The organism is Pseudomonas mosselii (genome assembly GCF_005796105.1).
GTDB classification, from domain to species: Bacteria; Pseudomonadota; Gammaproteobacteria; order Pseudomonadales; family Pseudomonadaceae; genus Aquipseudomonas; species Aquipseudomonas mosselii_C.
In genome coordinates this window covers 683793-799135 of the sequence record NZ_VAUO01000002.1, presented here as the reverse complement: position 1 = coordinate 799135, position 115343 = coordinate 683793, and the positions used below count along the sequence as shown (strand labels likewise).

The 115343-nt window shown below is 63.2% G+C and carries 94 protein-coding genes, 1 tRNA gene, 2 pseudogenes and 1 riboswitch (2 of these 98 cut by a window edge); of the genes and pseudogenes, 61 read left to right on the top strand and 36 right to left on the bottom strand.

Annotated elements, in window-relative coordinates:
* The 4 genes from phrB to FEM01_RS08570 form a co-directional block, all read right to left on the bottom strand.
* Nucleotides 1–1209: the 5' portion of a deoxyribodipyrimidine photo-lyase gene (phrB, locus tag FEM01_RS08585; RefSeq protein ID WP_138219001.1), read on the bottom strand. It extends 204 nt beyond the left edge of the window; only the first 1209 of its 1413 coding nucleotides appear in the window; it begins with the start codon at nt 1207–1209; the stop codon falls past the left edge of the window.
* 25 nt (nt 1210–1234) lie between these two features.
* Nucleotides 1235–2104: a MerR family transcriptional regulator gene (locus FEM01_RS08580; RefSeq protein WP_138219000.1), complete on the bottom strand. Its 870-nt coding sequence runs from the start codon at nt 2102–2104 to the stop codon at nt 1235–1237.
* Nucleotides 2094–3062: a DUF523 and DUF1722 domain-containing protein gene (locus FEM01_RS08575; protein WP_138218999.1), complete on the bottom strand. Its 969-nt coding sequence runs from the start codon at nt 3060–3062 to the stop codon at nt 2094–2096. The genes FEM01_RS08580 and FEM01_RS08575 overlap by 11 nt, the downstream gene beginning before the upstream one ends.
* A gap of 106 nt (nt 3063–3168) precedes the next feature.
* Nucleotides 3169–4155, bottom strand: a complete 987-nt coding sequence (locus FEM01_RS08570) for an NAD(P)/FAD-dependent oxidoreductase (protein WP_138218998.1) — start codon at nt 4153–4155, stop codon at nt 3169–3171.
* Between the two features lie 188 nt (nt 4156–4343).
* Here FEM01_RS08570 and FEM01_RS08565 point away from each other — a divergent pair, with 188 nt between their 5' ends.
* Both FEM01_RS08565 and hemH read left to right on the top strand, forming a co-directional pair.
* The gene (locus FEM01_RS08565) at nt 4344–5249 is read left to right on the top strand and encodes a TIGR01777 family oxidoreductase (RefSeq protein ID WP_138218997.1); all 906 of its coding nucleotides are present in this window, start codon (nt 4344–4346) and stop codon (nt 5247–5249) included.
* A 14-nt stretch (nt 5250–5263) separates the two neighbouring features.
* Complete coding sequence (gene hemH / locus FEM01_RS08560) at nt 5264–6277, top strand: ferrochelatase (protein ID WP_138218996.1); 1014 nt, start codon at nt 5264–5266, stop codon at nt 6275–6277.
* 115 nt (nt 6278–6392) lie between these two features.
* Here hemH and FEM01_RS08555 read toward each other — a convergent pair whose 3' ends face one another.
* Together FEM01_RS08555 and upp are read right to left on the bottom strand one after the other, a co-directional pair.
* A complete protein-coding gene (locus FEM01_RS08555) occupies nt 6393–7667 on the bottom strand; it encodes a uracil-xanthine permease family protein (RefSeq protein ID WP_138218995.1) in 1275 nt (424 codons plus the stop codon).
* Nucleotides 7668–7669: 2 nt separating this feature from the next.
* Nucleotides 7670–8308, bottom strand: coding sequence for a uracil phosphoribosyltransferase (upp, locus tag FEM01_RS08550; protein ID WP_110638424.1), 639 nt, complete (start codon nt 8306–8308; stop codon nt 7670–7672).
* A 162-nt stretch (nt 8309–8470) separates the two neighbouring features.
* Here upp and FEM01_RS08545 point away from each other — a divergent pair, with 162 nt between their 5' ends.
* The 4 genes from FEM01_RS08545 (at nt 8471) to FEM01_RS08530 (ending at nt 10399) form a co-directional block, all read left to right on the top strand.
* A complete protein-coding gene (locus FEM01_RS08545; RefSeq protein ID WP_138218994.1) occupies nt 8471–9028 on the top strand; it encodes a hypoxanthine-guanine phosphoribosyltransferase in 558 nt (185 codons plus the stop codon).
* Between the two features lie 2 nt (nt 9029–9030).
* Nucleotides 9031–9504 (top strand): WbuC family cupin fold metalloprotein, encoded by a 474-nt coding sequence (locus FEM01_RS08540; protein ID WP_138218993.1) that lies wholly within the window; start codon nt 9031–9033, stop codon nt 9502–9504.
* A gap of 66 nt (nt 9505–9570) precedes the next feature.
* A complete protein-coding gene (locus tag FEM01_RS08535; RefSeq protein WP_138218992.1) occupies nt 9571–10041 on the top strand; it encodes a hypothetical protein in 471 nt (156 codons plus the stop codon).
* A 67-nt stretch (nt 10042–10108) separates the two neighbouring features.
* Complete coding sequence (locus tag FEM01_RS08530; protein ID WP_138218991.1) at nt 10109–10399, top strand: PA4642 family protein; 291 nt, start codon at nt 10109–10111, stop codon at nt 10397–10399.
* A 284-nt stretch (nt 10400–10683) separates the two neighbouring features.
* Here the strand turns inward: FEM01_RS08530 and mqo are convergent, their stop codons facing one another.
* Both mqo and FEM01_RS08520 read right to left on the bottom strand, forming a co-directional pair.
* Nucleotides 10684–12189 (bottom strand): malate dehydrogenase (quinone), encoded by a 1506-nt coding sequence (gene mqo / locus FEM01_RS08525; protein WP_138218990.1) that lies wholly within the window; start codon nt 12187–12189, stop codon nt 10684–10686.
* Nucleotides 12190–12794: 605 nt separating this feature from the next.
* On the bottom strand, nt 12795–13028 hold the full coding sequence (locus tag FEM01_RS08520; protein WP_138218989.1) for a hypothetical protein: 234 nt from the start codon (nt 13026–13028) through the stop codon (nt 12795–12797).
* 207 nt (nt 13029–13235) lie between these two features.
* Here FEM01_RS08520 and FEM01_RS08515 point away from each other — a divergent pair, with 207 nt between their 5' ends.
* Entirely contained in the window at nt 13236–13820 is a 585-nt protein-coding gene (locus FEM01_RS08515; RefSeq protein WP_138218988.1) for a YajG family lipoprotein, read from the top strand.
* Between the two features lie 91 nt (nt 13821–13911).
* On the opposite strand, the gene FEM01_RS08510 is transcribed toward FEM01_RS08515, so the two are convergent.
* Nucleotides 13912–14118: a hypothetical protein gene (locus FEM01_RS08510; RefSeq protein ID WP_138218987.1), complete on the bottom strand. Its 207-nt coding sequence runs from the start codon at nt 14116–14118 to the stop codon at nt 13912–13914.
* A gap of 160 nt (nt 14119–14278) precedes the next feature.
* Between FEM01_RS08510 and FEM01_RS08505 the strand changes: the two genes are divergently transcribed.
* Entirely contained in the window at nt 14279–14539 is a 261-nt protein-coding gene (locus FEM01_RS08505) for a hypothetical protein (protein WP_138218986.1), read from the top strand.
* 32 nt (nt 14540–14571) lie between these two features.
* Here FEM01_RS08505 and FEM01_RS08500 read toward each other — a convergent pair whose 3' ends face one another.
* Complete coding sequence (locus FEM01_RS08500; protein WP_138218985.1) at nt 14572–15741, bottom strand: 1-acyl-sn-glycerol-3-phosphate acyltransferase; 1170 nt, start codon at nt 15739–15741, stop codon at nt 14572–14574.
* 121 nt (nt 15742–15862) lie between these two features.
* On the opposite strand from FEM01_RS08500, the gene FEM01_RS08495 reads away from it, so the two are divergent.
* The 4 genes from FEM01_RS08495 (at nt 15863) to FEM01_RS08480 (ending at nt 17872) form a co-directional block, all read left to right on the top strand.
* Entirely contained in the window at nt 15863–16048 is a 186-nt protein-coding gene (locus tag FEM01_RS08495) for a CPXCG motif-containing cysteine-rich protein (protein ID WP_138218984.1), read from the top strand.
* On the top strand, nt 16048–16308 hold the full coding sequence (locus tag FEM01_RS08490; protein ID WP_138218983.1) for a putative signal transducing protein: 261 nt from the start codon (nt 16048–16050) through the stop codon (nt 16306–16308). Before FEM01_RS08495 ends, FEM01_RS08490 begins: the two co-directional genes overlap by 1 nt.
* Nucleotides 16309–16323: 15 nt before the next feature.
* The gene (locus FEM01_RS08485; RefSeq protein WP_138218982.1) at nt 16324–16944 is read left to right on the top strand and encodes an SOS response-associated peptidase; all 621 of its coding nucleotides are present in this window, start codon (nt 16324–16326) and stop codon (nt 16942–16944) included.
* 112 nt (nt 16945–17056) lie between these two features.
* Nucleotides 17057–17872, top strand: coding sequence for a M48 family metallopeptidase (locus tag FEM01_RS08480; protein ID WP_138218981.1), 816 nt, complete (start codon nt 17057–17059; stop codon nt 17870–17872).
* Between the two features lie 80 nt (nt 17873–17952).
* Here the strand turns inward: FEM01_RS08480 and FEM01_RS08475 are convergent, their stop codons facing one another.
* The 3 genes from FEM01_RS08475 to FEM01_RS08465 form a co-directional block, all read right to left on the bottom strand.
* Complete coding sequence (locus FEM01_RS08475) at nt 17953–18540, bottom strand: TMEM165/GDT1 family protein (protein WP_138218980.1); 588 nt, start codon at nt 18538–18540, stop codon at nt 17953–17955.
* An 87-nt stretch (nt 18541–18627) separates the two neighbouring features.
* A riboswitch (yybP-ykoY riboswitch) is annotated at nt 18628–18749 on the bottom strand.
* 39 nt (nt 18750–18788) lie between these two features.
* Nucleotides 18789–19787 (bottom strand): class I SAM-dependent methyltransferase, encoded by a 999-nt coding sequence (locus tag FEM01_RS08470; RefSeq protein WP_138218979.1) that lies wholly within the window; start codon nt 19785–19787, stop codon nt 18789–18791.
* 50 nt (nt 19788–19837) lie between these two features.
* Nucleotides 19838–20803, bottom strand: a complete 966-nt coding sequence (locus FEM01_RS08465) for a 2-hydroxyacid dehydrogenase (RefSeq protein WP_138218978.1) — start codon at nt 20801–20803, stop codon at nt 19838–19840.
* Nucleotides 20804–21018: 215 nt separating this feature from the next.
* On the opposite strand from FEM01_RS08465, the gene FEM01_RS08460 reads away from it, so the two are divergent.
* The 8 genes from FEM01_RS08460 to FEM01_RS08420 all read left to right on the top strand — a co-directional run bounded on the left by FEM01_RS08460 (nt 21019) and on the right by FEM01_RS08420 (nt 33294).
* Nucleotides 21019–22701 (top strand): fatty acid--CoA ligase, encoded by a 1683-nt coding sequence (locus FEM01_RS08460; RefSeq protein ID WP_138218977.1) that lies wholly within the window; start codon nt 21019–21021, stop codon nt 22699–22701.
* 320 nt (nt 22702–23021) lie between these two features.
* Complete coding sequence (locus FEM01_RS08450; RefSeq protein WP_138218976.1) at nt 23022–24902, top strand: DUF1302 domain-containing protein; 1881 nt, start codon at nt 23022–23024, stop codon at nt 24900–24902.
* Between the two features lie 16 nt (nt 24903–24918).
* Nucleotides 24919–26283 carry a DUF1329 domain-containing protein gene (locus FEM01_RS08445; RefSeq protein WP_138218975.1) on the top strand — a complete coding sequence of 455 codons (1365 nt, stop codon included), beginning with the start codon at nt 24919–24921 and terminating at the stop codon, nt 26281–26283.
* Nucleotides 26284–26536: 253 nt separating this feature from the next.
* Nucleotides 26537–29254 (top strand): LuxR C-terminal-related transcriptional regulator, encoded by a 2718-nt coding sequence (locus FEM01_RS08440; RefSeq protein WP_138218974.1) that lies wholly within the window; start codon nt 26537–26539, stop codon nt 29252–29254.
* A 157-nt stretch (nt 29255–29411) separates the two neighbouring features.
* On the top strand, nt 29412–31019 hold the full coding sequence (locus FEM01_RS08435; protein ID WP_138218973.1) for a tetratricopeptide repeat-containing response regulator: 1608 nt from the start codon (nt 29412–29414) through the stop codon (nt 31017–31019).
* Entirely contained in the window at nt 31016–31708 is a 693-nt protein-coding gene (locus FEM01_RS08430) for a sensor histidine kinase (RefSeq protein WP_138218972.1), read from the top strand. Before FEM01_RS08435 ends, FEM01_RS08430 begins: the two co-directional genes overlap by 4 nt.
* 127 nt (nt 31709–31835) lie before the next feature.
* Entirely contained in the window at nt 31836–32480 is a 645-nt protein-coding gene (locus tag FEM01_RS08425) for an MBL fold metallo-hydrolase (RefSeq protein WP_138218971.1), read from the top strand.
* A gap of 94 nt (nt 32481–32574) precedes the next feature.
* Nucleotides 32575–33294: an OmpA family protein gene (locus FEM01_RS08420; protein WP_171030920.1), complete on the top strand. Its 720-nt coding sequence runs from the start codon at nt 32575–32577 to the stop codon at nt 33292–33294.
* 85 nt (nt 33295–33379) lie between these two features.
* Here FEM01_RS08420 and pta read toward each other — a convergent pair whose 3' ends face one another.
* Both pta and FEM01_RS08410 read right to left on the bottom strand, forming a co-directional pair.
* A complete protein-coding gene (gene pta, locus FEM01_RS08415) occupies nt 33380–35470 on the bottom strand; it encodes a phosphate acetyltransferase (protein WP_138218969.1) in 2091 nt (696 codons plus the stop codon).
* Nucleotides 35471–35502: 32 nt separating this feature from the next.
* Nucleotides 35503–35790, bottom strand: coding sequence for a DUF3565 domain-containing protein (locus FEM01_RS08410; protein ID WP_346763672.1), 288 nt, complete (start codon nt 35788–35790; stop codon nt 35503–35505).
* Nucleotides 35791–35804: 14 nt separating this feature from the next.
* On the opposite strand from FEM01_RS08410, the gene FEM01_RS08405 reads away from it, so the two are divergent.
* From FEM01_RS08405 to FEM01_RS08395, 3 genes are all read left to right on the top strand, one after another.
* Nucleotides 35805–36290 carry an FKBP-type peptidyl-prolyl cis-trans isomerase gene (locus FEM01_RS08405; RefSeq protein ID WP_138218967.1) on the top strand — a complete coding sequence of 162 codons (486 nt, stop codon included), beginning with the start codon at nt 35805–35807 and terminating at the stop codon, nt 36288–36290.
* 145 nt (nt 36291–36435) lie between these two features.
* Nucleotides 36436–36918, top strand: a complete 483-nt coding sequence (locus FEM01_RS08400; protein WP_138218966.1) for a glutathione peroxidase — start codon at nt 36436–36438, stop codon at nt 36916–36918.
* Between the two features lie 137 nt (nt 36919–37055).
* A complete protein-coding gene (locus FEM01_RS08395; RefSeq protein ID WP_138218965.1) occupies nt 37056–38159 on the top strand; it encodes an NADH:flavin oxidoreductase in 1104 nt (367 codons plus the stop codon).
* Here FEM01_RS08395 and FEM01_RS08390 read toward each other — a convergent pair.
* Nucleotides 38128–39345 carry a glycosyltransferase family 4 protein gene (locus FEM01_RS08390; RefSeq protein ID WP_138218964.1) on the bottom strand — a complete coding sequence of 406 codons (1218 nt, stop codon included), beginning with the start codon at nt 39343–39345 and terminating at the stop codon, nt 38128–38130. The genes FEM01_RS08395 and FEM01_RS08390 overlap by 32 nt on opposite strands.
* A 177-nt stretch (nt 39346–39522) precedes the next feature.
* On the opposite strand from FEM01_RS08390, the pseudogene FEM01_RS24710 reads away from it, so the two are divergent.
* A pseudogene (locus tag FEM01_RS24710) lies at nt 39523–40299 on the top strand (PAS domain-containing protein); the annotation flags it as partial.
* A gap of 108 nt (nt 40300–40407) precedes the next feature.
* On the top strand, nt 40408–40839 hold the full coding sequence (locus tag FEM01_RS24705) for a methyl-accepting chemotaxis protein (RefSeq protein ID WP_431188573.1): 432 nt from the start codon (nt 40408–40410) through the stop codon (nt 40837–40839).
* Nucleotides 40840–40905: 66 nt separating this feature from the next.
* Here the strand turns inward: FEM01_RS24705 and cysZ are convergent, their stop codons facing one another.
* Nucleotides 40906–41634 (bottom strand): sulfate transporter CysZ, encoded by a 729-nt coding sequence (gene cysZ, locus FEM01_RS08380; protein ID WP_138218962.1) that lies wholly within the window; start codon nt 41632–41634, stop codon nt 40906–40908.
* Between the two features lie 318 nt (nt 41635–41952).
* Between cysZ and trxB the strand changes: the two genes are divergently transcribed.
* Entirely contained in the window at nt 41953–42915 is a 963-nt protein-coding gene (trxB, locus tag FEM01_RS08375; protein WP_138218961.1) for a thioredoxin-disulfide reductase, read from the top strand.
* Nucleotides 42916–43004: 89 nt separating this feature from the next.
* Here trxB and nadC read toward each other — a convergent pair whose 3' ends face one another.
* Nucleotides 43005–43853 carry a carboxylating nicotinate-nucleotide diphosphorylase gene (nadC, locus tag FEM01_RS08370; protein WP_138218960.1) on the bottom strand — a complete coding sequence of 283 codons (849 nt, stop codon included), beginning with the start codon at nt 43851–43853 and terminating at the stop codon, nt 43005–43007.
* 245 nt (nt 43854–44098) lie between these two features.
* Here nadC and FEM01_RS08365 point away from each other — a divergent pair, with 245 nt between their 5' ends.
* The 5 genes and pseudogenes from FEM01_RS08365 to FEM01_RS24695 all read left to right on the top strand — a co-directional run bounded on the left by FEM01_RS08365 (nt 44099) and on the right by FEM01_RS24695 (nt 49865).
* The gene (locus tag FEM01_RS08365) at nt 44099–46249 is read left to right on the top strand and encodes a DUF1631 domain-containing protein (protein ID WP_138218959.1); all 2151 of its coding nucleotides are present in this window, start codon (nt 44099–44101) and stop codon (nt 46247–46249) included.
* 73 nt (nt 46250–46322) lie between these two features.
* On the top strand, nt 46323–46889 hold the full coding sequence (gene ampD, locus FEM01_RS08360) for a 1,6-anhydro-N-acetylmuramyl-L-alanine amidase AmpD (protein WP_138218958.1): 567 nt from the start codon (nt 46323–46325) through the stop codon (nt 46887–46889).
* Entirely contained in the window at nt 46886–47716 is an 831-nt protein-coding gene (gene ampE / locus FEM01_RS08355) for a regulatory signaling modulator protein AmpE (RefSeq protein WP_138218957.1), read from the top strand. The genes ampD and ampE overlap by 4 nt, the downstream gene beginning before the upstream one ends.
* 169 nt (nt 47717–47885) lie before the next feature.
* Nucleotides 47886–49007, top strand: a pseudogene (locus tag FEM01_RS24700) (HAMP domain-containing protein); the annotation flags it as partial.
* A 144-nt stretch (nt 49008–49151) separates the two neighbouring features.
* On the top strand, nt 49152–49865 hold the full coding sequence (locus FEM01_RS24695) for a methyl-accepting chemotaxis protein (protein ID WP_431188572.1): 714 nt from the start codon (nt 49152–49154) through the stop codon (nt 49863–49865).
* Nucleotides 49866–49995: 130 nt separating this feature from the next.
* Here FEM01_RS24695 and FEM01_RS08345 read toward each other — a convergent pair whose 3' ends face one another.
* Both FEM01_RS08345 and cra read right to left on the bottom strand, forming a co-directional pair.
* On the bottom strand, nt 49996–50772 hold the full coding sequence (locus FEM01_RS08345; RefSeq protein ID WP_138218955.1) for a TatD family hydrolase: 777 nt from the start codon (nt 50770–50772) through the stop codon (nt 49996–49998).
* A gap of 2 nt (nt 50773–50774) precedes the next feature.
* The gene (gene cra, locus FEM01_RS08340) at nt 50775–51770 is read right to left on the bottom strand and encodes a catabolite repressor/activator (RefSeq protein WP_138218954.1); all 996 of its coding nucleotides are present in this window, start codon (nt 51768–51770) and stop codon (nt 50775–50777) included.
* Between the two features lie 291 nt (nt 51771–52061).
* On the opposite strand from cra, the gene ptsP reads away from it, so the two are divergent.
* Genes ptsP through FEM01_RS08325 form a run of 3 tightly spaced genes read left to right on the top strand, consistent with a single transcriptional unit; the run spans nt 52062 to nt 57590 of the window.
* Complete coding sequence (ptsP, locus tag FEM01_RS08335; protein ID WP_138218953.1) at nt 52062–54914, top strand: phosphoenolpyruvate--protein phosphotransferase; 2853 nt, start codon at nt 52062–52064, stop codon at nt 54912–54914.
* A 1-nt stretch (nt 54915) separates the two neighbouring features.
* Entirely contained in the window at nt 54916–55863 is a 948-nt protein-coding gene (gene pfkB / locus FEM01_RS08330) for a 1-phosphofructokinase (RefSeq protein WP_138218952.1), read from the top strand.
* Nucleotides 55863–57590 (top strand): PTS fructose-like transporter subunit IIB, encoded by a 1728-nt coding sequence (locus FEM01_RS08325; RefSeq protein ID WP_138218951.1) that lies wholly within the window; start codon nt 55863–55865, stop codon nt 57588–57590. The genes pfkB and FEM01_RS08325 overlap by 1 nt, the downstream gene beginning before the upstream one ends.
* A 547-nt stretch (nt 57591–58137) precedes the next feature.
* Here FEM01_RS08325 and FEM01_RS08315 read toward each other — a convergent pair.
* Entirely contained in the window at nt 58138–58359 is a 222-nt protein-coding gene (locus FEM01_RS08315; RefSeq protein ID WP_138218950.1) for a DUF3820 family protein, read from the bottom strand.
* 204 nt (nt 58360–58563) lie between these two features.
* Here FEM01_RS08315 and FEM01_RS08310 point away from each other — a divergent pair, with 204 nt between their 5' ends.
* Nucleotides 58564–59040, top strand: coding sequence for a ferritin-like domain-containing protein (locus FEM01_RS08310; RefSeq protein WP_138218949.1), 477 nt, complete (start codon nt 58564–58566; stop codon nt 59038–59040).
* Here the strand turns inward: FEM01_RS08310 and FEM01_RS08305 are convergent.
* From FEM01_RS08305 to FEM01_RS08275, 7 genes are all read right to left on the bottom strand, one after another.
* A complete protein-coding gene (locus FEM01_RS08305) occupies nt 59037–60539 on the bottom strand; it encodes a sensor domain-containing diguanylate cyclase (protein ID WP_138218948.1) in 1503 nt (500 codons plus the stop codon). The two genes, FEM01_RS08310 and FEM01_RS08305, sit on opposite strands and share 4 nt — an antisense overlap.
* A 204-nt stretch (nt 60540–60743) precedes the next feature.
* Entirely contained in the window at nt 60744–62051 is a 1308-nt protein-coding gene (locus FEM01_RS08300; RefSeq protein ID WP_138218947.1) for an OprD family porin, read from the bottom strand.
* Between the two features lie 204 nt (nt 62052–62255).
* Entirely contained in the window at nt 62256–62480 is a 225-nt protein-coding gene (locus FEM01_RS08295) for a hypothetical protein (RefSeq protein ID WP_138218946.1), read from the bottom strand.
* Between the two features lie 138 nt (nt 62481–62618).
* Nucleotides 62619–64034, bottom strand: coding sequence for a heavy metal sensor histidine kinase (locus FEM01_RS08290; protein ID WP_138218945.1), 1416 nt, complete (start codon nt 64032–64034; stop codon nt 62619–62621).
* Nucleotides 64035–64085: 51 nt separating this feature from the next.
* Complete coding sequence (locus FEM01_RS08285; protein WP_138218944.1) at nt 64086–64757, bottom strand: heavy metal response regulator transcription factor; 672 nt, start codon at nt 64755–64757, stop codon at nt 64086–64088.
* 9 nt (nt 64758–64766) lie between these two features.
* The gene (locus FEM01_RS08280) at nt 64767–67859 is read right to left on the bottom strand and encodes a multidrug efflux RND transporter permease subunit (protein WP_138218943.1); all 3093 of its coding nucleotides are present in this window, start codon (nt 67857–67859) and stop codon (nt 64767–64769) included.
* On the bottom strand, nt 67856–69043 hold the full coding sequence (locus FEM01_RS08275; protein WP_138218942.1) for an efflux RND transporter periplasmic adaptor subunit: 1188 nt from the start codon (nt 69041–69043) through the stop codon (nt 67856–67858). The genes FEM01_RS08280 and FEM01_RS08275 overlap by 4 nt, the downstream gene beginning before the upstream one ends.
* A gap of 217 nt (nt 69044–69260) precedes the next feature.
* On the opposite strand from FEM01_RS08275, the gene FEM01_RS08270 reads away from it, so the two are divergent.
* The gene (locus FEM01_RS08270) at nt 69261–69599 is read left to right on the top strand and encodes a type 1 fimbrial protein (protein WP_138218941.1); all 339 of its coding nucleotides are present in this window, start codon (nt 69261–69263) and stop codon (nt 69597–69599) included.
* Between the two features lie 12 nt (nt 69600–69611).
* On the opposite strand, the gene FEM01_RS08265 is transcribed toward FEM01_RS08270, so the two are convergent.
* The 4 genes from FEM01_RS08265 to norR all read right to left on the bottom strand — a co-directional run bounded on the left by FEM01_RS08265 (nt 69612) and on the right by norR (nt 73361).
* A complete protein-coding gene (locus FEM01_RS08265) occupies nt 69612–70358 on the bottom strand; it encodes a YkgJ family cysteine cluster protein (protein ID WP_138218940.1) in 747 nt (248 codons plus the stop codon).
* Complete coding sequence (locus tag FEM01_RS08260; RefSeq protein WP_138218939.1) at nt 70355–70666, bottom strand: hypothetical protein; 312 nt, start codon at nt 70664–70666, stop codon at nt 70355–70357. Before FEM01_RS08260 ends, FEM01_RS08265 begins: the two co-directional genes overlap by 4 nt.
* Nucleotides 70667–70754: 88 nt before the next feature.
* Nucleotides 70755–71654 (bottom strand): chemotaxis protein, encoded by a 900-nt coding sequence (locus FEM01_RS08255; RefSeq protein ID WP_138218938.1) that lies wholly within the window; start codon nt 71652–71654, stop codon nt 70755–70757.
* A gap of 156 nt (nt 71655–71810) precedes the next feature.
* Nucleotides 71811–73361, bottom strand: a complete 1551-nt coding sequence (gene norR, locus FEM01_RS08250; protein WP_138218937.1) for a nitric oxide reductase transcriptional regulator NorR — start codon at nt 73359–73361, stop codon at nt 71811–71813.
* Between the two features lie 154 nt (nt 73362–73515).
* Here norR and hmpA point away from each other — a divergent pair, with 154 nt between their 5' ends.
* The 14 genes from hmpA (at nt 73516) to FEM01_RS08175 (ending at nt 100716) form a co-directional block, all read left to right on the top strand.
* Entirely contained in the window at nt 73516–74694 is a 1179-nt protein-coding gene (hmpA, locus tag FEM01_RS08245) for an NO-inducible flavohemoprotein (protein WP_138218936.1), read from the top strand.
* Nucleotides 74695–75038: 344 nt separating this feature from the next.
* Nucleotides 75039–75545 (top strand): disulfide bond formation protein B, encoded by a 507-nt coding sequence (locus tag FEM01_RS08240; RefSeq protein ID WP_138218935.1) that lies wholly within the window; start codon nt 75039–75041, stop codon nt 75543–75545.
* A gap of 560 nt (nt 75546–76105) precedes the next feature.
* Nucleotides 76106–77050 (top strand): ubiquinol oxidase subunit II, encoded by a 945-nt coding sequence (cyoA, locus tag FEM01_RS08230; protein WP_138218934.1) that lies wholly within the window; start codon nt 76106–76108, stop codon nt 77048–77050.
* A gap of 3 nt (nt 77051–77053) precedes the next feature.
* Nucleotides 77054–79072, top strand: a complete 2019-nt coding sequence (cyoB, locus tag FEM01_RS08225) for a cytochrome o ubiquinol oxidase subunit I (protein WP_138218933.1) — start codon at nt 77054–77056, stop codon at nt 79070–79072.
* A gap of 3 nt (nt 79073–79075) precedes the next feature.
* The gene (cyoC, locus tag FEM01_RS08220; RefSeq protein ID WP_138218932.1) at nt 79076–79699 is read left to right on the top strand and encodes a cytochrome o ubiquinol oxidase subunit III; all 624 of its coding nucleotides are present in this window, start codon (nt 79076–79078) and stop codon (nt 79697–79699) included.
* Nucleotides 79699–80031, top strand: coding sequence for a cytochrome o ubiquinol oxidase subunit IV (gene cyoD, locus FEM01_RS08215; protein ID WP_138218931.1), 333 nt, complete (start codon nt 79699–79701; stop codon nt 80029–80031). The genes cyoC and cyoD overlap by 1 nt, the downstream gene beginning before the upstream one ends.
* Before the next feature lie 11 nt (nt 80032–80042).
* The gene (gene cyoE / locus FEM01_RS08210; RefSeq protein ID WP_138218930.1) at nt 80043–80930 is read left to right on the top strand and encodes a heme o synthase; all 888 of its coding nucleotides are present in this window, start codon (nt 80043–80045) and stop codon (nt 80928–80930) included.
* Between the two features lie 134 nt (nt 80931–81064).
* Nucleotides 81065–82192, top strand: coding sequence for a hypothetical protein (locus FEM01_RS08205; protein WP_138218929.1), 1128 nt, complete (start codon nt 81065–81067; stop codon nt 82190–82192).
* Nucleotides 82193–82446: 254 nt separating this feature from the next.
* Nucleotides 82447–83655, top strand: coding sequence for an alanine transaminase (gene alaC / locus FEM01_RS08200; RefSeq protein ID WP_138218928.1), 1209 nt, complete (start codon nt 82447–82449; stop codon nt 83653–83655).
* A 228-nt stretch (nt 83656–83883) separates the two neighbouring features.
* Nucleotides 83884–84267, top strand: coding sequence for a YkgJ family cysteine cluster protein (locus FEM01_RS08195; protein WP_138218927.1), 384 nt, complete (start codon nt 83884–83886; stop codon nt 84265–84267).
* 313 nt (nt 84268–84580) lie between these two features.
* On the top strand, nt 84581–98815 hold the full coding sequence (locus FEM01_RS08190) for an autotransporter-associated beta strand repeat-containing protein (RefSeq protein ID WP_240791737.1): 14235 nt from the start codon (nt 84581–84583) through the stop codon (nt 98813–98815).
* 186 nt (nt 98816–99001) lie between these two features.
* On the top strand, nt 99002–99565 hold the full coding sequence (locus FEM01_RS08185; protein WP_138218926.1) for a GNAT family N-acetyltransferase: 564 nt from the start codon (nt 99002–99004) through the stop codon (nt 99563–99565).
* A 93-nt stretch (nt 99566–99658) separates the two neighbouring features.
* Nucleotides 99659–100195: a hypothetical protein gene (locus FEM01_RS08180; RefSeq protein WP_138218925.1), complete on the top strand. Its 537-nt coding sequence runs from the start codon at nt 99659–99661 to the stop codon at nt 100193–100195.
* 134 nt (nt 100196–100329) lie between these two features.
* Nucleotides 100330–100716 (top strand): lysozyme inhibitor LprI family protein, encoded by a 387-nt coding sequence (locus FEM01_RS08175; RefSeq protein ID WP_138218924.1) that lies wholly within the window; start codon nt 100330–100332, stop codon nt 100714–100716.
* Between the two features lie 62 nt (nt 100717–100778).
* Here the strand turns inward: FEM01_RS08175 and FEM01_RS08170 are convergent, their stop codons facing one another.
* Nucleotides 100779–101675 carry a bestrophin family protein gene (locus FEM01_RS08170; protein ID WP_138218923.1) on the bottom strand — a complete coding sequence of 299 codons (897 nt, stop codon included), beginning with the start codon at nt 101673–101675 and terminating at the stop codon, nt 100779–100781.
* A 150-nt stretch (nt 101676–101825) separates the two neighbouring features.
* Nucleotides 101826–102305: a GNAT family N-acetyltransferase gene (locus FEM01_RS08165; RefSeq protein WP_138218922.1), complete on the bottom strand. Its 480-nt coding sequence runs from the start codon at nt 102303–102305 to the stop codon at nt 101826–101828.
* 225 nt (nt 102306–102530) lie between these two features.
* Here FEM01_RS08165 and FEM01_RS08160 point away from each other — a divergent pair, with 225 nt between their 5' ends.
* Nucleotides 102531–103586: a diguanylate cyclase gene (locus tag FEM01_RS08160; RefSeq protein WP_138218921.1), complete on the top strand. Its 1056-nt coding sequence runs from the start codon at nt 102531–102533 to the stop codon at nt 103584–103586.
* Between the two features lie 12 nt (nt 103587–103598).
* On the opposite strand, the gene FEM01_RS08155 is transcribed toward FEM01_RS08160, so the two are convergent.
* Nucleotides 103599–104459 carry an AraC family transcriptional regulator gene (locus FEM01_RS08155; RefSeq protein WP_138218920.1) on the bottom strand — a complete coding sequence of 287 codons (861 nt, stop codon included), beginning with the start codon at nt 104457–104459 and terminating at the stop codon, nt 103599–103601.
* Nucleotides 104460–104542: 83 nt separating this feature from the next.
* On the opposite strand from FEM01_RS08155, the gene FEM01_RS08150 reads away from it, so the two are divergent.
* The 4 genes from FEM01_RS08150 (at nt 104543) to FEM01_RS08135 (ending at nt 108900) form a co-directional block, all read left to right on the top strand.
* On the top strand, nt 104543–105166 hold the full coding sequence (locus FEM01_RS08150) for a glutathione S-transferase family protein (RefSeq protein WP_138218919.1): 624 nt from the start codon (nt 104543–104545) through the stop codon (nt 105164–105166).
* A 120-nt stretch (nt 105167–105286) separates the two neighbouring features.
* The gene (locus FEM01_RS08145; RefSeq protein ID WP_138218918.1) at nt 105287–106618 is read left to right on the top strand and encodes a lysine N(6)-hydroxylase/L-ornithine N(5)-oxygenase family protein; all 1332 of its coding nucleotides are present in this window, start codon (nt 105287–105289) and stop codon (nt 106616–106618) included.
* A 64-nt stretch (nt 106619–106682) separates the two neighbouring features.
* Nucleotides 106683–108008, top strand: a complete 1326-nt coding sequence (gene ectB, locus FEM01_RS08140; RefSeq protein ID WP_138218917.1) for a diaminobutyrate--2-oxoglutarate transaminase — start codon at nt 106683–106685, stop codon at nt 108006–108008.
* Entirely contained in the window at nt 107995–108900 is a 906-nt protein-coding gene (locus tag FEM01_RS08135) for a DMT family transporter (RefSeq protein ID WP_138218916.1), read from the top strand. Before ectB ends, FEM01_RS08135 begins: the two co-directional genes overlap by 14 nt.
* 368 nt (nt 108901–109268) lie before the next feature.
* On the opposite strand, the gene FEM01_RS08130 is transcribed toward FEM01_RS08135, so the two are convergent.
* A tRNA-Leu gene (locus tag FEM01_RS08130) sits at nt 109269–109353 on the bottom strand.
* 107 nt (nt 109354–109460) lie between these two features.
* On the opposite strand from FEM01_RS08130, the gene queA reads away from it, so the two are divergent.
* From queA to FEM01_RS08100, 6 genes are all read left to right on the top strand, one after another.
* Nucleotides 109461–110510 carry a tRNA preQ1(34) S-adenosylmethionine ribosyltransferase-isomerase QueA gene (gene queA, locus FEM01_RS08125; RefSeq protein ID WP_138219114.1) on the top strand — a complete coding sequence of 350 codons (1050 nt, stop codon included), beginning with the start codon at nt 109461–109463 and terminating at the stop codon, nt 110508–110510.
* Nucleotides 110511–110524: 14 nt separating this feature from the next.
* On the top strand, nt 110525–111640 hold the full coding sequence (tgt, locus tag FEM01_RS08120) for a tRNA guanosine(34) transglycosylase Tgt (protein ID WP_171030928.1): 1116 nt from the start codon (nt 110525–110527) through the stop codon (nt 111638–111640).
* Between the two features lie 44 nt (nt 111641–111684).
* Entirely contained in the window at nt 111685–112020 is a 336-nt protein-coding gene (gene yajC / locus FEM01_RS08115; protein WP_138218914.1) for a preprotein translocase subunit YajC, read from the top strand.
* 64 nt (nt 112021–112084) lie between these two features.
* Nucleotides 112085–113947 carry a protein translocase subunit SecD gene (gene secD / locus FEM01_RS08110; protein WP_138218913.1) on the top strand — a complete coding sequence of 621 codons (1863 nt, stop codon included), beginning with the start codon at nt 112085–112087 and terminating at the stop codon, nt 113945–113947.
* A 10-nt stretch (nt 113948–113957) separates the two neighbouring features.
* Nucleotides 113958–114866: a protein translocase subunit SecF gene (gene secF, locus FEM01_RS08105; RefSeq protein ID WP_138218912.1), complete on the top strand. Its 909-nt coding sequence runs from the start codon at nt 113958–113960 to the stop codon at nt 114864–114866.
* Nucleotides 114867–114986: 120 nt separating this feature from the next.
* Nucleotides 114987–115343 carry the 5' portion of a glycine zipper 2TM domain-containing protein gene (locus tag FEM01_RS08100; protein ID WP_138218911.1) on the top strand. The gene runs 192 nt beyond the window's last position, so 357 of the gene's 549 nt are visible here — the first part of the coding sequence; it begins with the start codon at nt 114987–114989; the stop codon falls past the right edge of the window.

The following is a 115343-nucleotide window of genomic DNA, read 5'->3' as shown; positions in this document are numbered from 1 at the left end:
GAAGATCCTGAAGTACGGCACCGAGTCGGTCCCTGTGGAGGCGCTCCACTGCCAGCCACCGTTGTTGGCGGCCAGGTCCCCATCGATCAGATGGCGCATGAAGTGCCGCTCACCCTCGCGCCAGTCGATCAGCAGGTTCTTGCTCAGAAACATTGCGACGATCATGCGCAGGCGGTTGTGCATCCAGCCAGTGTGCAGCAGTTGGCGCATCGCGGCATCGATGATCGGAAAGCCCGTGCGCCCGTCTTTCCAGGCTTGCAGCTCGTCGGGGGCCTGGCGCCAAGGCAGCGCTTCGGTGTGCGCGCGGAAGGCGCGGTGGCGCGACACCTGTGGATAACCCACCAGGATATGTTTGTAGAACTCGCGCCACAGCAACTCGTTGATCCAGGTTTGTACGCCGGCATTGCCACTGTCGAATTCGCCGTGATTGCGCGCCAATGCTGCGTGCAGGCACTGGCGTGGCGAGATCACGCCGGTCGCCAGGTATGCCGAGAGCTGGCTGGTGCCATCGCGGCCAGGTAGATCGCGCTGTTGCTGGTAGTCTTCGATGCTCGCATCGACGAAATGGGTCAGACGGCGATGCGCTTCGTCTTCGCCGGCTAGCCAATACTCGCGCAGGGCCTGGGGCGGAGCGTCGAAGCCGTCGATGTGTGTGGGAATCGGGTCGCTGGCGATAGCCAGCGGCGCTTGAAGCTGGGCGCGCGGTACCCGCGCCGGTAGGCCCAGGTGCAACTGCTCCAGGCACACCCGCTTGAATTGGCTGAAGACCTGGAAATATTGGCCGCTGCGGGTAAGGATGCTGCCGGGCTTGAACAGTAACTGGTCAAGATAGCCACAGGCGTCGATCCCGTGTTGTTGCAGCAAGCCGGCGGTCGCTTGGTCGCGCTGGGTCTCGTTGACACCGTACTCGTCGTTCCAGTGCACGGCTTCGACGCCATGCTGACGGCACAGTGCGAGTACCGTCTCGGGCACCTGTTGCCAGGTTTCAGTGTGGCGGATCAGCAGCGGGATGTTCAGCTCTCGCAGCGACTGACTCAATTGATGCAGGTTGCGCAGCCAGAAATCTACCTTGCAAGGTGCGTCGTCGTGGGCCTGCCATTGACCGGGGCTGGCGATCCACAGGGCGAGGGTCGGGCCGCGCTGGCAGGCAGCGGCCAAGGCGGTATTGTCATCGATGCGCAGGTCGCTGCGCAGCCAGATCAGTTGCATGGGGCATCCCGCGAGTGGTTGGCTGTCAGGGGTGTAGCAGGCAGCGCAGGGCTGCCGGGGGGGTATCGAAGAATTGCGTCTGGGGTAGCGCCAATTGCTCCAACTCGTTCGCGTGCAGGCTCAGCGAGGCCCCGCCGAGCACCTTGGGTACGGTGAGTTCGCGCAGGCTACGCGCCCAGGCGGCGAGGTCCGGGCGGCGCCCCAAATGCAGCAGCACAGCCCGCGGTTGCAGCAGCTCGACCGCTTGGCGCAGTTGGCGCGGTTCTACCGGCGATTCGAGGATCTCCAAAGGCTGGCCGTTACTGCTGAGTAACCACGCGCAGAGCCAGAACTCGGCATCGAACGGAGCCTCGTCGGTGCGCGCAAGTAACACGCAGGGCCCGGCAGAGGAGTGCGTGTCGTGGTACACCCGTGCGCCCAGCTTGCTGCGCAGCCACGTGTTGAAGAACGCTTGCTCCAGCCGCGCATCGAAGTGCGACTGCCAGCGCTGGGACAATGTGTCGAGCAGCGGCAGCATCAGGTACTCGCACACGGTCACTGCCGGGTAAAGCGCCATGGCTTGGTTCAGCAAGTGGTCGAGTGGGCGCTGGGCTAGACGGCTGACTGCATCGATCATGTGGGCGATGCGCTCGGCCCATTCGCCTTCCACCGGGGTACTGGCATGCGCAGCATTGTCCAGCAGCTCGCGCACCTGGCTCACCGCCGCACCGCGTTCGAGCCAACGCAGTACATCATGTACGCGCTGTACCTGGTCGTGGGGGTAGAGCCGATGGCCCTTGGCCGTGCGCTCAGGTTTGATCAGGCCATAGCGGCGTTCCCAGGCGCGCAGGGTGACCGGGTTGACACCGGTCAGCCGGGCCACCTCGCCGATGGGTAGAAGATCGTCAGATGGCATTGCGAAGTCCAAGGTTCTCTGGGTGGGGCTGCAGGTAGGCCTGCTGCATCAGGTAAGGGGTGGGGTGGTTGCGCAGGTGATGCTTGAGCAGGGTCAAGGGCACCACCAGCGGCACCACGCCGCTCTGGTACTGGTCAATGACCTGGCGCAGCTCGGCCTTGTCGCCCTCGTCCAGTGCGTTGCGCAGGTAGCCGCTCAGGTGCTGCAGCACGTTGCCGTGGGTGCCGCGGCTGGCACAGCGGCGCAATGCCTGCATCAGCTGACTGAAGTACTGCGGGCCGAACTGCTGTGGGTCGTCGTCGCGGGTCATGTTGCCCAGCAGCTTGCCCAAGGCGCGGTAGGCCTGGGGGTTATGCGCCATCAGCAGGTACTTGTAGCGTGAGTGGAAACGGATCAGAGCGCCGCGACTCAGTCCCTGGCGCAGTAGTTGTTGCCAGTCGGCATAGGCGTACACGCGGTTGATGAAGTTCTCCCGCAGCACCGGATCGTGCAGGCGGCCTTCTTCTTCGACCGGCAGGTCCGGGCGGGCCCGGCAAAATGCCTCGGCATACACGCCGCGTGCGCCTTGACGCGCTGGGTAGCCATTTTCCTGGTACACCTTGACCCGCTCGAGGCCGCAGGAGGGCGATTTCTGCATGAAGACATACCCACAGATGTCGCCGAGCTCGCCGGCCATCTGTTCGCCGTAAGCGCGTAGCGGGCCCGAAAAGTCGGTGCTGCCGTTATGCGTGCCGGTCACCGCAGGACGTTCAGGATCGCCCACCAGGCGAATCGGTTCACGCGGTATGCCGAGGCCTATGGCGACTTCGGGGCACACCGGCACCCAGTCGAAGTGCTCGCTTAGCAGCTCATGGCACAGGTCGGAGTGCTTGTGCCCGGCGTTGTATCGCACGTCCATGCCTGTGAGGCAGGCGCTGATGGCTAGGCGTGGCTTGTGGCCGGCAGTGGAAGCGTTCATCACGATCTCCGAAATTGACTTGTACAGCTAGCAACCAATGTACAAGTCAATTTCAGCACAAAAATAAACTTATACAAATAGTGATTTGTGTATAAGTTCTCTGCCACTACTCCAAGTGTTCCAGCAGACGCCTTGCTGCTTCCTGGCCGCTGAGCCAGGCACCCTCCACTCGGCCCGACAGGCACCAGTCACCACAGGCGTAAAGGCCCAGGTCGGCATCGGCCAGTGCACCCCACTCGTGATTGCCTGCGGGGCGCGCGTACAGCCAGCGATGGGCGAGTGCGAAAGCCGGCGGTGGAACGACGCAGCCGACCAGTTCGGCGAACTCGCCGCGCAATAGCTCGATTACCTCTTCCTTGGGCAGGTCCAGGTGCTGCTTGCTCCAGTTGGAAGTGGCGTGCAGCACCCAGGTGTCGAGCTGTTCATCGCGGCCTGGCTTGCTGCGGTTGCGGGCCAGCCAGTCGAGCGGGTTGTCCTGCACGAAACAGCCCTGCATTGGGGTTTCCAAAGGCGGCTCGAAGCCCAGGGCAATCGCCCAGGTAGGTTCCATCTGCACGCCCGCGGCTACAGCGGCTAGCTTGGGCGCGGCCGCCAGCAGCGGTGTGGCCTGAGGGGCTGGCACGGCGATCACCACCCGGCTGAACGGTCCATGGCTGCAACCTTCGGTGTCTTGCAAGTGCCAATACTGCTTGCCACGGAACACTTCGGCGATGCGGCAGCCGAAATTCACCGTGACGTCCTTGAGCAGACCACGGGTGATGGCGCTCATGCGGGGTACGCCCACCCAGCGGATTTGTTCATCAGGGGAGGGGCTCAGGGCACCGTCGCGGTAGTTGTACAGCTGCGGCTTCCATTGCGCCGTCCAGCCGGCGGCCACCCACTGCTGCACCTGCTCGACGAAGCGTCGATCACGCGCGGTGAAGTACTGAGCCCCAAGATCAAGGGCGCCGGCGTCGCTGCGCTTGCTGGCCATGCGTCCGCCACTGCCGTGGCCTTTGTCGAACAGGTGGACGGAGTGCCCGGCCTTTTGCAAGGCCTGGGCGGCTGACAGGCCGGCGATTCCGGCCCCGATGATGGCAATAGGTACTGTCATGATGGCCTCTTCGAACCTTGCTGTGTGCAGCTTACGCTGCCAGGCAAACCTATACAATGCAGAAAAACTGTATAAGTATATGCTGCTCTGTGGTGCAGGGTCGCCTATGGTTTATCCGAGAGCGTTCGGTCAAAAAAGTGCCTTGATCTTAAAAATAGACCACGGCCGCCAACTGTGAGGACACAGCCATGCATATCTTGCTGACCGGCGGTACGGGACTGATCGGCCGCCACCTGTGCCAGTTGTGGCGCGGACAGGGCCATCGCCTGACTGTCTGGAGCCGTACCCCTGAGGCCGTGCCGGCGGTGTGTGGCACGGGTGTGCGCGGCATCGCGCGCTTGAATGAAATTGACCCGGACGATCCGGTGGATGCCGTAGTCAATCTGGCCGGTGCACCGATCGCTGATCGTCATTGGACCGCCGCGCGCCGGTCCCTCTTGTGGACCAGCCGAATCACCCTCACTGAGCAGTTGCTGGCCTGGATCGGGCACCGTGAACAGCGTCCTGAGGTGCTGATTTCGGGCTCGGCCGTGGGCTGGTACGGTGATGGTGGCGAGCGCGAGTTGACCGAGGCCTCGCCGCCGGTGAAAGAGGATTTTGCCAGCCAGCTGTGCATCGCCTGGGAAGAAACCGCCAGTCGTGGCCAGACATTGGGTATACGCGTGGCGCTGGTGCGCACCGGCTTGGTGTTGGCGCATGACGGCGGCTTTTTGTCGCGCCTGCGCGTGCCCTTCAAGCTCGGGCTGGGCGGGCCGTTGGGCGATGGTCGGCAATGGATGCCGTGGGTGCATATCGACGATCAGATCGCCCTGATTGATTTTCTCTTGCAGCACAAGGATGCCAGCGGTCCCTATAATGCGTGCGCACCGGAGCCGGTACGCAACCGCAACTTCGCCAAGGCCTTGGGGCGTGCGCTGCATCGCCCGGCTGTGCTGCCAGTGCCGGCGCTTTTGCTCAAGGCCGGGCTGGGTGAGCTTTCGACGCTGCTGCTCGGTGGGCAGCGTGCCCGCCCTGTCCGTTTGCTGGCGGCGGGTTTCACATTCCGCTACAACGATCTGCAATCGGCGCTGGACGAGCTGTCTGGTCGCCTCTGAACATAGGACGCTGCATGACCGATCACGCTTTGCTGCTGGTCAACCTGGGCTCGCCGGCCTCCACGAAGGTGGCCGACGTGCGCCGCTACCTCAACCAGTTCCTCATGGACCCTTACGTGATCGACCTGCCTTGGCCGGTGCGGCGCTTGCTGGTGTCGCTGATCCTGATCAAGCGCCCTGAGCAGTCGGCGCATGCGTATGCCTCGATCTGGTGGGATGAGGGGTCGCCCCTGGTCGTGCTGACCCGTCGCTTGCAAGAGGCTATCAAGGCCCATTGGCCCCACGGCCCGGTTGAGATCGCCATGCGCTATGGCCAGCCGGCGTTGCCCGAGGTACTGGAGCGTCTGGCCGCCCAAGGGGTGCGCCAGGTGACCCTCGCGCCCCTGTATCCGCAATTCGCCGACAGCACCGTGACCACTGTTGTGGAGCTGGCCCGGCAGACCATCGCGGCACGCAACCTGCCTCTGCAAACCCGCGTGTTGCAGCCGTTCTATGACCAGCCTGCGTACATCGATGCCTTGGTCGCCAGTGCGCGGCCGTACCTGGATCAAGGCTACGATCATGTGTTGCTGAGTTTCCACGGTTTGCCGGAGCGGCATCTCACCAAGCTCGACCCGACCGGATCGCATTGCTTTAAGAGCGCGAACTGCTGCGAAACCGCGTGCAGCCAAGTACGCAAGGTGTGCTATCGCGCGCAGTGCCTGGCCAGCGCCGAGGCCTTTGCCAAGGCCGCGGGCATTGCGCCTGGCAACTGGTCAGCCGCATTCCAGTCGCGTTTGGGCCGGGCGAAGTGGATCGAGCCTTACACCGAGACGCGCCTGGATGAATTGGCTGCAGCCGGTGTGAAGAAATTGCTCGTGCTGTGCCCGGCATTCGTCGCCGACTGTATCGAGACGCTAGAGGAGATCGGCATGCGTGGTCGCGAGCAGTTCGTCGAGGCTGGTGGCCAGGAACTGGTGCTGGTGCCGTGCTTGAATGATCACCCTGAGTGGGTGAGGGTGTTGGCGGGGATGTGCGAGCAGGCTTGATCGTTGGCTGGCCTGGCGCGGGCCTGCCCGCTGGCACCGGTATCACCCAGGCCGTGAGGGCGGTGAGTACCGGTGCTGGCGGGCGGACCCGCGAAGCGCTCAGGCTAGGGGCGAATCAAGGCAACTGATCGTCCAGCTTCTTGTTCTTCCAGCCATCGTTGCCTGGTAGCAGCAGGTTCAAGGCGATGGCCACCACCGCACACAGCGCGATGCCCTTCAGGCCCCAGTCGTCCGGGCCGTCGCCGCTGCCGATCAGTACGCCGCCGATGCCGAACACCAGGGTCACCGAGACGATTACCAGGTTGCGCGCTTCAGACAGGTCGATCTTGTGACGGATCATGGTGTTCATGCCCACTGCGGCGATGGAGCCGAACAGCAGGCACAGAATGCCACCCATCACCGGGACCGGGATGCTCTGCAGCAGCGCGCCGAACTTGCCAATGAACGCCAGGGTGATGGCGAACACCGCTGCCCAGGTCATGATCTTCGGGTTGTAGTTTTTGGTCAGCATCACCGCACCGGTCACTTCGGCGTAGGTGGTGTTGGGCGGGCCGCCGAACAGGCCGGCGGCAGTGGTGGCCAGGCCGTCGCCGAACAGCGTGCGGTGCAGACCGGGCTTTTTCAGGTAGTCGCGGCCGGTCACGCTACCCACGGCGATCACGCCGCCAATGTGCTCGATCGCCGGGGCCAAGGCCACCGGAACGATGAACAGGATGGCCTGCCAGTTGAACTCAGGCGCGGTGAACTTCGGCAGTTCGAGCCATGGCGCGGCGGCGATCTTGGCGGTGTCGACCACACCAAAGGCGAACGATAGGGCAAAGCCCACCAGTACGCCGGCGATGATTGGCACCAGGCGGAAAATACCCTTGCCGAACACCGCGACCACCAGCGTGGTCAGCAAGGCCGGCATCGAAATCAGCATGGCGGTCTTGTAAGGCAGCAGCACGCTGCCATCGCCAGCCTTGCCCATGGCCATGTTGGCGGCGATCGGTGCCATGGCCAGGCCGATTGAGATGATCACCGGGCCGATCACGACCGGCGGCAGCATACGGTCGATGAACCCTGTGCCCTTGATTTTCACCATCAGGCCCATGAAGGTATACACGAACCCGGCGGCCATCACCCCACCCATGGTCGCTGCCAGGCCGAACTGGCCCTTGGCGAGGATGATCGGGGTGATGAAGGCAAAGCTCGAGGCGAGGAACACCGGCACCTGACGCCCGGTGACCAGCTGGAACAGCAGGGTGCCGAGGCCGGCGGTGAACAACGCCACGTTTGGGTCGAGGCCGGTGATCAGTGGCATCAGCACCAGCGCGCCGAATGCCACGAAAAGCATCTGTGCGCCCGAGACGACCTGGCGCCAAAGCGGGTCGTTGAAGCCGTCCTGCATGATCAGGCGTCCTTCTGCTTGGTGCCGAAGATCTTGTCGCCCGCATCGCCCAGGCCTGGGACGATGTAGCCGTGCTCGTTCAGGCGTTGGTCGATCGATGCGGTGTAGATCTGCACGTCGGGGTGGGCTTTTTCCACCACGGCGATACCCTCGGGTGCGGCGACCAGCACCATGGCGCGGATTTCCTTGCAGCCGGCTTTTTTCAGCAGGTCGATGGTGGCGACCATCGAGCCACCGGTGGCCAGCATCGGGTCGATGATCAGGGCCAGGCGCTGGTTGATGTCGGGGGCGAGCTTTTCAAGGTAGGTGTGCGCTTCGAGGGTTTCCTCGTTGCGGGCAACGCCCACAGCGCTGACCTTGGCGCCCGGAATCAGGCTGAGCACGCCATCGAGCATGCCGATACCGGCGCGTAGGATCGGCACCACGGTGATCTTCTTGCCGGCGATTTTCTCGACTTGAACCTTGCCGCACCAACCATCGATCTCGTAGGTTTCCAGGGGCAGGTCCTGGGTAGCTTCATAGGTCAGCAGCGCGCCGACTTCCTGGGCGAGTTCGCGAAAATTCTTGGTGCTGATGTCGGCGCGGCGCATCAGGCCGAGCTTGTGGCGGATCAGCGGATGGCGGATCTCACGAGTGGGCATAGGGGGGCTCCGGAAGGCGGGCAAAAAAACCGCGCTAGATTAATCTATTCAGTCCAGCCTGTCGTGCAGTCATTGTGCACGTTAGTCCATAAAGGCTTGATCTGGGGCGAGCGGATGCGTACCTTTGCCCGCTTTTCCAAATTGCCCCCCCTGGAGAGCGCCATGTCCGCCGATCTTGAGCACATCCGTCAAGTGATGCACGAGGCTGATTGCCTGTACAACGAAGCCCAGGTCGAGGCGGCCATCGCCGAGGTCGGCAAGCAGATCAGCAAGGATCTGCACGACAAGAACCCGGTGGTCTTCTGCGTGATGAACGGCGGCCTTATCTTCGCCGGCAAGTTGCTGACCCACTTGCAGTTCCCGCTGGAGGCCTCGTACCTGCACGCAACGCGCTACCGCAATCAGACCAGCGGCGGTGAGTTGTTCTGGAAAGCCAAGCCGGAAGTCTCGTTCATCGACCGTGATGTCCTGATCGTCGACGACATCCTCGACGAAGGCCATACCCTCAGCGCCATCATCGAGTTCTGCAAGCACGCTGGTGCGCGCTCGGTGCACACTGCCGTGCTGATCGACAAGCAACACGACCGCAAGGCCAGCCCTGACCTGAAAGCCAACTACGCGGGCCTGCCTTGCGTGGACCGCTACATCTTCGGCTACGGCATGGACTACAAAGGCTACTGGCGCAACGCCAACGGCATCTTTGCTGTCAAAGGCCTGTGAGCATGCGCCAGCCCGCGTTTCTCGACCAGTCGTTGTTCGCCGGGCTGGCCGCTCAAGCGGCGGCCAATCCCCGAGGCCGACAGCACCATAACTTCCATACGATGGACGAGCCCTGCCATCGCATGGCCGTCGGATTGCAGCCGGATACCTACATCCCGCCTCATCGCCACTTGAGCGAAGACAAGGCCGAGGTGTTGATCGTGCTCAAGGGCCGGCTGGGCCTGCTGATCTTCGATGCACAGGGCCGTGTGCTGGATACGCGGGTGCTGCAAGCCGGTGGCGATTGCCTGGGCGTCGATCTGGCGCCAGGTACTTACCATGGCCTGGTGGTGCTGGAGCCCGACAGCATTTTGTTCGAGTGCAAGGCCGGCCCCTATCGGCCGATTGGCGAGGGCGAGCTTGCCCCTTGGGCGCCCCGCGAGGGCGAGCCGGGTGCTGCCCAGTACCAGGCCTGGATGCGCGCGCAGTTCGACTGACCGCGATCAGGTCGGTGCCGGCAAATCGGGCGTGCTAGAGTGCCTGCTCTTGCCAAGGAGCCTCACATGCGCGCACTCATTCCCCTGCTGCTGGCCGTGAGCCTGCCGCTGTCTGCTGCACCGCTGCACAGCCAGTTCCTGCCGCCCGATGACCTTTCCCTGCGTCAGCAAGCGCCAAGCGCGCAGCAGTTGTTGCAGGTCACCGACTATTCGGTGGTGGTCGGCACCCAGCGTCAGTCAGACCAACAACCGATCCCGATTACCTCGTCGTTGCAGATGCGCTTGAAAGGCAAGCCCATGAACAAGGGCGCGAGCATCGCCCAGGTGCTGCTGACGTTCGATGGCGAGGGCGGCAAGAGCCTGAAGAAGCCGGTGTACGACGACAAGACCCGCACCCTTACGCTCAATTACCCGATGGCCGACTACCGGGTGATCATGGACCTGCTGCGCAACGAGACGCTCTACGTGCAGTTCCTCAGCTACCCCAACGGGCATGTCTGGGCCGACCTGCACACCGGCACCGTACGTACGCGTTGAGGCGCGAGGGGCCGGGGGTTACACTGCCGGCCTTCGAAATTCCGTGATGGCTTAGTTGGAGTCGGCGATGCGTAAAGACAAGAAACAGGTTATTGGTGACGAAATCAGCGATGACTACATCAAGACCTTCCTGCAGTTCGAGCCGGCCGATGGCCTGACCTCGCCCGCGCACCACAAGTTGATCAAGGCTTATCGTGGCCTGCGCGTCGATGATTTCGCGCGTTTCGTGGGTTTCTTCGTCGAGGCGGGCCTGGACCTGGACGGCAAGGACGAACACGGCAAGACCTTCGTCGAAGTGATCGCCGACCAGCGCAACGCGCCGGAGTACATCGAGATCATCGATAACGCCCGCGGCTGATCCGCTTCGCCTGATTTGCTCCCTGTAGGAGCGGCCTTGCGCCGCGAAAGGGGCGCGCAGCGGCCCCCGGAAATCGGCATGCTGCACAATCGCCGGGGCTGCTCGCAGTGCTTTCCTGCCCGTCCTACAGTGGTGGGCCTTGCTCAGCTACAGGCACAAAAAAACGCCCCGAGGGGTAATGCCCGTCAGTTAAGCCAATGGGGCCGCTTTGCGGCCCCAACTACTGCAACACAGGCTTAGCTGACTGGCATTACCCCAAGGGGCGTTTTTTCGTTGCTGCCGGGTCAGGCGTAGTGCTTGGCCGGGCTGCTTTCCACTAGCTCCAGTGCCACGTCGTTGTCGGCGCTGATCTTGTGGTACAGCGCAGCGTCCGTCGCCAGGACCTTCTCACGCGCAGGGAAGATCTCCTTGAGCTTGGCGGCCCAGGCGCCTTTGGCTTGCTCCGGGAAGCAGCGTTCGATCAGCTCGAGCATGATCGACACGGTCACCGAAGCGCCAGGCGATGCGCCCAGCAGTGCAGCCAGGCTACCGTCCTGGGCCGAAACCAGCTCGGTGCCGAACTGCAGGATGCCGCCTTTCTTCGGATCTTTCTTGATGATCTGCACGCGCTGGCCGGCCACTTCCAGGCGCCAGTCTTCGGCCTTGGCTTCAGGGTAGAAGCGACGCAGCGATTCCAGGCGTTGCTCCATCGACTGCATCACTTCGCTGACCAGGTACTTGGTCAGGTCCATGTTGTCGCGTGCGACCGCCAGCATCGGGCCGATGTTGCCCATGCGCACCGACAGTGGCAGGTCGAGGAACGAGCCGTGTTTGAGGAACTTGGTGGTAAAGCCTGCGTAGGGTCCGAACAGCAGCGATTTCTTGCCATCGACCACGCGGGTGTCAAGGTGCGGCACCGACATGGGCGGTGCACCGACGGCCGCCTGGCTGTAGACCTTGGCCTGGTGCTGCTTGACGATTTCCGGGTTGTCGCAGCGCAGCCACTGGCCACTGACCGGGAAGCCGCCAAAGCCTTTGCTTTCTGGAATGCCAGAGGCTTGCAGTAGCGGCAGTGCCGCGCCGCCGGCACCGAGGAAGACGAAGCGGGCGTCCACTTCGCGGCTGCTGCCGCTGTTGACGTCCTTGATGCTCACGGTCCAGCCGCTGCCGTTACGGCGCAGGCCGACGACCTTCTTGCTGTACTTGACCTGGGCGTCCGGGCTGCTGCCCAGTTGCTTGAGCAGCTTGTTGGTCAGCGCGCCGAAGTTGACGTCGGTCCCCTTGAGCACGCGGGTGGCGGCGATGCGCTGGTCGGCCGGGCGGCCTGGCATCATCAGCGGCATCCACTCGTTCATCAGTGCCTTGTCTTCGGTGTACTCCATCTGCGCGAAGGCATGGTGCTGCTTGAGCAGCTCGAAGCGCTTCTTGAGGAAGTCGATACCTTTATCACCTTCGACGTAGCTCAGGTGCGGGACTGGGTTGATAAACGCACGTGGCGAGCCGAAGCTGCCTTTCTTGCTCAGGTAGGCCCAGAACTGGCGCGAAACCTCGAACTGGGTGTTGATGTGCACGGCCTTCTTGATGTCGATGCTGCCATCGGCGGCCTGCGGGGTGTAATTCAGCTCGCACAGGCCGGCATGGCCGGTACCGGCGTTGTTCCAAGGGTTGGAACTCTCCGCGGCCCCGGAGTCCATGGCCTCGATGACCTCAAGCTTCAAGGTCGGGTCGAGCTCCTTGAGCAGTACGGCCAGGGTGGCACTCATGATGCCCGCGCCTACCAGTACTACATCAACCGATTCGTTCTGCGCCATTTAACGCGTCTCCACAATCTACAGCACCTAATTGACAGCATAGGATCTCCGGGGTTGCCAGGATCGCCATGTCCGACTCTTCGCAGTTCTTTCAACTTCCGCGGATACCGCCAATCAGTCTCGGGTGTTCAGCTATTGAACGCCGTTTGCCGCCGGTGCGGCAATTCGACTTATGGTCAAGTGATCCGTCGTGCGTCATGGACCGGCCTCAGGCTCCTATCCAGCTGGAGCGCTTTTGCCGTCTGTTCAGGGCTGTTAGGGACACATCTGCCGCTTTTGCACATGCCAGACTGTTCATTTGCTCGCCACACTCTTGTGAAGTAGTGAAAAACCGTTTTTTCACGCTCTTTTGGAGACGTGAACCTCAAAAGTGGACTGCGCGATGGCAACCCGCAGGTTCATGCGAGGTGAAGGCCGGGAACAGCAGGCACGACAGCCAATGCAAGACCTGAGTGGAAGGCTCTCTGTGGGCGAAGCGTCGAGGGTGCCGGGGGTCAATCGGCGAATGCGGGGCCCGATCAGGAGACGTCCTTATAATCGGGGGAAGATTATAACGAGGTCGCGGGCAGAAATGTCGTTCTTCTTGGTTTTTATTGCAGCGTTTGTCAGGCCGGCAGGATGCGTTGCTGCCAACGGCGCCTTGCGCGAGGGCAAACCCGAGCGTTGGCCGGCAGAGGTTGACCGAGCCAGCCCAGGTAGGCTTCGCTGACCTGGACCCAGCCAGCCCCGGCCGGTGGCTGGTTGCATTGCTTGAAGCCCAGGCAGATACCGTTGCTGTCGAGGCGGGCGTAGGTGGCGGGGCGAGGGCGTTGCAGCAGCAGGTTCCAGAGCGAGGTCATGGCGGGGTGTCCTGTTCGGATCGGGCTGAGGCAAGAGTAAGCGCCAGGCCATGAAACCATTGTGACAACGGGCGCCGGCAAGCTTTGAGCGGCAAGCGGCAATTGATAGCAGAGCGCAGGTTGGGCGGCTTTTTCTTGTAGCTTGCCGCTTACAGCTTACCGCTGGGTATACTGTGGACCTTTGCCGCTTTTTCTGGAGAAACGCGCATGTTGCAACGTCTGTTGTTCGGTTTGTTCGCGGTGGCCAGCCTGAGCCTGGCCGGTTGTGCTCACAGCCCGCAACAACTCAGCCCGCAGCCCAAGCTCACCCAGCAACTGGCGCCGGTCGGCCATGGCCAGCCGGTGGTGGTCAAGGTGGTCGATGGCCGGGCTTCGCAGTCGCTGGGCACCCGCGGTGGCATGTACCCTGAAACCAGCACCATCACGGTCAATGGCAACGATGTCGTGCCCAAGCTGCAGGCCCAGGCCGAGGCGGCGGTGCGCTTGCTTGGCTTCACCCCGACGCCGAGCGCCTACAACGCTCCGCAACTGACCGTGACCCTGGCAGAACTCAAGTACCAGTCGCCCAAGGACAAGATGTACGTGACCGAGGCCACGATTGGCGCCACCTTCCGGGCCGATGTGTCCAACGCCAACCGCCGCTATAGCGGTCGCTACGGCGCGTCCCTGGACCAGCGCTTCGGCATGGCGCCTAATCAGGAAACCAACACCAAGCTGGTCAGCGACGTGCTGAGCGACGCCCTGACTCGCCTGTTCAAGGACCCGACCATCGGTCAGGTACTGGGCGAGTAAGCACTCAGCTGCAATGCAAGAGCCCGCTGCCTGGGTACCAGGCAGCGGGCTTTTTTGTGAACGTCTCGCAGGGCTGGCGCACGTCTTGGGTTCACGCGGCCTGGACGTGGAAATCCAGCAGGCTGATACCGGTCTGCGTGTCGACTTCGGGCAGGTCGTCGTGGCTGTGCCCGCCAAGGGCGCAGTACACCAGCCACTGGCGGTCCTGGACATTGATGGCGAAACCGTCGATCAGCGCCTGCTGTTCGTCGCTCTGGGCCACGAGGTAGAGGCGGTCCTGGTTTTCGGCGTGCAGCATGACAAGCTCCGGTTCGGTTGAAGGCCGACAGGGTGGCCTGTCTTGATGACGGGCGTGTGACAGATGAAATCGAGTGACACTTGGTCGGCAAAGCGCGGGGCTGAGCGCTTGGCTTAGGTAGAATGCCAAGCTTTGCTGAAGCGTAACCGAGGTCGTGTCGATGTCGTTGCAAGTGCTCATGGGCTTTTTGATCGCCCATCCCGCCAAGCTGATCAACCTGCTGGCCCTGCTGATCACCTGCCCGGGCGGGCTCTTGCTGCAAAGCGCCCGGCGCAGAGCTGCCATGGCTCGCGAGCGCCTGGCAGCGGATGAGGGCATGCTCGAGGCCTTCGACCTGCGGGTGCCTCGCTACTATTACATCCTCGGTTTTTCGTGCCTGGCGATGGCGCTGCTGCTGTCCTGGTTCAGTACCTGGATCTGAACGAACAGGGGCCGCTTTGCGGCCCCGACTGATCAGGCGACTGTCGCCTGCTGCTTGACCTGGTACTGGTTGCGTACCGGCGTCGCATACTGCTGCACCAGATACGGTCGATACTCCGCCGGGCAGGCGTCCAGGCGGCGCTGCCATTCTTCCCGGGCTTTTTGCAGCTCTTCGGACGGGAACACTTTCTCGGCGCTCGGCACCGCCAGTGCTTCGTCCTGCTCGGCCCACATCGCGTAAGCCAGATAGTGCACCGGGAACAGCCGGTAGCCGCCGAGAATCTGCCGGTCTATCGCCTGCGCCAGTTGCTTGGTGTCCTCGTGGTACTCGGTCACCGCTGGGGCGAAGTTGATGTGCACCCGGCCTTTGTAACCGGTGATGCCCTGGGCGATGCTGTTGTCGTCCTCGCCAGGTACCTTGGTGTAGCTGCCGGTGGTGGCGCGTATATAAAGCTCGCGGGCCTTGGCTTGGTCGCACGGGTCGTATTCGTAGCTGATCGACACCGGAATCAGGTTCAAACCTTGGATCACCGCACCGAACGGCTCGTCCTTGCGGCTCATGTGGAACATCTTGAGGATCGCCGAATCGGTACGATCGTCTCCGTCCTTCGCGCGGCCCTCGGCCTGGGCGATCCAGATCGAGGCGCCGTCGTTGCGGATCGAATGATTGATGTAGGCCGACAGCAATTGGTAAGCGGCCAGTTTCTCGCGTCGGCCACTGATCGAGCGGTGCACGATGAAGCTCTTGTTCAGGCGCATCATGTCGCTGACGAACGGCTTTTGCAGCAGGTTGTCGCCAATGGCGATGCGCGGGGTGGGCAGGCCTGCGTGGTACACCGCATAGTTGACGAAGGCCGGGTCCATCACGATGTCGCGGTGGTTGGCCAGGAACAGGTAGGCAGTGCCCGCCTTGAGCTGCTCGACGCCGGTATAGGTGACGCCGTCGGTGGCGCGGTCGATGGTGCGATCGACGTAGTACTCGACCTTGTCCTGCAGGGTGGAGACGCAGGTGACGCCGGCGAACTCCTGGCGCAGGCGCCGGGCGATCAGCGGCTTGAGTAGCCAGCCGAACGCACCTGCCGCACGCGGGAAGCGGAAGTGGGTGAGGATATCGAGGAATGCCGGGTCGCTGAGCAGGCGTGCCAGAACGGCAGGCACTTCAGCGTCGTCGTACGGTCGGATGGCATCGAATTCGCCCATCATGCTCTCTTGTTGGAAACGGCTAGGGTAATAGGTAGGGACGGGGTCCGAAAAATGGCTCGGACACACTCGGGCCCTGTAATCAGACCGGCAATTATACGCACAAGTCACTGCGGAGGCCGCGATGCTGGAAACTGACTTCTACGACTGCCCGTATTGCGGTGAGCCTGTGGAGACTACCGTCGACATCTCCGGCGGGGACCAGGACTATATCGAAGACTGCCAGGTCTGTTGCCGGCCTGTCGTGATCAGGCTGCAGGTGCATGATGACGAATGGATGATTGAAGTGCGCCGCGAGGATGACGCCTGATGCAGCGAATCTACGAGCCGGAAAGCCTGCTGGAGGCACAAATGCTGGTAGGCATGCTGGTCAGCGAGGGGATCGAAGTGCATCTGGTGGGCCGCGACCTGATGGGCGGCGTCGGGGAACTGCCGATGCAGGGACTGTTGGGGCTGGCGGTGCCTGACGAGCAAGCCGGTTACGCACGGCAGCTGATCGATGCGTACAATGCTGCCCAGCCCCTTGTCGGCGACGAACCGGACAGTTATCCGGGAACCCTGATCTGCTAGGTTTTGATTTCGCCCATGTGTGGACGCTACGCCCTTTTCCGCTGGTCCCAGGCCTTTGCTAGCTTGCCCGGCTTTCCCGCTGGCCAGCCAGCGCAATGGAACATCGCGCCCGGCGCCTCGGTGCTGATCCTGCGTCAGCTCGACGGCTTGCAGCAACTGGCCAGTGCACGCTGGGGGCTGACCCCCGCCTGGCTGACCGACCTCTCCCGCACACCCGCCCAGGCCCGCGCCGAAACCTTGGCCGAACAGCCGATGTTTCGTGAGGCCTTGCGCCATCGGCGTTGCCTGATGCCGGCCAACGGTTTCTACGAGTGGCGCGGCACGGTGCGCAAGCGGCCGTATTGGGTCACGCCGGGGGAGGGCGCTTCGCTGTTCTTTGCCGCCGTGTGGGAGGCGTATCCGGTGCAGGAGCATGTGTGGCTGAGCTGCGCGGTGGTCACCCAGGCGGCGATGAACCAGCGCCGCCCCCTGATACTGGATGAGGCCGAACAGGCCATTTGGCTGGACCCCGACACGCCCCTGGCACGCCTGCACGAGCTGCTGGCCAAGCCGCCGGCGAGCTTGCGCGAACGGGCGCTGGCGCTGTTCGTCAACGATCCGAAGCTTGACGGGCCGGAGTGCCTGACGCCGGCCTGAGGCTGAGAGTTAGAGGCATAACGCTGAGCGCGTGTCGGAAAATGCCCTCGGGGCTCTGGCGGCGCCTGGCCTCAGCGCCTAGGATACGCGGCACGTAAATAGGGAGTGTTTTATGCGTAAGTCATTCGTTGTCAGCCTGCTGACTGCAAGCGTCCTACTCGCCGGCTGCCAGGCGGTCAATACCACCAGTGGTGGTGCCGTCGGCGTACAGCGCCAGCAGTACATGTTCAGCATGCTCTCGACCGATGAGGTCAACCAGATGTATGCCCAGTCGTACCAGCAGACGTTGAGCGAAGCGTCCAACAAGGGTGTGCTGGACAAGTCCAGTGCCGATGCCAAGCGCGTGCAAGCCATCGCTGACCGACTGATTGCCCAGGCTCCGCAGTTCCGGCCGGATGCCGCGCAGTGGAAGTGGGAAGTCAACGTGATCAAGAGCGACGAGCTTAACGCCAATTGCGGTCCTGGCGGCAAGATCATCGTCTACACCGGTCTGATCGATCAGCTCAAACTGACCGACGCTGAAATTGCTGCCGTGGTAGGCCACGAAATTGCCCATGCCTTGCGCGAGCACAGCCGCGAGGCGATGTCCAAGGCCTATGGCGTGGAAATGGCGCGCCAGGGGGCGGGGGCATTGTTCGGTTTGGGCCAGGACAGCATGGCGATGGCCGACACTGTGGTGAATTACGCGATGACATTGCCCAACAGCCGTGCCAACGAGAACGAAGCCGACCTGATCGGGCTTGAGCTTTCGGCCCGCGCCGGTTATGACCCGAACGCCGCGATCACCCTTTGGAACAAGATGAGCAAGGCGTCCGAAGGTGCACCGCCCGAGTTCATGAGCACCCACCCGGCTTCCAGCAGCCGCATTGCATCGCTGCAGGCAGCCATTCCCAAGGTGATGCCGCTGTATCAGGCGTCTAAGAAGTAAGCTTCAAGCTTCAAGCTGCAAGACGAAGCGAATCTGCTTTTTCTTGCAGCTTGAGGCAAGCCACTTGCAGCTCGCAGCCTTCAGCCGACCCAGCCACTGGTCTTCATGGCCGAGTACACGGCCACCACGGCCAGTACGAAGAACGCCGCAGCCGCCAGGCGACGGATCAAGGTCAGCGGCAGTTTCTCGGCAGCGAAGTTGCCTGCCAGCACCACCGGCACGTTGGCGATCAGCATGCCCAGGGTGGTGCCGATGATGACCATGATCAGGTGCGGGTACTGTGCAGCAAGCATCACCGTGGCGACCTGAGTTTTGTCACCAATCTCGGCCAGGAAGAACGCGATCAGCGTGGTCAGGAAAGGCCCGAAACGGCGCGCATTGCTGGTTTCGTCATCGTCCATCTTGTCTGGCACCAGGGTCCACAGTGCGGTGGCGGTGAAACTTGCGGCCAGGATCCAGTGCAGCACCGATTCGCTGAAGAAACCGCTGACCCAGGCGCCTACGGCACCTGCGGCGGCATGGTTGGCCAAGGTCGCGGCAACGATACCGGCGATGATCGGCCAGGGCTTTCTAAAGCGGGCTGCGAGAATGAGGGCAAGCAGTTGCGTCTTGTCGCCGATTTCAGCGAGGGCAACGATAGCGGTGGGGACGAGCAGCGATTCCAGCATCAGGATTCCTACGGGGGCGGGTCGACACGGCTATGACACGAACAGCCTCCCCGCCCCGGGTAAGGTGTGCGTGTCATAGGTCTTGTCAAACCCTGGATCCATCTACGTGGATCGTGGGTCGCACGCGCCATGGCCTGTGGGCCAAGTATGTTGACGCGTACCGGGCGAGCAGGACGCTCGCGGGAGACTACTCCCCTAGGACGGAGCGGATTCTGCCTACGCCCAGCGCATTAGGCAAGCGCTGTTTTTCAAGTGCGGGTGGCGCGATAGATTCGGAAACCGTGCGCGTCGGCGCGCACCTCGCAGTTGCCCAAGGCGTCCTCGATCAGCGGTTGGTAGCGTAGGAAACTGTTTGCGACAAGGCGTATTTCGCCCCCTTTTCGCAGATGTTGCCCCGATTTTTTCAGCAGATTTTCCGATGCCTGATAGTTGGTGTGCACCCCGGAGTGAAACGGCGGGTTGCTCAGGATCAGGTCCAGATCGGTCGGCGCTGCGTCGATACCGTCACCGCTGATCACCTCGCCTTCCAGGCCATTGGCTGCCAAGGTCATGCGGCTGGCCGCCACGGCGAAGGCGTCAACATCCAGCAGCGTGACCCGGCTCTGTGGATAACGGCGCTTGACCGTCGCCCCCAGCACCCCAGCGCCACACCCGAAGTCCAGCACATGGCCGTTCGGCAGCGCGTCGAGGTGTTCCAGCAGCAGTGCGCTGCCCTTATCCAGGCGCCCATGGCTGAACACACCGGGCAGGCTGATCACGTGCAGCGGGCCATCGGCGAGCGTCAGCTCGAAACGTTCAGCCAGGCTTTGTAGCGGTTTGGCCTCCGGCGCATTGTCCACCGTTACCTGCCACAGCTGGCAATGCCGCGCGCTGTCCAGCTTGCGCGGCTTGCCGAAGGCTTGCAGTTGTTTGGCGGCGCCCTCGATTCCGCCGCGTTTTTCGCCGACCAGGTACAGGCTACGGCCGGCCAGGCGCGAGGCCAGGGCGTTGAGCAGGTAGGCGGTCAGCTCGCGGGACTTGGGCAAGAACAGTACGGCGCTGTCGAAGGCCACATCGGGGACTTCGACGCCGTGGTGAACACGCGCTGTGAAACGGCTCTGCAACAGCGCTTGATCGCCGGCGTGCCAAGTCCAGCCCTGGGCTTGGGGCAGCTCGCCGAGCAAGCTGTCGGCGGCGAGGCCGGCGATCAGCAGCGAACCCTGGAACAGGTCCGCCTGGCGGAGCAACACTTCACTGCGCGGGTCCATGGACGACGCCTCCTGAAAAAGTGGCGCAGTGTAGCAGAGCCGCCCGTTGATCAGCCGACCACTCGCCGCGCGTCGCCGCAGAAGAAGGCCTGGGCGTTCTCGGCGAGTTGGCCGACGATGCGCTGGCGTGCTTCCACCGCCCCCCATGCGCTGTGCGGGGTGATGATCAGGCGTGGGATATCCGCTGCCAGCAACGGGTTGCCGTTGACCGGCGGCTCGACGCTCAGCACATCGGTAGCCGCACCACCCAGATGACCACGGCGCAGCGCATCGGCCAGGGCCTGCTCGTCGATCAGCCCGCCACGTGCGGTATTGACGACCAAGGCGTTGGGCTTGAGCAGCGCCAGTTCGCGGGCGCCAAGCATGTGCCGGGTTTGTGCGTTGAGGGGGCAGTGCAGGGTCAGCGCATCGACCTGCGGCAGCAGCTCCTCCAGCGGCAAGCGGTCGGCACGCGGCGGCCGCCCCGGAATCTGCCCGCTGAGCACGCGCATGCCGAACGCCTCGGCAAGGCGCGCCACGGCCCCACCGAGTTCGCCATGGCCGAGCAGGCCCAAGGTCTTGCCTTGCAGTTCGACGATGGGGAAGTCCAACAGGCAGAACTGGCTGGCCTTGGCCCATTGACCGGCAGCCACGGCCTGGTTGTAGTCGCACAGGCGCGTGGCCAGTGCCAGCAGCAAGGCGATGGTGTGCTGGGCCACCGACGGCGTGCCGTAGCCCTGGCAATTGCACACGGTAATGCCCTGGGCGCGGGCGGCGGCCAGGTCGACATTGTTGGTGCCGGTGGCGGCCACCAGGATGAGCTTGAGCTGGGGGTTGGCGGCGAGGGTCGGCTGGTCGAGCATGACCTTGTTGCTGATCACCACGCTGGCGCCTTGCAGGCGTTCGGCGACCTGCTCGGGGGCAGTGGCGGCGAACAGTTCGAGGGCATCGAACTGCTGCTTGAGTGGCGACAGGTCGAGGTCCCCAAGGTCGAGGGAGTGGTGGTCGAGAAACACGGCGCGACGCAAGCTGGGCATGGTGCCCTCCAATGGCATGGCGGAACGAAAGTGGGGTGGCATTCGCTTCAAGCGGTTACGCGAGTGTCCGTTCCACAGGCGCCGCTCGTCAACGCCAGGGCCGCCAGTCATACCTTGGCGCGGCAAATCATTCCTTCGGCTGATTTGACCGGTGCGTCACCGAACTACAGTAACTGTCTGAAATGTCCGGCCTGTTTTCGAGAAAAGGGATATCTATGTTGCAGACGCGCATCATCAAGCCAGCCGAAGGCGCCTACCAATACCCGCTGCTGATCAAGCGCCTGCTGATGTCGGGCAGCCGCTATGAGAAAACCCGCGAGATCGTCTATCGCGACCAGGTCAGGCTGACATATCCACAGCTGGTCGAGCGTATCGCACGGCTGGCCAACGTACTGACCGCCGCCGGGGTAAAGGCCGGTGACACCGTGGCGGTGATGGACTGGGACAGCCATCGCTACCTGGAGTGCATGTTCGCCATCCCAATGATCGGGGCAGTGGTGCATACCATCAACGTGCGCCTCTCGCCAGAGCAGATCCTCTACACCATGAACCACGCCGAAGACCGCTTGGTGCTGGTCAACAGCGATTTTGTCGGTCTTTATCAGAGCATCGCCGGGCAGTTGACCACCGTCGACAAGACGCTGCTGCTGACTGACGCTGCGCAAAAGTCGGCCGATTTGCCCGATCTGGTGGGCGAATACGAGCAACTGCTGGCCGCCGCGAGCCCGCACTACGACTTCCCCGACTTCGACGAGCATTCCGTGGCCACCACCTTTTACACCACCGGCACCACCGGTAACCCCAAGGGTGTGTATTTCACCCATCGGCAATTGGTGCTGCACACCCTCGCCGAAACCTCGGTGACCGGGAGTATCGACAGCGTGCGCCTGCTGGGCAGCGATGATGTGTACATGCCCATCACGCCGATGTTCCACGTGCACGCCTGGGGTATCCCGTATGCCGCCACCATGTTGGGTATGAAGCAGGTCTATCCGGGGCGCTACGAGCCCGACATGCTGGTCAAGTTGTGGCGTGAAGAGCAGGTCACGTTCTCTCACTGCGTCCCCACCATCCTGCAAATGCTGCTCCACTGCGCTGCCTCGCAGGGACAGGATTTCGGCGGCTGGAAGATCATCATCGGTGGCAGTGCGCTCAACCGCGCCCTCTACGAAGCCGCCCTGGCACGTGGCATCCAGCTCACTGCGGCGTATGGCATGTCCGAAACCTGCCCGCTGATCAGCGCGGCGCACCTGAACGACGAACTGCAGGCCGGCAGCGAGGATGAGCGCGTCACGTATCGAATCAAGGCCGGCGTGCCGGTGCCGCTGGTGGAGGCCGCCATCGTCGATGGCAACGGCCAGTTCCTGCCGGCCGATGGTGAGACTCAGGGTGAGCTGGTGCTGCGCGCACCCTGGTTGACCATGGGCTACTTCAAGGAAGCCGAAAAGAGCGAGGAGCTGTGGCAGGGCGGCTGGCTGCATACCGGTGACGTCGCGACGCTCGACGGCATGGGCTTCATCGACATCCGCGATCGCATCAAGGATGTGATCAAGACCGGTGGCGAGTGGATCTCGTCGCTGGACCTCGAGGACCTGATCAGCCGCCACTCGGCGGTGCGCGAGGTGGCGGTGGTGGGGGTGCCTGACCCGCAGTGGGGCGAGCGCCCGTTTGCCCTGGTGGTGGTGCGCGAGGGGCACGCCCTCGATGCGCGCGTGTTGAAGGAGCACCTCAAACCGTTTGTCGAGCAGGGGCATATCAATAAATGGGCGATTCCCAGCCAGATTGCCGTTGTTACTGAAATTCCCAAGACCAGTGTCGGCAAACTCGATAAAAAGCGCATTCGCGTGGATATCAGCGATTGGCAGGCGAGCAACAGCGCATTTCTCTCGACCCTGTGATGCGGGTAAGGTCTGGGCCTATTCGGGCCCGGACCTTACGCTAGAGCGGCTGGCGCCTTGTCAAACGAGAAAAATGGTCCATGCTTGTGAGCGGTCAGCGCACAGGCGGGTCGCTGCGGTCACCTCGGAACACAAATCACACTTTAGAGGGATCATGCACCTGAGACCGCTGGCTATAGTCGGGTCAGGGGAATTTCAGGAATGGGGAAGGCGACACGCAACGTGCCTGTCGCCAAGCGCAGGAGCCGGTGTCACCGGGCGCTCGGGCCGTTTCTGAAGGGACTCACTGCCATAACAATAAAGTACATGGAGTAGCGTCGATGACATCTGCAAACCCGTTCTGGCGTCGGGCAAGACTGCCCTTGGCCGTCAGCCTCGCTTCCACGCTCGCAAGTCCTGCTTTCGCTGTCAGCTTCAATATCGGTGAAATCGAAGGCCAGTTCGACTCGTCGCTCTCCATTGGCGCCAGTTGGTCGACCGCCAGCCCCAACAAGAACCTCATTGGGGTCAACAACGGTGGCAAGGGCTTGTCGCAGACCTCCGACGACGGTCACCTGAACTTCAAGAAAGGTGAGACGTTCTCGAAGATCTTCAAAGGCATCCACGATCTCGAACTCAAGTACGGCGATACCGGCGTATTCGTGCGCGGCAAGTACTGGTATGACTTCGAACTCAAGGACGAACATCGCGAGTTCAAGGACATCAGCGACTCCAACCGCAAGGAAGGGGCCAAATCGTCGGGCGGGGAAATCCTCGACGCCTTCATCTATCACAACTATTCCATCGGTGACATGCCGGGCTCTGTGCGCTTCGGCAAGCAGGTGGTCAGCTGGGGCGAAAGTACCTTCATCGGCGGCGGTATCAACTCGATCAACCCGATCGACGTGTCCGCCTTCCGCCGTCCGGGCTCGGAGGTGAAGGAAGGCCTGATTCCGGTCAACATGTTCTACATCTCCCAGAGCCTGACCGATAACCTGTCGGCCGAAGCGTTCTACCAGATCGAATGGGACCAGACCGTCGTCGACAACTGCGGCACGTTCTTCTCGCAGCCAGACATCATCGCCGATGGTTGCACCAACAACCTGCGGGTACTGAACAGTGGCCGTGTGCTCGGTCAGTTGCCGGCCGGTGCCCAGGCCGCCTTGGCTGCCAGCGGCGTCGACTACAACGATGAAGGTGTGCTGGTGCGTCGCTCTGCCGATCGTGATGCGCGCGATGGCGGTCAGTTCGGTGTGGCGTTCCGCTACATGTTCGAACCGCTGGACACCGAGTTCGGTGCCTACTTCATGAACTACCACAGCCGGGCGCCGATCTTCAGTGCCACCGGCGCGCCACAGGCGCTGTTCGACATCGCCAACGGCGGCGGTTTCGGGCAATTGGCACCACTGGTCATCGCGGGTAATTCGAAGTACTTCGTCGAGTATCCAGAAGACATTCGCCTGTACGGCCTGAGCTTCTCCACCACCTTGCCCACGGGGACGGCCTGGAGCGGTGAACTCAGCTACCGTCCGAACGCGCCCGTACAACTGAACAGTACCGATATTCTCTTCGCTGGCGTCAAGCCGCTGGGCGGCCCGGTGTTCGGTAATGCTTCGCTGCTCGATGGCGTTCCAGGCCAGGACCTGCACGGGTATCGCCGTAAGGAAATCACCCAGTTCCAAACGACCTTCACCCACTTCTTCGATCAAGTGATGGGGGCCAGCAGGCTTACCGTCGTTGGCGAGGTCGGTGTGACGCATGTCGGAGGGCTGGAAAGCACCAGCAAGGTCCGCTACGGGCGTGACCCGGTCTACGGCCCGGGCGAGTTGCCCAATGGCACGTGCGTCGCACTCAACGGCAGCACCATCGGCGGCTCCGGCCTGGGCAGTTCGACGGCCAACCTGTCGCGCAACTGCAACAGCGACGGCTTCACCACCAGCACCTCCTGGGGCTACCGTGCTCGCGCCATCTGGGAGTACCCGGACTTCTTCGCAGGGGTCAACCTCAAGCCTAGCGTTGCCTGGTCCCACGACGTCGAGGGCTACTCGCCGGGCCCTGGCGGTAACTTCGAGGAGGGCCGCAAGGCCGTCAGCCTGGGTCTGGATGCCGAGTACCAGAACACCTACACGGCCAGCCTGTCCTACACCAACTTCTTCGATGGCAAGTACACCACCGTGGATGACCGCGATTTCATCGCCCTCAGCTTCGGCATGAACTTCTAATTCAGGACGACACAGAATGAATATGACCAAAGGTCTGCTGAAAGCCGGTGTACTGGGCCTGTCCCTGCTGGCGACCAGCGTCATGGCTGCGGTTTCTGCCGATGAAGCGGCCAAGTTGGGCAGCACGCTTACGCCGATGGGCGCCGAAAAAGCCGGCAACGCCGACGGCTCCATCGGTGCCTGGGAGCCGCTTTCCAAGTCGGCGGGTAGCGTCGATGCCAAGGGCTTCCTGTCCGACCCTTACGGCAGCGACAAACCGCTGTTCACCATCACCGCGCAGAACGCCGACCAGTACAAGGACAAGCTTTCGCCAGGCCAACTGGCGATGCTCAAGCGCTACCCGGATAGCTTCAAGATCCCGGTGTACAAGACCCACCGTGGCGCCACGGTCCCGGATGAGGTGTTTGCCGCCATCAAGGAAAACGCCACCAAGACCACCCTGGTCGAAGGCGGCAACGGCCTGAACAACTTCCGCACCGCTGTGCCGTTCCCGATTCCCAAGGACGGCCTGGAGGTGATCTGGAACCACATCACCCGCTACCGCGGTGGTAGCGTCACACGCCTGGTGACCCAGGCCACGCCGCAGCAGAACGGCTCCTACAGCCTGGTGTATTTCCAGGATCAGTTCGTCTTCCGTGACCGGATGAAGGACTACGACCCGGCCAACCCCGGCAACATCCTGTTCTACTTCAAGCAGGAAGTGACTGCACCGGCACGTCTGGCCGGTACTGTACTGCTGGTGCACGAGACCCTCGACCAGGTCAAGGAGCCGCGCAAGGCGTGGATCTACAACGCCGGCCAGCGCCGCGTACGCCAGGCACCACAGGTGTCCTACGACGGTCCGGGTACTGCCGCCGACGGCCTGCGTACCTCCGACAACCTGGATATGTACAACGGTGCACCGGATCGTTACGACTGGAAACTCGAAGGCAAGAAGGAGATGTACATCGCCTCCAACGCCTTCAAGCTGGACGACCCGAAGCTCAAGTACTCCGACATCATCAAGGCTGGCCACATCAACCAGGATCTGGCCCGCTACGAGCTGCGTCGGGTGTGGCATGTGGTCGCGACCCTCAAACCAGGCCAGCGGCATATCTACGCCAAGCGTGACTTTTACATCGACGAAGACACCTGGCAAGCCGCGGTGATTGACCAGTACGACGGTCGCAATCAGCTGTGGCGCGTGTCCGAGGCCCATGCCCAGCCTTACTACAACGTACAGGTGCCGTGGTACACCCTCGAAGCCATCTACGACTTGCAGTCGGGTCGCTACCTGGCCTTGGGTATGAAGAACGAAGAGAAGAGCGCCTATAACTTCGGCTTCAGCGCCAGCAAGGCCGACTTCCAGCCAGCAGCGCTGCGCCAGGCGGGGGTGCGTTGACCTGACGCCTTGCGGCTCCTTGTAAACTCCCAGAACGCCCCGGCTTGCCGGGGCGTTTCTGTTTGCGCAGGCCGCTACCGGCCAGGGTTGGTTTATAGCGCATCATCTGCGCGGCTGATGCTGGCCGGCGTTGTTTCTTTTTGTCGTAGTCTTTTTGCGCAAATCGAGCCCATCGCCTTCAAATGGGTCGCGTTTGCGGCTAGTCTCGCAAAGATCCGTATTGCCGAAGTCTTTCCAATAGAACGAGCCGGCCATGACAGACCTGTCCCGTATGCATGGAGTCGCCAGCCAGGCCCTGGGCCTGTTGGACGGTCGTTTTTTCCGGCCACCGTTGCCAGAAGCCCATGTGCCCAGGCCGCGCTTGTGCCAGCGTCTCAACGGTGGGTTGGCCGGGCGGCTGTTACTGGTCAATGCGCCAGCGGGCTTCGGCAAGAGTTCACTGGCGATCGAGTTCTGTCAGGCGCTGCCCAGCCACTGGCGTAGCCTCTGGTTGGGATTGAGCCAGCGGGATGCCGATCCCGGGCGTTTTCTCGAGCGCCTGCTGGAGGGTTTGCAGCAATTCTGCCCGGCGTTGGGTGGCCAAGCCTTGGGGCTGTTGAAGATGCGCCAGCGCCACCAACCGTTCGCCTTCGAGGAATGGCTCGACAGCCTGCTGGATGAGTTGGCGCAGTACCTGCACGCCGATACGCCGCTGCTGCTGGTGCTCGACGACTATCACCTGGCTCAAGGCCCGGTACTCGATCGCTGCTTGCAGTTCTTCCTCAATCACCTGCCCGCCGGGCTGGTCCTGTTGGTCACCAGTCGGCAGCGCCCGGACTGGCACTTGGCACGTCTGCGCCTGTCGCGCCAACTGGTCGAACTCAACGAGCAGGATTTGCGCTTGACCCCCGACGAGTCGCTGGCGGTAATTGGCCGCCAACCCACGGGCCTGCGCGGGCAGGCGTTGGACAATTTGATCCAGCGTAGCGACGGCTGGGTCGCGGGCTTGCGCTTCTGGCAACTGGCAGCCAGCGAGGCGGGCGATGACGGCGCCTTGCCCCAGGCCTTACATGGCGGTGAAGGGCTGATCCGCGATTACTTGCTCGAAGAGGTGATCGAGATACTGCCAGCGCCGGTGCAGGCGTTCCTCTTCGACACCGCCTGCCAGGAGCGTTTCTGCGCCGAGCTGTGCGACGCCTTGCGCGAGCGTCATGATAGTGCCGATATCCTGCGTTACTTGCAGGCCCACCAGGTCTTTCTGGTGCCGCTCGATGAGCATGGCCGTTGGTTCCGCTATCACCACTTGTTCTCTGACCTTTTGCGCAGTCGTCAGGCTAGCGAGCCATTGAATGACCTGCATCTGCGGGCCTGCCACTGGTTCGAGGGGCAGGGGCTGCTCGATGAGGCCGTGGAGCAGGCACTGCGAGCTGGCCACTTGGACGTAGCCGCCGACCTGGTGCAAAGCCTGTCCGAGGAGCAACTGCTGGCCGAACAGAACGTCGGCATGCTGTTACGCTGGAAAATGGACTTGCCCGACAGCTTGCTGATCAGCACGCCGCGGCTGATCGTGCTGTACAGCTGGGCGCTGGGGCTTGCTTGCCAGTTGGATGCGGCCGAAGAGCTTGCCGCCTACCTGAGCCGTTTCCTGCCGGCGCCGTCGGCCACCGCGCAGCGTTCGATGCTTGCCCAATGGTTGGCCTTGAGCGGGATCATCGCGCGTGGCCGTGGCGATCGTCAGCGCACCCTCGCGTACTGTGGCGAAGCCTTGCAGAGCTTGCCCGACAAGCGCTACGGGCAGCGTCTGGTGTGCCTGTCGACCTTGTCCAACCTGGCCATCGCCGATGGTGACTTCTGGCGAGCCCGGGGTTGGAATCGCGAAGCCCTGGAGCTGGCCCAGCGGGTCGGCAACCCGTTGTTCGAAGCCTTGGCCCACTATGATCGGGCTCGGGTACTGCATGCGCGTGGCGAGGTGCTCAGGGCGCTCGATGAGGTTCGCCATGGCATGCAGCGGTTGCAAGGCCTGTCCGGGCAGCGGCTGTATGCCGTACGTGCTCGCTTGACGTTGTATGAAGGCTACCTGTTGGCCACCCGGTTGCAGCCGGCTCAGGCACGCGCTCGGCTGCGTGCCGGCCTGAGCGAGGCACGCGCCTGTCGCGATATCAGCGTGTTGATCGGCCATTGCGTGATCGCGTCGCTGGATGGACGTGAAGGGCGTTACGCCGAGGCGTTCTCGGAACTGGCCGAGGCCGAGCGGCTGATGCACATCTGGGATGTGCCGCCGATTTTCTACCTGGCCATGATCACCCTGGTGAAATGCGAGCTGTGGCTGGCCCAGGGGCGTACCGACCTCGCCGAATCCTGGCTGCTGCGCCTGGGCCAGACCTACGGTGGTGAGCAGCCGGCCGCAGCCCCCGAGTTCCACCCACTGTTGCCGCTGCACATCGAGTTGCAACAAGCCCTGCTCGAGCAGGTGCTTGAGCGCCCGAGCGACGCCGAGGCGCGGCTACAGGCTTTGATCGCCAGGGGGCGCGCCAGTGGCGGCATGATGCTGGTGGTCTGTGCGCTGTGCCAGTGCGTGGGGCTGCTCCTGGCGCAGAGACGTGAAGGCGAAGCCAGCAAGCTGTTCGCGCAAGCGCTTGAGGCGGCTCAGGGCGGAGGGTTGCAGGCTTTCCAGCGACTGATAGAAGAGCATCCGGCGTGGCTGCGTGAGCAACTCGCCAGCCGTATGCCATGCTCGATCCACGCCCAAGTGCTGGCCCGTCTGCCGGAGGTGCCCGACACCCTCGCAGGCCCCAGCGAACACTTGAGCGGGCGCGAGCTTGCAGTATTGGAGCTGATCGCCCAGGGATGCTCGAACCAGCAGATCAGCGAGCGCTTGTTCATCTCCCTGCACACCGTCAAGACTCACGCCAGCCATATCAACAGCAAGCTTGGCGTCGAGCGTCGCACACAGGCCGTGGCGCGGGCCAAGGCCTTGGGGTTGCTAGCCTAACGGTAGCGACCTGGCGCATTGCCCGTTAAGATGGCGGCCATAGGCCATCATTTGCGTTGCCTCTTGGGCTCATCTTTCCCGTAGCGTTGCCGATACCCCTTTCGGTGGCGTACGTCGCCATGCGCCATCTCTCCTTTTTCCACGACAGGTTGTCCTGATGCTGCAGTACGGGCAAAAAAGCTTTCTGATCGTCGACGACTTCACCGATTTCCGAACGTCGACCCGCTCCATGCTGCGCGAACTGGGCGTTCGCGACGTCGATACCGCTGACAGCGGTGAGCAGGCGTTGCGCATGTGTGGGCAGAAACGCTACGACTTCATCCTGCAGGATTTCCACCTCGGCGATGGCAAGAAGAATGGCCAGCAAGTGCTCGAAGACCTGCTCCTCGACAAGCTGATCAGCCATGAGTGCGTGTTCATCATGGTCACCGCCGAGAGCAGCCAGTCCATCGTCCTCAGCGCCATCGAGCATGAGCCCGATGCGTATCTGACCAAGCCCTTCAACCGTGTGGGCCTAGCCCAACGCCTGGAAAAACTGGAGCAGCGCAAGACGCTGCTCAAGCCGATCCTGCAAGCCCTCGACCGTGGCCAGCCGGCTCAGGTGCTGGCCGCATGCGCCGAGCTGTGCAAGAAGGACCCGCGCTTTGCGCCGTTGTGCCTGCGTTATCGGGCCGACGCCCTGCGCGATTTGAATCGCTTCGACGAGCTTGAGAAGTTTCTCAAGAGCATCCTCGCCAGCCGCCCGCAGCCATGGGTGTACGCGGCGCTCGGCAGCCTGCTGCACAAGCGCGGTCAGCATGCACAGGCCCAAGGCGTCTACGAGCAGGCGCTGAAGGCTTTCCCGATCATGCCCAGCCTGTACGACGGCATGGCCGAAGTGCTGGTGGCCCAAGGCGAGAGCCGCCGTGCCCAGCACATGCTTGAAGAAGCGGTGCGTCTTTCGCCGTTGGCGGTGCGACGGCAGGCGGCGCTGGGCAAGCTGGCGCTGGAGAACGCGGATTTCGAGACCGCTTCGAAGGCCTATCGGCACTCGGTCAACCAAGGGCAGAGTTCGCGCTACAAGGATGCCGAGAGCAACCTGGGCTTGGCCCAGGCCCTGATGAACAAGAACGCAGGTTTTGGTCTGGACGCGCGCACCCGCGTGGAGATCAATACCGTGCTCAGCGAAGTGGCCAAGGAGCACGTCGAGGACCAGGGTCTGCAAGTGCGCGCGCGCCTGATGAAGGCCGCCAGCCTGCAGCAGGCGGGCGATGCGGACACCGCCGCCAAGCTCACCGAACAGGCCATGCAGCGCCTGGAGAAGATGGATCAGTTCTTCTCGGTGGATGCGGCGCTAACCGTCGCCAAGCAATTGCAGCAACTGGGCCAGGAAGGGGCGGGCACCTCGATTCTCAAAGGGTGCGTGGAGACCTACGGCGACGACCCGAAGGTGATGCAAAGCGTCTCCAAACTGACCGATGACCCTACGGTACTTGGCGCGGTGACCGAAGCCGTCGATCTCAACCGCCAGGGCGTGCGCGCTTACCAGGGTGGGCAGCTCGCCGAAGCGTTGGGCATGTTCCGCAAGGCCCTGTCGTTACAGCCGAAGAACATCAGTATTGCCTTGAATACCGCGCAGGCCCTGTTGCGCATTGGTGGCGAGAATCCACCGCCCGAGTTGATGCAGGAGTGCCGCAGTTGCCTGACCTGTGTGGCTGGCATCCCGAGCAGCGACAGTCGTTTCGATCGCTACCGCAAGCTGCACGTGCGAGTATTCGGCGCATGAACCAGGACAATCAGGGGCTGGATTTTTCCACGGTGATCGCCTCCACCGTGCACGACTTGAAGAATTCCTTGTCGGCGCTGATCCAGGCCCACAACCAGTGGCTGGCACGCCTGCCCGAGGCGTTGCAGGGTGGCCCCGAGCAAGGGGTCATGGAGCATGAATTCAGCCACCTCAATGGCATGCTGGTGCAGCTGCTGGGGCTGTACAAACTGGGTGTCAACCAGTTGCCGGTGTGCCCTGACTACCACGAGCTGGACGACTTCATCGAGTCCCAGCTCGCCGCTCACCAGGAAGTGCTGCGCCACCGCGACATTCTCGCCACTTGGCGCATCGACACCGATAACCCGTTGGGTTTCTTCGACCGCGAGCTGGTCGCCTCGGTGGTAGCCAATGTGCTCAGCAACGCCATCCGCTACGCCGGTCACGCGTTGCTGATCAGCATCGAGGAGCAGGGCGAGCAATTGGTCATCTGCGTGAACGACGACGGCGCGGGTTATCCACAGCGTATGCTCGAGCGCCAGAGCGACTATGTGCAGGGCATCGATCAGCAGAGCGGCAGCACCGGGCTGGGGTTGTACTTCGCGGCGCGTATTGCCGCCTTGCACGAGCGCAACGGCGTGCAAGGGCGGATCGAGATCGCCAATGGTGGGCCGTTGGGTGGCGGGTTGTTCCGGCTGTATTTGCCCTGAATTCGCTGGCGCGCATCCGCCCAGGATGTCGCCCGGTGTTTCTTTCGTTACCCTGCTCCCCAAGCATGCCTGGAGACGTCCTTGGAGTCTCTTTGGCCGGACACTTTTTGATTGAGGGGCAGGGCTCATGGAAAACCCATCGGTATCGCTGATCCGCGAAACTTTTCCCGTCGGCCCGTTGCAGTGCAACTGCACGCTGATCGGCGACCCGCTGAGCAAGAAAGCCATCGTCGTCGACCCAGGCGGCGACGAGCAGAAGATCCTCGACCGCCTGCAACACCACGGGCTGACCTTGGTCAGCATCATTCACACCCACGCGCATTTCGATCACTTCCTCGCCTCCGGTCGGCTCAAGGCGTTGACGGGGGCCACGTTGCACCTGCACAAGGCCGACCAACCGCTGTGGGACAACCTCGAAATGCAGTGCCAGGCGTTCGGCGTGCCTTATACGCCTGTGCCCTCGCCGGACCGTTGGCTGGCCGACGACGAAGAATTGGCCTGCGGCTGCGGCGTGGCGTTGCACACCCCGGGGCACACGCCTGGCTCGATGAGTTTCTGGTTCGCCGAGCACAAGCTGCTGATCGCCGGCGACACGCTGTTCCGGCGTGGTATCGGACGTACTGATTTGTGGGGTGGCGATCAGCGGTCTATCGTTCGTTCCATCAAGGAGCGACTGTACCGCTTGGATGAACAGGCCGTCGTGGTGACCGGTCATGGCCCGGATACCCGCCTCGGCGAAGAGATGCGTGAGAACCCTTTCGTACGGGCCTGAAGTTTCATGGAATTTTTTCGCCTCGCCAGGATCCAAGGCCGGCACAGATCCGTACGTGATCCGCTGCACTTATGAATTCAGTAGGAGCTTGTCCATGATGCGTCGTCTGATTATCGTCGCTACCGCCGCCGCCGTTTTGTCCGGTTGTGCAGGCCAGAATCCTTATGATGGCCAGAGCCAGGGCGATGCGCAGGGCTCCACGGGCATGAGCAAGACCGCCAAGTACGGTGGCTTGGGCGCGCTGGCCGGTGCAATCGCCGGCGCTGCCATCGACCACAACAACCGTGGCAAGGGCGCGCTGATCGGTGCAGCGGCCGTGGGCGCCGCCGCAGCCGGTTACGGCTACTACGCCGACAAGCAAGAAGCCGAGCTGCGCGCGAAAATGGCCAACACCGGTGTCGAGGTGCAGCGCCAGGGCGATCAGATCAAGCTGATCATGCCGGGCAACATCACCTTCGCCACCGACTCGGCGAACATCTCCCCGAGTTTCTATGCGCCGCTGAACAACCTGGCCGGTTCGTTCAAGCAGTTCAACCAGAACACCATTGAAGTGGTCGGCTTCACCGACAGCACCGGCAGCCGCCAGCACAACATGGACCTGTCCCAGCGCCGTGCCCAGGCTGTCAGCACCTACCTGACCTCGCAAGGTGTCGACCCTTCGCGGGTGAGTGTGCGTGGCATGGGCCCGGACCAGCCGGTCGCTAGCAACGACGACGCCAATGGCCGTGCGCAGAACCGCCGCGTAGAGGTCAACCTCAAGCCTATTCCAGGCCAGCAGTACGACCAGCAGGGCACTGTGCAGCAGTACCCATAAGCTATCGGGCCTGCGCCGCTCGCGGGGCAATCGCGCGCCCTACGCCCTTGGTGGCGTTGGACGTGGGGTTGCCCCGCGTTGCGTTTCAGCGCACGTGGCTGGCCTGAATCGCCGTCAGTGCGATGGTGTGCACGATGTCGTCGACCTGCGCCCCACGGGGCAGGTCGTTCACCGGCTTGCGCAACCCTTGCAGCATCGGCCCGAGGCTTACGCAGTCGGCGCTGCGCTGCACGGCCTTGTGGGTGGTGTTGCCGGTGTTCAGGTCGGGGAATACGAACACCGTCGCGCGCCCAGCCACGGGGCTCGAAGGTGCGAGCTGGCGGGCGATGTCCGGGTTGGCAGCGGCATCGTACTGCAGCGGGCCGTCGATCAGCAGGCTGCGTTCGGCCTGTTGGGCCAGGCGTGTGGCGGCGCGCACTTTTTCCACTTCTTCGTCACTGGCAGCCGAGTCGCTGGAGTAGCTGAGCATTGCCACCCTTGGCGCGATACCGAACGAATCGGCTGACTCGGCGCTCTGACGAGCGATTTCGGCCAGTTCCTCGGCGCTGGGGTGCGGATTCATCACGCAGTCGCCATAGACCAGCACCTGGTCGGGGAACAGCATGAAGAACACCGACGACACCAGGCTGCTGCCCGGCGCGGTCTTGATCAGTTGCAACGCCGGACGAATGGTATTCGCGGTGGAGTGCACAAGGCCCGACACCAGTCCGTCCACTTCGCCCAGGGCAAGCATCATGGTGCCGATCACCACGGGGTCTTCCAGTTGCTGCTCGGCCATCGGGGCGTTGAGGTTCTTGCTCTTGCGCAGTTCCACCATCGGCTCGACATAGCGTCCACGAATTAGCTCGGGGTCGAGCACTTCGAGGTCCGCTGGCAGGTTGATGCCTTGGGCGCGCGCAACGGCGGCGACGTCCTCGGGCTTGGCCAGCAACACGCAGCGGGCGATGCCGCGTGCCTGGCACAGCGCGGCGGCCTGCACCAGCAGTGGTTCGGCGCCTTCTGGCAGGACGATGCGCTTGTTGGCTTGCTGGGCGCGCTGGATCAGTTGATAGCGGAACACCGCAGGCGACAGGCGCAGCTCACGCGGGGTGCCGCAGCGCTGGTGCAGCCAGGCAGCGTCCAGGTGAGTGGCGACGAAGTCGGTGATGAATTCGGCGCGCTCGCGGTCGTCTACCGGGATCTCGCGGTTCAGTGAGTTGAGCTGGTTGGCGGTGTCATACGAGCCAGTGCTCACCGACAGGATCGGCAGCCCGGCTTGCAACGCGCCGCGGCACAGTTCGAGGATGCGTGGGTCGGGCTTGCTGTCGCTGGTCAGCAGCAGGCCGGCGAGCGGCACGCCATTGATCGCCGCCAGGCTGACCGCAAGAATGATGTCGTCGCGGTCGCCTGGGGTCACCACCAAGGTGCCGGAGGTGAGCAGTGGCACGGTATTGGCCACGGTACGCGCGCAGATGATGATCTTGTTCATGCGCCGTTGCTCATAGTCGCCGGCGTTGAGCACTTGGGCACCGAGCAGTTCAGCCACATCGCGGGTGCGTGGTGCGTTCAGCTCCGCTTGCCATGGAATACAGCCGAGCAAGCGGAAATCGTTGCCGCGCAGCAGCGGCGAATGCTCGCGCAGGCGCGTGGCGAAGTCGGCCATGCTCTCGTCGGTGCGTACCTTGTTGAGAATCACACCGAGCACTTTCGGGTCGCGTGGGCCACCGTACAGTTGGGCTTGCAGTTCGACCCGCCCGGACAGTTCGCTGAGCACTTCGTTTTCGGGCGCCGACACCAGGATCACCTCGGCATCCAGGCTCTTGGCCAGGTGCAGGTTGACCCGCGCGGCGTAGCTGGCGTGGCGGGTGGGCACCATGCCCTCGACCACGACCACATCCTTGCCGACGCAGGCTTGCTGGTACAGGCGGATGATCTCTTCGAGCAACTCGTCCAATTGGCCGTCGCCGAGCATGCGCTCGACATGGCCCAGGCTCAGCGGCGTGGGGGGCTTGATACCGTGGGTGCGCGCGACCAGCTCGCTGGAGCGCTCAGGCCCGGTGTCGCCGGGGTGCGGTTGGGCGATTGGCTTGAAGAACCCGACCTTCAATCCTGCGCGCTCCAGGGTGCGCACCAGGCCAAGGCTGATGGAGGTCAGGCCGACCCCGAAGTCGGTCGGGGCAATGAAAAATGTCTGCATGCGTGCTTCTCGAAATAAGCGGTGCAAAAGAATCAACGGCCAAGGGTATCGCTAACCGCCCCTTGGGCGCACCAGCCGCAGTTGAAGGCTTGGCCAATGCGCTGCTGGCGCTGCTCGGCGTCGAGCACCCAGGGACGGGCTTGCCAGGGGGGCTGATGGCGCAGGTGCTGGGTGTGCCCGCAGGACAGTGCGACCACCCAATGGCCGTCTTCGTCCTGGCTGAAGCCTGTGATCAGACTGACGGGCGCCCCTTCGTCCATGGTCGGTTCGCAATCGGGCGGTGCCTTGGTTACACTTCCCCGTTCTACATTCTTTTGCAAAAGGTCTTGCCCCCATGCTGATCGCCGCCAACAAGGCTGTCTCCATCGACTATACCCTGACCAACGACGCTGGTGAGGTCATCGACAGCTCCTCCGGCGGTGCGCCGCTGGTCTACCTGCACGGTGCTGCCAACATCATTCCGGGCCTGGAAAAGGCCCTCGAAGGCAAGCAGGCCGGTGATGAGCTGGACGTTGCCATCGAGCCGGAAGAAGCCTACGGCGAATACCTGGCCGAGCTGGTCAGCACCCTGAACCGTAGCCTGTTCGAGGGCGTCGACCAACTGGAAGTCGGCATGCAGTTCCACGCCTCGGCGCCGGATGGCCAGATGCAGATCGTCACTATCCGCGACATCGATGGCGACGACATCACCGTCGACGGCAACCACCCACTGGCCGGTCAGCGCCTGAACTTCAAAGTGAAGGTGGTCAACGTGCGTGATGCCAGCGACGAAGAAGTCGCTCACCGCCACATCCACGGTGAAGGTGGCCACCACCACTGATTTTCTGCGCTACGCTCAGAGAGTCGCCAGGCGCTCGGGCAAGCCGTACTTGCCCTCCTAGGGAGGGTGAACGGTTTGGCCGCGCGCCTTTTTAGTGGGCGTGATTCGCCCCAGCGACCATTGGGAACCTGAGAGGGGATTCATCATGAGTGCATTTCACGACCTGACATTGAAGGCGCTGAACGGCGAGGACCTGCCCCTCGCACCGTTCAAGGGCCAGGTAGTGCTGGTGGTCAATGTCGCCTCCAAGTGTGGCCTGACGCCGCAATACGCCTCGCTGGAAAAACTTCACCAGCAGTTCAAGGGCAAAGGGTTCAATGTGCTGGGCCTGCCGTGCAACCAGTTCGCTGGACAAGAACCCGGCAGTGAAAAGGACATCCAGGAGTTCTGCCGCCTCACCTACGGGGTGAGCTTCCCGCTGGGCGCCAAGCTTGAAGTCAACGGCCCGCACCGGCATTCCCTGTACCGCCTGCTGGCGGGCGAGGGCGCGGAGTTTCCCGGCGACATCAGCTGGAATTTCGAGAAGTTCCTGGTGGGCAAGGATGGGCGCGTACTGGCCCGCTTCGCCCCACGTACCGCGCCGGACGATCCAAGCGTGGTGCAGGCGATCGAGAAAGCCTTGGCCTGATTGGTGTGCCAGTGAGGGCGCGGGCGTGTCCCGCGCTCATCCGCGATACCGGACAATCACCCCAATCAATGATGCTGTGCCCACTCTCCTGCGCCCCCTAAGCTCTGGCGATTCCTCAGCCATGCCGGGAGCGCCGCATGTCCAGCAACCCCCTGTTCCAGCCTTTCACCCTCGGCTCGCTCGAGCTGCCGACCCGCGTGGTAATGGCGCCGATGACCCGCACCTTCTGCCCAGGCGGCGTGCCCCACGACGGCGTGGTCGAGTACTACCGTCGCCGCGCTGCGGCCGGGGTTGGCCTGATCGTCACCGAGGGCACCACGGTCGCGCACCGCGCTGCCAACGGTTACCCGAATGTGCCGCGTTTTCATGGCGACGATGCCTTGGCGGGGTGGAAGCGTGTGGTGGATGCGGTGCATGCAGAAGGTGGGCGCATCGTGCCGCAGCTGTGGCATGTGGGTAGCGTGCGTCGCCTGGGCACCGAGCCGGACGGCGATGTGCCGGCCTACGGCCCAAGCGGCAAGCAGAAGGACGGCAAGGTGCTGGTGCACGAGATGACCCAGGATGACATTGACGAGGTCATTGCCGCCTTCGCCCAGGCGGCCCGCGACGCCCAGGCCATTGGCATGGACGGTGTGGAAATCCATGGCGCCCACGGCTACCTGATCGACCAGTTCTTCTGGGACGCCAGCAACCGTCGTACCGATGGCTACGGTGGCGATCTGGCTGGTCGTTCGCGATTTGCCATCGAGCTGATTCGCGCAGTACGCGCCGCAGTGGGGCCGGACTTCCCGATCATCTTGCGCTTCTCGCAGTGGAAGCAGCAGGACTACACCGCGCGCTTGGTGCACACCCCAGAGGCACTGGGCGCGTTCCTGGCGCCGTTGTCCGAGGCGGGTGTGGATATCTTCCACTGTTCCACACGTCGCTTCTGGGAGCCTGAGTTCGACGGCAGCGACCTCAACCTGGCCGGCTGGACCCGTAAGCTTACCGGCAAGCCGACCATCACCGTGGGCAGCGTGGGGTTGGATGGGGAGTTCCTGCAGTTCATGGTCGACACCGACAAGGTGGCCAAGCCGGCCAGCCTGGAAGGCCTGCTGCGCCGCCTTGAAGACCAGGAGTTCGACCTGGTGGCGGTGGGCCGCGCCTTGCTGGTCGATGCCCAGTGGGCGCAGAAGGTTCGCGATGGGCGGGAGGCCGATGTGCTGCCGTTCAGCCGTCAGGCGCTGGCGAGCCTGGCTTGATCGGCAGCCCGGTAGACGCGATCTGACCTGTCGAGGCGACTGCGCCGCGACAGGCGCTGTACAGATACCCCTCGAACTGCTCGACGATCGCTGGCCAGCCTTGGCGGCTGGCGTGCTGACGGGCGTTCAGGCGTACCCGGCGCAAGGTTTCGCGCTCTTCGAGCAGCCAGCATGCGGCGTCGATGAACGCGGCTTGGTCGCCCGGCATCGCCAGGGCACCGCTGTGACCATGGCAGATGTGCTGGGCGGCGGCGGCCTCATCGTAGGCAACCACCGCCAGCCCCGAGGCCAAGGCTTCGAGCACCACGTTGCCGAACGTCTCGGTGAGGCTGGGGAACAGGAACAGGTCGGCGCTGGCATAGTGCTCGGCTAGCGCCTCGCCACGCTGCGCGCCGCAGAACAGCGCGTCGGGCAACTGCTGTTGAAGGCGTGCGCTGAGTGGGCCATCGCCGACCAGGATCAGGCGTAGGCGTCGCTGTGGATAACTGCGCTGCAAGGCCTCCAGGCACGGGCGCAGCAGCGCCAGGTTCTTTTCCGCCGCCAGGCGCCCGACGTAGAGTACGCCGATGTCGTCTGCGCCCAGCCCCCATTGCGCGCGCAAGGCGTCGTTGCGCCGGGCCGGGTTGAACAGGTAGGCGTCGACGCCTCGTGCCATCAGCCCGAGCCGCTCGAACCCACGACGTTCCAGCTCCAGGCGCTGGCTGGCGCTGGGAACCAGGGTGATCGCGGTCCGTCGATGGAACCAGCGCAGGTAGTGGGTGAGCATGCGTGCCAGCAGGCCCAGGCCGTACTGCCCGGAGTATTGTGGGAAGTTGGTGTGGAAACCACTGACCACAGCAATTCCCAGGCGTCGCGCGGCGCGCAGGGCACTCAGGCCCAGCGGCCCTTCGGTGGCGATGTACAGCACATCTGGACGCTGCCTGCGCCAGTGGCGCAGCAGTTTGTGCATCGACACTTCACCCCATTGCAGCCCGGGGTAGCCCGGTAGCGGCCAGCCCCGGCACAACAGCAGATCGGCAGGCGCGACCGAGTGTGCGTCGGCGAGTTGGCGCGGGCGGATCAGTTCTACCTGATGGCCACGCAGGCGCAGGCCATCGCAGAGGCGCCCAAGGGTATTGGCCACGCCATTGATCTCGGGTGGGAAGGTTTCGCTGACCAGGGTGATGTGCAGGGGCGGTGTGTTCATGGAAAAAAGTCTCCGCTGCCCCAATTGCGGTCATGTGACGGTTGTGTGACGGCTAGATGACGCCTGGTTTCCGGCGTTTTCAGCCGGCTGAATATTTCCTTGTCGGTTGCTCAAGAACCCCGCCCTGTTGGCCGATGCAGAAGCATTCGAATTTGGGTATGCGCTCTGGGACCGTTGATGTTCAACAGCAAATTGAAGCAAGAAGTTCAGCAACTGCGTGAGGAGCTACTGTCCGTCGAGCAGGTCAAGAACAGCCTCGACAGCGAAATGCTGGTGTTGCAGCTAGACCCACAGGGGCGCATCGAGTCGGTCAATTCCAACTTCGAGGCCGAAATGGGTTACCGCGCCGAGCAATTGATCGGCCGCAACATCGAAGAGATCGTCCCGGCCCATGTGAAAAAGCTCGATTTTTACCAGCGCATGAAGACCGCCATCGCTCGTGGCGAACATCTCAATGGCGCCTTCCGCTTGCTCCGCGGCAATGGTGAAGAGGCCTGGCTGCGTTCGATCCTGCAACCGGTCAAGGACAGCAGCGGGCGCATTCGGCATTTTTCGTTGCACTCCAGCGACCTGACCCGCACCATCGAAGCTTCCCGCGAGCATGAAAGCCTGATCAAGGCGCTGATGCGTTCTACTGCGGTGATCGAGTTCGATCTTGAGGGCCAGGTCCTCACCGCCAACGATCGTTTCTTGCAGAGCATGGGCTACAGCCTGGAGCAGGTGCGTGGCAAGCATCATCGGATGTTCTGCGAGCCGCAAACGTCGGCTTCGGCCGAGTACAAGACATTCTGGGAAAAGCTGCGCCGTGGCGAGTACATCGCCGACCGCTTCAAGCGCATTGACGCCTATGGCCGTACGGTGTGGCTGGAAGCTTCGTACAACCCGATCATCGACGCCCACGATGTACTCTACAAAGTGGTCAAGTTCGCCACTGTCATCACCGATCAGGTCAACCAGGAACAGGCCGTGGCCCAGGCGGCGGATATCGCCTACACCACGTCGATCGAAACCGACGGCTGCGCGCGCAAGGCTACCGATGTGGTGACCCAGACCGTGGAAGTGATGCGCGGCCTGGAGGGGTCGATGCAGCAGGCCGCCGAGGGTATCCAGGCGCTGGATACGCAGTCGAAGGTGATTGGCGCGATCATCAAGACCATCAGCGACATCGCCGGCCAGACCAACCTGCTGGCGCTCAACGCCGCAATCGAGGCCGCGCGCGCCGGCGAGCAAGGCCGTGGCTTTGCCGTGGTGGCCGACGAGGTACGCCAACTGGCCTCACGCACCAGCAGCGCCACTGAGGAAATCGCCAAGGTGGTGCAACAAAACGAGCAGCTCGCCCAGGCAGCGGTGGACATCATCGACACCAGCAAGCGCCAGGCCGAGCAAGGCCTGGCCTTGGCCGCCGATACCGGCGGGGTGATCGTGGAGATCCAGGAAGGGGCGAAGAAGGTCGTGGATGCGGTGGGGCAGTTTTCCAGCCAGTTGTCTGCCTGAGTGTTCCGGCAGGTGCGAGCGGCCCTTTACTTGGGCCACTCCCACCGCCTGTGGCGCTCAGCCTGATCAGTTGCGCTCACGCACCCAGAACAACGTCGCCCCGGCTACCGCGGCGGGCATCATCAGCACGTTGACCAGCGGTATCATCAGCGCCAGGTAGGTGATCCCGCCAAAGCCCATCGATTGCCAGCGCTTGCTGCGCAGCCAGGCGAGCATGTCCTGCCAGCTCATCTTGTTGTTGTCGGCCGGGTAGTCGATGTACTGGATGGCCATCATCCAGATACCGAACACCAGCCACAGCGGCGCGGCGATCACGTTGACCACCGGAATAAACGACAAGATGAACAGGCCGATGGCGCGGGGCAGGAAGTAGCCGAGTTTGCGCATCTCGCGGCTGAACGTGCGCGGCACCATGGCTACCAGCTCACTCCAGCTGAACGGCGGGAAGGTGTCCTGGCCGCGTACCACGACCTCGACCTTTTCCGCCAGGAAGCCGTTGAACGGCGCGGCGATCACGTTTGCCAGCAGGGTGAAGCTGAAGAACACCATCAGCAGCACCAGGGCGACGAACAGCGGCCAGAGGATGTAGCTCAGGAAGCTCAGCCAGTCGGGCAAGGTGGGCATCAGGTGGTCGACCCACATGCTAAATTGATGGCCGGCGAACCAGATCAGACCGCCGAACAGCAGCAGGTTGACCGCCAGAGGCAGCAGCACGAACAGGCGCAGACCTGGGCTGAGCACCAGTTTCAGGCCTTCGCGCAGGTACTGTGGGCCGGAAAGGACGGGGGTTTGCATCGGCATGCTCCGCAGAAGGAAAACGCGCTGACCATACCGAGTTTGCCGTTTCGACGAAAGGTGAACAGGGTTGGGGAAACGGGGTGTAACAAAGCGTTTAGGATTTTGCTATCGGCGTGTTCTGCACATAGAGACTGTCTATAAGGTGGATTGTCGAAGGATATTTCCTTAATCTCTGCGGCCTCGCTACAGTGCGCTCACTTTCTCGTTTCAGGGCCGACGCGTTGTAGCCTTCCCCAAGTGCTGCGTAGGTCCTTTTTAATTCCAGCTGGCGCAACCGCCACCTTGACGGTGCGGCCCGCTCGACAGGAGTTCGTCATGTCCGAAGTACGTCATTCGCGTGTCATCATTCTCGGTTCCGGCCCTGCCGGCTACAGCGCTGCGGTGTATGCTGCGCGCGCCAACCTCAAGCCGCTGCTAATCACCGGCATGCAGGCAGGCGGCCAGTTGACCACCACCACCGAAGTCGACAACTGGCCGGGCGATCCCCACGGCCTGACCGGCCCGGCCCTGATGCAGCGCATGCAGGAACACGCCGAGCGTTTCGAGACCGAGATCGTCTTCGACCACATCAACGCTGTCGATCTGGCCAACAAGCCGTTCACCCTGCGCGGTGACAGCGGCACCTACACCTGTGATGCCCTGATCGTCGCCACCGGTGCCAGCGCCCGTTACCTGGGCCTGCCGTCGGAAGAAACCTTCATGGGCAAGGGCGTTTCGGCCTGCGCGACCTGCGACGGTTTCTTCTACCGCAACAAGCCAGTGGCCGTGGTCGGTGGTGGCAACACCGCCGTTGAAGAGGCGCTGTACCTGGCCAATATCGCTAGCAAGGTGACCCTGGTGCACCGCCGCGATACGTTCCGCGCCGAGAAGATCCTGATCGACAAGCTGCACGCCCGCGTGGCTGAAGGCAAGATCGAGCTGAAGCTCAACGCCACCCTGGACGAAGTGCTGGGTGACAACATGGGCGTGACCGGTGCGCGCCTGAAGAACAACGACGGCAGCAGCGACGAAATCAAGGTCGACGGCGTGTTCATCGCCATTGGCCACACCCCGAACACCTCGCTGTTCGAAGGCCAGTTGACCCTCAAGGACGGCTACCTGGTGGTCAATGGCGGCCGTGAAGGCAACGCCACCGCCACCAACGTCGAAGGCGTGTTCGCCGCAGGCGACGTGGCCGACCACGTGTATCGCCAGGCGATCACCTCGGCCGGTGCTGGCTGCATGGCCGCCCTGGACGTCGAGCGTTACCTGGACGGCCTGGCCAACGCCTCGTTCTGACCGAGCCATCGTGGGCCCGCCGCCCAATTCGCGCGGGCCTCACAATAAAACCGGCCATCTGGCCGGTTTTTTTGTGTCTGAGTAATACCTCAGAGACTCAGGCGCATCGACAGATCCACAGCCTTGACGTCTTTGGTCATGGCACCGATGGAAATGTAGTCCACGCCGGTTTCTGCGATTACCCGCAGGGTGGTCTCATTGACGCCGCCACTGGCTTCGAGCTTGGCCTTGCCGGCGGTGATGCGCACCGCTTCGCGCATTTCATCCAGGCTCAGCTCGTCTAGCATGACGATATCGGCCCCGGCGGCCAGCGCCTCGTGCAGCTCATCCAGGCTTTCCACTTCGATCTCCACCGGCTTGCCCGGAGCGATGCGGTGCGCTGCCGCTACGGCCTGGGCCACACCGCCACTGGCTGCAATGTGGTTTTCCTTGATCAGGAAGGCATCGTAAAGGCCGATGCGGTGGTTGTGACAGCCGCCGCAGGTGACTGCGTACTTCTGCGCCAGGCGCAGCCCCGGCAAAGTCTTGCGGGTGTCCAGCAGGCGCACCTGGGTGCCTTCGACCAAGTCGGCCAGGAACCTTGCACGGGTGGCTACGCCCGAGAGCAGTTGCAGGAAGTTCAGCGCCGAACGCTCGCCGCTGAGCAGCGAGCGCGCCGGGCCTTCGAGGTGGAACAACACCTGGTTGGCCGACGCCCGTTCGCCATCGGCCACCTGCCAGTGCACCGCCACCCTTGGGTCGAGCTGGCGGAATACCGCATCGACCCACGCAGTACCGGCGATCACGCAGTCCTCGCGGGTGATGATGGTTGCCTTGGCCAGGCGCTCGGCCGGAATCAGCTGGGCGGTAATGTCGCCGCCACCGATATCTTCTAGCAACGCGCGGCGCACGTTAGCTTCGATTTCGGCGGTCAAGTCGGCGAGGCGTAGGTTCGGCATGGTCGGCTCCACAAGCTAGATGGCGGCGATTATAGGGCAGGGGGGCGAGCTGTACAGCCATGGCGCAGATGACCTTTGGTCAGGCCAGGTGAGCAATCCGACAAATGCACTGTCTTTAGCCGCGTGAGAAACGCGAGCTAGCGGGAGTAAGATTTTTCGCTGATAATGGCGTCTAGTATTTGGCGTCATAGCTTTGACGATCTTTAAGCCCGTTGAACAGTGCAACATCCAGCAAGGAGTCCCGGATGCGTAAAGAAGGCAAGGTGGTGCCCCTGGCGGGGGCCATCGAACGAGGCGCGCCAGCGCTCTCGCCCTGCCTTCCCGTGTTGTTGCTGCAAGTGCGTGACAAGGCCGCACTGCAACTGCGCCAGGGCTTGCAAGCGCTGTTCGACAATGCTGACGACACCCTCTTCGAGATGGCCGACAAGGCCACGGGGCGTCGTGATCAAAACCTCTATTTCGAAGCCATGCGCGACCTGCGCCTTAAGCGCAAGAGCATCGAACGGGGTTTTCTCGATACCTTCTACGAAGCGTTCGCACGCATCGGCCAGGTCGATGCCTTCGAGTTGCCCGGCATGGTGCCGTTGGCTGCGGGCAATGGCCCGTTGGCGCGCGTGGTGGCGGTGCAAGGCATGGTCGACCGGGTGCTCTCGCGTGATAGCTTGGTGCTTGAACAGTTGACCGTGCGTCTGGCTGCGCTGCTCGAACAGGACCTGGACGTACCCCGTAATCCGCTCGGGCCCGCTAATCTGTGCCGGTACTTCCTCGCTGCCGGGCGCAACCTGGGTGTGGGCATCAACGTCAAGCTGGTGTTGCTCAAGCTGTTCGAGCGCTATGTGCTGCGTGATCTGGACCTGCTTTACGCAGACGCCAACCAATTGTTGGCCAGCGCCCAGGTGCTGCCCGAGCTGTTGCCCGCGCCACGGCGCCGCGCCGATGACCGGCGCCACGCCTCAACGCACGCCACCGCCAGCGTGGATCTGGCCGACAACGGCGGGACCGACAGCGCAGGCGAAGCCTTCATCGCCTCGCTGGGTGAACTGTTGGCCCCGGCCCGTGGCCAACTTGCCCCACGCCTGGGCGCAGGCACGGCGCACGCCATCAGCACCGGCGACTTGCTGCGTCTGCTCACCCACCTGCAACATTACGTGCCTTCGCCTGGCGAGCCCGACGACTTCAACCTTGCCCAGCAGCTTGAGCAACTGCTGCTACGCGTCAGTGTGCGCAGTGGTACACGCCGCCGCATCGCCCCTGGCGACGAGGACATGATCAACCTGGTCGGTTTGCTGTTCGACTACATCCAGGCCGACGACAACCTGCCCGCCAGCCTGCGTGCGCTGATCGTACGTCTGCATATCCCTCTGCTGAAGGTGGCGCTGATCGACAAGGCGCTGTTCAGCCGTGCCAGCCATCCGGCGCGCCGCCTGGTCAATGAGATCGCGGCCGTGGCGATCGGTTGGGAGGCCGATGGCGAAGGCCTGCGCGACAGCTTGCACCTGCGCGTCGAGCGTGTGGTACAGCGCCTGCTCAACGACTTCTCCGATGATTGCGGCCTGTTCAACGAGCTACTTGACGAATTTCTGGCCTTCAGCCAGGACGAGCGTCGGCGCAATGAACTGCTTGAGCAGCGCACTCGCGACGCCGAGGAGGGCCGTGCGCGCACGCTCCAGGCGCGCCTGCGGGTGCAGGAAGTGCTCAACCAGCGCCTGCGAGGTCGGGTCCTGCCGTTGGTAGTGGTGCAGATGCTCGAACATGCCTGGAGCCAAGTGCTATTGCTGGCCTGGCTCAAGCAGGGCGAGGACTCGCCGGCTTGGACCGAGGCCCTGGCGACGGTCGATGCACTGCTCGCCAGTATCGCCCCGCACGCGCATCCTGGGCAGTTGCTGGAGCGCTTGCCAGGGCTGCTCAAGGCGCTGCGTGAAGGCCTGGCCGGGGTGGCGCTGGACTCGGCCGCCACCCGCGATTTCTTCCAGCAGCTCGAACGTCTACACCTGCGTGCCTGTGGCGCAACCCAGGTCGATGACAGCGCGTTGCCCGATGTCTGGGTGCAGTCGGATATCGTGCTGGCCATCGCCGATGAGTCGGCCTGCGCACCTAACCTTGTGGCCGATCAGCAAGAGCCGGCCTTGCGTCAGGTCGAGCGCCTGCGCCTGGGGACCTGGGTCGAAGTGATGGACGATGAAGAGCCGCTGCGCTGCAAGCTGGTGGCACGGATCGACAGCAGCGATCGCTACGTGTTCGCCAACCGCACGGGGATGAAAGTACGCGAATGGAATCGCGCCGGGCTGGCCATGGCCCTGCGCCGCGGCGAAGTACGCCCGCTCGACGATGGGTTGTTGTTCGAGCGCGCACTTGAGGGCGTGCTGGATCAGTTGCGCGGCCAACAGGCCCGTTGAGCCCGCCCTCGAACCTTGTGCGACACACAGGCATACTGATGGCCTGTCCCAGGCATTCTTCAGGATCTGCTTCATGCAATTGGACCGTGCCACTGGCTGGTTCAGCGGCGTCACCCGCTGCCCTTCGCCGAACTTCAATACCCGCCCCGAAGGTGAGGCCATCTCGCTGCTGGTGATTCACAACATCAGCCTGCCCCCGGCTTGTTTCGGCACCGGCAAGGTGCAGCAGTTCTTCCAGAACCGCCTGGACCCGTCCGAACATCCATACTTCGAGGGCATCAGCCAGCTGACCGTTTCGGCGCACCTGTTCGTCGAGCGCGACGGCGCGGTGACCCAGTTCGTTTCGCTGCTCGACCGTGCCTGGCATGCGGGCGTGTCGCGCTTCGAGGGGCGCGAGGGCTGCAATGATTTCTCGATTGGGATCGAGCTGGAAGGCACCGATGAGTTGCCCTACACCGATGCCCAGTACGCGACCCTGGCGCACCTGACCGGGCAGATTCGACAGGCCTGGCCGGCTATCGACCTGGCACGTATCCAAGGACACAGCGACATCGCCCCTGGCCGCAAGACCGATCCGGGTCCGGCCTTCGACTGGCCGCGCTACCGCGCTGCGGTGCAAAGCAATGAGGACTACGCATGAGTTTTCTGGTGTTGGTACTGGTGCTGTGGATCGAAAAGTTCTCGGCGCTGCGCCAGCGCGTTCAGCGCGACGGTTTTTTCCTGGGCGAGCTGACGCGCCTGGAGCGCACTGGCAAGACGCAACCTGCGTGGGCATTGGCGCTGCTGGTACTCGCTCCGGTGGCACTGTTGGTATTGCTGCTGCATGTGCTGGAGCCGGTCGCCTACGGCCTGCTGGCGCTGCCGCTGCACCTGCTGGTGCTGCTTTACAGCCTCGGTCGGGGCGATGTGAAAGCCGCACTTGGGCCGTTTCGCGATGCCTGGCGCCGTGGCGATGACCAGGCTGCGCTGCATGTTGCCGAGCGTGACCTGGGGCTGGCCGCCGATGACTCTGAGGGCTTGATCAAACGGGTTCAGGGGCACTTGCTGTGGCAGGCCTACCAAAGCTTTTTCGCCGTGATCTTCTGGTACTTCCTGCTGGGGCCGGGTGCGGCGCTGGCCTACCGGCTACTTGCCTTGAGCGCTGACAACAGCCGCCAGCCGGGGCTGCAAGGGCTGGCCGGGCAACTGCGTCACGCCCTTGACTGGCTGCCGGTGCGGGTGGTGGCATTGAGCTTCGCGTTGGTCGGTAATTTCGTGGCTGTCACCCGCGTGATGCTGCATGCGCTGCTCGATTGGCAGGCCAGCGCCGCGCAGCTGGTCGCCCAAGTGGGCCGGGTGGCCGACGATATCCCGGAGCAGGAGAGCCGTCAGCAGGGCCTGGAGCACCTGGACAGCTTGTGGGAGCTGCTGCTGCGGTGTGCGGTGCTGTGGTACGCGTGCTTTGCGCTATGGACTGTACTGGTCTGATCGACGCCCTGCGCCACAGGCGGATGCTTTAACCTTAAGTTACAAACCTTGGATTCAATCTGCGTTATACAAAGGCCCACGGCATAGATGGCCTTGTGCTACGCCGCAGAACAACAAGAATTCAAGGAGGTGACCTGTGAAGCGTCTGCTCTATCCGGCCATCGCACTGATGAATCGGCTGAGCTTTGGCATGAAGTTCAGCCTGATCAGTGTCCTGTTCTTCCTGCCCATGGCGATCACCAGCTTCTATCTGGTGCGCGACGCCTACAACCAGTTCCACGCGACCCGAGCCGAGTTGCAGGGCTTGGCTCCGCTGGCTGAAAGCCTGGTGCTGCGCGGCGATCTGGAGAGCCTCGGTAACCTGTTGCAGATCAACGCCGTGCTTGGCCAGTCGGGCCAGGCCGGTGACGTGGAAGCGCGCATCAGCGCGCTGCAGGACAAGGTCCAGGCCCGGTTGGAGGCGCTTGAGGGCGGCGATCCGGCGATCGAGGCCAAGCGCGCGGAACTTGCCCAGGCCTTCGCCAGCGCGCGCGGCGAAACCTCACTGCAGAACAAGGCGGCGCTGTTCGACAAGCTGCTGACCCAGGCCCAACTGTTGAGCAAGCTGATTGCCAGCCAGTCGGGCTTGAATCAGGACAGCCAGGCCTCGGTGCGTCAGTTAGGCGAGGTGCTCGGCACGGCCACCGCGCAAGTGACCCAGGCGCTCGGCGAGGGCCGGGCGATGGGCGCAGTGGCGCTGGGCCGTGGTTTCATGGATTCGGCCGGCAGCGCGCGCTTCGAAGATCTGCTGCAACGCCTGGAGCGGCTGGCGGCCGATTATGCGATCCGCCTCGACGACGCGCTGTCCCTCGATCCAGGCGCCAACAGCGCACTGGCAAGCAGCGCCCAGGCCAGCCGGGCAAGCGTGCGCCAGGCCGCGACCTTGTTCGAAGACCAAGTGGTGGTGGCTGAAACCTTGGATGCGCCGTGGACCGGCTTCTACCAGCAGACCAGCGAGCTGATGGCCCAGACCTACCGGCTCAACGACGCCGTACTGGGCTATGTGCAAGGCCAGTTGGAGGTTCGCCTGGAGCAGCACCGCCTGCGTATGTTTGCCCTGGTGGCGGCATTGGGCATGGTGTTCGCGCTGATCATCTACCTGTACAGCGGTTTCTATGTCTCCACCCGCAAGACCTTGCGCAACCTGGGCAGCGCCATGGACAAGGTGGCTGCCGGCGACATGACGGTGAGCTTTCAGGCCCAGAGCCAGGATGAACTGGGCGAGCTGGGCCGTGGTTTCAGCGAAACCGTGCGGCGTATTCGCGGGCTGATCGAGCAGGTTGGGCAGACCGTGACCACGGTCGAGGAGCAGGCCGGGCAGGTGTTGTCGGTCTCGGCCCGCAGCAACCAGGCGGTCAGTGGTCAGCGCGAGCAGATCGAGCAGGTCGCCACGGCGATGAACCAGATGAGCGCCACCGCCCTGGAGGTGGCCCGCAGCGCTGCGTTGGCCGCAGAAGGTGCCGAGCGGGTCAACCATGAGAGCGCCTCGGGGCGCGACTTGGTCGAAAGCCAGCAGGGCAGCATCGCCCGACTGGCGGGCGAGATCGACCAGAGTGTGGTGGCGGTCAACCAGTTGGCCGACGATAGCTTGGCCATCGGCCGGGTACTGGAGGTGATCCGCAGTATCGCCGAGCAGACCAACCTGCTGGCGCTCAATGCCGCCATCGAGGCGGCGCGGGCGGGCGAACAGGGCAGGGGCTTCGCGGTGGTCGCCGACGAGGTTCGGACCCTGGCCAAGCGCACCCAGGACTCGACCGCCGAAATTGCGCAAATGATCCAGCGTCTGCAAGAGGGCGTGGCGGCGGCGGTACGGGTGATGGGCAGCAGCCACCAGATGGCCGCAGGAACGGTGGAGGAGGCGCATCAGGTACAACAGGCGCTGGGCAATATCCTCGGGGCGGTAGGCGGCATCGTCGAGCAGAACCAGCAGATTGCCGCCGCTGTTGAGCAACAGACGGCGGTGGCGCATGACATCGACCAGAACATCTTGGCGATCAACCGCGCGGCGCAGGACACCACTGACGGCGCCTGCCAGACCGAAGATGCCAGCCGCGCGCTGTCGGCGCAGGTGCTGGAACTCAAACGCATGATTGGAGCATTCAGGGTTTAGTGCCGCGACTTGTGCAGGCGTGCCGGAATACTGGAGCACCGTGAAGCAAACGACGCGGTGGATGGCGACGGCTACGTCGGTGTTCGCGGCTAAAGCCGCTAGCCTAGGTCACTGGCTCGATATAGCCGCGCTACCAACCAAACAGCTCATCGGCATTGCGACTACTGACCTCGGCCAGCTGCTCGACATCGATCCCGATCACCTGTGCCAACGCCTCGGCGATGGCCGGCAGGTGCTCGGGGCTGTTGCGCACACCGGGAAACATCGCAGGCGGCATGTCTGGCGAATCGGTCTCCAGCACCACGCTTTCGAGCGGCAGGCGGGTGATTGTCTTGCGCAGGCGCAGCGCTTGGGGCCAGGTGGCGGCGCCACCGAGCCCGAGTTTGAAGCCCAGCTTGATGTACTCGCGCGCCTCTTCGTAACTGCCGGCGAAGGCATGGATGATGCCTGCGCGCACAGGTTTGTAGCGTTTGAGCGTGGCGATCACCTGGGCGTGGCTGCGGCGCACATGCAGCAGCGCAGGGAGGGCGAAATCACAGGCTATCTGTAGCTGCGCCTCGAACAGCGACTGCTGGCGAGTCGGGTCGAGTGCCGGCAGGTAGTAATCCAGGCCAAACTCGCCCACCGCGCACAAGCGCGGGTCGCCGTGCAGGCGCCCGAGCCACTGGCGCAGGGTGTCCAGGTGTTCGGGGCGGTGCTGCTCCAGGTAGACCGGGTGCAGGCCCAACGCTGCACGCACGCAGGTCTCGCTGCAGGCCAGGTCCCAGACCCGCTGGAAATTGTCCTGATGCACGCCCAGCACAACCATGCGCTCGACACCGCGCGTTGCGGCATTGGCCAAAAGCTTCGAGCGGTCGGCGTCGAAGTCGGCAAAGTCCAGGTGGGTGTGGGTGTCGATCAGGCGCATGCTCAGACGGTCGGGATTCGCTGCTTGAAGGTACGGGCGATGGCGTGCACGCCGGGCGCGTAGCGTTTGTCTTCGATAGCGGCCACTGCCAGTTCCAGCGCGGTGGCCGCGATCAGGCCGTGCTGTTGCGCCATCGCGTTGACCGGCAGCGGCAGGAAGTCCAGCAATTGATTGTCGCCAAAGGTGCCCAGTTGCAAGTGCCGTGAGCCTGCCGGACGCGCTTGCAGGGCATCGAACACCCCTTGCAACAGCACGTAGGAGGTCGTCACCAGCGCGTCAGGCAGGCCGCCGTGCTCATCGATCAGCTGCTGCATCAGGCGCTGGCCGCATGCGCGGCTGAACGCCTCGCCTTGGTAACGACGCACTTGGCCGGCATAGCTTTGCAGCGCCTGCTCGAACCCCTCGGCGCGGGCTTGGCTTACCGACAGTTCGGGGCGTGCGCCGAGCAGGGCGATGCTCTGTGGGCGGTTGGCCAGCAGGCTGCCCGCCAGCTGGCGGCTGGCGTCGCGGTCGTCGCTGATAACCGAGCAGAAGTGTGCCGGGTCCAGGCTCCGGTCGATGGCGATTACCGGCACGCCTTTGTCCTGAAGGGCGCGGTAGCTGTCGTCTTGCGGCGGCAAGCAACTGGCCACGAACAGTGCGTCGCAGCGGCGGGCGCGGAACAACTGCTGCAACTGATGTTCGCTGTCGGGCTGGTCATCGCTACTGGCGATCAGCAACTGATAGCCGCGCGCGCGCGCGCCCTGTTCGAGCTGCTTGGCGATGCGTGCGTAACTGGGGTTTTCCAGGTCCGGCAGAATGAACCCCAGGGTGCGTGTGTGCCGACTGCGCAGGCCGGCGGCCTGTGGGTTGGGCGTGAAGCCGTGGGCCTCGACCACTGCGCGCACGCGCTCGACCGTACCGTTGCTGATGCGCTGCTGTTCCGCCTTGCCGTTGATGACGTAGCTGGCCGTGGTCACTGACACTCCGGCCAGACGGGCGATATCGCTGAGTTTCACCGAATTTTCCTTGTTATTTCCGGGGCTGGCTGCTTGCCTGACGGGATAGTTTCACTCATAGGCAGGCTTGCGCGCAGGCGACCATTGTCGCAATTGTCCGACAGGATGGGGCTTTTTCGCCGGCAGATTATCGAGTAACGTGGCCGCTTAGTCAGATTAAACGTTTCAGCCAGGCGAATTTTCCTGCCCCGAAAGCATACTTCGCCCAGGTGCCGAAGGCTTGTCTACCTTCGTCATCGAATTTCACAACAATACCTCGGCCGCCAGCACGGCGCCGCAAAGGAGAAGGTCATGCTCGAGCTTGCCGTGGAGCAGATTGCCATGGGCCAGAAGGCCGCCGATAAAAACCAGGCGCTGCACTTGCTGGCTTCGCACCTGGTAGCCGACGGTCTGGTTGCCGAGGGCTATCTCGATGGCCTGCGCGCCCGTGAGGCGCAAGGTTCGACGTTCCTCGGCCAGGGTATCGCCATTCCCCACGGCACCCCGCAGACCCGCGAGCTGGTGTTCAGCACCGGCGTGCGCCTGATGCAGTTTCCCGAAGGGGTGGACTGGGGCGACGGACAGATCGTCTACCTGGCCATTGCCATCGCCGCGCGCTCCGACGAGCACCTGCGCCTGTTGCAATTGCTCACCCGCGCCTTGGGCGAAACCGACCTGGCCGAGGCCCTGCGCCGCGCCAGCTCCGCCGAGGCGCTGCTCAAGTTGTTGCAGGGGGCGCCGCAGGCGCTGGCACTGGATGCGCAACTGGTGGGCTTGAACCTGCCCGCCGAAGATTTCGACGAATTGGCCTGGCGCGGTGCGCGCTTGCTGCAACGTGCCGGGTGCGTTGATGCGGGTTTCGCCGCCGTGCTGCAACAGGCCGAACCACTGCCACTGGGCGAAGGCTTGTGGTGGCTGCACAGCGAGCGCCAGGTGCGCCAGCCAGGTCTGGCCTTCATCACCCCGCAGCAGCCTTTGCGCTATCGCGACCAGCCGCTCAATGGCCTGTTCTGCCTGGCCAGCCTTGGCGCTGCGCACCAGGCGCTGCTTGAGCGCCTGTGCGAAGTGCTGATCGAAGGGCGCGGCCAGATGCTCTATCAGGCCACCAGCAGCCGCGCCGTGCTCGAAGTGCTGGGCGGCGAAGTCCCTGCCGACTGGCCCAGCACGCAGGTGATGTTGGCCAACCCGCATGGTTTGCATGCGCGCCCGGCTAAGGAACTGGCGCAGTTGGCCAAGGGCTTCGACGGTGAGATTCGCCTGCGCGTGCTCGAGAGTGCCGAACCTGCGGTGTCGGCCAAGAGCCTGAGTCAATTGCTGAGCCTGGGCGCCCGGCGTGGTCAGACCCTCGAACTGATCGCCGAGCCTGCGATTGCAGCCGACGCGTTGCCTGCGTTGCGGGCGGCCATCGAACAAGGCTTGGGTGAAGACGTGGAACCGTTGCCGCACGCCGCACCTGTGGAGGCTCAAGCCCCAGCGCCGGTGCTGGCGGCGCCTGCCGCTGGTAGCAGCCTGCAAGGGGTGGCGGCTGCGCCGGGCATCGCCAGCGGCCCGGCGCATGTGTGTGTGGAGCGCGAGATCGACTATCCGCTGCGGGGTGAGTCGCCTGCCCAGGAGCGCCAGAAACTGCGTGCGGCCCTTGAGGCGGTACACGCTGACCTCGACGCCCTGATCAAGCGCAGCGACAAAGCCATCGGCGAGATTTTCCTCACCCACCAGGAAATGCTCGGCGACCCGGCATTGACTGACGACGTGGAGTCGCGCCTGGCTCAAGGGGAGAGCGCCGCCGCCGCCTGGATGGCAGTGGTTGACGCTGCCGCGCGCCGCCAGGAGGCCCTGCAGGACACCCTGCTGGCCGAGCGCGCAGCCGACCTGCGCGACATTGGCCGGCGCGTGCTGGCGCAACTGTGTGGCGTGCAGCAAAGCGCCGAACCCGAGCAACCCTACGTACTGGTGATGGCCGAAGTCGGGCCGTCCGATGTCGCGCGCCTGGATCCCGCGCGCGTCGCTGGCATCGTCACCGCCCACGGCGGAGCCACCGCGCACAGCGCCATTGTCGCCCGCGCCCTTGGCATTCCAGCGGTGGTCGGTGCTGGCGAGTCGATCCTGCTGCTGGCCAGTGGCACGGCGCTGCTGCTCGATGGCCAGCGTGGCCGGGTGACCATCGCGCCGCCTGCCGACGAGCTGCAACGCGCGCTGGCCGAGCGTGATGCCCGTGAGCAGCGCTTGCAGGCCGCCTGGGCCAAGCGTCATGAACCGGCGCAGACGCGTGACGGCCATGCTGTGGAGGTGTTCGCCAACATCGGTGACAGCAGTAGCCTCGACAAGGTGGTGGAGCAGGGCGCCGAGGGCGTTGGCTTGCTGCGTACCGAGCTTATTTTCATGGCGCATTCCCAGGCGCCGGATGTCGCCACCCAGGAGGCTGAATACCGCCGCGTGCTCGATGGCCTGGCCGGTCGCCCTCTGGTGGTACGGACCCTCGATGTGGGCGGTGACAAGCCGCTGCCGTACTGGCCGATCGCGGCGGAAGAAAACCCGTTCCTCGGTGTGCGTGGCGTACGCCTGACCTTGCAGCGTCCGCAGATCATGGAAGACCAGTTGCGCGCCTTGCTGCGCGCCGCCGATGACCGGCCGCTGCGGATCATGTTCCCGATGGTCGGGCAGGTCCATGAGTGGCGGGCGGCCAAGGCCATGGTTGAGCGCCTGCGTATCGAGATCCCAGTGCGCGACCTGCAAGTCGGGATCATGGTCGAGGTGCCGTCGGCCGCGTTGTTGGCCGGGCAGCTCGCGCGCGAGGTGGATTTCTTCAGCATCGGCACCAACGACCTGACTCAGTACACCCTGGCCATCGACCGTGGCCATCCGAGCCTGTCGGCCCAGGCTGATGGCCTGCACCCGGCCGTGCTGCAACTGATCGACATGACCGTGCGCGCCGCGCATGCCCAGGGCAAGTGGGTCGGCGTGTGCGGCGAGCTTGCCGCTGACCCACAGGCCGTGGCACTGCTGCTGGGGCTGGAGGTGGACGAACTGAGCGTGTCGGCCCGCAGCATCCCTGAAGTCAAGGCCCTGGTGCGCCAGGCTGACCTTTCGACGGCCCGCGCCCTGGCGCGCGAGGCCCTGCAACAAGACAGCGCCGAAGCGGTTCGGGCGTTGGTGGAGCGTTACTGAAATGGCCAAGATCCTCACCCTTACTCTCAACCCGGCGCTGGACCTGACCGTCAGCCTCGACCAACTGCGCCCAGGCGCGGTCAATCGTAGCCAGGACCAGCACACTCATGCGGCTGGCAAGGGGCTGAACGTCGCCCAGGTATTGGCTGACCTTGGCCATCGCGTCAGCGTCGGCGGCTTTCTCGGTCAGGACAACCTGCAACCGTTCGAGCACCTGATCCAGTGGCGCGGTTTTGCGGATGCGTTCGTGCGTGTGCCGGGCGAGACGCGCAGCAACATCAAGCTGGTCGAGGCCGATGGCCGGGTCACCGATATCAATGGCCTGGGGCCACAGGTGGATGAGGCGGCGCGCAGCGCGCTGCTGCATCGCCTGGAACAGTTTGCGCCGGGGCATGACGCGGTGGTGGTGGCTGGCAGCTTGCCGCGTGGCGTCAGTCCGCAGTGGCTGCGCGAATTGCTCGAACGCCTCAAGGCGCTTGGCCTGAAGGTGGCCTTGGACAGCAGCGGCGAAGCCCTGCGTGCGGGTTTGCAGGCCGCGCCCTGGCTGGTCAAGCCCAACACCGAAGAACTTGGAGAGGTGCTCGGGGTGGCGGTCGAATCCGTGGCAGAGCAACGTGCAGCTGCCGAGCGCCTGCTGGCCAGCGGGGTCGAACATGTGGTGGTGTCCCAAGGCGAGCAGGGCGTGCGTTGGTTCGCTAAAGGCGTGGCGCTGCATGCGCAGCCACCGCAGGTACGCATCGCCAGCACCGTCGGTGCGGGTGACTCGCTGGTAGCGGGCATGCTGCATGGCCTGCTGCTGAGCGAAGCGCCCACGGCGACGCTACGCCGCGCCACTGCCATCGCGGCCCAGGCGGTCACGCAAGTGGGCTTTGGCATACGCGACCACGCGCAACTGGCGCAACTGGAAGCTGGCGTGCAACTAACAGAACAACAACAAGAGGGCCGCTGATGAACATTGCCATTGTCACCGCCTGCCCCAACGGCCAGGTTTCCAGCGTGCTCAGCGCGCGTTTGCTGGCGGCGGCTGCACAGCGCCGGGGCTGGAGCACCAGTGTCGAGGTGCAGGACACCGAGCATCCCGAGCGCCGCCTGAGTGCAGCGCAGATCGCCGAGGCCGACTGGGTGCTGGTGGTCAGCACAGGTCCAGTCGATCTGGCCCGTTTCGCGGGTAAACGCCTGTACCAGAGCTCGCCCGCCCAAGCCTTGGCCGACCGCGAGGGTTTTCTCGACGAAGCCGCCGCCAATGCCCAGGTACTGGCCGAGACAGCACCGCTTGCCGTGCCGGGGGCTGCGGCCAAGATTGTCGCGGTCACAGCCTGCCCTACGGGCGTCGCCCACACGTTCATGGCCGCCGAAGCGTTGCAGCAAGCCGCGACGGCCCTGGGCTACCAGCTCACGGTAGAGACTCAGGGCTCGGTGGGGGCACGTAATCCATTGTCGGCCGAGGCCATTGCTGAGGCCGACGTGGTGCTATTGGCCGCCGATATCGAAGTGCCTACCGCGCGCTTTGCGGGTAAGCGTATCTACCGCTGCGGTACTGGCATCGCCCTCAAGCAGGCCCGTGCCACGCTGGACAAGGCCCTGCTCGAAGGCAAGCTGGAAAGTGCCGCCGAGGCCACCGGCGCTGCGCCCAAGGCCGAAAAGAGCGGGGTCTACAAGCACCTGTTGACCGGTGTGTCGTTCATGCTGCCGATGGTGGTGGCCGGTGGACTGCTGATTGCCCTGTCGTTCGTGTTTGGCATCGAAGCCTACAAAGAGGCTGGCAGTTTGCCGGCTGCGCTGATGCAGATCGGTGGCGAGGCGGCCTTCAAACTGATGGTACCGCTGCTGGCCGGCTACATCGCCTGGTCGATCGCCGATCGCCCAGGCCTCGCTCCAGGGATGATCGGCGGTTTGCTTGCCAGTACCTTGGGTGCGGGTTTCATTGGTGGCATCGTCGCGGGCTTTCTGGCCGGCTACAGCGCCAAGGCCATTGCCCGCTGGGTGCGCCTGCCCAGCAGTCTTGATGCGCTCAAGCCGATCCTGATCATCCCACTGGTGGCCAGCCTGTTCACGGGGTTGGTGATGATCTACGTGGTCGGCCAGCCGGTGGCGGCGATGCTGGTGGGGCTGACCCATTTCCTCGACAGCATGGGCACCACCAACGCCATTCTGCTTGGGCTGTTGCTCGGCGGGATGATGTGCGTCGATCTGGGCGGACCGATCAACAAGGCGGCGTATGCGTTCTCGGTAGGGCTGTTGGCGTCGTCGAGCTATGCGCCAATGGCCGCCACGATGGCCGCCGGCATGGTGCCGCCGATTGGCTTGGGCATCGCCACCTTGCTCGCCCGGCGCAAGTTCGCACAGAGCGAGCGCGAGGCCGGCAAGGCGGCGTTGGCGCTGGGCTTGTGCTTCATCTCCGAAGGCGCGATTCCATTTGCTGCCAAGGACCCGCTACGGGTGATTCCGGCGAGTATCGCCGGTGGCGCCCTGACCGGGGCGCTATCGATGTATTTCGGCTGCAAACTCATGGCCCCGCATGGCGGACTGTTCGTGCTGCTGATCCCCAACGCGATCAACCATGCGTTGCTGTACTTGCTGGCGATCCTCGCCGGTAGCCTGGTGACGGCGGTGGTGTACGCGGTCATCAAGAAGGGCGAGCAGTTTGAGTTGGCAGTGACGCCGGTGAAGGGCTGACCCGCCAAGCAGCAAACCCTGTAGGAGATTACCCAGCCCTTTGGGCTGCGTTGTCGCGTAGAAAACTGATTTCGCAAGCGCGCCGCGTACCCTGTGGGAGCGGCGGTTCGGCGCCCCGACTTGCCCGCGAAGCAGGCGACTCGGTGTATGGCACCGGCTTCGCCGGTGTTCGCGGGTACACCCGCTCCCACAGGTCCCCGCTAAATCAACAAGTTATGTGCAGTTCTATAGGAGATCACCCAGCCCTTTGGGCTGCGCTGTCGCGCAGAGAACTGATTTCGCAAGCGCGCTGCGTACCCTGTGGGAGCGGGTTTACCCGCGAAACAGGCGACTCGGTGTATGGCACCGGCTTCGCCGGTGTTCGCGGGCAAGCCCGCTCCCACAGATTCCTTCTCAATCAACAAGTTATGTGTAGTTCTATGAGAGCGGCCTTGCGCCGCGAACGGGCTGCGCAGCAGCCCCGGGATCTGAGCTTCATGCGCGATTGCCGGGGCTGCTTTGCAGCCCTTTCGCGGCGCGAGGCCGCTCCTACAGAAGGCCTACGCGTTCAACTGCGACCCTTGCCGCGCAACGGCTTGAGCAGATCCCCCAGTCCGTTGTGGTCGATCTCGTGCATCAATGCCAGCAAGCCGCCCAGCTCGCCAGGCGGAAACCCCTTGCGCGCGAACCAGGCCAGGTAATCGCCGGGCAGGTCGGCGATCAGCCGGCCTTGGTACTTGCCAAATGGCATGCTGCGGGTGACCAGCAGTTGCAGGGACTCAGGTTTCATCGTGGGCTTGGCCTGTCGCAAGTGATGCGCCGACCATACTGCAATCTGCACGAAGGCCCAAGCGGCGATCATGCAGAACGCAGGCTAGGCAGGGCTGGTTATTGTTTTTAACTTATTGATTTATAAGGTTTATTTTTTATCGTCAAGCTTGGCACGGAGGATGCTCCAGTACTGTTGACTTCCATCTGCCAAGGAGTTTTACCCATGAGCAATCCCAACAAAGACGTGATCGATGTTCTCAACGACCTGATCGAGTACAGCAAGGACGGCGAGAAGGGTTTCAAGTCGTCTGCCGACGACGTGAAGAACCCTGAGCTCAAGGCGTTCTTCGTGCAACGCGCCGGTGAATGCGCCAACGCTGCCGGCGAGTTGCAGAGCGAAGTACGTCGCCTGGGTGGCGACCCGGAAACCAGCACCAGCATCAGCGGCGACCTGCACCGTGGTTGGGTCAACCTCAAGTCGTTGGTCACCGGCAAGGATGAAGAAGCGGTGCTCAATGAGGTGGAGCGCGGTGAAGACCACGCGCTGAAGGCCTACAAGGAAGGGCGTGAGAAGCTGGTGAAGCTGGGCCGTAGCGCCAGCGACCCGACCTACCAACTTGTCGAGAAGCAGCTGCAGGGCGTGCAGCGCAACCATGACCAGGTCAAGGCGCTGCGTAACGCTGCTCGCGCGCGTTCTTAATCCGCAGGCCCCTCGACCCGGTTGCGGCCCTTGGCCTTAGCCCGGTAGAGCGCTTCGTCCGCGGCACCCAGCAGACCAGTGAGGTCTTGCTGGGTGCCGGGTACGTGCAGGCCGATCCCCACGCTGACGGTAACCGAGCGCTCATCACCGTGGAACGGCGGCATGCTCTCGACGCTCGACCGGATGCGCTCGGCCAGCAGCAGGGCACCAGCCAGCTCGGTTTCCGGTAGCACCACCTGAAATTCCTCGCCGCCATAGCGCGCCGCCAAGTCCGCCGGACGACGGATACAGCGCTCGATCGTCTTGGCCACCTCGCGCAGTACATGGTCGCCACCGGCATGCCCATGGCGCTGGTTGAACGCTTTGAAGTGATCCACATCCACCATCAGTACCGACAGCGGCTTGCGGTTGCGCTGGGCGCGACTCCATTCCAGGCGCAGGGCTTGATCGAGCCGACGCCGGTTGGCCAGCCCAGTGAGGCTGTCGGTGGCTGCCAGGGTCGCCAGGCCTTGTTCGGCGTCGTGGCGTCGGCGCAGCTCACGGCCCAGTAGCACGGTCAGCCACAGAATGCCCAGGCACAGTACCCCAGTGGCCACGCTCACCAGCAGCGCGGTGCGTCGCCAAGGCTTGTACACCTCGTCGGCCGAATGGACCACCAGCACGATCAGCGGCAGGTCCGCCACCCGCGCGAAGGTGTAGATGCGTTGGGTGCCATACAGGGCCGAACGGGCTGAGAAGCTGCCGGCGTGTTCGCCCAGGATGCGCTTGAAGTTGGGGTAGTCGGCGAAGTTGGTCCCGATCAGCGGGTCTTGCGGGCGGGTTGGCTGGCGCGCCAGCAATTGGCCGTCGGTATTGAGCAGGTTGATACTGCTGTCGTCGCCGATGTCCAGGCGCTGGAACAGCTGGTTGAAGTACGACAGCCGTAAGGCGCCGGCGGCCAGGCCCATGAACTCGCCGTTATGCCCGGAAATGCGTCGGCTGAAGCTGATGCACCAGTCCAGGTTCCCCAGGCGCGCCTTGAACGGCGGGCTGATCAGCAGGCCCAGCCCTGGACTGTCGCGATGGGCCTGGAAGGGCGCGGTGTCGGCGAAGTTGGCTTGGCGTGGCACTGCGCTGGTGGAGTCGCCCACCACATCACCCTTGGCGTCGAGCCAGAGGATGTCACCGCGTATGGGGGTGGAAAAGGCCTGGTTGAACAGAATCTGCTGGCGCAGCTTGGGGGCGACCTGCAGTAGCTCAGGGTGCTGCACGGCCCAGATCACGGCTTTGAGCGACTGATCGTAGAGTTCGACGTTGCGCAGGATGTCGCTTTCGATCAACTGAACGATATTGCGCGAGGCACGAATGGCTGATTGCTCGACGCTGTCCCGTTCGCGTGCCAGCAGGTAGCCGACGATAGCGACGATGGCGAGCACAGCCAGGCAACTGCCCAGGTTTAGGACCCGTTCAGGGTGTGACTTGTACAGGGCGGTGCTTGGTAATCGGATCAGTGACGTCATGCTCGCTACTGCATAAGCCCCCTGGATCTTGGGGGTGGGCCATTACGCGGCGGCGGTATTCTAGGGAACGTCGGATTGTCGAACAAGAAATATGCGTTTCCGTCTGGCGGAAAGGTGCACGGGGCGCGCCCGCAGCGTCGTGGTCAATGGCACCAACGTTGGGTTCGGACGTGCCCCGCAAGGCCTCTGGCTCGCGGCTTCAGGTTAGAAGACGTTCAACGGGTAATCCACGATCACGCGGATTTCGTCGTTGTCGTCGACCTCCGAGTAGCCTTGGCCGGCGCGATGAGTGGCGTAGCGCACCAGCACCGACAGGTCTTTCAGATCGCCTTGCTGGAACACGTATTTCACGTCCAGGTCACGCTCCCAGTGCTTGGCGTTCTTGCCTTCGGGGTTGTAGTACGCGTAGTGGCTGAGATCTTGTGTGGCCTTGGTCAGGTCGGCTTCACCGCGCGAGTACGAGACCGAGCTGGTCAGCCCTGGCACGCCGAGGCCGGCGAAGTCGTAGTCGTATTGCAGCTTCCACGAACGCTCGTTGGGTGCGTTGAAGTCCGAGTACATGCGCGAGTTGTCCAGGTAGATGCTGTCACCCAGGTTGATGTAGTCGAACGGCGTGTTGCCGTTGACCCGCTGGTAGGCGGCGGTGACGCTGTGATGACCTGCGGCCACGGTGAAGTGCACGCTGTAGGTGTTGTTGTCGATCTTGCCGAGCAGCGACTGGCCGGTGTCCTGGGTGTGATAGAAGTGCACGCCAGGGTTGAGGCTGATCAGGTCGTTGACCACGTAGGTGTAGTCGAAATCGGCGTAGTACTGGTTCCAGATGTCCTTCAGCTCGGCGGCATACAGGTTGGCGGTGACGTTCTCGGTCCCGCTCCACGACGCGCCGGCCCAGTTCAGGTGCTTGCTCTTCTCGCCCTGCAGGTCGCCGTAGTAGGTGTCGATGCGGCGATGGCCGCTCTGGTTGTAAGGCTTGGTGAAGCTGACCTGGCCACCTTCGAGCATCAGCCCGTCGATGCTGGTGTTGCTCAGGGCGAAGCCGCGGAAGGTCTGCGGCAGCATGCGCGTCTCGCCACCGGCGATTACCGGGTTGGTGAGGAACAGGTCACCGGCCTTGAGTTCGGTATCGAAGCCCTTGAGCTTGATGGCGCCGCCAGCGGTGGAGAACGCGTGGCGCGACTTGTCGCCCGGCTCGCTGGGCAGGATCGAGGTGCCCGCATGGCCGTCGCCGCCGTCGAGCTTCAGGCCGAGCATGGCGTGGGCGTCAAGGCCCAAACCGATCACCCCGGGCGTGTAGCCGGACTCGAAGCGCGCCACGGCGCCCTGGCCCCACTCGCGCTTGTCACGCACGTCAGTGTTGCGCTCGTTGCGATTGAAGTAGGCATTACGAAAATGCAGGTTGAGGGTCGAACCTTCGATGAAGCCATCAGCCTTGTCTTCATCGGCCTGGGCGGCGTAAGGCATCGTTGCAGCCAATGCAACGAACAACGGGGTAAAACGGAACGCGTAAGGCACCGGGACAAGCTCCTTTGGTCTGGCGGTGGGGCAGTTTTTATTGTCGGGATTGCAAGTTTCTTATAGTGAGACGTAACAACCTGGCTGATATTTCCTGCACATAAAAAAGCCGCTGATTAGCAGCGGCTTTGAAAGGCTAACATATCAACATGGGCGGTGCCCATGGCGTAGCCAAGGGAAAACTGGAAACGCCGGAGCAGTCGATCAGCTGTCGGCATTATCGCCTGCTTGAACTTTTGAAGCTGTCTGCTGTGCGTCTTTCACGGCGCCGGAGTGCTGCGCGGCGAAGGCTTCGCGAGCCTCTTGATGCACTTCGGTAAGTGCTGCATTACGGGCCACGAAAGCCTGGGATTCTTCGGCCATGGCCAGGGGCGACAACAACAGGGACGACAGGACGAATACGCTGGCAAAACCCATACTGTTGGACATTTGATACAACCTTCTTGCGGGGCAAGTGCTAATGGAGACAGGGCTAAAGTTAGTCCTCCAAGGGCGTGGGAAACAGAGGCTGTTTGGATAAGCACTGTTGCGAAAAAAGTAACTATCCCAAGGAAGTTCCTTGAGTTTTTACCGCAAACCTGCGTCGTTGACGCTCGGCAGGCGGATGCCGAAGGTGTTTGCACCACCCTGGCTGCGCACGAACACCGTGCCGCCGTGCATCAGCGCGATGGCCTTGACGATCGCCAGGCCTAGGCCGTGGTTGTTGCCGCTGCTGTTGGCGCGAGCTGCATCGACCCGGTAGAACCGCTCGAACAGCAACGGCAGGTGCTCGTCGGCGATGCCAGGCCCGGGGTTGGTCACGGCAATGCTCACCTGCTGCTCGTCAGCCTGAATGTGCACCTGGATCACGGCATTGGGCGCGGTGTGCTGCACGGCGTTGTTCAACAGGTTGATCAGAGCCCGGCGCAGTTGCGCCTTTTCGATCTGCGCCTGGGCATCGCCGCTGACACGGACCTGCACTTGCGCGTCTTCCAGGATGTAATCGAGGTAATCGAGGGTGGTGGCGACCTCTTCGGCCAGCGACGCGCGGGTCAGGGCCGTGGCCTTGCTGCCCTGGTCAGCGCTGGCCAGGAACAGCATGTCGTTGATGATGCTGCGCAGGCGCTCCAGCTCCTCCAGGTTCGATTGCAACACTTCGAAGTAGTGTTCGGCGCTGCGCCCACGGGTCAGGGCCACCTGGGTCTGGCCGATCAGGTTGGTCAGGGGCGAGCGCAGCTCGTGGGCCACGTCGGCGTTGAACGCCTCCAACTGCGAATAGGCTTGGTTGACCCGTGCCAGGGTCGCGTTGAAGGCGTCGGCGAACTGCGCCAACTCCGGTGCCAGGTGCTGAGTTTGCAAGCGCCCCTCCAGGCGCGGCAGGGCCAGTTGCTGGGCTTCGTCCGACAGCGCCTGCAAGGGTTTGAGGCCGATCCGTGCGACCCAGTAGCCCAACAGCGAGGCCAGCAGCACCCCCAGCGCAGCCAGCCCGACGATGGCCACCAGCAGGCTGTGCTGGGCCTGCCAGAACGATTCGGTGTCGATGCCGATCAGAAAGCGCAGCGGCGGGCGCTCGCCCAGCGCCGGCAGCTCGCTGACCAGCACCTTGTAAGGGTAGGGGCGATCAGGTAAGCGCAGGTCGCGCATGCCCGGCGGGCCCTCGGCAAAGGCCCGTACCAGCTCGCTGGGGTGGCCGTAGTCGTAGGTCGGGTCGCTGCCCACCGCCCAGAAGCGGATGCGCCGGTCTTCCTCGCTGAGCAGGTTGAGCTTGGTGCGGATCTTGGCCCAGTGCTCGGGGGTGCCATAGCGGTTGAGTGCCGATTCCAGCACGCTGAAGCGTGCGTCCAGCTCGGCCTGGGGCAGCAAATCCAGGCTGCGGTCCACCTGGCGATACAGGGCGCTGCCGATCAGCACAAACACCCCCAGCGCCACCAGCGCGAACAGCAGCGACAGGCGCAAGGCGATGGAGTTACCGGTTTTGCCGCGCCAAGGGTGTTTTACGCTCATCGAATCCCAATCCCATCCAGGCCAGCACACACCCGCTGTGACGCACCTTTGCTAGGCGCGGTTTTCCAGGACATAGCCCATGCCTCGGATGGTGTGCAGCAGCTTGTTGTCGAACGGCCCGTCGAGCTTGGCGCGCAGGCGTTTGATGGCGACCTCCACGACATTGGCGTCACTGTCGAAATTGATGTCCCACACCAACTCGGCAATCGCGGTCTTGGACAGGATTTCGCCCTGGCGGCGAGCCAGTACGCTGAGCAGCGAGAACTCCTTGGCCGTCAGTTCCAGGCGCTGGCCGGCGCGGGTGGCCTTGCGCGCCATCAGGTCGATCCACAAATCGCCGATCTGCACCTGCAAGGGTTCGTGGCTGGCGCTGCGGCGGGTCAAGGCTTGCAGGCGGGCGACCAGTTCGAGGAACGAGAACGGCTTGCCCAGGTAGTCGTCGGCGCCTTCGCGCAGGCCGTGGATACGGTCCTCGACCCGCTCGCGGGCGGTGAGCATGATCACCGGGGTCTGCTTGCGCGCGCGCAAGGCGCGCAGCACACCGTAGCCATCCAGGCCCGGCAGCATCACATCCAGCACGATCACCGCGTAGTCGCCTTCCAGTGCCAGGTGCAAACCGTCGATGCCGTCGCGCGCGAGGTCGACGGTGAAGCCTTGCTCGGTCAGACCCCGATGCAGGTAATCGGCGGTTTTTTCTTCGTCTTCGATGATCAGCACACGCATGGTCTTGTCTCAGCTGGCGGTCGGCGCGGCCGTGGCGGCGGCGTGGCGGCGATGGAACAGGCGCTCCAGGGCCAAGTATATGACCGGGGTGGTGAACAGCGTCAGCGCCTGGCTGACCAGTAGCCCGCCAACCACCGCGATACCCAACGGCTGGCGCAACTCGGCACCGGTGCCGAAGCCGAACATCAGCGGCACTGCGCCCAGCAACGCTGCCAGGGTGGTCATGATGATCGGCCGCAAACGTACCAGGCAGGCCTGGCGGATCGCTTGCTCGGGCGTCATTGCCTGATTGCGCTGGGCTTCGAGGGCGAAGTCGATCAACAGAATGCCGTTTTTCTTGACGATGCCGATCAGCAGTACCACGCCGATCAGCCCCATGATGGTGAAGCCTTGGCCGCTGGCCCACAGCAAGATGATCGCGCCCAAGCCTGCCGACGGCAGGGTCGAGATGATGGTCAGCGGGTGTACGAAGCTTTCGTAAAGCACGCCGAGGATGATGTACACCGCCACCAGTGCGGCGAGGATCAGGTACGGTTGGCTCGACAGCGAGCTTTGGAAGGCCTGCGCGGCCCCCTGGAAGTTGCCACTGATCGCGTCAGGCATGCCCATTTCGCGCTGGGTGCGTTCTATGATTTGCACGGCATCGCCCAGGGCCACGCCAGGGGCCAGGTTGAACGACAGGTTGGCGGCCGGGAACAGCCCATCGTGGCTGATCGACAGCGGCCCGGTGCTGGGCGCGGCGACGTGGGCCAGCGCCGACAACGGCACCATTTCGCCCGACAGCGGCGAGCGCAGGTAGAAGTAGTTGAGGCTCTCGGCCTTGCCACGCTGGCGCGCGTCCAGTTCGAGGATCACCTTGTACTGGTTGGTCTCGGTCTGGAACTCGCTGATCTGACGTTGCCCGAATGCGTCGTATAGCGCCTGGTCGACGTCGGTGGTGGTCAGGCCGAAGCGTGCCGCAGCCTGGCGGTCAATGTCGATCCGCGTGACGCTGGCGCCCAGTTGCAAGTCGTTGGACAGGTCGCGCAACGCCGGGACCTGGCGCAGGCGCTCGGTCAGGCGCTGGGTCCACATGTTCAGCGCCACGCCGTCGTTGCTCTTGAGCACGTATTGATACTGAGTGCGCGAGGGCCCGGAGCTGAGGTTGATGTCCTGGCCGGCCCGCATGTACAGGACGATACCCGGCACCTGCGCGAGTTTAGGGCGCATGCGGTCGATCCATTGGCTGGCCGACACATCGCGCTCGCCACGTGGCTTGAGCGAGATCCAGAAGCGGCCGTTGGCGATGGTCTGGTTACTGCCGGTGACCCCCACTGAATGCGAGAAGGCACGCACTGCCGGGTCGGCACCGACGATCTTTGCCAGGGCCAGGTGTTTCTCGATCATCGAACTGTACGAAACGTCTGCGGCGGCTTCGGTGGTGCCGAGGATGAAGCCTGTGTCCTGGAGTGGGAAGAAGCCCTTGGGGATCGCGATGTAGCCCGCCACCGCCAGCGCCAGCGTCACGCCGAACACACCGAGGGTGGTGCGCTGGTGCGCCAGGGCTTTGTCCAGGCCCTTTTCGTACCCGCGCAGCAGGCGCTGGCCGAAACCATCGTGCGGCTCCTGGGGCGGCTTGCGCATGAACAGCGCGCACAGGGTTGGTGCCAGGGTCAGCGATACCACCACCGAGATGAGAATGGTCGCCGTGGCGGTCAGGGCGAACTCCTTGAACAGCCGGCCGACCACGCCGCCCATGAACAGCAGCGGAATGAACGCGGCAATCAGCGAGACGCTGATCGAGACCACGGTGAAGCCGATCTCGCCAGCGCCTTTGAGCGCGGCGGTACGGCTGTCGTCGCCGGCTTCCAGGTGGCGGTGGATGTTTTCCACCACGACGATGGCATCGTCCACCACAAAGCCCACGGCGATGACGATGGCCACCAGTGTGAGGTTGTTGAGGCTGAAGCCGAACACGTACATCAGGGCGCAACTGGCGATCAGCGTCACGCCGAGCACGCTGGACACCACCAGGGTCGCCGACCACTGGCGCAGGAACAGCGCCATTACCCCGATCACCAGCGCCACGGCGATCATCAAGGTCAGCTCTACCTCGTGCAGCGAGGCGCGGATAGTTTGGGTACGGTCCTGCAGCACCGACACCTCGACCGAGGCTGGCAGCATCTGTTGAAGGCGTGGCAGTGCGTCGAGTACCCGGTCCACGGTGTCGACGATGTTCGCCCCGGGCTGGCGGAAGATCACCAGGTTCAGCCCCGGCTGGTCGCCCGACCAGGCTTTGACGTAGGCGTTCTCGGCACCGTCGATCACCTTGGCCACATCCGACAGGTGTACCGGTGCGCCGTTGCGGTAGCTGACGATCAGCTTGGCGTAGTCCTCGGGATGGAACAGCTGGTCGTTGGCGGCGAGGGTCGAGACGCTGTGCTCGCCGTACAGCGCGCCCTTGGCCAGGTTCAGGCTGGTCTGCTGGATGGCCTGGCGGATGTCGGCCAAGGTGAGGCTGATGGCGGCGAGCTTTTCAGGTTGGGCTTGCACGCGAATGGCCGGGCGCAGTTGCCCGGTGATGTTGATCAGGCCGACCCCTTCGATCTGACTGAGCTGGCGTGCCAGCAGGGTTTCGGCATAGTCGCTCAGTGCGTTGGTGGGCATCTGCGCGGAACTGACAGTGAGGATGAGCACCGGGCTGTCGGCCGGGTTGACCTTGCGCCAGGTCGGCGGGCTGGGCATGTCCTGCGGCAGGCGCGCGGTGGCGGTGTTGATTGCCGCCTGGACTTCCTGGGCGGCGGTATCGATGTTCTTGTCGAGGGTGAACTGCAACGTCAGGTTGGTCGAGCCCAGAGCGCTGCTGCTGGTCATCTGGGTCATGCCGGGGATGGCGCTGAACTGCACCTCCAGCGGTGTGGCCACCGAAGAGGCCATGGTCTCGGGGCTGGCACCGGGCAACTGGGCGGTGACCTGGATGGTCGGAAAGTCGGCCTCTGGCAGCGGTGCCACCGGCAGGCGCGGGAAGGCGATGGCGCCTAGCAGTACCAGGGCGAAGGTCAGCAGTACGGTGGCGATGGGGTGGTCGATGCACCAGGCCGATATGCCGTTGCGGGTATTCATGGCTGGGGCTCCAGGTGGTCACTGGCCACACTACCCTCGGCCAAACGCTGTGCGGGCCTGCATGCGGCCTCATCGCTTGGGGCCACCCGGCTGCCCGGTTTGAGTCGCGATTGTCCGTCGAGCACCAGGCAATCGCCTGCCTTGACCCCCGCGACGATGTTCAGCGTGCTGTCCTGATACAGCACTTTCACCGGCACGCTGGTGACCTTGTCGCCGTCCAGGCGGTAGACGAAGTGGCCGTCGATACTGCGCTGCACCACCGGCGGCGGCACCACCAGGGCGTGCTCATCCACGGCGGTGCGCAGGCGCACGGTGACCAGTTGGCCAGGCCACAGGTGGCCGTCCTGGTTGTCGAATTCGGCCTTGACCCGCACCGTGCCGGTGGTGGCCGATACCTGGTTGTCGATCAGCGCTAGGTGCCCCGTGCCCAGCAGACTGCGCTCGCCGTCGGCGTCCATGTAAGCCTCGACCTGGGCCGGGGTACTGGCCTTTAGCAGGTTTTGCAGGGTCGGTAACTGCTGCTGTGGCAGTGAGAACTCCACCGCGATCGGGTCGATCTGGGTGACGCTGAACAGGCTCTGGGTATCGCTGGTGCGCACCAGGTTGCCCGGGTCGACGTTGCGAATACCCACGCGGCCGCTGACCGGCGAGCGGATCTGCGTGTAGCTCAACTGCACGCTGGCGTTGTCGATGGCCGCCTGGTCGCCTTTGAGCGTTGCCTGCAACTGATTGACCAGCGCCTGCTGCTGGTCGAGGGTCTGTTTCGACACGCTGTCGTCGCTGCTCAGCAGCTTGTAGCGCTTGAGGTTGACGTTGGCCACTTGCTGTTGCGCCTGTGTCTGGCCGAGTTGTGCGCGGGCCTGGTCAAGGCTGGCGCGGATCGCCCGGTCATCGAGGGTGGCCAGCAAGTCGCCCTGTTTCACCCATTGCCCTTCCTTCACCAGGACTTGCGTGAGCACGCCTTCGACCTGCGGTCGCACTTCGACGCTGTGCAGCGACAGTACCGAGCCGATAGCGCCCAGGTAGCGCGGCACGTCTTGCTGGGCCACCGCCACCACGCGTACCGGAATGCCCGCGCTGGCCGTGCTCGGGGCCGCAGGTTTGTCCAGTAGCCAACCCGCTACGGCGAAGAGGGCGGCAGCGGCCAGGATGATCGGCAAGTAACGCATCGGGCGTGCGGTCATGGGATGTTCGCGGTGGCGTGGGGATAGGTTTCTTATAGCGTGTCATGGGGGTCGGCAGCGTGACAGCAAGCTGTCATGGCTGTCAGTTAGGCATTGATGCGGCTTTTTCTGATCTTGAATGGGAAAACGACGACGCCATGTGGCGCAGTTTCGCCATTTGGCTAACGCCTGATGCGCGGCATGCTGAGGGTGTACCCACCGAGGCAAGGCGCACACCATGAAAAAGCTCATGTTCACCCTCTGGCTTGTGGTCATCACGTTTTCGGGTGTTGTCCTGCACACGATGGCCCAAGGCGTGATCGAGTTCCGCGGCCGCATTGTCGAGCCTACCTGCGCGCTACAGGTCGGCGACGCTAGCCTTACGCGGCGCAGTCCGCCAGCGCAGGGCCGCTTGATTAGCGTCGACGGGGTCACGCTGCGGTTAAGCTACGATCTCAGTGACCCCGCATGTGGCAAGGCCGCTGCCTTGAACATGCAGGTCATTGCGCTCACCGATGGCGCCCAGGCGCGGGCGATGCAGCCGACCGGGGTCACGTTGCTGGTGAGTATCCCCTAGTGGCGTTCGCGCTCAAAACCCGATAAAGGCGTAGTACACCGGTGCTTCGGCGGTGGTCTGCACACCATGCAGGTGCAGGCTGGCAGCCAGGGCCTCGTCAGTCATGTGTACTTGCCACTGCGATTGCGTGGCGTTATCCACAGGCTGCGTCTGCGTCTCCAGCGCCGAAAGCAGGGCGCCCATGTCGGGTAGCCAGGCGGTAAAGCCGTTGCCCTTGAGCGCACTGGTGGTCATCCCCAGTGCCTGGCAGATGGCGACCTTGCTGGCGATATCTTCACGGTCGGCCCGGCGTGAGGCCTCGATCAGCGCGATGAGCCCTGCATCCTGCAACTGCCCACCGAGGATCAGCGCCGGCCCCTGCTGCCAGGCTTCGCTTGGGCAGTCCTTGTTTTCTGGGCGCAGCGGCAGGTGCGGGTTGATCTCGGCTGGATAGATACGGCATACCAGTGGCCGCTGCGCATAGATCGTGCAGCGGTCGTCGTCGTCAAGGTTGCGGCAGCGACCAGGGTTGAACGCGGCGAAGGTCACCGACACCTGTAGTTCGCCGTCGCCGCAGCGCACGGGGTGGGAGCGGCGTAGCACATGCTCGCGTTGCTCCAGCGGCATCCCGGGGCCATCGCTGATAAAGCCTTCGATGAGCACCACCACTTGCCCGCCGGACGCCGCCCAGCGGTGGGTTTCAGCAAGGGTGAGGGGAACATGGTGGCCGGTGCAGCATCGGCCACAGCCGGTGCAACTGAAATGGATGCTGTGGTTCACGGCTTGCCTGCATTCCACTCGGTAACGAAGGCCTGCTGGCGCTGGTGGTCGTACAGGCACAGTTCGGTGCCGGTGCGCTTGTTCATGTGCTTCTGCCGGTAGACGCCTTCGATCAGCAAGGCGCTATAGCCAACCCGGTCATCGAACTCGGCGGGCTTGCCCAGGGCATGCGCATTGTTGAACTGGCTGGCCTTCAGGCAGGCCTTGAGCATGTGCTGGCGCTGGTCGTTCCAGGCTTGCGGGCTGGAGGCGAGGGCTGCGCCGCTGAACAGCGCGCAAGCCATCAGCCAGGAGCTGAGAAGTTTCATGAGCGGCACCGCCGTCGAACATCCAAGGGGTGCGAATTATGCCCGAACGCTCCCCGGCATCAAGCCAGGGAGTTTGTCGCTGAATATATCAGCGTTCGGCGAACACCACGGCCCTGGCGGCAACCACCAGGCAATCGGTCAGCTCTGGCGAGGAGAACTTGGTCAGGATGGCGTTGGCACCGGCCTCCTTGGCCTTGTCGCCACTCATGGCGCTGTCCAGCGAAGTGTGCAGGAGGATGTACAGGTGCTGGAAATCCGGGGTTTCGCGCAGGGTACGAGTGAAGGCAAAGCCGTCCATTTCGGACATTTCGATGTCCGAGACAATGATGTTGATCTCCTTGTCGGTGCCTTGCAGCTCCAGCAGCACGTTGATCGCATCCTTGGCGCTGCGCGCGGTGTGGCATTCCAGGCCCAGGTTGCGCAGGGTATGCACCGATTGCTGCAGGGCCACCTGGCTGTCATCGACCACCAGGATGTTGGCTGCCGCGAGCAGGCTTGCGTCTTCTTCGTTCACCTCGCCTGGATGCGGTTCGTGATGGGGCGGAGCGATGCCGTGGATCACCTTCTCGATGTCCAGCACCTGCACCAAGGTATTGTCGACCCGGGTCACGCCGGTGATGAACGAGCGGTTGCCGGAACCGAACGGTGGCGGCTTGATATCGGTGCTCAGGCAATGGACGATGCGGCTGACCGCCTGCACATGCAGACCCTGGCGCGAGCGGCTGATCTCGGTGACGATCAGGCAGCCGCCGTCCGGGTCGGCCAGCGGCATTTCGCCGATGGCGCGTGACAGGTCGATCACCGACAGCGAATTGCCGCGCAGGGTGGCGACGCCTTTGACGTGCGGGTGGGCTTCGGGCAGCTTGGTCAGTGGCGGGCAGGGAATGATCTCGCTGACCTTGAGCAAGTTGATTGCCATCAGCTTGCCGCTGCGCAGGGTGAAGAGCAGCAGGGACAACGAGTCCGCGCGGGCTTTTTGCGTGGCCATGGGGGACCTTCGTTACCGAAAAAGGGAGTATGCCGGGTTATCGGCCTGTGCGGCCGGTGCTTTAGATGAGTTTGTAACCCAGCGTAACGGGGGGACGTCGGCGCCGCACCTGCAACGTACGTGTCTGCTGTCGGGGCCGCGCTAGGCGAGCGCCGTTCAGCGTAGCCCCAGGCGCTTGGCCAGCCGGTTCAGGTTGGCGCGATCCAGCCCCAGCTCGCGCGCCGCTGCGGCCCAATTGTCGCCATGGCGTTGCAGGCAGGCTTGGACTACCTGGCGCTGATAAGCATCCAACGCCTCGCGCAGGCCGCCTGTTGGCAATGTGGCGGCGGTTGAGGGCGGCGCGGTGGGCGCCGATACAGGGGAGGGCGTACTGCGCAGGTCCAGGTCTGCCGCTTCCAGGGTCAGAATTTTTGGGCGCTGCGCCTGTTGTCCCAGCGCCTTGAGTGCCGAGCGCCCGATCAGGTGTTCCAGTTCGCGCACGTTGCCCGGCCAGTCGTAGGCCTGCAAGGCGTGCTGCGCTTCGGCGGATAACCGCAGGCTTCCCAGCCCCAGGCGCGAGCGGTTCTGTTCCAGGAAATAGCCGGCCAGCAACAGCACGTCACGACCACGCTCGCGCAGTGGCGGGACCCGCAATGGGTAGACGCTGAGGCGGTGATAGAAGTCGGCGCGAAAGCGGCCGCTGCGCACTTCTTCGGCCAGGTCGCGGTTGGTGGCGGCGATCAGGCGCACGTCTACCCGGTGTTCGCGATCCGAGCCCAAGCGTTGCAGCTGGCCGCTTTGCAGCACCCGTAACAGCTTGGCCTGGACCGGTAGGGGTAGCTCGCCGACTTCGTCGAGGAACAACGTGCCGCCGTTGGCCAGTTCGAACTTGCCGCGACGTTCGCCGTGGGCGCCGGTGAACGCGCCGCGCACATGGCCGAACAGCTCGCTCTCCACCAGGGTGTCGGGCAGGGCGGCGCAGTTCAGGCTGATCAGCGGTTTGTCGGCACGTTGACTGGCGCGGTGCAGGGCCTGGGCCACCAGCTCCTTGCCAACGCCGGTCTCGCCGGTAATCAGCACGGTCAGGTCGCTGCCAGCGACCAGACGCAGCTCTTCGACCACATGCTTGTGTGCCTTGCTTTGACCGATCAGTTCGCGGTCCTGGCCGCTGGCCTGGCGGTAGACCTCCGCGCGCTGTTGCGCGTCTTCGACGCGAAGGGCCAGGTGCTCGATGCGCTCGGCCACGGTCACGGTGGCCGCTGCCAGGCTGGCGAAAGCCTGGAGCGCGTCCAGCTCCAGACGTTGGAACTGTCCGGGGCTGAGGGCGTCGAGGGTCAACAGGCCCCAGGGCCGCTCGTCGACCATCAGCGGGCAGCCCATGCAGTCGTGTACTTCAAGGTCCACATGCGCTGCGCTGACCAAGCCGTCATACGGATCTGGCAGCGGACTGTCACTGGCAAAACGCGTGGGCTCGGGGCGGCTTAGCAAAATCTGGAAACGCGGATGCTCGCTGATCCGAAAACGCCTGCCCAGGGTGTCCGCTGACAGTCCGTCTACCGCCAGTGGCACCAGCCACTCGCCGTCCAGGCGCAGCAGCGCGGCGGCGTCGCATGGCAGCAAGCCACGCATGGCTTGCAGTAGCCGGCGATAGCGCTCCTGGTCGGGCAGGTCGCGGGACAAGTCGCTGACCAGTGGCAGAAGGGCGGTGAGCAGGGGCTTTGCAGTCATAATGACTCCTATTGGTCTTAATGACTATACCTGTAGCCTTGTCATTTTGACACCTTGTCGCTCAAGGCCCCGAATTCATTGGTGTTTTGACTTGGCACGATTGCTGAAATACCTCAGGCAACCATTCGAAGCCCAAGGCTCAGGAGTCGTTGCAATGCTAAATGCCGAACAACGTGCAATCATCAAGGCCACCGTCCCCCTGCTGGAAAGCGGTGGCGAGGCGCTGACCACGCATTTCTACAAGATGATGCTCAACGAGCACCCCGAGGTGCGACCGCTGTTCAACCAGGCGCACCAGGCCAGTGGTGACCAGCCGCGTGCCTTGGCCAACGGCGTGTTGATGTACGCCCGGCACATCGACCAGCTCGATCAGCTCGGTGGGCTGGTTGGGCAGATCATCAACAAGCATGTGGCCTTGCAGATCCTGCCCGAGCACTACCCGATCGTCGGCAGTTGCCTGTTGCGGGCCATCGAGGAAGTGCTGGGCAAGGACATCGCCACCCCCGAAGTGATCGACGCCTGGGGCGCCGCCTACGGCCAGTTGGCCGATATCCTCATTGGCGCTGAAGAGAGCCTTTACCAACAGAAGGCGCAGGCGCTCGGTGGTTGGCGCGGCACCCGCGAATTCCGTCTGGTGCGCCGCGAGGTGGAAAGCTGCGAGATCGTCTCGTTCTATTTCGCGCCAGTCGACGGCCAACCCGTGCTCAAGGCCGAGCCTGGTCAATACATCGGCCTGCAATTGTTCGTCGATGGCCAGGAGCAGCGGCGCAACTACTCGCTGTCGGCGCTGTGCGACGGTGTGCAGTACCGCATCAGCGTCAAGCGCGAGCCGGGAGGCAAGGTGTCCAACTACCTGCATGATGCGTTGAAGGTGGGCGATACCCTGCAACTATTCCCACCGGCCGGTGACTTCACCCTGGCGGCCGGTGACAAGCCGCTAGTGCTGATCAGTGGTGGCGTGGGCATCACCCCGACCCTGGCGATGCTGGAGGCGGCGCTCAAGACCACACGCCCGGTGCATTTCATTCATTGTGCGCGCAATGGCGCGGTGCACGCTTTCGGTGACTGGGTCGATGAACTGGCGGCGCGGCATCCACAGCTCAAGCGCTTCTATTGTTATGCCGAGGATGACGGCAGCCAGCATGCCGATGCGCTGGGCGTGCTGAATCAGGAACTGCTGGCCGAGTGGCTGCCACGCGAGCGTGATGTACAGGTGTACTTCCTCGGGCCGAAGGGTTTCATGGCCGCGATCAAGCGCCACCTGAAGGCGATTGGCGTGCCGCCAGGGCAGAGCCGCTATGAATTCTTCGGGCCAGCGGCGGCTTTGGTGTAACGTGCTCTGCCTCTCGCGGTGCGCCTAGGTGCACCGCGAGGGTTTAGGCCGCTTCTTCTATATAGCAAAAGAGATGAACGCGGTTACACCTTCCTTCATCTTTAATCCTGCATTAATCAGGTTATCCTTCACTTCCGATTGTCGAGGGGCTTGCCCTTGTCCCAGGCGTGGGCTGGGGTGTTTTTTCAGGCTGAGCAGTGAACCGAAACCGGCCTATCCGGTCCTAGAGCATCGGTGGATAGCCGCGTATGCCTTTCTTCGACGCTTTCCCTGTTTGATCCAGCGTGTAGACTTGGCGCCCGTCGGGCAGCCTGCGCTGCCACTCTCCATCGAAGGAATCGGCTATGAACGAACTCTCATCGCGCCTGAACCGCGAACGGCGCTTCCTGGTGCTACTGGGCCTGATCTGTCTGGCGCTGATCGGCGGTGCGTTGTACATGCAGGTGGTGCTGGGTGAGGCTCCGTGCCCGCTGTGCATCCTGCAGCGCTACGCCCTGTTGTTCATCGCGATCTTCGCGTTCCTGGCCGCTGCCATGCCGGGGCGACGCAGCCTGACCTTCTTTGAGGCGCTGGTCGTGCTCAGTGCCGTTGGGGGAATCATTGCGGCTGGCAACCATGTGTATATACTCGCCAACCCGATGGTCAGCTGCGGCATCGATACACTGCAACCGATCGTCGACGACCTGCCGCTGGCCAAGCTGTGGCCGCTGGCATTCCAGGTCGACGGTTTCTGCTCGACGCCGTACCCGCCGATCCTGGGGCTTTCGCTCGCGCAATGGGCATTGGTGGCTTTCGTACTGACTGCGGCGCTGGTGCCCTTGGGGATCTACCGCAACCGTCGTCAGGCTTAGACCAAAGTTCTTTTTTGACCCAGGTCTATTGCAGTGAGAGAGAAGGCGCGAACCCTGTCGAATAATTGATCAGCATCAAGCTTCAGGCCTTGCGCAATGCGGGTTTGAGGGCTATTGGACGGGGTGCGACAAACTGTCGCGAAGTTGATTTTTTGACCAGTATTGTTACGTATTCTGTAAAAGACTGTTGCGCAATAAGTCATAGTCAATGGTGGGCGACCTCACTACAATCGCCCCCAATTTCCGTTCGGCACTGCTTGCAAGTCGCAGGATTGAAGGAAGCCGCAGCGCTCCCTTTTGCTGACTTCGTCAAGTTTCGCCCAACGGCGATACCGGGCGGACCCCCCTCCGCGTTTTCCCGCACCAAATGGACTTGGTCTGAAGTACAGGCCTGTTGCCTACGAAACCATACGCACCGCTACCGCGCTTCGACGCCAAGGTCCTGCAGTCAGACCACGGGCAGGAGCCAGTACGGGCGCGCAGTGCCGCACTTGGCAGGACGAAGTGTTGGCTACCAAAACACAAATTGCATTGAAGCAAGCTGATCTAGAGGTCGTGAGATGAGTAAAAAGCGTTACCCCAGACTGTTTGGCATATTGCCCTTTTTAGGCATGCTTTTACTCAGTGGGTGCAACTGGACCCTGCTCGATCCGAAGGGCCAGGTGGGCATTGAGCAGAAGAACCTGATCCTGATCGCCACCGGCCTGATGCTGCTGGTGGTCGTGCCCGTCATCATCATGACCCTGGCGTTCGCCTGGAAGTACCGTGCTTCCAACAAGGCTGCCACCTACACCCCGGACTGGTCGCACTCGACCAAGATTGAAGCCGCGGTGTGGATCATCCCGATCCTGATCATCATTGCCCTGGGCTACTTCACCTACCACTCCACCCACAAGCTGGACCCTTACCGTCCGCTGGATTCGGACGTCAAGCCGATCCAGATCGACGTGGTCGCACTGGACTGGAAGTGGCTGTTCATCTACCCGGAGCAGGGTATCGCCACGGTCAACAAGATCAACTTCCCAGCCAACGTCCCGGTCAACTTCCGTGTGACCTCCGACGCCGTGATGAACTCGTTCTTCATCCCGGGCCTGGGCGGCCAGATCTACGCCATGGCCGGCATGACCACCAAACTGCACCTGATCGCCAACGAGAACGGTGAGTTCGACGGTATCTCCGCCAACTACAGCGGCGCCGGCTTCACCGGCATGAAATTCAAGGCTACTGCTACTTCCCAGGAAGACTTCGACAAGTGGGTCGCCGAAGTGAAGCAGTCGCCGTTGAAACTGGGCAAGGCCGAGTACGAAGCCCTGGCCAAGCCTAGCGAATACAACCCAGTCGCGCTGTACAGCGAGGCGCCAGCTGAGCTGTTCCAGACCATCGTCGACAAGTACGAAGGCATGAACCGCGGCAAGCCGGTCCACGAAGAAGCTGGCAGCAAAGATCTGGCCACTACCCACGGTGTGGAATCGAGTGTGCAACCAGCTGCCGGTGCAGAGGAGTAAGAGATGTTCGGTAAATTAAGCCTGGAGGCGATACCCTATCACGAGCCGATAGTCATGGTGACGCTTGCCATGATCGCGCTCGGTGGTATCGCCGTCGTTGGTGCCATCACCTATTTCCGCAAGTGGACCTACTTGTGGACCGAGTGGTTGACCACTGTCGACCACAAGAAAATCGGCGTGATGTACATCATCGTCGCGATGGTCATGCTGCTGCGCGGCTTCGCCGACGCCATCATGATGCGTACCCAGCTGGCCGCCGCCACCGGTGGCTCCGAAGGCTATCTGCCGCCTGAACACTATGACCAGATCTTCACCGCGCATGGTGTGATCATGATCATCTTCATGGCGATGCCGTTCTTCACCGGCCTGATGAACCTTGCTGTTCCTCTGCAGATCGGTGCACGTGACGTTGCCTTCCCGTTCCTGAACTCCCTGAGCTTCTACCTGCTGCTGGCAGGCGTGCTGCTGGTCAACATCTCGCTGGGCGTTGGTGAATTCGCCAAGACCGGCTGGGTTGCCTATCCGCCGCTCGCGGGTATTCAGTACAGTCCTGGGGTGGGTGTCGACTACTACATCTGGGCGCTACAGCTCTCAGGCCTGGGTACGACACTGACCGGCGTGAACTTCCTCGTCACCGTGATGAAGATGCGCGCCCCTGGCATGAAGCTGATGGACATGCCGATCTTCACCTGGACCTGCACCTGGGCCAACGTGCTGATCGTCGCTTCGTTCCCGATCCTGACTGCTGCACTGGCCCTGCTGACCGTTGACCGTTATCTGGACTTCCACATCTTCACCAACGAGCTTGGTGGGAACCCGATGATGTACGTCAACCTGTTCTGGGCATGGGGTCACCCTGAGGTTTACATCCTGATCCTGCCGGCCTTCGGTGTGTTCTCGGAAGTCACCTCGACCTTCGCAGGCAAGCGCCTGTTCGGTCACCACTCGATGATCTACGCCTCGGGCGCGATTGCCGTGCTCGGCTTCGCGGTCTGGCTGCACCACTTCTTCACCATGGGTGCCGGCGCCAGCGTCAACACCTTCTTCGGCCTGGCGACGATGCTGATCTCCATTCCGACCGGTGTGAAGCTGTTCAACTGGCTGTTCACCATCTACCAGGGCCGTCTGCGTTTCACCGCGCCGATCATGTGGACCCTGGGCTTCATGGTCACCTTCTCGATCGGTGGTATGACCGGCGTTCTGCTGGCCGTTCCAGGTGCTGACTTCGTCCTGCACAACAGCCTGTTCGTGATCGCTCACTTCCACAACGTAATCATCGGTGGCGCGGTCTTCGGCTACATCGCTGGTTTCTCCTTCTGGTTCCCGAAAGCCTTCGGCTTCACCCTGAACGAGAAGTGGGGCAAGGCTGCCTTCTGGTTCTGGATCTCCGGCTTCTACGTGGCATTCATGCCGCTGTACGCGCTGGGCTTCATGGGCATGACTCGTCGCCTGAACCACTCCGACAACCCGCTGTGGGAACCCTACCTGTACGTGGCCGTCGTCGGCGCCGTGCTGATCCTGTTCGGTATCGCTTGCCAGCTGATCCAGATCTACGTGTCGGTCCGCGACCGCAAGCAGAACCTGGACGTGACCGGCGACCCATGGGGCGGTCGTACCCTGGAATGGTCGACTTCGTCGCCACCTCCGTTCTACAACTTTGCTCACATGCCAGAACACGTTGGTCTGGACGCCTGGCACGAAGCCAAGCAAGCCGGTGCTGCCTACAAGGCGCCTGCCAAGTACGAAGCGATCCACATGCCGAGCAACACTGCTACCGGCCTGTTCATGGGTCTGTTCCTGACCGTGTTCGGCTTCGCCTTCATCTGGCACATCTGGTGGCTGGTTGGCGCGAGCCTGGTCGCGACCATCGCGGTCTTCGTTCGCCACGCTGCGCGTGACGACCAGGGCTACATGGTGCCGGCCGAAGAAGTGGCGCGCATCGAGGGCGAGCGCATGAAAGCGCTGGCTCAAGCAGGTGCTCTGCCTGCCGGCGCACGTGTCGAATCGTTTGAACGGGTGTAATCAATGTCCACTCAAGTAATGCACGGTGATGCACATGGTCACGACCATGGGCACGACGATCACCACCACGACTCGGGCCAGATGACCGTCCTCGGTTTCTGGCTCTACCTGATGACCGACTGCATCCTGTTTGCGTCGCTCTTCGCCACCTACGCGGTGCTGTCCGGCAGTTTTGCCGGCGGCCCGTCGGGTCACGACATCTTCCAGCTCGACTTCGTGCTGGTTGAGACCGCGTTCCTGCTGCTGTCCTCGATCACCTTCGGCTTCGCCATGCTGAAGATGTTCGCCGGTAACAAGGCAGGCGTACTGGGCTGGTTGGCCGTGACCTTCCTGTTCGGTGCCGGCTTCATCGCGATGGAAATCTACGAGTTCCATCACCTGGTCGCAGAAGGTTTCGGCCCGCAGCGCAGTGGCTTCCTGTCGGCGTTCTTCGCGCTGGTCGGTACCCACGGTCTGCACGTGACTGCCGGTCTGATCTGGATGTCGGTCATGATGTATCAGATCAACAAGCACGGCATCACGCCGACCGCCAAGACCCGCATGAGCTGCCTGAGCCTGTTCTGGCACTTCCTGGACGTGGTCTGGATCTGCGTATTCACCGTCGTCTACCTGCTGGGGGTTCTGTAATGGCTAGCGCACACGACACTCATCACGAAGGCAATCACGGCAGCGTGAAGTCCTACATGATCGGCTTCGTACTGTCGATCATCCTGACCGCGATCCCGTTTGGCCTGGTGATGTTCCCAAGCCTGCCGAAGAACCTGACCGTTCTGATCGTGGTGGCCATGGCCGTCATCCAGGTAGTAGTACACCTCGTCTACTTCCTGCACATGGATCGCTCGAAAGAGCAGCGTTCCAACGTGTCGACGTTCCTGTTCACCACTTTGGTGATCGCTCTGTTGGTCGGCCTGTCGCTGTGGATCATGTTCAGCATCCACTTCGAAATGATGGCCAAGTGAGGTAAGCCTGCATGTCCGTTAAGCACTTTATCCAAATCACCAAACCGGGGATCATTTTCGGTAACGTGCTTTCCGTGGCAGGCGGCTTCTTCCTTGCCTCGAAGGGCCATGTGGACTTCGCCCTGTTCCTGGCAGTGGTGATCGGTACTTCGCTGGTGGTGGCGTCCGGGTGCGTGTTCAACAACTGCATCGACCGTGACATCGACCACAAGATGGAGCGCACCAAGAACCGCGTCATGGTGCAGGGCGGCATGTCGCTGACCCTCGCGCTGGTCTACGCCACCCTGCTCGGGGTGGCGGGCTTCAGCCTGCTGTATGTCCAGGCCAACCCGCTGGCGGCGTTCTGTGCGCTGGTTGGGTTCATCGTCTACGTCGGCTTCTACAGCCTGTGGCTCAAACGTAAGTCGGTGCACGGCACCTTGGTTGGCAGCCTGTCCGGTGCCATGCCTCCGGTGATTGGCTACTGCGCCGTGAGCAACAGCTTCGACCTGGCTGCCGTGACCCTGCTGGTGATGTTCAGCCTGTGGCAGATGCCGCACAGCTTCGCCATCGCGATCTTCCGCTTCAAGGACTATAGCGCTGCCAACATTCCGGTCCTGCCGGTGGCGCGCGGTATCCTGGCGGCGAAGAAGCAGATCGTGCTGTACGTGCTGGCCTTCGTGCTCGCCACCTTGATGCTGACCTTGGGTGGCTATGCCGGCCTGGGTTACCTCGCCGTCGCCGCTGCCATGGGCCTGTACTGGCTGTACATGGCCTGGGGCGGCTACAAGGCCGAGGACGACAGCAAGTGGGCGCGCAAAGTGTTTGGTTTCTCCATTCTCCTCGTCACAGCCTTGAGCGTGATGATGGGGGTGGACAGCCAGACCGCAGCCGATGTGCTGATGACCTACGCGCGCTGATACAGACGCCTGTTATACGGAGAACCCCGGCCCTCGTGCCGGGGTTTTTCTTTATCTGGCGGTCGGGTTTCCGGCTGTTGGTGAAGTCTGCGGCTATTCATCCTCTGGGCTCCGATCATTCAGGAGCCTTTGGCATGAGCGTATTCACGGCGTATTTCTGTGGCACCGGTTCGCACCGTTTCGACGACCGCCATCCGCATTTCTGGAACGGCGAGCTGGTCTCGACCCTGGCCAGCAACGATCAGGGCAGGGAGTTCGCCCATTGGATCGCAGTCGATGGTCCAGGCAGCGGCAACCTGCAGGATGATGACTTGTTCGTCGAACCTGGCGGATACTTCAACTGGACCGGCCAGTTGTTTGGCCGAGGCTGGGAAGAGAACGTCAGTCACGTGTTGCAACTCATCAAGGGTGAGAGCAACTGGAAGCGCACGAACCTCAGCGAGGCCGAGTACAGCCGACTCAAGGCATCGGGTGTACCTATCCCGGATGCCACCGCGACCGCTTCGTGGTTCTGGCGGACCTACGACTATGGCAGTCGCCTGCTCACTTCCCAGGACTTGCAGGAGCAGATCATTCGCCTGTTCCGCAAGCCGCGTATCCCGTCTCAGGTCAACCTGGTGGGGTGGAGCAGGGGGGGTATTAGTTGCCACATGCTCGCCAATGCCATGGCCAATGATCCGCAGCTTATGCACGTGCCGGTCAACATCTTCGTCATCGACCCGGTGCCGGGGGTGTTGCAGGTACAGCCGCATCGCGTGCTACTGCAAGATAACGTCAAGGAGTATGTCGGCTTCTACTCCCGCGACGAGCGCTCCAAGGGCTTCGCCTGCGTGGTGCCGCGCTGCGTTGCGGGCACGCGTGTGCATGTTTTTCCGATGCCCGGACGCCATGCGACGCTTGTAGGAAATGCCTCGGCCGACGGTGCAGGTAGCGGCCAGGATCTGGTCGAGCCCGGCTTGGTCGTGCGCCATTTCGCCGAGGTGTGCCTGTCGCGCTGGGGCGTGTCGCTGGCCAAGACCGTCAAGCTCAGCGATGGCCAGTTGATGGAGTACCACAACACCATGGCCAGGCAAGAGGCGCGTTACGTGGCCATGCGCAAGCATTCGTACACCCTGCTGACCGAAGGCAGCGTCGATGACCGGACTGCCCACTACGGCAACCAGAGCTCAAGCTTCAGCGCCATCACCGGACAGGGGTTCGAGCCGCGTGAGGGGTTGGCGCTGTCACAGGTCGATGGGGCTACCTACAACGCCTTGCGCTGAGCACCTGATGATTTGACCTGCGTCGAGCGTCATGGCGGCTTGCAAATCAATGGGTTGCAGCCCTGTATGAGGGGGTTGAATGTTTTTGTGTTCGTGTAAATCATAAAAATACGACGTATAGGCCTGAAAAAATTTATAAAAACAGGAAATTTCTCTTTACTAAATAACTGCTGCGGGACTATCGTCTGATTTGGTCGCCGCAGCGACCAGCGTCGCTCGGACGGTTCCGGGCGCTTACGTCCCCAGAGGAAAGCATGGCCAATCCAGGTTCGCCGCGCCGTTTCGCGCGCATTGATCGTCTCCCCCCATACGTCTTCAATATCACCGCCGAGCTCAAGATGGCCGCGCGCCGCCGCGGCGAGGACATCATCGACCTGAGCATGGGCAATCCCGACGGCGCGACCCCGCCGCATATCGTCGAGAAGCTGGTGCAGGTCGCCCAGCGTGAAGACACCCACGGTTACTCCACCTCCCGCGGGATTCCGCGTCTGCGCCGCGCCATCTCGCGCTGGTATCAGGAGCGCTACGCGGTTGAGATCGACCCGGAAAGCGAAGCCATCGTCACCATCGGCTCGAAGGAAGGCCTTGCGCACCTGATGCTTGCCACCCTCGACCAGGGTGATACCGTGCTGGTCCCCAACCCCAGCTACCCGATTCACATCTACGGCGCAGTGATCGCCGGGGCGCAAGTACGCTCGGTGCCGCTGGTACCGGGGGTGGATTTCTTCAACGAGCTGGAGCGGGCGATTCGCGAGTCGATCCCCAAGCCGAAGATGATGATCCTCGGTTTCCCCTCCAACCCGACCGCACAGTGCGTCGAACTGGACTTCTTCGAGCGCGTGGTGGCCCTGGCCAAGCAGTACGATGTATTGGTAGTGCATGACCTGGCCTACGCCGATATCGTCTACGACGGCTGGAAGGCGCCGTCGATCATGCAGGTCCCGGGGGCCAAGGACATCGCGGTGGAGTTCTTCACGCTGTCCAAGAGCTACAACATGGCCGGCTGGCGGATCGGCTTCATGGTCGGCAATCCCGAGTTGGTCAGCGCCTTGGCACGAATCAAGAGCTACCACGACTATGGCACCTTCACGCCGCTGCAAGTGGCGGCCATCGCGGCCCTCGAAGGCGACCAGCAATGCGTGCGCGACATCGCCGAGCAGTACCGCCAGCGCCGCAACCTGCTGGTCAAGGGCCTGCATGAAATGGGCTGGATGGTCGAGAACCCGAAGGCCTCGATGTATGTATGGGCCAAGATCCCCGAGGCCTATGCACACCTGGGCTCGCTGGAGTTCTCCAAGAAGCTGCTGGCTGAGGCGAAGGTCTGCGTGTCGCCGGGCATTGGTTTTGGCGATTACGGCGATGACCATGTGCGTTTTGCCCTGATCGAGAACCCGGACCGCATTCGCCAGGCCATTCGCGGTATTCGGCAGATGTTCCGCGCCGATGGCTTGACCAGCAAATAAGCCGCAAGCCGCCAGCTGAACGGTGCAATACCGGCTGCTTGTGGCTTTCGCTATCAGTGGCAGGGGAGAGCACAGTGCTTTTTCTTGCCGCTTGTAGCTAGCCGCTTGAGGCCGCGACCAGCGGCCGTGTTTTTTTCATTCCCCCCTCTTCTCAGCCGTTCGCGCCTGGATTACAAATAGCGCCGCGGCCACCCGGCCCGACAACAACAACTTTCCCTCCTGGCCATCATGTCCGAACAGAACCCTTGCCTGACCTGCGGCGCCTGCTGCGGCTACTTTCGTGTGTCTTTCTTCTGGGGTGAATGCCAGTCTGCCGGCGGGCTGGTGCCCGACGATCTGGTGGTGCAGATCAACCCCACCCGGGTCGCGATGATCGGTACCGACGCCAAACCCTGCCGCTGCGTCAGCCTGGGCGGCGAGATCGGCACCCAAGTGGCTTGCACGATCTATGAGAACCGTTCGAGCCCTTGCCGCGAGTTCGAGGCGTCCTGGGAAAACGGTGTACACAATCCCAGATGCGACGACGCCCGTGCAGCCTATGGCTTGCCACCGCTGACACCACCGGAGGCCAACGAGCCGCACTGGCCCGATGACGGCGCGCAAGTGGCGTGAACCGCGCCCGCGCGTGCGCTCGAAAACACGCCGAAAGCCCGTATGGTCTAGCACTTAGCCACTACCTTTCGTCGGCTGGATCCAATCCGTTGCGCTAGATAATCCAATGAATACGGGGTGGCTAGAAAAAGTATTAACACTATTTGACCTGCGCCTGCGCTGTGCTCCCCTGACTCCGACCGGCTACACATTCCCTCAAAGGAAAATCTGTAGCCAGGGGTCAGGTTTTCGGCCAATGCGTGTTTCGCAGTTTCTAAAACGACGCTTCACACGCCTCAAAGGACTGAACGCCTGATCCACGAAGGAGCGCCCCGTGGACAGAAGTGTTGCCGTTCGTTTGCCTGCCCGTGTGTCTCAGCTGTCTCTGGCCGTAAGCTTGGCCGTAGGGACCTTGGCCTTTACCTTCACCAGCGAGCAAGTGCTGGCTGCATGCAGCCTGGCGAGCAGTACCGTGACCTGCACCGGGGCCGCCAACCCGCTCGCGCCAAGCTACAGTAACGCCACTGGCGGGCTGACGGTGAACGTGCAGAGCGGCGCAACCTTGGGGACGTTGCTGGGTGTGGGCGGTACCTCGCTTACACTCAGCGGTGGCGGTAACACGTTGAACAACTCCGGTACGATCGACCCAACGTTGTTGGGCGCGCTGAGTATCCAGTCGACTGCGTTGCAGATCGGCAACACCAGTGCCGGTGGTACGCTCACCATCAACAACACCGCCACCGGCGTGATCAAGGGCACTGGCGCGCTGTTGGGCACCAACCTGCTGAACCTCACCGGCATGGCGATGGACGTGCGTATCGCCTCAGGCGGCACGGCCAACATCAGCAACGCCGGCAGCATCGGTTCGTCGCCCCTGGCCAGCCTGAGCCTGCTCAGCGAGGACACCCCGGTCATCGCCGTGACGGGCGGCGGTACGGTGAACTTCACCAACACCGGCACCATCCTGGGCCGTACGGCGTTTCAGGCTTCCTCTACCGGCAACACCTTCACCAACGCCGGCACCCTGACCGGCAGCCTGTCGATGGGCGCCAACAGCACCAACCGTTTCAACGCCATTACCGGCTCCTTGGTGAGTGCCGGATTGGGCGTGGGCGTCGAGCTGTTGGTCACCAGCAACCCATTGCTGTCCTTCGCCGCCGCCGGTGTGGTCGACGGTGGTGCCGGCGGCACCAACACCCTGGCGCTGCAAAATGCGATTGGCGGCGGCAGCGGCAGTGCCGGCAGCGGCACCATCAATGCGGCCAACTACATCAACTTCAACCGCCTGATCGTTGACAGTGGCACCTGGACGCTCGTTGGCCAACTGATGAGCGGCGCGGCGCAGACCACCCTCAACGGCGGCGTGATCAACTTCAACAATGGATCTGCCTTCGGCACCGGCGCGATCATCGCAAACGGCGGTAGTCTGCTGGCCAGTGTGGCCGGACAGACCGTGGCCAATGCCATCACCCTCAATGGTGCGCTTTCCGCTGGTGGCGCCAACGCCATGACCCTGAGCGGCGTGCTCTCCGGCACCGGCTCGTTGGTCAAGACCGGAACCGGCCTGCTGACCCTGAGCGGCACCAATACCTTCAGTGGCGGCACTACCTTGAGCGGCGGTGGCCTGAACCTGAGCAGCGCTGCCGCATTGGGCAGCGGTGCACTGAGCGTGACTGCTGCCTCCACGCTGCAGGGCAGTGTGCCCTTGGTGTTGAGCAATGCCGTGGGGCTGAGCGCAGCGTTGACCCTGCCGGGCAGCAACGCCTTGACCTTGAGCGGGGTGGTCAGCGGCACCGGCTCGCTGGTCAAGAGCGGCAGCGGCGATCTGACCCTCAGTGGCGCCAACACCTACAGCGGCGGCACCACGCTGGCCACCGGCACCCTCAACGTCGGCAACAATGCGGCGCTGGGTACCGGTGCCCTGAGCCTCACCGGCAGTGCCACGCTCAACGCCAGCAGCGCGGTGAGTCTGGCCAACGCCATCGCGCTGGGAGCCAACACCCTTACGCTGCCCGGCAACAACGCCACCACCTTGGGCGGTGTGATCAGTGGCACTGGCAGCTTGATCAAGAGTGGTGCCGCAGGCCTGACCCTGAACGGCAACAACACCTTCAGCGGCGGTCTGACCCTGAACGCTGGCACCCTGACCGTCGGCAACAACAACGCCCTGGGCAGCGGTGCTTTGACCCTGGGCGGTAACGTCAGCCTGGACGCCAGCACCGCCGTGAGCCTGGCCAACGCGGTCAACCTGGGCGCCAACACCCTGAACCTGCTGGGCACCAGCGCCACTACCCTGGGCGGCGTGATCAGCGGCACTGGCAGCCTGGTCAAAACCGGCGCTGCGGGGCTCACGCTCAATGGCAACAACACCTTCAGCGGCGGTACCACGCTCAATGCCGGCACCTTGACCGTAGGCAACGACAACGCCCTGGGCAGCGGCGCGTTGACCCTGGGCGGTAACGTCAGCCTGGACGCCAACACCGCCGTGAGTCTGGCCAATGCGGTCAACCTTGGCGCCAACACCCTGAACCTGTTGGGCACCAGCGCCACCACCCTGGGCGGCGTGATCAGCGGCACTGGCAGCCTGGTCAAAACCGGCGCTGCGGGGCTCACGCTCAATGGCAACAACACCTTCAGCGGCGGTACCACGCTCAATGCCGGCACCTTGACCGTAGGCAACGACAACGCCCTGGGCAGCGGCGCGTTGACCCTGGGCGGTAACGTCAGCCTGGACGCCAACACCGCCGTGAGTCTGGCCAATGCGGTCAACCTTGGCGCCAACACCCTGAACCTGTTGGGCACCAGCGCCACCACCCTGGGCGGCGTGATCAGCGGCACCGGTAGCCTGGTCAAAACCGGCGCGGCGGGGCTCACGCTCAATGGCAACAATACCTTCAGTGGCGGCGTTACCCTGAACACCGGCACGTTGACCGTGGGCAACAACAACGCGCTGGGCAGCGGCGCGCTGAGCCTGACCGGCAACGCCAGTCTGGATGCCAATACCGCGGTCAACCTGGGTAACGCGGTGGATCTGGCCGCCAACACGCTGACCCTGGCCGGCACCAGTGCCACCACCCTGGGCGGTATCATCAGCGGTACCGGCGCGCTGGTGAAGAACGGCAGCGCGAACCTCACCCTGGGTGGGGTCAACACCTTCAGCGGCGGCCTGACCCTCAACGCCGGTACCCTGACTTTGGCCAGCGCGGCCGCCCTCGGCACGGGCGCGCTGAGCGTCGGTGGCGCGTCAACCTTGAGCAGCACGGCCGCGTTGAGCGTGGACAACGCCGTCAACCTGGGCAGCAATCTCACCGTGGCGGGCGCCAACAACCTCAACCTGACGGGCACCGTCAGCGGTAGCGGCGGGCTGATCAAGAACGGCAGCGCCACCCTGACCCTAAGTGGCAACAACACCCAAAGCGGCAACACCACTCTCAACGCGGGCACCCTGATGCTGGGCAGCGCCACCGCGCTGGGCAGCGGCGCCCTCAATGCCGCCGCCAACACCACCCTCGACAGCAACGTTGCCGGACTGAATATCGCCAATAATGTCAACCTGGCGGGCAACCTCAACCTGGCCGGCAGCAACGACCTGACCCTGGGCGGCGTGATTGCGGGCGTCGGCGGACTGACCAAGAATGGCTCGGCCACCCTCACCCTGAACGGCGCCAACACCTACCTCGGCAACACCAACCTCAACGCCGGCAACCTGATACTGGGCAACGCCAGCGCGTTGGGCAGTGGCACACTGAATGCTGCGGGCGGCACCCATCTGGACACCAGCACTGCGCTCAGCCTCGCCAATGCGCTCAACCTGGCAGGCGCTTTGACCGTCGATGGCAGCACCGACCTTGGCCTGGGTGGCGTGATCGCGGGCACTGGCAGTCTGGTCAAGAACGGCACCACTACCCTGACCCTTTCTGCCAGCAACACCTACAGCGGTGGCACCACGCTCAATGCCGGCGGCCTGCTGCTGGGCAATGCCAACGCCCTGGGCAGCGGTACGCTGACCGTGGCCGGGGCCAGCAGCCTGGACAATAACACGGCACTGAGCCTGGGCAATGCCATCACACTGGACGCCAACCTGACCGTGTCCGGCAGCAACGACCTAGACCTCGATGGCGTGATCAGCGGCACCGGGCAATTGATCAAGGACGGCGCCAGCGCCTTGGCCCTGAACGGTAACAACACCTGGAGCGGCGGCACCCTGCTCAACGCCGGCAGTCTGCTGCTGGGCAACGACGACGCGCTGGGCAGCGGTACGCTCAGCGTCGGCGGCGCTGCCAGCCTGGATAACAGCGCGGCGCTCAGTCTGGGCAACGCTATCGCCCTGGGCGCCGACCTGACCCTGGCCGGTAGCAACGACCTGAGCCTTGCTGGCGTAATCAGCGGCACCGGGCAACTGGTCAAGAGCGGCAGCAACACCCTGACCCTGAACGGCGCCAATACCTTGAGTGGTGGCGTCACTGTCAACGCAGGTGGCCTGATCGTCGGCAACGACAACGCCTTGGGTAGCGGCACTCTGACTGTGGCCGGCGCCGCCAGTCTGGACAACAGTGCCGTGGTCAACCTGGGTAACGACATTGCGCTGGGCAACACCCTGACCCTAGGCGGCAGCAACGATTTGACCCTCAGCGGCGACATCAGCGGCAGCGGTGGGCTGATCAAGAACGGCTTGGCCGACCTGATCCTGAGTGGCGCCAACGCCTTCAGCGGGGCCATCGACTTGCTTGCCGGCAGCCTCACCACGGTGGGCAATACGGCGCTTGGCAATGCCTCGGCACTCAATGTTGGTGCCGGTGCCAGCCTGAACCTCGGCGCCAGCACCAGCGTTGGTGGCCTGAGCGGTGCCGGTACGGTGAACCTGGGCGCCGGCACCAACCTGAGTGTTGGCAGCAGCAACCTCGACAGCGTGTTCAGCGGCGCCCTGGCTGGCAGCGGTGGGCTGATCAAGAACGGCACTGGCAGCCTGGAGCTGTCGGGCATCAGCGTGATCGGCGGCAACACGACAGTCAACGCAGGTGCGCTGGACGTCACCGGCTCGTTGAACAGCGCCAACGTGCAGGTCAACAGCGGTGCCAGCCTCACCGGTAGCGGCAGCATTCTTGGCGCCGTGGACATCGCCAACGGCGCGCACCTGGCCGCTAGCAGTGGCGCCACGCTGAGTACGGGCAGCCTGACCCTGCACAGCGCTTCGATCTTCGACGTAGGCCTTGGCAGCCCGGCCACAGGTGGCACCGCGCTGGTCAGCGTCAACGGCAACCTGACCCTCGACGGCACCCTTAACGTCACCGACCTCGGCGGTTTCGGCGTGGGTATCTACCGGCTGATCGACTACACCGGCGCGCTGGTGGACAACGGCCTGCTGATCGGTGCCGTGCCCGGCAGCGTGTTGCCTGGCGATCTCGAAGTGCAAACCGTCATCGGCAACCAGGTCAACCTGCTGGTGGGCGGTGCGGCGGGTGGCGTGCAGTTCTGGGACGGCAACAACAGCATCGCCAATGGCGTGATCGACGGCGGTAACGGCACCTGGAGTAGCGGCGGTACCAACTGGACCGACGTCAACGGTGTTCTCAACAGCAACTGGGGCAGCAACTTTGCGGTGTTCCAGGGCACTGCGGGCGATGTCACCCTCGCCGGTACTCAGTCGGCCACCGGCCTGCAGTTCGTCACCGATGGCTATCGTCTGATCGGCAGTGGTGGTTTGAACCTGATCGACGGTAGCAACGGCGCCTTCGCCGTACGTGTCGACCCCAACGTTACCGCCAGCATCAACGTCGCCCTCAGCGGCAGCGGTATGCTCGGCAAGCTCGACACCGGCACCCTGGTGCTCAATGGCGCCAATACCTACACCGGCGGCACGATGCTGCAGGGCGGTACCCTCGTGGTGGGCAGCAACACCGCGCTGGGCAGCGGCGCCGTCAGCGCTGCGGCCAACACCAGTCTGGACAGCAACACCGCTGTCACCCTGGGCAATGTGTTCACCCTGGCCGGGGCGTTCACCCTTGGCGGCAGCGCCGACCTGGGCCTGAGCGGCGTGGTCGCCGGCAGCGGCAACCTGATCAAGAACGGCGCCGCCAACCTGACCCTGTCCGGCGTCAACACCTACAGCGGCGGCACCATCCTGAATGCGGGCACCATCACCGTAGGCAATGCCCTGGCGCTGGGGACCGGCGCACTGAGCGTCAACGCTGGCAGCCTGGCCAGCAGCAGTAACCTGAGCCTGGCCAACGCCATCGCCCTGAACGGCAACCTCGGCCTGACCGGGGCCAACAACCTCACCCTTGGCGGCGTGATCAGCGGTACCGGCCAGCTCACCAAGAGTGGCAGCGGCACCGCGACCCTGAACGGCAACAACACCTACAGCGGCGGCACTGCGCTGACCGCTGGCACCTTGATCCTGGGCAACAGCAACGCGCTGGGCAGTGGTGCCTTGAGCGCTTCGGGTGGCACCACCCTGGGCAACAGCGCCAACCTGACCCTGGCCAACCAGATCAACCTGCTCGGCAACCTCACCCTGGCCGCTGCGCAGAACATGGTGCTCAACGGCACCCTTGGCGGCACGGGCGGGCTGATCAAGACCGGCGCTGGCAGCCTGACCCTGGCCGGCAGCAACAGCTACCTCGGCAACACCGCGCTCAACGCCGGCACCTTGGTGCTGGGCAGCAACACCGCCCTTGGCCTCGGCGCGCTGAACGCCGCAGCCGGCACCACGTTGGACAGCAGCACTGCGGTGAGCCTGGGCAATACCCTCAATCTGGCGGGTAATGTCAACGTGACCGGCAGCAACGACCTGACCCTGGCCGGGCTGGTCAACGGTGCGGGCGGGCTGACCAAAAACGGCGCCGCCAACCTGATCCTGAGCGGCGCCAACAGCTACCTCAGTGGCACCACCCTCAACGCCGGTACCCTGACCCTGGGCAACAACAATGCCCTGGGCCTAGGCACTCTTACCGTGGGCGGCGCAGCCAACCTGGCCGCTAGTAGCGCGCTGAACAACGTCAGCAACCAAGTCGTGCTCAACGCCGGCCTGACCTTCACCGGCCCCAACGACCTGGCCCTGAACGGTGTGATCAGCGGCGCTGGCGGCCTGACCAAGATCGGTAGCGGCATCCTGACCCTGGGTGCAGCCAACACCTATACCGGTGGTACCAGCCTCGGCGCTGGCACCCTGGTACTGGGCAACGGCAGCGCCTTGGGCAGCGGCGCGCTGACGGTCACTGGCGACAGCGCCCTGACCAGCAACGGCGCCATGAGCCTTGCCAATGCCATCGGCCTCGGCACTGGCACCACCCTGGACCTGACCAACGCCCAGGCGCTGACCCTGGGCGGCGTGATCAGCGGCGCGGGCGCGCTGGTCAAGCAAGGCGGCGGTGTGCTGACCCTCAATGGCTCCAACACCTACAGCGGCGGCACCGAAGTGCAAGCTGGCGGGCTGGTACTGGGCAGTGCCAACGCCCTGGGCAGCGGTGCGCTGAGCATCACCGGCAACGCCACCCTCGACACCAGCCAGGCCATGACCCTGGCCAACGCGGTCGACCTCGACCTAGCCACCCTGAACCTGCTTGGCAGCAACGACCTGACCCTGAGCGGCGTGATCAACGGCAGTGGCGGACTGGTCAAGAATGGCGCGGCCACCGTCACCCTGGATGGCAACAACAGCTACAACGGCGGCACCACGCTCAATGCCGGCGGCCTGATCGTCGGCAGCGACACGGCCCTGGGCACTGGCGGCCTCACCGTCGGCGGTAGCGCGAGCCTGGCGGCTGACGGCAGCGTGGCCCTGGCCAACGACGTGCACCTGAACGGCAACCTCAGCGTACCGGGTAGCGGCGACCTGACCTTGGACGGCGCCATTGATGGCAACGGCGGGTTGAGCAAAACCGGTAGCGGCAGCCTGACCCTGAACGGCAGCAACAGCTACACCGGTGGCACCACGCTCAATGGCGGCAGCCTGCTGGTGGGCAGCAGCAATGCCCTGGGCTTGGGCGGCGTGACCGTGGCCGGCGCGTCCAGCTTGGGTAGCATCGGCTCGGTGATGCTGAGCAACAACTTCAGTCTCAACGCCGGCCTCACCGTTGACGCTGCCGACGACCTGACCCTGGCAGGCGTCATCAACGGCAGCGGCGGGCTGGTCAAGGCTGGTAGCGGCAACCTGACCTTGGCTGGCAACAACGGCTACCAAGGTGACACTGAACTGACCGCTGGCACGCTCACCTTGGGCAACAGTGGTGCCCTGGGTACCGGCATGCTCAACGTGACCGGCGACGCTACCCTGGCCAACGCAGCGCCCATGGTGCTGGGCAACACCGTCGATGTCGCCGCTGGCAACACGCTGACCCTGGCGGTGGACAACGCCCTGGTGATCAGCGGCAATCTCAGTGGCAGCGGCGACCTGATCAAGACTGGCGCCGAGGACGCCACCCTGGTTGGAAGCAAAAGCATCACCGGTAGCCTGGACATCCAGGCCGGCTCCGTCACCACCCTCGGCAGCGCCATCCTCGACAGCCTGGCGGGTATCAACATCGGCGCTGCTGGCGCGCTCAACCTGAACGGCGACGCCAACCTGGCCAGCCTGACCGGCAGCGGTGTGGCGCAGATCGGCGCTGGCAGCACCCTGAGCGTCGGCAGCAACAACACCGACAGCGTGTTTGCCGGCGCCTTCAGCGGTGCGGGTAACCTGATCAAGGTCGGCAGCGCTACCCTGACCCTGAGCGGCGCCAGCACCCTGCTGGGCACCAGCCAAATCAGCGCCGGCACCCTCAAGGTCGACGGCAGCCTCGCCAGTGCCGGCCTCAGCGTTGCCAATGGCGGCAGCCTGACCGGTACGGGTACGGTGAATGCCCCGGTGACCGTGGCCAACGGTGGCCACCTGGTCGGCAACAGCGGCGCCACCCTCGGGCTTGGCTCGCTGGTGCTCAACAGCGGTTCGCTCGTCGATGTTGGCCTGGCTGCACCGTCCACGGGCGGCACGGCGCTGTTCAGTGTGAACGGCGACCTGACCCTGGACGGCACGCTCAACGTCAGCAACATCGGCGGCTTCGGCAACGGCGTTTACCGCATCTTCGACTACACCGGTGCCCTGACTGATAACGGCCTGGACTTTGGCAGCCTGCCGCTGGGTGTCAACGTGGGCGACCTGGACCTGCAAACCGCCATCGGCAACCAAATCAACCTGCTGGTCGGCGGCACCGGCCAGAATATCCTGTTCTGGGACGGCAGCCAGACCACCGGCAACGGTCAGGTGGACGGCGGCAGCGGGACCTGGAACGCTGCCGGTAGCAACTGGACCGACCTCAACGGCACCAGCAACACCACCTGGAATGACACCTTCGCGGTGTTCCAGGGCAGCGCCGGCACAATCAGCGTGGTGGGCGCGCAAGCCGTCAACGGCATGCAGTTCGTCAGCAACGGTTATCAGCTCAATGCCGGTGCCGGTGGCTCGCTGAACCTGATCAACGGCAGCAGCGGCGACACCAGCGTGCGGGTCGACCCAGGTGCCGTGGCCACCCTCAACCTGGCCTTGACCGGCAGCGGCACGCTCAACAAGCTCGACACCGGCACCTTGGTGCTCAACGGCAGCAACAGCTACAGCGGTGGTACCCAGCTCAGCGGCGGTACGCTGATCGTGGGCAGCGACAGTGCCCTGGGCAGCGGTGTCCTGAGCACCAACGCCGGCACTACCCTGGACAGCAACTCGGCGGTGACCCTGGGCAACGACGTCGTCCTCGGCGGCGTGCTGAATATTGCCGGTAGCAACAGCCTGGTGCTGGAAGGCGACGTCAGTGGCAGCGGCGGGCTGGTCAAGGCCGGCAGCGCCAGCCTGCAACTGAGTGGCAATAACAGCTACAGCGGCAATACCACGCTCAACGCAGGCACCTTGATCGTCGGCAGCGATACCGCCTTGGGCAGTGGCGCGCTGAATGCCGCCGCCAACACCAGCTTGCAAAGCAGCCAGGGCGTGACCCTGGGCAATAACGTCAACCTGGCCGGGCTGTTCAACGTGTCCGGGAGCAACGACATCACCCTCAATGGCGTGGTGGCCGGCGCCGGGCAACTGGGCAAGAGTGGCGGCGGCATCCTTGAGTTGAACGGTGCCAACACCTACAGCGGCGGCACCGAGTTGCAAGCCGGTACCTTGGTGGTGGGCAGCGATACCGCGCTGGGCAGTGGCGCCCTGAGCGTCACCGGCATCGCCAGCCTCGACAGCAACAGTGCCGTGACCCTGGCCAATAACGTGGCCGTCAGCGGCATCCTCGACGTGCTGGGTAGCAACGACCTGCAACTGGCGGGCGTACTCAGTGGCAACGGCACCCTGAACAAGACCGGTCTGGCTGACCTGACCCTGGCGGGCAACAACACCTTCAGCGGGATCATCAACCTGATCTCCGGCAGCCTGAGTACCGTGGGCACTACGGCCCTCGGTACTCAGAGCGCGCTGAACGTCAGCAGCGGCGCCAGCCTCAACCTCGATGGCAACACCACCTTGGGCCAGATCACTGGCAGTGGCGCGGTCCAGGTGGCCGCTGGCAACAGCCTGGGCGTGCAGGGCGGGGTGTTCGATGGCGACATCAGCGGTACGGGTACCCTCGACAAGCAGGGCAGCGACGCCCTGACCTTGACCGGCAGTAACAGCCACAGCGGCACCACCAACGTGCAGGGCGGTAGCCTGACGGTCAACGGCAGCTTGGCCAGTAGCACGGTCAACGTCGGCAGTGGCGCCAGCCTGGGCGGCACCGGTACCCTGGGCGGTAACGTGGTGGTGGCCAATGGCGGCAGCCTGGCAGGAACCACGGGCAGTACCCTGAATGTCGCGAGCCTGACCCTGGGCAGTGGCTCTAGCTTCAACGCGGCCCTTGGCGCACCGATCGGCAGCACGCCGCTGGTCAACGTGGCCAACAACCTGACCCTCGGCGGCACCCTCAACATTACCGACGTCGGCGGCTTTGGCGCTGGCGTGTATCGCTTGTTCACCTATGGCGGCAGCCTCACCAACAATGGCATGGCGATTGGCAGCACGCCCGTGCCGGCCAGCGACCTTACTGTGCAGACCAGCGTCAGCAACCAGGTCAACCTGGTGGTCGGCGGCGCCAGCAACGTGCTGTTCTGGGACGGCAGCCAGACCGTGGCCGATGGGGTCATCGAGGGCGGCACCGGCACCTGGGACAGCACCAACACCAACTGGACCGATGCCAACGGTGTGCTCAATACCCCCTGGAACCAGACCTTCGCAGTGTTCCAGGGCACGTCGGGCACGGTCACCGTCAACGGTTCGCAGTCGCTCAGTGGCCTGCAGTTCGTCAGCGATGGCTATGTGCTCAATGCTGGCACCGGCGCGGAGCTGCTCACCAGCGGCACCACCAACCTACGTGTCGATCCCGGCGCTACGGCAACCCTGAACCTGGCCATCAACGGCACTGGCAGCATCGTCAAGTACGACACCGGCACCTTGGTGCTCAACGCCGCCAACGGTTACTCCGGTGGTACTGCGCTTAACGGTGGCACCTTGGTGGTCGGCAACGCCGCGGCGTTGGGCACGGGCACCCTGACCGCCGCGGCCAACACGGCGCTGGACAGCAACACCAGCGTCACACTGGCCAACGACACCGTGCTCAACGGCGCGCTGGCTGTTGCAGGCAGCAACGACCTGGAACTGGCTGGCGATATCAGCGGTGCGGGCGGACTGATCAAGAACGGTGCAGCCGAGTTGCTGCTCAGTGGCACCAACACCTATACCGGTGGCACCCTGATCAACGCCGGCAGCCTGGTGGGCGACAGCAGCAGCCTGCAAGGTGCGATTGCCAACAACGCCGCGCTGACCTTCGAGCAGAACAGCGATGGCAGCTACACCGGTAACCTCACCGGCAGCGGCACCCTGACCAAGGCCGGCACTGGCGAGTTGCTGCTAACCGGCAACAACACACTGACCGGAAACACCACGGTCAGCGCTGGCAGCCTGGTGGTCGACGGTCGCCTCGACAGTGCCACGGTCAGCGTCGGCAACGGCGCAAGCCTGGGTGGCAGTGGCACCTTGAGTGGTGCGGTACAGATCCAGAACGGCGCGACCCTGGCCGCGGGGCCTGGTAGCACGCCGCTGTCGGTGGGTAGCTTGAGCCTGGCCTCGGGCAGTGCCCTGGACTTCACCCTTGGTGCGCCCAGCGCGTCCACCACCGTGGTCGCGGTAGCCGGTAACCTGACCCTGGACGGTACCCTCAACGTCACCGATGCCGGTGGTTTCGGCCCAGGCGTGTACCGCCTGTTCAGCTATGGCGGTGTGCTCAGCGACAATGGCCTGGTGTTCGGCGCCGTGCCGGGTAGCGTGGCCTTGGGCGACCTGAGCTTGCAGACTGCGATTGCCAACCAGATCAACCTGGTGGTCCAGGGCGCGGCCGGTTCGCTGCAATTCTGGAACGGCAGCCAGACCACACCTGACGGCACCATCGTCGGTGGCAGTGGCACTTGGAACTCGAACACCAACTGGACCAACTCCACGGGTATCAACAGCGAAAGCTGGGGCGGGCAGTTCGCCGTGTTCGGTGGCCAGGCCGGCACTGTCACCGTGCAGGGCAACCAGGCCTTTACCGGCATGCAGTTCCTCACCAATGGCTACCAGTTGGTGGCCGGCAGCAATGCCAGCCTGACCGCCACCAACGGCAGCGGCGGCGCGTTGGCGGCGGTACGTGTGGATGCCGGCGCCACCGCGCTGGTCAGCGCGCCGATCGTTGGCAGTGGGGGTATCGAGAAGCTCGACGCCGGAACCTTGATCCTGTCCGGTGCCAACACCTATACCGGTGGCACCACGGTCAGCGGCGGTACCCTGGCAGGCAACACCACCAGCTTGCAGGGCAATATTCTTAACAACGCCAGCCTGGTGTTCGTGCAGTCGGGCAACGGCACCTTCAATGGCAGCCTGACCGGCACCGGCACCACCAGCAAAACCGGGCTGGGCACCCTGCTGCTCACCGGCAACCAGACCACTGGTGCATTCAACGTCAACCAAGGCGTGCTTGAAGTGGGCAACCGCACCAACCCCGGTGCCAGCCTGGCGGCGGCGGTGACGGTCGCCTCCGGGGCCATGCTCACCGGCACCGGCAGCGTCGCCAGCCTGATCAACCAAGGCCGGGTGATGCCGGGCGCAGGTGGCAACCTGACGGTGACTGGCAATTTCACCAATGCCGCCAGCGGCACCCTGGCCATCGACCTGGGCGCCAACCCGGTGAGCTACCTCAACGTCGGCGGTACCGCCAACCTGGGCGGCAGCCTGCAGGTGGTCAACCTGACCGGCTTCACCGGCAGCGGGCAGTACACCGTGGTCAGCGCCACCGGTGGGGTGAATGGTACGTTTGCCAGTACCAACCTGAGCAACTCGGCGTTCCTCACTAGCGCGCTGAGTTACACGGGCAACGAGGTCACCCTGTCGGTGAGCCGTAACGGCACCGGCTTCGGGCGTGCCGCCGGTAGCCCCAACCAGGCTGGGGTGGCCGCTGCCCTGAGCGGTCCTGGGGCGCCGACGCTAATCACCACCAACATCCTGCCCATGAGCACCAGCCAGGCCCAGGCAGCGTTCGACAGCCTGTCCGGCGAAATCCACGCCAGTACCGCCACGGTGCTGATGGAGGACTCGCGCTATCTGCGCGAGGCGGTCAATGATCGCCTGCGTCAGGCCGACTGCACCCATCAGGACGATCCACGCCGCACCTTGGCACCGACCGCCAACCAGCAGCTCACCAGCGAAGGTTGCCAGGGCCAGGCCGTCGGCTGGATCCGCGCCATCGGCGGCTGGGGCGATTACGATGCGAGTAACGGCGCTGCCAGTGTCGATCGCCAGTTGCAGGGCTTCCTGCTCGGCGTCGACAAGGCGTTGGATGACCAGTGGAAAGTCGGGGTCGCTGCGGGCTATACCAATGCCAGTATCGACGCCAAGCGTCGTGGCTCGGATGCGTCGGTGGACAGCTATCACCTGGCCGCGTACCTCAACTACCAGCTTGACGCCTTCGCCGCGCGCATGGGGGTGGGCTACACCTGGCACGAGATCGAGAGCAAACGCGATGTCGTGGTGGGCACCTACAACGACCGTATCAAGGGTAACTACCAGGCGCGTAGCGCCCAGGTGTTCGGCGAAGTGGGCTACGCCATCGAAGCAGGTGGCTTTGCCGTCGAGCCGTTCGCCGGCCTGGCCTACGTCAACTACGACAGCGACCGCTTCCACGAGAAGGGTGGGGCTGGGCGCTTGAGCGGCAGCGTCGAGCAGGATGTGACCTACTCAACCTTGGGTGTGCGCGTGGGTAAACGGATGGCGCTGAGCAAGGGCACCACGATCACCCCGCGCTTGTCGGTGGGCTGGCGGCACGCCTTCGGCGATACCGATCCGAAAGCCGACCTGCGCTTTACCGAAGGCGGTGGCAGTTTCACCACCTCGGGTGTACCGATTGCCAAGGATGCGGCGGTGATCGAGGCGGGGCTGGACCTGTCGATGGGCGAGCGTGGCAAGCTCGGGATCGGGTACTCCGGCCAGCTCTCCAAACAAGCGCGCGACCACGGCGTTGTCGTGAGTTTCAGCCTGGGCTTCTGAGCCAAGCTGAGCGTCACGGCACGAGGCCGCGCTCACACAAAGACCTGATTGCGGTCGATGTGTGGGGCGGTCTTGTGCCGTTGCTCAGGTGCAAGCCGCCCATTAGCCAAAAGGCGGTAGTGGGTACCTGCGGGCAGCGGCTGACGCTAGACTGTCATCTTCCCCACATCGGACAGGAGTCCCGGCGTGCCCGACCCCCGCCGTTTCCCCAGCGATTTGTGTCTCGACAGCCCACGCTTGCAACTGCGCCCCATGCGCCATGCGGACGCGCAGCAGTGGCTGACGATCATGGCCGACCCCGAGGTCATGCGTTACTGGTACCACGCCCCCTGGCAGACCCTGGCCGAGGCTCAGAGCGCTCTGGCCGCCGACCGCGAAGCCTATGCCAGTGGCCAGTTGCTCAAGCTAGGCATGTACCGCCGCGACAACGGCGAGTTGATCGGCATGGTGCAACTGTTCAATCTCGACGAGCCCTCGCGCCGTGGCGAGATTGGTTACTGCTTGGCTCGCACGGCCCAGGGCCGTGGCTACATGGACGAGGCGTTGACCTGCTTTATCGACTACCTTGCCCACACCCTGCATCTGCGCCGACTGGAGGCGGAGATCGATCCGCGCAACCAAGGCTCGGCACGCACCTTGGAGCGCCAGGGTTTCGTGCTCGAAGGCACCCTGCGGGCACGCTGGTGCGTGGCGGGTGAGTTATCCGACTCAGGGTTGTACGGGTTGCTGCTGGAGCCACCGGTCGTCTGAGGCCGGTGACAGGCGTCAGCGCCCGTGGGTTTGGAGGTCGCGTAAAGGGTGGGTTATGGTCGCAGCATGTTCCGCTCGATCAGGTCCGTAGCCTTGCTTGCTTTTTATCTGACGTTCAGCCTGTTGCTGTACCTGCTGAGCCTGTGTTTCGACGCGGCGCTGATGGGGGCTTGGCATATGCCGGCCTTGCAGATGCTGTTGTATGGCCCGTGGGGCATCGCCTTTGGCTTGTACCAATGGTTCGCCAACCCGCTGCTGGCCCTTGGCATCCTGGCCCATCGGCGGTTCCGCTGGCTGGCGTTGATGTGTGGGTTGCTGGCGTTGTACCTGGCGTTTTCCAGCCTAGGCATCGAGCGCTTGCCCGACAGCCAAAGCTACGCGTTCCAGGATGTCACCGGGTTCGGTGCCGGCTTCTACCTGTGGCTGGGCTCGATCCTGGTGTTCTGCGCAGGGCAGGGGTGGTGGTGCTGGAAGGCCCGACGGGCGGCGGACGTACCGGGCTGGCGCTGGTTCGACGTGGCGCTGATGGCGGCGTTGGGGGTGGCCTTCTACGCCGGCACGCAAATGCCTGCGTTGCGCTTCGACCCGCACAAGGTCGTGATGCCTCCGGCGCAACGGCAGGTGCTGTGATCGGGTTTTGTCGTTGACGCGCTCCGCCTGGGCGCTGACAGAATCTTCCACTATGTCGTGTCGTCCGTTTCCATGGGCTTGATGTTGTGCCGGCTGTTAGTCTGGCCTGCGTTTCCCTCTGCAAAGGAGCAACCATGCGCCTACGTTCGCTGCTCGCCGGCAGTGCCGTGCTGGCCCTCGCCACGGCCCACGCCGATGACTATTCCTCGCGCTATACCCAGTGCATGGACAATGCCTCCAGCACTGCGGCAATGGGGGCCTGCATCCAGGCCGAGACCCAGTTGCAGGACGCACGCTTGAACCGCGTCTATGCGCAATTGATGGCCAAGCTTGCCGGGTCCCAACAAAAAGCCCTGCGTGAGGTGCAGCGCAGCTGGATCAGCTATCGCGACGGCAATTGCGCCTTTCATGGCCATTTGAGCGATGGCAGCGTTCGCCGCATCGAGGGCGCCGTGTGCCTCATGGACATGACCAAGGACCGCGCCGCGGAGCTTGAGCGTGTGCTCAGCCCTGGGCAGTAGTACCAGGCATCGCGTCTTGCGTGACGGACTGCGCCAGCGCTATGGGCGGGCCTGATGGCCGCTCATCGGCCTTTGACCAGGTTGCCACACTGCGCCTCGCGCTGCATCGACTCCAGGTTGCGCTCAATGGTCTCGCAGATGCTGTCCATCGGGATCTGGTGTTCGCTGAAGCGAAATGGGCTCTGCAGGTCCGTGCCGATCCGCTCGATCGCCAGCAACATGAAGCCTACTACGGTGGAGGCCAGCGGCGTGAACCACTCCAACGACTCCACCAGCCCCACCGGCACGATCAGGCAGAACAGTGTGATGAACAGCCGTGGAAAGTACACATAGGGGTAGGGCAGCGGTGTGTTGGCGATACGCTCCATGCCGCCCTGGGCGTTGGACAAATCCACCAGTGTCGATTCCAGCCGCGCCAGGCGAATGCTGTCCAGCCGCCCGGCGTGGTATTCGCGTGCCAGCAACGCCGCTGAGCCACTGAGGATATCGTTGGCGAAATTGTTGGAGCGGTTACGCCGCTCGAACTCGTCCGGCGGGATGAACGCCATGAGTTCGTCCGGGCACTTTTCGTGCTTCAGGTGCGCCGCCAGGCAGTTCACATAGGCGATATGCCGACGCAGCAAGGTGGCCTTGACCGGGTTCAGCCCGTCGTCAGTATCGTCGACCAGTGTGAGTACCTGCCGCGCGAAGCTGCGCGAACTGTTCACCAACGCCCCCCAAAGTGTGCGCGCCTCCCACCAGCGGTTGTAGGCGCTGCTGTTGCGAAAGCTCACCAGCACCACCAGCGCCGAGCCGAGCAGGGTGAGCGGGATCAGCGGCAGGCTGAATTTGCTGTTGAAGAACAGCATGAAGTCGATGGTGACCAGCACGTCCCAGATCAGCAGCCAGAAAAGTGACCAGCCGATGTAGCCGATGGTTTTGTGGACCAGGCGCAGCTTTTGCAGAAGTAGGGCTTTCACGTGATGTGAACCTCGAAGCATCGATGTGCTTCGGACGCCGCGCGTCAGCTAAGGTTCGGTGTGGCTGGTCGAGGAGTGTTTCAAGGTTTTCGCCTGTGTCTGGCGAAAAAAGCTCACGGCGTCCGGTGCGTTTTCCAGGTCGCGTCCGTCTCAGTCGAGGCACAGCTTCATCTGGACCAACGCGACCCGACGACCATCCGGTGCCTGACGCTCTTCTATCGCGAACGGCTGGAAACCGAGCTGTGGATAAAGCAGCAGCCCGGCGGTGTTATGGTTGAAACACGACACCCAAACCTCCCGCGCCGCGAACTCGTCGCGGGCCAGCGCAATCATGCTGTGTACCAGGTAGCGCGCCACCCCGCGGCCGCGTGCGGCCGAGGCCACCACCACATTACCCAAGGCGCACACGCCTGCGTGCTCAGCCTTGTAGAAATTGGCAAAACCCAGGATCACGCCCTCACCTTCCACCACCGTCGAGCCGCTGCGCTGTGCGATCGCCGCGCTCAGTTGTGCCGGTGTCAGGGGGTAAGTGGCCTTGGGAAACATGTAAAACAACTCATCCGGGCCTTGTGGGAAGCAGCAGATGGTCGGGATGTCGGCCGTGCGGGCGGGGCGATAGGTTAGCTGCATGCGTTCTTCGTCCTTGAACAGTGAGGTTCAGCTTAGCCGCACAAGGGCCGGTTGCGGCACTCTACGAAAACGTTAGTTGTTTGGTTCATGTTTTTCGTCAGGACGGTTTGTCAGGGCGATTTTACTGGTGGCAGAATGCCGTATCGCCGAACCGCAGCGCACCTACTGGCCCTGTCGCCTGTCCGGTGCTTCTCCAAGGACCGTTTTCCCTTTCGGTGACCCGCGATGAACCAGCGCAGGGGCAGTGGCCTCTCATTCGCCAGACGCATGTACCCGCCCCGGGCCATTGGCACCGGGCTCGGCTTTTTCTGCGTGCTGATCGGCCTCTGGCCGCAGCAGCCGCCGTGGTGGGTGTGGGCGCTGTTGCTGGCCCACGGCTTTGTGTGGCCGCATGCGGCTTTCCTGATCGCTCGCAGGTCGGCTCAACCGTTCAAGGCTGAACAGCGCAACCTGATCTTCGATGGTTTCGCCGGTGGTTGCTGGGCCGGTGCCATGGGCCTGAACCCGCTGCCGAGCGTGATCATCCTGTCGATGATCGCGATGGACAAGATCGCTGCTGGCGGCTGGCACATGCTGTTCAAGACTCTGGCAGCGCAAGCGCTCGGCATCGTGCTGGCGTTGTGGCTAGGCGCAGCGCCACTGTTTCCCGATACAACCCAGGCGCAGATGCTGGCCTGCTTGCCGATCTTGTTCATCTACCCGATGGCCATCGGTCTGATCTGCTATCAGGTGACGGTGCAGTTGGGCCAGCACAAGCGCGCACTGGCGCGGCTCAGCCAGACCGACAGCCTGACCGGCTTGATGAACCACGGCACCTGCAAGGAACTGCTGCTCAAGGCGTTTCAGCGTAACGGCAGCGGCGATGGAGCAGATTGCCTGGCGCTGATCGATATCGACCATTTCAAGCACATCAATGACCGGCATGGCCATTTGGTGGGGGACGAAATCCTGCGCACGTTGAGCGCGATGCTGCCGGCCTATCTGCGCAAGAGCGACCCGTTGGCGCGGTATGGCGGGGATGAGTTCTGCGTGCTCTTGCCGCAGACCACCACCGCGCAGGCCAGGGTGATTCTGGAGCGGTTGCGCGAGGCGGTGCAAGGACAGCGGTTTGCGGCCTTGCCGCAGTTGCGCCTGAGCCTGAGCATCGGCGTGGCGGCGTGTGGGGCGCATCTGGACAGTGCCGATGCCTGGCTACACGAGGCAGACATGGCGTTGTACCAGGCCAAGAGCGCGGGGCGTAACCGGGTGGTGGTGGCCGGGGCTGTCGGTAGCGTGGCGTGATTGGCAAAAGCCTCAGGTGGAGGTGCGCAAACCGCTGCTGTTGCGAAAACTCCCAGGCGTCATGCCCACTACTTTCTTGAACGCTCGCGCCATATGGCTTTGATCGAAGAAGCCACTGGTACAGGCCGCCTCTGCCAGGCTGGCACCAGCACGCAGCAGCTTCTGAACATGTGCGATGCGCTTTTGAATCTGATAGCTGTGCGGCGACACACCCACGTGCTTCTTGAACACGCGAATCAGGTACAGCGGCTCAAGGTCGACCAATTGAGCCAAGGCCTCCAGGGGGATGTCCTGGTCGAACTCGTCTTCGAGCTTGTGTTTGATCCGTTTGACCGCCTGTTTCTCGGAGGGCCGGGCTGACAGAACGGGGGCGCCGCTGCGTTCGAAAACCTGGCACACCAGCTCCAGCAGGATGGATTCGCGCTGCAAGCCCGGTGGCGTTTGTTCGATCAGTTGGTGCAGTTGCAGGAAGGTTTGGGCAAAGCCCGGATTGCAGCTGAGCGCCTCTTGAAACAGGTGGATGTGATCGCTGACCACCCGCCCCTGGAACACCGCTCGGTTAACCCAGTCGGGATCCAGGTAGAGCATCCGGTACATCCAGCCATTGTCGTGGCCGGGCAAGCCGTCATGTATTTCGCCTGGGGTGATGGTGACCACACTGCCAACCCCACCCAAGGCATAGCCGCCGCGGTAGTAGAGTTTTTCCACCCCGCCGCTGATTACCCCAATGGCATAGCGGTCGTGTGAGTGCCGACCGAACGACTGGGTGGTGTAGCGCGCTGACAAGAGTTCGCAGTTGCCTTCGGGAATACGCCAGAAGTGCACGAAGTCCTTACCCTTGGGCGGGGTTTTTAGGCCGTCTGTCTTTTCCATGACCTGTCCAGTTTTGTGCAATACGGCTGAAAAAAGCGGCCATAAAGTTAGCACCTATTTCACAAAAAGCGCTAGGAAAGGATATGACGGACAAACTGGTTATCGGGGACTTCAACAAGTCCTCCTGGTCGCTGCGTGCGTGGCTGGTAATGGTGACGGCGGACGCTGTATTCGACACGGTTCAGGTCAAGTTGGAGCAGCCCGATACACCCCAGCAGATTGGCCAGTACTCACCTTCGGGCAAAGTCCCGGCGCTACTGCTGGGTAACGTCGTGATCAACGACAGCCTGGCCATCAGCGAGTACATCGCCGAAACCCACCCCAATGCCAACCTGTGGCCACAGGATGCCCAGCTTCGTGCGCTGGCGCGCGCCGCCGCTGCGGAAATGCACGCTGGCTTCACCCACCTGCGCACGCAGATGTCGTTCGGCCTGGGTACTGGCGACGATGCTGGCCCGTTGACCGAGGACACCCAGGCAGAAATCGCCAGGATCTTCGACATCTGGGGTGGCCTGCGCGCAGCCAGCAAGTCCAGCACGTTCCTCTGCGGCCAATTCGGCATCGTGGACGCGATGTACGCCCCTGTGGTGTTCCGCTTGCGCCGTTATGGCATCAGCGTGCCGGCGCAGCTGCAAAGTTATGTGGACCAGGTACTGGCTTACGGCCCGGTTCAGCAGTGGCTGAAAAAAGCAGCGGCCGAAGTTTGAAGCGCAACGCGAATAAACGAAGCAGACCTCAAAAAAATTAGAAATTGCGGCAAATGGAAAAGCGCGGGGCACTTTTCTGTTTGCCGGTTATGGCGTTATCTGTCCAACAGGGAAGGGAACATGAGCATCCGTAGTGTGAGTGCTGCTGATCAGCACGTTTATGATGTGATCGGTATCGGTTTCGGGCCGGCCAATATTGCGTTGGCCATTGCGCTTGAAGAATTGGGCTTTAGCGGCAGCCGTCTGTTCCTGGAGCGTCAGGACGGTACCCGTTGGCAGCCGGAAATGATGCTGGCAGGCAGTGATATCCAGAACCATCCGAGTCGCGACCTCGTTACCCCGCGTAACCCGCGGAGCCGCTACACCTTCACCAACTTCCTGTTCGAGAACAACCGCCTGTTCGAGCATCTGAACCTGGGGCTCGAGTTCCCGCTGCGTAGCGAGTTCGCGGAATACGTGCGCTGGGTCGCTGGGTTCTTTTCCCGTGAAGTGGCCTACAACCAGACCGTGGTTGCGGTCAGCTACGATCCGGCCAGCAGCCTGTATCGCATTGTCACCGAGGCCGGCAGTCAGTTCCTTGCACGCGCCCTGGTGGTGGCCCCTGGGCGCACACCGGTGATCCCGGCAGCGTTCGCCGACTGCGCACCAGAGCGGGTCTTCCACCTCACGCAATACCTCACGCGGCTTGCGCAACTGGATGCGCAGGGCGAGTTGAAACGCGTGGCAGTGGTGGGCGGCAGCCAGAGTGCAATCGAGATTATCCTGCACCTGCGCCACCGTTACCCGGCACTTGAGATCATCAATATCCAGCGCGGCTATGGCTTCCGTCTCAAGGACACCAGCCAGTTCAGCGAGCATGTGTACTTCCCGGAATTTGTGGACCAGTACTACAACAGCTCCCCTGCCGCCAAGAAGAACATCAACCGCCACCTGCACTACACCAACTATTCGGCTGCCGACGCGGATGTGATTTCCGAGTTGTACGTGGGTATGTACGAGGACAAGTTGCAGGGCAAAGAGCGCGTGACCATCAAAAACCTCAGCGAAATCCAGGCCTGCCTGCCCACCGCCGAGGGCCATACCGTGGTTCTGCATAGCGTGCAGGAGCAAGCGGTCGAGCATATTCAAGGGCTGGATGCGATTGTCCTGGCCACCGGCTTCCGCAACCTGGGCACCGGCGCGCAGGACGAGCCGTTCCCGGCGCTTCTGCAGGGAGTTGCAGCACACCTGGAATGCAGCGCCGATGGCGTGATTCGCATCGGTCGCGACTACCGCCTGGAGCCGCGCAAAGGCCACGACATGCCCGCGCTCTACCTCAACGGGCTGTGCGAATCCTCACACGGCTATGGCGATGCCGGCTCATTCAGCCTGCTGTCGCTGCGTGCGCGCGACATTTTCAATTCGCTCAACGAGCAGTTGGGCTACGCCGGCACTGCGGAAAAAATCGCCTGAGCGACGGCGACAAAGAACGGTCATCAATATTTTGTGTGAGTAGGCGGCAATGGAAGCATCGGCAATGGATGAATTAGGCATATTTGCAAACGTAGAGTCGCAGGCACGCAGTTACTGCCGAAGCTTTCCGGTGATCTTCGATCAAGCGCGAGGCAGCCACCTGTACGACTTCAAGGGACGCTCGTACATCGACTTTCTCAGCTGTGCCGGTTCGGTCAATTACGGGCATAACCCGCCAGCCGTAAAGGCTGCGGTGATCGACTACCTGCAACGTGACGGCATTCAAGCCGCACTGGACATGCACAGTCGGGCCAAGCAGGCGTTCATCTTCAACTTCCGCAAGCTGATTCTCGAGCCGCGGGCATTGCCTTACAAGATGCAGTTCACCTCGCCCACCGGTACCAGTGTGGTCGAGTCTGCCATCAAGCTTGCGCGCAAGGTGACCGGGCGGCGCCATGTGGTGGCATTCACCAATGGCTTCCATGGCATGTCCAGTACCTCCCTTGGGTTGACCGGCAATCGTGATAATCGTCAGCCGGGCATCGACCCTTATGTGTTCCGCATGCCCTACGACGATTACCTGGAGGGTCTGGACTCGATTGCGTACTTCGAGCGCCTGCTCAACGACAACAGTTCCGGCATGGATTTGCCGGCTGCGGTGATCGTTGAAACGGTACAGGGCGAGGGCGGTATCAACGTTGCCTCCAGCCAGTGGCTGACGCGCTTGCGCGCGCTGACCGCCGAACACGCAATTCTGTTGATCATCGACGATATCCAGGCGGGCTGTGGCCGTACCGGTACGTTCTTCAGCTTCGAACCTTCTGGCATCGTCCCGGACATGGTCTGCCTGTCCAAGTCCCTCAGCGGCTACGGCCTGCCGCTTGCGCTGCTGCTGCACCGTCCAGAGCTGGATCAATGGGCGCCGGGTGAAGACAACGGCACGTTCCGCGGCAATACCGTGGCATTCGTGGCGGCGACCAAGACGTTGCAGGCGTTCTGGAGCGATGAGGGCCTGATCGAGCATATCCAGGCCACCGAGGCGCGCTTGAAAGATTGGCTGGCCGAGCTGACCGTGCGCTTCGCACAGCACATCAAGCAGGTGCGCGGGCGCGGCCTGTTCTACGGGATCGAGTTCAATGAGCCGGCAATGGCAGCCGAAGTCATGCGTGCGTGCTTCGCGCGCCGACTTATCATTGAGCGCTGCGGGCCGAAGGATCAGGTGCTCAAACTGATGCCTGCGCTGAATATCCCCGAGCAGGTGTTCCAGAACGGGTTGGATATCATTCTGGAGGCGATGCAGCAGGTCTTGGAGCACGCCACGTTCAGTACGCCGGGGCATGAGGCCGATACGCTGGAATTCATCAATGGAGTTGCCCATGTCGATCAATAACAAGCGTGCGATTGTCGAACTGACGGTCGGTGGGTTGATGCTCAGCCTCTCGGCGTTGGCCGTGGCGTTCGCCAACATCGGCGCTGGCGGTGCAGGCTTCTACCGAATGCTGTTCGCCTCGGTGCTGTTTTTCCTGTTGCTCAAGGTGCGGCGGATTCCGGTCCTGCTGAAAAGTTACCGCGCGCAACTGTACACCGGGCTGGCAGGGGTGTTCCTGGCGATCGACCTGGTGCTGTGGCACCAGAGTATCTATGTGGTAGGGCCGGGCATTGGCTCGATCCTGACCAACTGCCAGGTATTCTTCATGACCGTGTTGGGCATGTACTTGCTCAAGGAACGGCCTTCGGTTTACTTCCTGATCTCCATTACCCTCGCGTTCGTTGGGCTGTATCTGTTGCTGGTCCCGGAAATGACCAGTGCGGTCGGCATCAAAGGCGTGGTGTATGGCATATTGTCGGGCCTTGCCTACGCCATCTGCGTGTACTTCCTGAAGGTCAACACGCAGTTGCCTGACGGCGGCGGTGACAAGGTCGCGCAGATGCTCAACCTGAGTATCTGGGCTGCCCTGGTGCTGCTGGCCTACGCGGTGGTCAACGGCGAGAGCCTGGCGATCGCCGATGGCCAGACGTGGGTGATGCTGATCATCTACGGGGTGTTGGTGCAGTTCGTGGGGTGGATGCTGGTCAACCGTTCGATTGGCAGCATCAGCCTGGGCCTGGCTGGATTGATCCTGCTGCTTGAACCTGTGATCACGTATTTCATCGACGTGACCTTCCTGGGCAAGGCCAGCTCGGCGTTGCAGATGTGCGGTGCGCTGCTGACGATCTTTGCCGTGTACATCGGCTCGATCAAGCCACCGGAGAAGGTCCAGGCCTTGCCACAGGCGAACTGAGCCTAGGCTGATCTCGCGTGCTTGTGGGGCCTGTAGGCTAGTGCAGGTCAGTTAAGCCAATGGGGCCGCTTTGCGGCCCTTTCGCGGCGCAAGGCCGCTCCTACACAGTCTGCGTGAGCGCTTTGAATGCCGGCTTGCACGGTCTGGGAGTGGAATGCAGCGAAGGTTTAACTGATGGGCATTAGCCGGTAGGCCGCCTTTGGCGCGGACAGGCCTGCTCTGGCGTCGAAACGGTGTTCCCAGCAGGTGAGATGGGCCGAGTCGCACAGAAAAACGGATGCGAGGGAAGCCCCAGAAACCAGAAAGCCCGCAGTTAGCGGGCTTTTTGGGTGTTGCGTGGCCGTCATTGGACGGCTACGTACAGGTATTGGTGCCCCGAGGGAGACTCGAACTCCCACTCCTTTCGAAAACGGATTTTGAATCCGCCGCGTCTACCAATTCCGCCATCAGGGCTTGTGGCGCGCAGTATAGAGAGGCTCGTGAGGTCGGTCAATCGGCTTTCATGGTCAATTTTCATGCGTTGGGCTAAACTTCCCGGCCCTGTCGAACCGAACATCATCATGCGCGTCGCCGATTTTTCCTTCGAACTCCCAGACTCCCTCATCGCCCGCCACCCTCTGGCCGAGCGTCACGGCAGCCGCCTGCTCGTGCTCGATGGCCCCAGCGGCGAGCTTGCCCACAAGCAATTCCCCGATCTGCTCGACTACCTGCGCCCCGGCGACCTGATGGTGTTCAACAACACCCGGGTGATCCCGGCGCGGCTGTTCGGCCAGAAGGCCTCTGGCGGCAAGCTCGAAGTGCTGGTCGAACGCGTGCTCGACAGCCATCGGGTGCTGGCCCACGTGCGCGCCAGCAAGGCGCCCAAAGAGGGCACGCAGATTCTCATCGACGGTGGCGGCGAGGCCGAGATGGTCGCACGCCATGACACGTTGTTCGAGCTGCGCTTCAACGAAGAGGTGCTGGCGCTGCTGGAGCGCGTCGGCCACATGCCGTTGCCGCCCTATATCGACCGCCCCGACGAGGGCGCCGACCGCGAGCGCTACCAGACCGTCTACGCCGAGCGCGCAGGCGCCGTCGCGGCGCCGACCGCCGGCCTGCACTTCGACGAAGGGTTGCTGGCCAAGATCGCGGCCAAGGGCGTCGAGCGGGCCTTTGTCACCCTGCACGTGGGCGCTGGCACCTTCCAGCCGGTGCGGGTCGACAAGATCGAAGACCACACCATGCACAAAGAGTGGCTCGAAGTGAGCCAGGACGTGGTCGATGCGGTGCAGGCGTGCCGTGCCCGTGGCGGCAGGGTGATCGCGGTGGGCACCACCAGCGTGCGCTCGCTGGAAAGCGCGGCGCGCGATGGCGTACTCAAGGCGTTCAGCGGCGATACCGACATCTTCATCTATCCGGGGCGCCCGTTTCACGTGGTCGATTGCCTGGTCACCAACTTCCACCTGCCGGAGTCCACGCTGTTGATGCTGGTCTCGGCCTTCGCCGGTTACCCCGAGACCATGGCTGCCTACGCCGCAGCGGTCGATAACGGGTACCGCTTCTTCAGTTACGGTGATGCCATGTTCATCACCCGCAATCCGGCGCCACGCGGCCCAGAGGATCAAGCATGAGTCGCACCTGTCGAATGTCGTTCGAACTGCTGGCCACCGACGGCAAGGCCCGTCGGGGTCGGTTGACCTTCCCCCGTGGCACCGTCGAGACCCCGGCATTCATGCCGGTGGGCACCTACGGCACGGTCAAGGGCATGCTGCCGCGTGATATCGAAGCGATCGGTGCCGAGATCATCCTGGGCAACACCTTCCACCTGTGGCTGCGCCCAGGCACCGAGGTGATCAAGAAGCACAACGGCCTGCACGACTTCATGCAATGGAAAGGCCCCATCCTCACCGATTCCGGTGGTTTCCAGGTGTTCAGCCTGGGCGCCATGCGCAAGATCAAGGAAGAGGGTGTGACCTTCGCATCGCCTGTGGACGGTTCGAAAGTGTTCATGGGCCCGGAAGAGTCCATGCAGGTCCAGCGCGACCTGGGCTCGGACGTGGTGATGATTTTCGACGAGTGCACCCCGTATCCGGCCGAGCACGATGTCGCGCGCACCTCGATGGAGCTGTCGCTGCGCTGGGCCCAGCGCTCGAAGAACGCCCATGCCGACAACACCGCGGCGCTGTTCGGTATCGTCCAGGGCGGCATGTACCAGGACCTGCGCATGCGCTCGCTCGAAGGGCTGGAGAATATCGGCTTCGACGGGCTGGCCATCGGCGGCCTGTCGGTGGGCGAGCCCAAGCACGAGATGATCAAGGTGCTCGACTACCTGCCGGGGCAGATGCCCGCTGACAAACCTCGTTACCTTATGGGGGTAGGCAAGCCGGAGGATCTTGTAGAGGGTGTGCGCCGCGGCGTCGACATGTTCGACTGCGTGATGCCCACGCGCAACGCGCGCAACGGGCATCTGTTCATCGACACAGGGGTGATCAAGATCCGCAACGCGTTCCATCGTCACGATGATTCGCCGCTGGATCCGACCTGCGATTGCTATACCTGCACCAACTTCTCCCGCGCCTATCTGCATCACTTGGATAAATGCGGCGAAATGCTGAGCAGCATGCTGAATACCATCCACAACTTGCGCCATTACCAGCGCTTGATGGCCGGTTTACGCGAGGCTATTCAACAGGGTAAATTGGCCGCCTTTGTCGACGCCTTCTACGCCAAACGCGGGCTTGCCGTGCCGCCTTTGGACTGATTGTCCGCATCCATTATTAGAAAATATTGCATTAGGAGTGCCCAATGAGCTTCTTGATTCCCGCCGCCTACGCGGACGCAGCAGCCCCCGCCGCCGGCCCCGCCGGTACTGGCTTCGAGTGGATCTTCCTGGTCGGTTTCCTGGTCATCTTCTACCTGATGATCTGGCGTCCGCAGGCCAAGCGTGCCAAAGAGCAGAAGAACCTGCTCGGCAACTTGCAAAAAGGTGACGAAGTGGTCACCAACGGCGGCATCGCCGGCAAAATCGTCAAAGTCTCGGATGACTTCGTGGTTCTGGAAGTGTCGGATAACGTCGAGCTGAAGTTCCAGAAGGGTGCCATTGCGGCCACCCTGCCAAAAGGTACGCTCAAGGCTATCTGAGTTACCGGTTTCATTTTTCCAGTCGGGGCGCGCAAAGCGCCCCGCGTCTTGAACGGGCGGCGTGATGCTGAACAAATACCCTCTGTGGAAATACCTGCTGATCGTGTTGGTACTGGCGGTCGGCTTCATTTATTCCGCACCCAACCTCTATCCGGATGATCCGGCGGTGCAGATCAGCGGCGCAAGTTCTGCCCTGCATGTCAGCCAGGCAGACCTCGATCGCGTCAGCAAGGCGCTGGCCGATGCCAACATCACCGTCAAGGGTGCGAGCCTGGGCGAGAAGGGCAGCGGTTTGATCCGCCTGAACCGCCAGGAAGACCAACTGCCTGCCAAGGATGTGGTGCGCAGGGCGCTGGGCGATGATTACGTCGTAGCCCTGAACCTGGCCCAGACCACGCCGCAGTGGTTGCGTAACCTGGGTGCCAGCCCAATGAAGCTGGGCCTGGACCTGTCCGGTGGCGTGCACTTCCTGCTGGAAGTGGACATGGACAAGGCCATGACGGCCCGCATGAAAGTCTACGAAGGCGAGGTCAAGACCTTGCTGCGCAAAGAGCGCGTCCGCTACCGCAGCCTGCCTCAGCAGGATGGCGGCATCATGCTGGGCTTCGCCGACGATGCTACCCGCGAACAGGCGCGCAGCCTGATCCGCAAGAATTTCAATGATTTCGACCTGACCACCACCGAGCGCAACGAGCTTGCGGTGCTGCGCCTGGCGTTGACCCAGGCCAAGGTCGCCGAGATTCGCGAATACTCGATCAAGCAGAACCTCACCACCGTTCGCAACCGTGTGAACGAGCTGGGTGTGGCTGAGCCGCTGGTACAGCGCCAAGGCGCCAACCGTATCGTGGTCGAGCTGCCGGGCGTGCAGGACACGGCCGAAGCCAAGCGTATTCTCGGCAAGACCGCCAACCTCGAGTTCCGCTTCGGTGCCGAGCCTGGCGCTTCGAAAGCGACTTCCGAGGTGTTCGAGTTCCGTGAAGGTGGCCGTTCCGCTGCGGTCGAGCGCGGTCTGATCATCACTGGTGACCAGGTCACCGACGCCCAGGCCAGCTTCGACGAGCACGGTCGCCCGCAGGTGAACATCCGCCTCGACGGTCACGGCGGCGAGCTCATGAGCCGCGCTACTCGCAGCAACGTCGGTCGCAGCATGGCGGTGATCTTCATCGAGCAGAAGCCGATCACCCGCTACGTCAAGCAGACTGTCGATGGCGTCGAGAAAGACGTTGCCGTGCAGAGCTTCCAGGAAGAGAAGAAGATCATCAGCCTGGCGACCATCCAGTCGCCGCTGGGCAGCCAGTTCCGCATCACCGGCCTGAACGGCCAGGGCGAATCGTCCGAGCTGGCGCTGCTGCTGCGTGCCGGTGGCCTGGCCGCGCCGATGTACTTCGCCGAAGAGCGCACCATCGGCCCTAGCCTGGGTGCCGACAACATCACCAAGGGTATCGACGCGTCCCTGTGGGGCATGCTCTTCGTGTCGCTGTTCATTATCGCCATCTACCGCGGCTTCGGCGTGATCGCCACGGTCGCCCTGGCGGGTAACATGGTGCTGCTGCTGGCGCTGATGTCGCTGCTCGGCGCGACCCTGACGTTGCCGGGTATTGCCGGTATCGTGTTGACCATGGGTATGGCGGTGGATGCCAACGTGCTGATCTTCTCGCGTATCCGCGAGGAGCTCAAAGCTGGCATGTCGGTGCAGCGCGCCATTCACGAAGGTTTCAACCGCGCCTACACCGCGATCATCGACGCCAACCTGACCAGCCTGCTGGTGGGCGGTATCCTGTTCGCCATGGGTACCGGCCCGGTCAAGGGCTTCGCGGTCACTATGTCCCTCGGGATTTTCACCTCGATGTTCACTGCCGTCATGGTGACCCGTGCCATGGTCAACCTGACCTGTGGCGGGCGTGACATCAAGAAGCTGTGGGTTTGAGGGAGCTGCGATGAAAACCATCAATTTCATGGGCGTGCGCAATGTCGCGTTCGCCATTACCGTGCTCCTCACCGTGCTGGCGCTGTTCAGCTGGTGGCAGAAGGGCCTGAACTTCGGCCTGGACTTCACGGGCGGTACGCTGATCGAGCTGACCTACGAGCGCCCTGCGGATCTGGAAAAGGTCCGTACCGAGCTGGTTGGCTCGGGCTTCCATGAGGCCGTGGTGCAGAGCTTCGGCGCCACCACCGACCTGCTGGTGCGCATGCCGGGCGATGATCCACAGTTGGGTAACAAGGTCGCGACCGCTTTGCAGGCGGCAGGCGGCGACAACCCGGCCACCGTCAAGCGCGTCGAGTTCGTCGGCCCGCAGGTGGGTGAAGAGCTGCGCGACCAGGGCGGCATGGGCATGCTGCTGGCGTTGGGCGGCATCCTTATCTACCTGGCCTTCCGCTTCCAGTGGAAGTTCGCCGTGGGCGCGATCATCTCGCTGATCCACGACGTGGTGGTGACCCTTGGTATCCTGTCGTTCTTCCAGATCACCTTCGACCTGACGGTGCTGGCGGCGGTGCTGGCGATCATCGGCTACTCGCTCAACGACACCATCGTGGTGTTCGACCGGGTGCGTGAAAACTTCCGTGTGATGCGCAAGGCTTCGCTGATCGAGAACATCAACGTCTCGACCACCCAGACCCTGCTGCGCACCATCGCCACGTCGGTTTCGACCCTGTTGGCAATCGCCGCGTTGCTGTTCTTCGGTGGCGACAACCTGTTCGGTTTCTCCCTGGCGCTGTTCATCGGCGTGATGGCCGGTACCTACTCGTCGATCTACATCGCCAACGTGGTGCTGATCTGGCTGAACCTGAACAGCGAAGACCTGATCCCACCGGCCAAGACCGAGGGTGCGGACGACCGTCCGTAAGGTTCCTGTTACGCCGCTGGGCGTAAAGAAAGGCGCGAGTGTGAACTCGCGCCTTTTTTTTTACTCCAAGGCTGGGAATAAGGCGGGCTGGAACCCGCAAGGAAGATCAGGAGGTTTCACGTGAATAAATCAATGCTGGTGGGTGCGGTTCTGGGTGCTGTCGGTGTCACCGCCGGAGGTGCTGTGGCGACCTACAGCTTGGTGAACAAGGGGCCTGAATATGCCCAGGTCACCGACGTGCAGCCGATCAAGCAACAGGTCAAGACGCCGCGCGAAGTGTGCAAGGACGTCGCGGTGACCCGTCAGGCGCCGGTCAAGGACCAGCACCAGATCGCAGGCACCGTGGTCGGTGCGCTGGCCGGTGGCCTGCTGGGTAATCAGATCGGTGGGGGTACTGGCAAGAAGATCGCCACCGTGGCAGGCGCCGTAGGCGGTGGTTATGCGGGCAACAAGGCCCAGGAGTACATGCAGGAGCGC

What these genes read in the sequence shown, in the direction of transcription:
- FEM01_RS08480 (WP_138218981.1), top strand. Translation starts at nt 17,057, where the DNA reads ATGCGTAAGTCATTCGTTGTCAGCCTGCTGACTGCAAGCGTCCTACTC.
- upp (WP_110638424.1), bottom strand. Translation starts at nt 8,308, where the DNA reads ATGCCCACTCGTGAGATCCGCCATCCGCTGATCCGCCACAAGCTCGGC.
- FEM01_RS08160 (WP_138218921.1), top strand. Translation starts at nt 102,531, where the DNA reads ATGAACCAGCGCAGGGGCAGTGGCCTCTCATTCGCCAGACGCATGTAC.
- FEM01_RS08270 (WP_138218941.1), top strand. Translation starts at nt 69,261, where the DNA reads ATGAAAAAGCTCATGTTCACCCTCTGGCTTGTGGTCATCACGTTTTCG.
- FEM01_RS08155 (WP_138218920.1), bottom strand. Translation starts at nt 104,459, where the DNA reads ATGGAAAAGACAGACGGCCTAAAAACCCCGCCCAAGGGTAAGGACTTC.
- FEM01_RS08205 (WP_138218929.1), top strand. Translation starts at nt 81,065, where the DNA reads ATGAGCGTATTCACGGCGTATTTCTGTGGCACCGGTTCGCACCGTTTC.
- secD (WP_138218913.1), top strand. Translation starts at nt 112,085, where the DNA reads ATGCTGAACAAATACCCTCTGTGGAAATACCTGCTGATCGTGTTGGTA.
- FEM01_RS08460 (WP_138218977.1), top strand. Translation starts at nt 21,019, where the DNA reads ATGTTGCAGACGCGCATCATCAAGCCAGCCGAAGGCGCCTACCAATAC.
- FEM01_RS24705 (WP_431188573.1), top strand. Translation starts at nt 40,408, where the DNA reads ATGCGCGGCCTGGAGGGGTCGATGCAGCAGGCCGCCGAGGGTATCCAG.
- FEM01_RS08405 (WP_138218967.1), top strand. Translation starts at nt 35,805, where the DNA reads ATGCTGATCGCCGCCAACAAGGCTGTCTCCATCGACTATACCCTGACC.
- ptsP (WP_138218953.1), top strand. Translation starts at nt 52,062, where the DNA reads ATGCTCGAGCTTGCCGTGGAGCAGATTGCCATGGGCCAGAAGGCCGCC.
- FEM01_RS08445 (WP_138218975.1), top strand. Translation starts at nt 24,919, where the DNA reads ATGAATATGACCAAAGGTCTGCTGAAAGCCGGTGTACTGGGCCTGTCC.
- FEM01_RS08135 (WP_138218916.1), top strand. Translation starts at nt 107,995, where the DNA reads ATGTCGATCAATAACAAGCGTGCGATTGTCGAACTGACGGTCGGTGGG.
- cyoA (WP_138218934.1), top strand. Translation starts at nt 76,106, where the DNA reads ATGAGTAAAAAGCGTTACCCCAGACTGTTTGGCATATTGCCCTTTTTA.
- FEM01_RS08440 (WP_138218974.1), top strand. Translation starts at nt 26,537, where the DNA reads ATGACAGACCTGTCCCGTATGCATGGAGTCGCCAGCCAGGCCCTGGGC.
- FEM01_RS24695 (WP_431188572.1), top strand. Translation starts at nt 49,152, where the DNA reads ATGAACCAGATGAGCGCCACCGCCCTGGAGGTGGCCCGCAGCGCTGCG.
- FEM01_RS08540 (WP_138218993.1), top strand. Translation starts at nt 9,031, where the DNA reads ATGCGCCAGCCCGCGTTTCTCGACCAGTCGTTGTTCGCCGGGCTGGCC.
- FEM01_RS08260 (WP_138218939.1), bottom strand. Translation starts at nt 70,666, where the DNA reads ATGAAACTTCTCAGCTCCTGGCTGATGGCTTGCGCGCTGTTCAGCGGC.
- cyoE (WP_138218930.1), top strand. Translation starts at nt 80,043, where the DNA reads ATGTCCGTTAAGCACTTTATCCAAATCACCAAACCGGGGATCATTTTC.
- pta (WP_138218969.1), bottom strand. Translation starts at nt 35,470, where the DNA reads ATGCAGACATTTTTCATTGCCCCGACCGACTTCGGGGTCGGCCTGACC.
- FEM01_RS08295 (WP_138218946.1), bottom strand. Translation starts at nt 62,480, where the DNA reads ATGTCCAACAGTATGGGTTTTGCCAGCGTATTCGTCCTGTCGTCCCTG.
- FEM01_RS08520 (WP_138218989.1), bottom strand. Translation starts at nt 13,028, where the DNA reads ATGACCTCGCTCTGGAACCTGCTGCTGCAACGCCCTCGCCCCGCCACC.
- FEM01_RS08365 (WP_138218959.1), top strand. Translation starts at nt 44,099, where the DNA reads ATGCGTAAAGAAGGCAAGGTGGTGCCCCTGGCGGGGGCCATCGAACGA.
- FEM01_RS08490 (WP_138218983.1), top strand. Translation starts at nt 16,048, where the DNA reads ATGCAGCGAATCTACGAGCCGGAAAGCCTGCTGGAGGCACAAATGCTG.
- norR (WP_138218937.1), bottom strand. Translation starts at nt 73,361, where the DNA reads ATGACTGCAAAGCCCCTGCTCACCGCCCTTCTGCCACTGGTCAGCGAC.
- FEM01_RS08515 (WP_138218988.1), top strand. Translation starts at nt 13,236, where the DNA reads ATGTTGCAACGTCTGTTGTTCGGTTTGTTCGCGGTGGCCAGCCTGAGC.
- FEM01_RS08305 (WP_138218948.1), bottom strand. Translation starts at nt 60,539, where the DNA reads ATGACGTCACTGATCCGATTACCAAGCACCGCCCTGTACAAGTCACAC.
- cysZ (WP_138218962.1), bottom strand. Translation starts at nt 41,634, where the DNA reads ATGCAAACCCCCGTCCTTTCCGGCCCACAGTACCTGCGCGAAGGCCTG.
- FEM01_RS08345 (WP_138218955.1), bottom strand. Translation starts at nt 50,772, where the DNA reads ATGCGCCTGATCGACACCCACACCCACCTGGACTTTGCCGACTTCGAC.
- cyoC (WP_138218932.1), top strand. Translation starts at nt 79,076, where the DNA reads ATGTCCACTCAAGTAATGCACGGTGATGCACATGGTCACGACCATGGG.
- FEM01_RS08240 (WP_138218935.1), top strand. Translation starts at nt 75,039, where the DNA reads ATGAACGAACTCTCATCGCGCCTGAACCGCGAACGGCGCTTCCTGGTG.
- FEM01_RS08145 (WP_138218918.1), top strand. Translation starts at nt 105,287, where the DNA reads ATGAGCATCCGTAGTGTGAGTGCTGCTGATCAGCACGTTTATGATGTG.
- FEM01_RS08400 (WP_138218966.1), top strand. Translation starts at nt 36,436, where the DNA reads ATGAGTGCATTTCACGACCTGACATTGAAGGCGCTGAACGGCGAGGAC.
- mqo (WP_138218990.1), bottom strand. Translation starts at nt 12,189, where the DNA reads ATGGCGCAGAACGAATCGGTTGATGTAGTACTGGTAGGCGCGGGCATC.
- FEM01_RS08275 (WP_138218942.1), bottom strand. Translation starts at nt 69,043, where the DNA reads ATGACCGCACGCCCGATGCGTTACTTGCCGATCATCCTGGCCGCTGCC.
- FEM01_RS08435 (WP_138218973.1), top strand. Translation starts at nt 29,412, where the DNA reads ATGCTGCAGTACGGGCAAAAAAGCTTTCTGATCGTCGACGACTTCACC.
- FEM01_RS08280 (WP_138218943.1), bottom strand. Translation starts at nt 67,859, where the DNA reads ATGAATACCCGCAACGGCATATCGGCCTGGTGCATCGACCACCCCATC.
- hemH (WP_138218996.1), top strand. Translation starts at nt 5,264, where the DNA reads ATGACCGATCACGCTTTGCTGCTGGTCAACCTGGGCTCGCCGGCCTCC.
- FEM01_RS08175 (WP_138218924.1), top strand. Translation starts at nt 100,330, where the DNA reads ATGCGCCTACGTTCGCTGCTCGCCGGCAGTGCCGTGCTGGCCCTCGCC.
- queA (WP_138219114.1), top strand. Translation starts at nt 109,461, where the DNA reads ATGCGCGTCGCCGATTTTTCCTTCGAACTCCCAGACTCCCTCATCGCC.
- FEM01_RS08465 (WP_138218978.1), bottom strand. Translation starts at nt 20,803, where the DNA reads ATGCCCAGCTTGCGTCGCGCCGTGTTTCTCGACCACCACTCCCTCGAC.
- cyoD (WP_138218931.1), top strand. Translation starts at nt 79,699, where the DNA reads ATGGCTAGCGCACACGACACTCATCACGAAGGCAATCACGGCAGCGTG.
- cyoB (WP_138218933.1), top strand. Translation starts at nt 77,054, where the DNA reads ATGTTCGGTAAATTAAGCCTGGAGGCGATACCCTATCACGAGCCGATA.
- FEM01_RS08495 (WP_138218984.1), top strand. Translation starts at nt 15,863, where the DNA reads ATGCTGGAAACTGACTTCTACGACTGCCCGTATTGCGGTGAGCCTGTG.
- FEM01_RS08430 (WP_138218972.1), top strand. Translation starts at nt 31,016, where the DNA reads ATGAACCAGGACAATCAGGGGCTGGATTTTTCCACGGTGATCGCCTCC.
- FEM01_RS08450 (WP_138218976.1), top strand. Translation starts at nt 23,022, where the DNA reads ATGACATCTGCAAACCCGTTCTGGCGTCGGGCAAGACTGCCCTTGGCC.
- FEM01_RS08575 (WP_138218999.1), bottom strand. Translation starts at nt 3,062, where the DNA reads ATGAACGCTTCCACTGCCGGCCACAAGCCACGCCTAGCCATCAGCGCC.
- FEM01_RS08530 (WP_138218991.1), top strand. Translation starts at nt 10,109, where the DNA reads ATGCGTAAAGACAAGAAACAGGTTATTGGTGACGAAATCAGCGATGAC.
- FEM01_RS08580 (WP_138219000.1), bottom strand. Translation starts at nt 2,104, where the DNA reads ATGCCATCTGACGATCTTCTACCCATCGGCGAGGTGGCCCGGCTGACC.
- secF (WP_138218912.1), top strand. Translation starts at nt 113,958, where the DNA reads ATGAAAACCATCAATTTCATGGGCGTGCGCAATGTCGCGTTCGCCATT.
- FEM01_RS08390 (WP_138218964.1), bottom strand. Translation starts at nt 39,345, where the DNA reads ATGAACACACCGCCCCTGCACATCACCCTGGTCAGCGAAACCTTCCCA.
- FEM01_RS08505 (WP_138218986.1), top strand. Translation starts at nt 14,279, where the DNA reads ATGTCGTTGCAAGTGCTCATGGGCTTTTTGATCGCCCATCCCGCCAAG.
- FEM01_RS08150 (WP_138218919.1), top strand. Translation starts at nt 104,543, where the DNA reads ATGACGGACAAACTGGTTATCGGGGACTTCAACAAGTCCTCCTGGTCG.
- FEM01_RS08470 (WP_138218979.1), bottom strand. Translation starts at nt 19,787, where the DNA reads ATGGACCCGCGCAGTGAAGTGTTGCTCCGCCAGGCGGACCTGTTCCAG.
- FEM01_RS08255 (WP_138218938.1), bottom strand. Translation starts at nt 71,654, where the DNA reads ATGGCCACGCAAAAAGCCCGCGCGGACTCGTTGTCCCTGCTGCTCTTC.
- FEM01_RS08290 (WP_138218945.1), bottom strand. Translation starts at nt 64,034, where the DNA reads ATGAGCGTAAAACACCCTTGGCGCGGCAAAACCGGTAACTCCATCGCC.
- FEM01_RS08425 (WP_138218971.1), top strand. Translation starts at nt 31,836, where the DNA reads ATGGAAAACCCATCGGTATCGCTGATCCGCGAAACTTTTCCCGTCGGC.
- FEM01_RS08420 (WP_171030920.1), top strand. Translation starts at nt 32,575, where the DNA reads ATGATGCGTCGTCTGATTATCGTCGCTACCGCCGCCGCCGTTTTGTCC.
- ectB (WP_138218917.1), top strand. Translation starts at nt 106,683, where the DNA reads ATGGATGAATTAGGCATATTTGCAAACGTAGAGTCGCAGGCACGCAGT.
- FEM01_RS08310 (WP_138218949.1), top strand. Translation starts at nt 58,564, where the DNA reads ATGAGCAATCCCAACAAAGACGTGATCGATGTTCTCAACGACCTGATC.
- FEM01_RS08545 (WP_138218994.1), top strand. Translation starts at nt 8,471, where the DNA reads ATGTCCGCCGATCTTGAGCACATCCGTCAAGTGATGCACGAGGCTGAT.
- FEM01_RS08395 (WP_138218965.1), top strand. Translation starts at nt 37,056, where the DNA reads ATGTCCAGCAACCCCCTGTTCCAGCCTTTCACCCTCGGCTCGCTCGAG.
- tgt (WP_171030928.1), top strand. Translation starts at nt 110,525, where the DNA reads ATGTCGTTCGAACTGCTGGCCACCGACGGCAAGGCCCGTCGGGGTCGG.
- ampE (WP_138218957.1), top strand. Translation starts at nt 46,886, where the DNA reads ATGAGTTTTCTGGTGTTGGTACTGGTGCTGTGGATCGAAAAGTTCTCG.
- ampD (WP_138218958.1), top strand. Translation starts at nt 46,323, where the DNA reads ATGCAATTGGACCGTGCCACTGGCTGGTTCAGCGGCGTCACCCGCTGC.
- FEM01_RS08570 (WP_138218998.1), bottom strand. Translation starts at nt 4,155, where the DNA reads ATGACAGTACCTATTGCCATCATCGGGGCCGGAATCGCCGGCCTGTCA.
- pfkB (WP_138218952.1), top strand. Translation starts at nt 54,916, where the DNA reads ATGGCCAAGATCCTCACCCTTACTCTCAACCCGGCGCTGGACCTGACC.
- nadC (WP_138218960.1), bottom strand. Translation starts at nt 43,853, where the DNA reads ATGCCGAACCTACGCCTCGCCGACTTGACCGCCGAAATCGAAGCTAAC.
- FEM01_RS08195 (WP_138218927.1), top strand. Translation starts at nt 83,884, where the DNA reads ATGTCCGAACAGAACCCTTGCCTGACCTGCGGCGCCTGCTGCGGCTAC.
- FEM01_RS08475 (WP_138218980.1), bottom strand. Translation starts at nt 18,540, where the DNA reads ATGCTGGAATCGCTGCTCGTCCCCACCGCTATCGTTGCCCTCGCTGAA.
- FEM01_RS08485 (WP_138218982.1), top strand. Translation starts at nt 16,324, where the DNA reads ATGTGTGGACGCTACGCCCTTTTCCGCTGGTCCCAGGCCTTTGCTAGC.
- hmpA (WP_138218936.1), top strand. Translation starts at nt 73,516, where the DNA reads ATGCTAAATGCCGAACAACGTGCAATCATCAAGGCCACCGTCCCCCTG.
- FEM01_RS08165 (WP_138218922.1), bottom strand. Translation starts at nt 102,305, where the DNA reads ATGCAGCTAACCTATCGCCCCGCCCGCACGGCCGACATCCCGACCATC.
- FEM01_RS08555 (WP_138218995.1), bottom strand. Translation starts at nt 7,667, where the DNA reads ATGCAGGACGGCTTCAACGACCCGCTTTGGCGCCAGGTCGTCTCGGGC.
- FEM01_RS08500 (WP_138218985.1), bottom strand. Translation starts at nt 15,741, where the DNA reads ATGATGGGCGAATTCGATGCCATCCGACCGTACGACGACGCTGAAGTG.
- FEM01_RS08325 (WP_138218951.1), top strand. Translation starts at nt 55,863, where the DNA reads ATGAACATTGCCATTGTCACCGCCTGCCCCAACGGCCAGGTTTCCAGC.
- FEM01_RS08565 (WP_138218997.1), top strand. Translation starts at nt 4,344, where the DNA reads ATGCATATCTTGCTGACCGGCGGTACGGGACTGATCGGCCGCCACCTG.
- FEM01_RS08285 (WP_138218944.1), bottom strand. Translation starts at nt 64,757, where the DNA reads ATGCGTGTGCTGATCATCGAAGACGAAGAAAAAACCGCCGATTACCTG.
- trxB (WP_138218961.1), top strand. Translation starts at nt 41,953, where the DNA reads ATGTCCGAAGTACGTCATTCGCGTGTCATCATTCTCGGTTCCGGCCCT.
- FEM01_RS08535 (WP_138218992.1), top strand. Translation starts at nt 9,571, where the DNA reads ATGCGCGCACTCATTCCCCTGCTGCTGGCCGTGAGCCTGCCGCTGTCT.
- yajC (WP_138218914.1), top strand. Translation starts at nt 111,685, where the DNA reads ATGAGCTTCTTGATTCCCGCCGCCTACGCGGACGCAGCAGCCCCCGCC.
- FEM01_RS08510 (WP_138218987.1), bottom strand. Translation starts at nt 14,118, where the DNA reads ATGCTGCACGCCGAAAACCAGGACCGCCTCTACCTCGTGGCCCAGAGC.
- FEM01_RS08315 (WP_138218950.1), bottom strand. Translation starts at nt 58,359, where the DNA reads ATGAAACCTGAGTCCCTGCAACTGCTGGTCACCCGCAGCATGCCATTT.
- alaC (WP_138218928.1), top strand. Translation starts at nt 82,447, where the DNA reads ATGGCCAATCCAGGTTCGCCGCGCCGTTTCGCGCGCATTGATCGTCTC.